Origin of the sequence: Polynucleobacter sp. IMCC 30228 (genome assembly GCF_021395205.1) — a bacterium.
In the GTDB taxonomy this organism is placed as follows: domain Bacteria; phylum Pseudomonadota; class Gammaproteobacteria; order Burkholderiales; family Burkholderiaceae; genus Polynucleobacter.
This window is the reverse complement of sequence record NZ_JAJVCS010000001.1, coordinates 456,267-571,609: the sequence shown is the minus strand read 5'-3', so window position 1 is coordinate 571,609 and position 115,343 is coordinate 456,267. Positions and strand designations below refer to the sequence as shown.

Genomic DNA, 115,343 nt, shown 5'->3' with positions numbered 1-115,343 from the left:
TGAGGTTTTTCCACTCAGTAAAGGATTCAGCTAACGGCGATTTGGAAAGCTTGTTCTCTTCCTTCATTTTCTTAAACGCAGGTGATTCAGCCATCGACAAGCGAATCCACACCGAAATACCCAACAAAAAGATCGATACAAGGAAAGGCACTCTCCAGCCCCATACATCAAAATCAGGGCCCGTGAATTCACGCGTAGCCAAAATGACTAACAATGATAAAAACAGTCCGAGCGTAGCGGTCGTTTGAATCCAAGCCGTATAGGCCCCCCGCTTATTTCGTGGTGCATGTTCGGCAACATATGTGGCTGCGCCGCCATATTCACCACCCAAAGCTAAGCCCTGCAGAATGCGTAGGCTAATTAGAAGTACTGGTGCTGCAATGCCAATCGTCGCGTAATTTGGCAATAGACCTACGATAAAGGTGGCTGATCCCATGATGACGATCGTTACTAAAAAGGTGTACTTTCTACCAATTAAGTCGCCCAAGCGCCCAAACACCAAAGCACCAAAAGGCCGCACAATAAAACCAGCAGCAAAAGCCAGCAATGCAAAAATAAATGCCGATCCTTCATCTAGGCCACTAAAAAATTGCTTAGCAATAATGGCAGCTAGTGAGCCATACAAGTAGAAGTCGTACCACTCGAAGACTGTGCCCAGCGAAGAAGCAAAAATAACTTTGCGATCTCCCGCGGAAATTGGTGCTGCTTTTGCTATTGCCATTTTTCTCTCCAATAATTTCATGCGTTTGATATAACGGAATGATTATGCTATGTATTACGGCTTTTTTTATGCTAACTAGGGTAACTCCCAATGTAAAAGGGTTGGGGTTTTCCCGAGTAATTCGGTTTTTTGGTATTTACCAATTTCTTTTGTCTTTTTTTTGTCCAAAATTATTTACAGTTGAGGGCAATCCAATAAAGATTAAGAAAATAATATGGTAATAAGCTCGTTTGAGCTTGATGCAGATCAAAGATCGCTATGATTTATGTAGCAACTTTGTCCCCAATTGCTTAGCCAATTCGTTTCAGGCCTTTTTTAAAGCGCTGCGCATTTTGTACGTAATGACTGGAAATGTATTCGAGTCGTGCTAATTGTTCAGGCGATAACGACTTTACTGCCTTCGCTGGCGAGCCCAAAATCATCGACCCATCTGGAAATTCCTTACCTTCTGTCACTAAAGAGCCCGCACCAACTAAACAATGCTTACCGATTTTGGCGCCATTTAAAATAACTGCCCCAATGCCAATTAAACTGCCTTCGCCAATTTTGCAGCCATGAAGCATCACCCGATGGCCAATCGATACCCGTTTCTCGAGACTCAAAGGAAAGCCTGGGTCTGAATGCAAAACCGATGCATCTTGAATATTGACCTCTTCGCCAATTTCAACTAGTTCGTTATCGCCCCGAATTACAACTTGGGGCCAAATATTCGCATTTCGGCCCAAACGTACGTTACCAATAACTTCAGCGCTTTCAGCAACCCAAGCCCCCTCTCCCACTTGGGGCTGAATACCGTCGAGTTCAAAAATAGCCATAATTCCTTATTGATTTATTAAATTGAGTAGAATTTACATTTACGATTATTTCATAACCGATCAAGGGGCCACATATGAAAAAACAATTCCTACTTTCACTTATCGCCTTGGGCTTGGCAAGTCCATTTATTACTGTTGTATATGCCCAAGAAAAGGTCGCAGTGCTCAGTACCCAAGAATTTATTACTAGCTGCAAAAGTCCAGCCAGTAGCGAGTCACGCAGTTTTTGCTTGGGCTATGCAACAGGTCTTTACGATACGTATTTAGTTACTCGACATCCCAGCATCGCCAAACCCTTTATTTGCGTCAAACAGCCAGGACCCACGCGAGATACTGTGATTAGCGACTTTGTTAAATGGGCCGAAGGCAAACCTGCACTACTTAGTAGCCCTGCGGCCGATAGTGCTTTGCGCTATTTAGCTGAGCGCTTCCCTTGCCCCGCTTAATTATTAAGACCATCCTGAAGGAATAACACTATGCATACGATGAAAAAATTAATCGCCATTACTAGTATCTTTGCAACTACTGGCCTGGTAACTACGGGCTGCTCAAACATGAACAGCTCGCAGCAAAGTACTTTATCTGGAGGCGCCATTGGTGCTGCTGCCGGTGCAATTGGGACAGCAGCTTTAGGCGGCGCAGCAATTTGGGGCGCAGTAGGTGGCGCTGCCGTTGGTGCAGCTGGCGGCTATGTCTATGATAAATACGAAAAAGATAAGGCAGCAGAAAAACAGGCTCAGTACAACCAAGGTTATAGTGCGGGTCAAAAGGCAAGCTCAGGCTCTAGCTCTACCTCTAAATAATCTGCTATGCGTTGAGTAATTGGGTGGAAATTTGAATCTGCCCCGCTAAAGCAAGATGCACTGGGCACTTATTGGCTATTTCTAATAGCCGTGCCCGCTGCTCTGCATCCAAATTACCAATGAGTTCAATGGTGCGCTCAAACTGCTCAATTTGATTGGCGCGATTGATATCAACAGAGACAATAGCATTACTCAAAGGCCAAGCTTTTCTTTGTGCGTACATTTTTAAAGTAATTCCAGTGCAGGCACCCAAAGCCGCGGCCAAAAGCTCATGGGGTGATGGCCCCGAATTGGCGCCACCCAGCTTGACGCTCACATCCGCTACAAATTGATGTTCACCAGCACTAATTTGTTGCTGCATTGGTTCCAAACCAAACTGCGAAATGACTTTATTCATCTGAGCTCCAGTTAAGGCCTAGCTTAAAAGCATGTGGTTCATGCGCTTCACAAAACCTGCAGGATCATTTAACTGACCACCCTCAGCCAACAATGCCTGATCAAATAAGAGATGAGCCCACTCATCAAACTGTTGGTCATCATACTTTAGCTTGCGCAACAGGGGATGTTCAGGATTGATTTCTAAAATTGGTTTTGTTTCCGGCGCTTGTTGCCCTGCGGCTTTCAACATGCGCAGTAAATTACCTGATAATTCATGCTCATCAACTACTAAACATGCAGGGGAGTCAGTTAAACGAAAGGTAATACGCACATCTTTTGCTTTATCTGCCAAGATTTTTTTCATCCGCTCGAGTAGATCCTTAAATTCCTTTTCGGTAGCCTCTTGTGCAGCCTTTTCTGGTTTATCAGTTAGCTCGCCCAAATCGAGATCACCCTTAGCCACCGATAAAAGCCCCTTACCTTCAAACTCCGTTAAAAATGAAAGCATCCATTCATCTACCCGGTCGCACAACAACAACACTTCGACGCCTTTTTTACGAAAGATTTCTAAATGGGGGCTATTTTTTGCCGCATTAAATGAATCGCCAGTAACGTAATATATTTTTTCTTGCCCTGGCTTCATGCGCGCTACATAATCGGCTAAAGAAACGGTTTGCTCAGGTAAATCGGAATGGGTACTAGCAAAACGCAATAATTTTACGATGCGTTCTTGATTGGTTTGATCCTCTCCAACCCCCTCTTTTAACGCTTGACCAAAGGCATTCCAGAAGGTGCGGTATTTTTCACGGTTCGTTTCATCAGCGCTATTAGCCAAGTCTTCTAACATACCAAGCACACGCTTAGTTGAGCTTTCACGAATCACTTTAACATCACGTGATTCTTGTAAAATTTCACGTGACACATTTAAAGGTAAATCGGCCGTATCAATGACGCCTGTTACAAAACGTAAGTAGGTGGGAATTAATTGTTCAGCGTCATCCATAATGAATACCCGCTTAACGTAGAGCTTAATGCCGCCACGTTTATTGCGATCCCATAAATCAAATGGCGCATGTGCAGGAATAAATAACAATTGCGTAAATTCACTACGCCCCTCTACTCGATTATGTGAATAGCACAAAGGATTTTCATAATCATGCGACAAATTTTTATAAAATTCATCATATTGTTCGACGCTAACTTCAGACTTTGGTCTTGCCCATAAAGCGCTAGCTTGATTAATGCTTTCGAATTCATCTTTCAATACTTGGGCTTTTTTTTCTTCATCCCACTCCTCTTTGCGCATTTCAATTGGCAAAGAAATATGATCGGAGTACCGCCGCACAATAGTCTTCAGGGCATAAGTCGTTAGTAGCTCATCTTCGCCATCACGCAGATGCAAGGTAATAGCTGTGCCGCGCTCTGGGCGATCGATCGTTTCTACTGTAAATTCACCTGATCCATCTGATTCCCAACGCACACCATCACTAGCTGGCAAGCCCGCCCGCCGGGTTTCTACCGTAATGCGATCAGCCACAATAAAAGCCGAATAAAAACCAACCCCAAATTGGCCAATTAAAGCGGCATCTTTTTGCTGATCACCTGAGAGTTTGGAGAAAAATTCTTTCGTGCCCGATTTTGCAATTGTGCCTAAATTAGAAATGACTTCTTCACGGCTCATGCCAATACCATTATCGGTAATGGTGATAGTACGAGCTACCTTATCAAAAGTAATTTTGATTTTTAATTCGGGTTGATCTTCATACCAATCAGCATGTGTCATTGCCTCATAGCGTAATTTATCAGCTGCATCGGAGGCATTAGAAATGAGTTCGCGCAAAAAGATTTCTTTGTTGGAATACAAAGAGTGAATCATTAATTGCAATAGTTGTTTAACCTCTGCCTGAAAGCCTAAGGTCTCTTTTTGAACTTGGGTCATTACTCTTTATCCTTAATTGCGTTTAAAAATTTTGTATATTAGCGACACAGGTCTTTTTCTCTACACCATATATGGGGTTTTGCTTGCCCATTTCAAGGTGCCAATCCTTAATAATTGCTAAAAATACCTAAAATTCATGAAATTCCAGGGGTTTTTACTTCTTTTTTAAGGGTATTAGACGAATTCTTTTTTTTACATTTGCAGCTGATAAGATCCCATCATGAACTTTACCCCGACCGAACTAGGTGCTAGTGTCCTTTTTGTCATTGCAGTGACTCACACATTTTGTACCGCCTATTTTGAAAAATTAGCGGCCCATTCTAAGCGGCATTCTGGCTTGCTTCATATGCTTGGCGAAGTTGAAATTGTCTTTGGACTATGGGCAGCCGTATTAATTCTATTTATTTGGGCAATTGATGGTTTTGCGAGTGCAAAGCAATACTTGAATGAGCGAAATTATACTGAACCTATGTTTGTTTTTGCCATTATGGTCGTTGCTGGCAGCAAACCCATACTCGATTTTGCAACGCAAATTTTAAATTGGCTAAGCCATGGGGCCCATCGCTTAGTGCGCACGGAGCAAAGTACCGCCCTGTATTTTTTAACCCTCAGTATTACGCCATTATTGGGGTCCTTAATTACCGAACCTGCCGCGATGACGCTTGCCGCTTTTCTCTTGCGTGATTTAGTGTATCGACATCAGCCCTCTATTCCATTTATGTTTGGTACTTTAGGGGTTTTATTTGTCAATATCTCGATTGGCGGTACCCTCACTAATTTTGCTGCACCGCCCGTATTAATGGTGGCGAATACTTGGCAATGGGATAACGCTTTCATGTTGAGCAACTTTGGCCTTAAATCGTGTCTTGCTATCTTGCTTAATTCATTAATAGTGAGCGTCCTCTTTCGTAAAAATTTAGTCCTCCTTGAAGTAGCGCGCTTACAACAAGCGCAGCAGGCTAGCCATGCCCACAAGCGAACGCCCATTAGCGTTACCTTTATTCATTTATTATTTCTCTGTGCAATAGTGGCAGTAGCCCATGATCCCGTGCTTTTTATTTGGCTCTTATTATTTTTCATTGGCTATACGGTTGCATACCCAAAACACCAGAGCCCATTAATTTTGCGCGAAGCCTTATTGGTTGGATTTTTTTTAGCTGGTCTTGTGGTCTTAGGCAAATTACAAGCATGGTGGCTACAACCCCTTCTAACCCAAATGAGCCCTAGTGCAGTTTTTTATGGCAGCCTAGCTTTAACAGCGATTACTGATAATGCTGCTCTCACCTATTTAGGGTCGCTTGTAACCGGTACTTCAGCTGAGTTCAAACTTGCCTTAGTTGGTGGCGCGGTAGCAGGAGGTGGTTTAACCGTTATTGCCAATGCACCTAATCCTGCAGGTATCGCAATCCTGCGGAACTACTTCCCGAATGCAGCGGTTTCAGCTACTTATCTTTTGCTAGCCGCCTTACCGCCAACACTAGTTGCCATTGCGGCTTACCGCTTGCTCTAGCTTGTTTGGGGTATTTCCCTTAAAATCCGAGCTTCGCCCCCAGCTATAAACCTGAGAACGGCATATGAAAAAGCTTTATATCAAAACTTTTGGTTGTCAAATGAACGAGTATGACTCGAGCAAGATGGCCGACATCCTCCATGCATCTGCAGGTATGGAAACGACCTTAGATTTAGAACAAGCCGATGTGGTGTTGCTCAATACCTGCTCTATTCGGGAGAAAGCCCAAGATAAGGTATTTTCTGATTTAGGTCGACTACGTGAACTCAAAAAAACCAAACCCCAATTATTAATCGGCGTTGGCGGTTGTGTAGCTAGCCAAGAGGGGCAACAAATTATTAATCGGGCCCCACATGTTGATGTTGTGTTTGGACCGCAAACCTTGCATCGCCTTCCCGACTTGTTAGCGAAGCGTCTTCTTACCGGTGCCTCACAAGTTGATATTTCTTTTCCTGAAATTGAAAAATTTGATCACTTACCTATTTCACGTCAAACTCGGGGGTCTGCCTATGTTTCTATTATGGAAGGCTGCTCGAAGTATTGCAGCTACTGCGTAGTACCTTACACCCGTGGCGAAGAGGTCTCACGCCCATTAGATGATGTACTAGTTGAAATTGCCGGCCTAGCCGCACAAGGTGTAAAAGAAATTGTGCTTCTTGGGCAAAATGTGAATGCCTATCAAGGCAAGCTAAGCGACTCAAGTTCTTTAGCTGATTTTGCCCTGTTAATTGAGTATGTGGCTGAAATTCCTGGGGTTGAGCGCATTCGTTTTACTACTAGTCATCCCAAAGAATTTAGTCAGCGCCTAATTGATGTCTATTCCCATATCCCGCAACTTGTTAGCCATCTGCATCTGCCTGTACAACATGCGTCTGATCGGATTTTATCGGCCATGAAACGGGGTTACACTGCGCTTGAATTCAAAAGCATTATTCGCCGCATGCGTGCGGTCAGACCGAATCTGACTTTATCGAGTGACTTCATTGTCGGCTTTCCTGGTGAAACTGAAGCTGACTTTGAAAAATTATTGCAAATGGTCGAAGAATTACAGTTTGATAATAGCTTCTGTTTTATTTTTAGTCCTCGCCCTGGCACACCTGCGGCAAACCTACCCGATGAAACGCCGCATGAAGTTAAGTTACAGCGTTTACATCAATTATTAGCCCTAATTGATTCACAAGCAAAAATCATTAGTCAAAATATGTTGGGCAACGAAGAAACCGTTTTAATTGAAGGTCTGGCAAAAGACGGGATAAATTTACAGGGTCGCGCCGAAAATAATCGGGTCATTCACATTCCCGCGCCCGCGCATGATCTGCAAAAATGGCTTGGCTCAATACAAACCGTGCGCATTACGGAAGTATTAACCCATACCCTGCGCGGTGAAATAGTTTATGCTGAAATTACCTAAAATTAATTTCCAATTTGCCAGCGCAAGCCTCGAGGAAAAAGTTCTATCCCTAGTTGGGCAGAAAAAAATGCGCCGCTGGATTTTAATGGGGCTGAGTAATTTACAGGGCGAACTAACTATACGCTTTATCAATCAAGCTGAAAGTAAGGCACTAAATTACCATTTTCGACAACGCGATAAATCTACTAATGTGCTGACTTTTATTTATAGCGAAGTTGAAAGCAAAGCTACAGGGACCCTACCGCTCCACGCCGATATTGTTATTTGCTGGCCTGTCGTTCTTGCCGAAGCACGCGCGCAAAATAAATCGCCAGAAGCGCATTTAGCCCATTTAGTACTACATGGTTGTCTGCATGCCCGCGGTTTTGACCATGAAAAATCGCCAGCGGCGAAAAAAATGGAGGCTTTAGAAGTTCAATCCCTCAAAATGCTCGGCTATCCTAACCCTTATTAGATAATTGGTCTATGCCTGAAATCCAAAAAACCCTGCTCGAACGCTTAAGCGAGTTTCTTAGTCCTGAACCGAGCTCGCCAGCTGAGCAGCGCCGCGACCTTATTAATACCTTACGCGAAGCGCAATTAGAGGGCCTCATTAATGCTGATGCCCTAGCAATGATTGAAGGTGTTTTTCAAGTGGGGGAATTATGTGCCCGCGATATTCTTGTTCCGCGAGCACAGCTAGACTGGATTGATGTCAACCTCCCTATATCTCAAATTATTACTGAAGTGATTGCTGCGGCCCACTCACGTTTTCCTGTGTTTGAAGGCAGTCGCGATAAAGTCATTGGCATTTTGTTAGCTAAAGACCTTTTACGCTACTCTGCCGATGCCGATTTTCAATTACGCGACTGGCTGCGCCCCGCCGTTTTTATTCCTGAATCAAAGCGTCTAAGTGTTTTATTGCGCGATTTTCGTGATAACCGCAATCATCTTGCTGTTGTAGTTGATGAGTACGGAGGTATTGCTGGCATTATTACGATCGAAGATGTCCTTGAACAAATTGTGGGTGATATTGAAGATGAGTTTGATGTGGATGAAGATGCGGATAATATTATTCAGCTCGATAATGAGGCATTACGCATTAAAGGCATTACTGAGTTAGAGCAAGTGAATGCAGCCTTAGGGTCTCATTTTCATTTGGAAAATATTGAAACGATTGCAGGTTTTATTTCGCAACATTTAGGACGAGTACCTAAATTGGGTGAGAAAGTCCAAATCGCAGGTATTGAATTTGAAATTCAACGGGCAGATTCACGGCAAATTCATATTCTTATTGCCCGCCGCCTACCATCCGAGACTTAATTGATTAACTCTAGCCTGTTGCGTGCGCTACTGTGTGCGGTAGGAAGTGGTATTGCCACTGCCTTGCTCGCTGAAGCTTCCTATGGGGGTTGGTGGCAAATTTTAGCCCTCAGTATTTTTTGGTATTTACTGGCTAACTTTCGGCTTCAACAAAAACGCACATTTTTCATTCTCGGTATGGGTTTCGGTTTAGCGTATTTTGTTTGTAGCCTATGGTGGATTTATATTAGCTTGCATGATGTTGGAGGCTTAAGTTGGCTGCTAGCGGGCTTTGGTGTCTTTGCCCTATCGAGTTACCTGAGTCTTTTCTTTGGCATGGCTCTGCTACTGGCTCATTGCATTAGCCAGGCGGCAAAAAAAACTTCCCTTGCAATCTTGCTCAATGCCCTGCTATTTGCTAGTTCTTGGACTTTGCTGGAATACCTGCGTGGCTCATTATTGACCGGCTTCCCTTGGAGTGGTTTTGCTGAAACCCAAGTCAATGGTCCTTTTGCGGTAATCGCTCCTTGGTTTGGGGGGCTCGCTTGTACCTTTGCAGTATTTTGGCTTTCCTATCTAATTGCCCAATTACGTCTTGCGCCATGGAAAGTGAGTGGCATGGTTGTTAGTGGAGTTTTATTGTGTCAGGTATTCGGAATTGGGCATTTCACACAAGCCTATGAAAAGCCAATTTCAGTGAGGCTACTGCAAGGTAACTTTGCCCAAAGTCAGCAATTTAATCCGCCTGCGATCATGAGGCAGATTCAACTGTATCTAACTTTAATTGAGGAAAAGTCGGCTAATTTAATTGTCATTCCTGAAACTGCTTTTCCTTGGCCAGAATCCCAATTACCAGCTGGCGCCATCACACAATTGCAAGCATTTGCTCAGGCTAGTGCGAGTCAAGTGTTAATTGGTGTTGTGGGGCAAATTGACGGCGAAAATAATAAAGTCTTATTTACAAATCGAGCGCTGGGCTTAAGTCAAGATCGGCCCAGCTATGTCTACGATAAATCGCATCTAGTTCCATTCGGTGAATTTATTCCGCCTGGTTTTCAATGGTTTGTCGATGAATTTAAAATTCCCTTGAGTAATTTTGGTCGTGGCGCAGTTAATCAGCCACCGTTTTTAATCCAGCCTACTAATTCAAAACCGCTGGGCGCTGCGATTACGATTTGCTATGAAGATGTCTTTGGCGGAGAACTTGCTGCCCGACTGAGAAATGCCACTGCGCCAATTAATCTCCTAGTTAACATGACCAATTTAGTCTGGTTTGGGCATTCACAAGCACCAACCCAGCAACTGCGTTTATCCCAACTTCGCTCCTTAGAAACGGGGCTTCCTAGCATTCGTGCAACCAATACTGGGATTACTGCCATTATTGGGGCTGATGGCCGTGTGCTCGCTCAGTTACCGCAATTTACCCGTGCTGAACTCCAGATGGAAGTACAGGCTTACTCGGGTAAAACCCCTTATGTACTATGGGGAGACCTGCCAATATTGGCATTTTGTGGTGTCTTGATTCTTTTTGGACTAAGTTGCAAGTTAAAACGGCGACTTTCTTAGCTAAGTTGTCTCGGGCGGTTAAAATCAAGGCCTTAGCTAGGTCGATGATGCTTACTTTTTAATGCTTACTTTTCAGCAAATTATTCTTCAACTCCAGGAATACTGGGATCAGCAAGGCTGCGCCTTGTTGCAACCGATCGACCTCGAGGTTGGCGCGGGTACTTCCCATACGGCCACCTTTCTGCGTGCAATTGGGCCTGAGCCGTGGAAGGCAGCTTACGTTCAACCATCACGCCGACCAAAGGATGGACGCTATGGTGAAAATCCAAATCGTCTACAGCACTACTATCAATTTCAAGTAGTTCTAAAGCCAGCTCCTGACAATATTTTAGATTTATATTTGGGCTCCTTAAAAGCCTTGGGGCTTGATTTACAAAAAAATGATGTGCGCTTTGTTGAGGATGATTGGGAAAATCCCACCTTGGGATCTTGGGGTTTAGGTTGGGAGGTTTGGCTAAATGGCATGGAAGTAACCCAATTCACGTATTTTCAGCAAGTGGGTGGCCTTGACTGCAAACCCGTATTAGGCGAAATTACTTATGGCATTGAGCGCTTAGCCATGTATATCCAAAATTGTGCCAATGTATTTGATTTAGTCTGGACTAAGGGCCTAAGTTATGGTGATGTGTACCATCAAAATGAAGTAGAGCAATCCGCCTATAACTTCGAACACGCCAATACCGAATTACTGTTTAGCCATTTTGCTAACTATGAAAATGAAGCTAAGCGCCTCATTGCAGTACCGCTTGCCCTGCCTGCATATGAAATGGTTTTGAAAGCCGCACATACTTTTAATCTTTTAGATGCCCGTGGCGCCATTTCTGTAACTGAACGAGCTACTTATATTGGCCGTATTCGCAATTTATCACGCGCAGTTGCGCAAGCCTATTTTGAGGCTCGCGAAAAGCTTGGTTTTCCAATGGTTCACACGAACGCAAAATGATGTTAGAGCCAAACGCAACCTTAATTTTGGAAGTATTTACAGAAGAGTTGCCACCAAAATCCTTATCTAAACTGAGTGATGCTTTTACTAGTGCTATTTTTAACTCACTAAAAAAGGCCCAGCTATTAAGCGCAGACTCAAAGCCTATTAGCTTTGCCAGTCCCCGTCGCTTAGCAGTGCAAATTAATGGTGTGCTTAATCAAGCCTCTGACTATGCTGTACGGGAAAAAATATTGCCAACTAGTATCGCTTTTGATAGTGCCGGCAAGCCCACTGCGCCGCTCTTAAAAAAATTGGCTTCGCTGGGTTCTGCTGATATCGATCTCAACACCTTAGAGCGGTCTGGCGAAGGTAAAAATGAAACACTCTTTTTAAATCTACAGGCAACTGGTGCGCAACTTACGCCTACCCTACAACTAGCGTTTGAATCTGCTTTGCAACAACTTCCTATTGCGAAAATGATGCATTACCAAGTCGCCCAAAAAAATGGGGACTTAAAAGATGTGGCTTTTGCTAGACCAGTTCACCGGATTCTTGCTCTGCACGGTAAAGTGCCCTTGCACCTAGAGGCACTTGGCATTACCGCAGACCAGCTAACCGAAGGACATCGCTTTCTTTCTAGCGGAGCGCTAAAACTAACGGCTGCTGACGATTATGAACGTGTCCTTGAAACCCAAGGCAAGGTTGTCGCCAATTTCGTACGTCGTCGTACCTTAATTCAACAGGGCCTTACTCAGGCGGCTGGCGATGATCTGGTGTTGATGCCGGATGCACTACTTGATGAAGTAACTGCTCTTGTAGAGTGGCCAGTAGTTTATTGCTGTCAATTCGATCCTGAATTTTTGGAAATTCCGCAAGAGTGCCTTATTTTGACAATGCAGACCAATCAAAAATATTTTGCCTTAACGGATCAACAAGGAAAATTACGTAATCGCTTTTTAATTGTTTCTAATATTGAAACAGTTGATCCCAGCGCGATTATTGCCGGCAATGAGCGCGTCATACGCCCCCGCTTAGCAGATGCGCGCTTCTTTTACAAACAAGATCAAAAGCGCTCTCTGCATTCTCGCCTCGATGACCTGAATAAAGTGGTTTATCAAAACCAGCTTGGTAGCCAACTCGAGCGCATGCGCCGGGTACAAGCAATTGCCCTCCAGATTGCCGCAGACTTGAATCGTCAGGGTCTAGCTATTAATACAGAATGGCTTAGTCGAGCTGCAGAAATTGCTAAGGCTGATTTACTTACTGACATGGTTGGGGAATTTCCCGAACTACAGGGCATTATGGGCCGCTATTATGCTGCGCTTGATGGTGAGGTTGCCGAGGTAGCAGCTGCTTGTGGCGAACACTACCAACCCCGTTTTGCAGGCGACTCACTACCCCGCTCATTAACTGGTTCCGTTTTAGCCTTTGCTGACAAACTAGAGACATTAGTCGGTATTTGGGGTATTGGACTTGCGCCTACTGGCGATAAAGATCCTTATGCCTTAAGACGCAATGCGCTTGGTATTTGCCGTTTATTAGTAGAAAAGAATTTAGTAATTAATCTGCCAATCCAGATTGATTTTGCCCGCAGTCAATTTAAGCAAACTGAGGTAGCGCAAAAAGCGAATACCAGTGAAATTTATCAATTTATTGCGGATCGCTTTCCTGCCTATTTGCGTGATCAGGTAGGGCTTGGAGAGGCTTTTACTGCCCCTGAAATTGACGCCGTCTTAAGTCAAATGCCACCTTATTTCAATGATGTTATTACGCGTTTACAAGCTTTGCGCCAATTTAATGCTTTACCTGAGGCTGCTCAACTAGCTGCAGCTAATAAACGCATTAGTCATATCCTCAAGAAAACCCATACGCCGATACCAACTAATTACGCGCCAAAACTACTCGTTCTACCTGCAGAAATTGTGCTTGCAAAAAGCCTAGAAGCCATCCATACCAATCTCGATTTAGCTTATCAGGCCGGAGAATTTGTTGCTTGCTTACAAATTTTAGTTTCTCTGGCGCAACCCATTGATCAATTTTTTGCTGATGTGATGGTGATGGATCCGCAGCCAGAGCTGCGAGATAATCGCTTGGCCTTATTACAACAATTGCATCAAAAAATGAATTTAGTTGCCGATCTCGGTAAATTGGCATGAACCAGCACGCTCCTAAATTAATTATCCTCGATCGTGATGGTGTGATTAATGTCGATCGCGATGACTACGTTAAATCTGCGCAAGAATGGGAGCCCCTTCCAGGAAGTCTTGAAGCCTTAGCCCTACTTACTCAAGCTGGTTACCGCATTGTTATTGCCACCAATCAGTCGGGTATTGGCCGCGGCTTTTATACCCTCCAAGACTTGCAAGTAATGCATCAGAAAATGGCTGATCTGCTTACTCCACTAGGCGGTAGGATTGATAGTATTTTCTTCTGCCCTCACGTTGACGCCGATCATTGCAACTGCCGTAAACCATTGCCCGGCATGTATCTAGAAATAGCTGCGCGTTATCGTCCTGGCGCTAACGAGCCTGTGCTGGCCGACATACCTGTTGTGGGTGATTCGCTACGTGATTTGTTACCTGCAAGTACCTTAGGAGCCCAACTAAATTTAGTCCTAACTGGTAAAGGTAACTTGACCTTGGCTACCGGTGGGCTGCCTGCGAATACAGCAGTCTATGAAAACTTACTCGCCTTTACTCACGAACACTTAAGGATTTAGCGTGATTTGGCTTAAATCAAGCGCGTTTTTTATTTTTCTGCTGCTCTTTACGCTTTTTTTTGGCGGCTTATGCGTCATTATTTTTCCCTTTATGCCGGTTTATAAGCGTTATCAATTTGTTAGTCGGTGGAACAAAATTGTTTTAGTGGTGCTAGAACATCTTTGTGGTATTCGTTATCAAATTAAAGGAATGGAGCACGTAACAAACTCCCGCGATTTACCCGTTGTTGTTTTAAGTAAGCATCAATCTGCTTTTGAAACAATCGCTTTTATTGCTATTTTTCCAAAGCATTTATGTTTTGTCTTTAAACGCGAATTGCTCTGGCTACCTTTTTTTGGATGGGCTCTGGGCATGTTGAATATGATTCATATCAATCGCTCTAATCGCGAAACTGCAGCCATTTCAGTCGCTAACCAGGGACGTCAACGCCTCCGTGATGGTAATTGGATTTTAATCTTCCCTGAGGGTACTCGCACTCCTACTGGTTCACACCGTCCCTATCGGAAAGGTGGCGCACGGCTAGCGGTTGCGACCAATGCAAGTGTTATTCCAGTAGCCCATAATAGTGGTCGAGTATGGCCACGTAATAGTTTTTTAAAGTATCCGGGTTTAGTGACGATTTCAATTGGGCCGTTGATTTCCTCTGCTGGCAAAACGGGAGAGCAACTCAATACAGAAGTTGAAAATTGGATTGAAGCGGAAATGCTCAAAATTGATCCGAGCGCTTATACAAAATAAAGGCTGCTGTTAAGGCATTGCTTTTATTAAGTCTGCACTAAACGGCAAGCCCACTCGATATATTGAGCTACGGGTATATCTTGAGCGCGGAGTTTGAGATCTGAGTCACTTAAAGCCAAGCGTTCGCTATAACTCTGTAAATTAGTACGTAACATCTTGCGGCGCTGCGAAAATGCCGCCGCAACGATTTTTTCTAAAGCCCGCCATTCATCTTGATTTAAAGAAAATTGCTGCCGTGGAATCATGCGGACAACAGCTGAATTCACCTTAGGTTGAGGCTCAAAAGCAGTGGGCGGTACTGCTAAGACTTGCTCCAGGTGGTAACGCGCTTGCAGCATGACCGATAGTCGACTAAAGTCTGCACCACCGTCTACTGCTACCATGCGGGCAACGACTTCAGCCTGCAACATAAATACTTGTTCATTGATGAAGGGGGCCACTGAAAGCAAATGAAACAATAAGGGTGATGATATGTTGTAAGGTAAATTACCGACAATCAGACGAGGTCTGCTTTGAGGCAGCGTTTTTTCTTGGCTATTTTCCTTGGTCTTTGAATTCGAATGTTTAGCCCAATTCACAAAATCAAACTTTAGTGCGTCGCCTTCGATAATTTCAATTCCTGGTATGTTTTTTGCCCGCCAATAGGCGACTAAATCACGGTCGATTTCCAGTAAATCTAAGTGGTCAACTTGGTTTAGTAGCGGCAAGGTTAGCGCCCCCAAGCCCGGTCCAACTTCTATGATCTGTGCATCGGCACTCGGGTTGATGATGTTGATAATGGCATGGATAACCCCGTCATCTTTTAAAAAATTTTGGCCGAAACGCTTACGGGCGTGATGCATGAGATTTATTCTGCGCGCGCTGCTGAGCTAATTGAAACGCTAAACGCAAAGCCTCTAGCATACTGCTAGCATCAGCCAAACCTTTCCCAGCCAGATTAAGTGCAGTACCGTGATCTACTGAAGTACGGATGATTGGCAAGCCTAAAGTAACATTAACGCCACTGCCAAAGGCTGCAAATTTAAATGGTGCAAGACCTTGATCGTGATACATCGCTAAAAAAACATCATATGCAGATAAATTACGTGGGTTAAATAAGGCATCAGCTGGAATCGGCCCCGTAACCGCAATTCCTTTTTGTTGGGCCGCCAAAATAGCCGGGGCAATAATAGTGATTTCTTCCTGCCCCAAATACCCGCCCTCGCCAGCATGTGGATTTAAGCCGGCTACGGCAATGCGTGGTTGTTCGATTGCAAACCAAGTCTGTAAATCCTGCTGCAAAATATCTATTGTTTTTACTAAGGTCTCTCGATGAAGAGCTGCAGGGACTTCCTGTATTGGTAAATGCGTCGTTGCTAAAGCCACACGTAATGGATTTGACCTTGCCAGACCCAAGATGCCTGCTGGTATATTCGCACATAGCATCATCACCACTTGTGAACAATGGCACTGTTGGGCTAAATACTCGGTATGTCCAGAAAAAGGGATGCCCGCTTGATTGAGGATACTTTTTTGTATCGGCGCAGTAATCATGGCCCCAAAACGCCCTGACAAACAACCTGCTAGTGCATGATCTAACATGCTCAAAACATACGGTGCATTTTCTGGATTTAGTTGACCTGCGCTAGCTGGCGTTTTTAAAGAGATTGGCTCTAATCGTAATTGTTCCGACCAAGGCAGCGGTTTTTTTTGCTCAATCGCTTTAAATAAACTAGGGTCACCTAATAAGGTAATACTTACCGCATCATTTTCTTGGAGAAATTGTTTGGCTGCTGCTAAAGCAATTTCTGGGCCGATGCCAGCAGGCTCGCCCGTAGTAATGACAAGCTCAAGGGGCAGCGACATTATCGGTATTGATTAATTTCACTGTAGCGTTATCGCGAAGTTGGCGCACCCAATCTTGATATGCTTGCTCAATCTTCCGTTCACGTAATGCCGCTTTGGCAAATTGACGTTGTTTATCTACTGTTAGCTGCGCTTCTCGTCGCTCGACCACTTGAATTAAGTGCCAACCAAATTGACTTTTAACTGGGCTACTAACCTCTCCAATTTGTAAACGGTTCATGGCTTGTTCAAATTCAGGCACTAAATCGCCAGGCCCCATCCATCCCAATAAGCCGCCGTTAGCAGCCGAGCCGTCTTCAGAAAACTTTTTTGCTAGCTCACCAAAGTCACCTGTCTTCGCTTTTATCTGTTCACGCAAACCATTCAACTTTCTTTCGGCATCGGCATCGCTAAAACCTGCTCGAGGACGAGCTAAAATATGACGAGCCAAAGTTTGGGTCACCATGATATTTTGCGGGGCGGTAGGTTCCGCATTAGCAGACTCACTACTGGTAACTGCTGTGGTGTTTATTGGGGGGCGTTCAGATAAAGAACGGCGGTCTAAAACTTTTAAAATATGAAAACCAGCAGGGCTTTTAAGTACAGCAGTTGCCACTTGTCCTGAACCTAAATTACGGACTGATTCATAAAAAATTTGTGGCAATCGGTCTGGGGTTCGATAACCTAGCTCTTGAAATTTAATCTTCGAATCTTCTTTTGCTGCTTGAGCACCAAGCTTCATAAAATCGATATCTCCGCGCGCAGTTTTCAAAATAGTCTCGGCTTTTTTTCGGGCCTCGGTTTGGGCTCCCAGCCCAGCGCTGGGATCGACCGGAATAAAAATCTGTGCCACATCAATTTCTTCGGGGCCAGAACCTGGCTTTATAGGCTCTTGATTTTGTGCGGGGGGAGAGTTTGCTGCTGCCGCCATCACTTGCATACGCTCGATAATATAATTATCCACTTCAGCATCAGAAATTTTAATTTGCCCCTCTACTTCACGATCGCGTAAACGCGCTAACACTACATCGCTGCGCAAAATATCGCGGTATTGTTTCAAGCTCATCCCATTTTGAATAACTTTTTCCCGAAACTCGGCGACGGTAAGTTTATTTTGTGCGGCAATTTTGCCAATGATCGCATCGAGCTCTTTGTCGGAAATAATAATTCCCGTACTTTCTGCCTCTTGAAGCATAATTTTTTCAACGATGAGACGTTCTAAAACCTCTTTACGAAAAGTGACTGGATCAGGTGGTTTTTTACCGCTCTTAATCATTTGAGCCTCAATCTCAATGACCCGATCATCAATATCCTTACGCGTGATATAGCCAGTATTCACAATTGCTGCTACGCCATCTAAATTACGCACTTTACTAGTAGGAGTAGGGCTTGCTGCGACTACTTTATTAGCCCCAGGAGGCGGGCTGGTTTTAGTACTATTTTGCGCAAAAGCCAAACCGCATCCAGCCATCAATGTGCTGAATGCAAGTCGATACAAGAGCGGTAATAAATAGGTCTTTACAATCACTTATAGTTTTCAAAAGAGGATGGCGGCAAGGCCTGAGGTGCCGGTTTATATCCGGGAATATTTAGTTTCATGATGTCAACTGGGTTGTTACCAATACCGCCAAAACCTTTAAATTCTAGTTGGAATAAAATTTGGGTATTCGTGGCCGCATTGGTTAATACTTGTGAATATGCCATGCGAATAGCCCAACAATCTTGGTCGTATTCTACTGCCGCCATGGTATTGAGGGTTTTACTAGCAAGGGCATCATACCCCCAACGTCCCATTAGCGAAACATGCTTGGTTATGGGCCATTGCCCATAAGCGCTATATTGGTCAGTGGTCGTGGCCCCAGCAGAAACGCCCGGCACCGGCACCGTCCAGACATTACGATATCCAAAGTTAATTAAGCGTCCAGGCGTTGGGTTCCACCCTGCCCCAACGCTTGATTGCACAAAGCGGCTAAGCTGGGTATTGAATTGCCCAAATAGATCAAGATTAAAGTTTCCGGGTAAGCGCACCGTACCTGCACCTAAGGTATCAGAATAGGTGGAAGGATTTTGCACGGTGGTTGAGGTTGACACTTTTTGCCCCTGAAATTGCTGTTGCTGAGCTACTATGACAGTGGCTCGCTCTGCCCCAGTTTGGGCGTCCAGTAAACGACTGGTTATACCCAAAGTGGCTTTATTGGCATCGGATACGCGGTCATTACCAATAAACGTATTGGGGGCAAATATTTGTGAAATACCAAAACCTTGGTCGCCTGTATCAAAGTTAGGCACATTGCTTTGGTTCACATAAGGGGTGTAAACATAATAAGCGCGAGGCTCTACTGTTAATAACATGTCTCGACCAAAAAACCCCTTTAATTCTGTGGCTTCTCGCTCAAATGCCATGCCACTATCTAGGGTAATAGTGGGAATAATAAAACCTTGTGCTGGGGCAGCGCCTGGGGTTGAAGAAACTGCGCTGTAATTATTTGCCTGAAAAAAGATCTTGGGGGTAAGGTAATATCCAGGCGTAGTTTGCGAAGCACTAATGCCCCCCTTTATTACACTACGCGAAGCATCACTATAAGGGCCAGGCGCTGTACCGGCTAAATTGCCAGCTATGTTGTATTGAAAGCGCGTGAAATCGGCATTGAAATATGCATCGGGCCCTTTAAATGTTCCAGTAGTAGGTAAATTTAAAAAGTTATTTTTAATATACGAGGCTTTTATTTCAGGCAAAATATTATATGGCGCGCCTACAATGCTCGCGGGATCAGGCTGTAAAGTTTGAAAAGTTAAAGTGCGGGCCGTGAAATTCCAACCCGTTAATGCACTATTTCCCGGCATCGCGAAGCTCGTGCCAATCTCTTGGCGAAATTGCGTTGATACGGCTGCTGCGATTGAGCGTGAAAAATCAATTGGATAGGTGTTGTCAGAAACTTTAGCCACATTAGCGTAGGCATTCCATCCTGGCAAAATTGCCTCGCGATGTTGTAAGTCATATTTCCAACGTAAGGAGTTAGTTAGCCGATCATTCAGAATATCGGCTTGTAAAGCGCCAGTATATTTTGGTTCTAGGTAACGTAAATTCCCACCCAACTGCAGACCGCGATTACTCATATAGCGAGGCAAAATTAATAAGTCACGATTCGGCGCAATGTCCATATAGTAAGGCTCGGTTACATCGATGCCATTGGTAGTGCTATAGCCAGCGACAGGCGCTAAAAATCCAGAGCGACGTTGATTTGATGTAGGCAAACTAATGTAAGGCAGATACAGCATTGGTACATCAAAAAATCGCATTACCCCATCTTTAACCGTCATAGTGCGCTGCTCTTGATCTAGATCAAGTTGACTAGCACTGAAATACCAATCGAGATTATCTGGTGCGCAGGTGGTGTAAATGGGTTGTTCTAATTGATAGGTGTCGGCAGACGCTACGGTTAATTTTTTCGCCCGCCCGCGGACGCGGCTATCACGAAACTCATATGTCAGATCCTCCATCCCACCCTCGCGAGCGTCTACGCGCAACCGCGCTTTGGGCCCCATGAAAACAGCAGAATCTTTGACTAACTCTACATTGCCAATTAAATTGGCTGTGTCGGAATCGGGATCATACGTAATTTGATCAGCTTTCATTACGGTTCCGCCGCGACGAATTTGTGCCCGCCCCTGCAATTTCATTTCGCGCTCGACTACTCCATCGATCGCATCGCTAGCCGTAAAAGTTAGCGCTTGATCATCGGGAATGGGTTTGCCAAGGCGCAATTGATCATCAAATTTCAAGCCCTTTTGATAGCCTTTATCGGGAAATAAAGTAGTTACTGTTGGGGCAGCAGCAGGGGGTGGAATGACCGCAGTTTGGGCCATGGTTTCGGCTGCCAAACGTAATAAAGTCGCACCCAAAATCAATCGTACGCTGGGTGCAAAATGAACGGGGGCGCAAAGGCCGGCGCGACGGCGATAATGACTCATAAATCTAGACTCGACTTATTATACGAACCGACCATGCTTGACTCTCGCTTATCTGCACTAGGCCAATGGCTAGGGGCTTTAGCCATCCCCTGGCAGCTCGATCTGGACTCTTTGGCGCCAGCTTCGGCAGATGCTAGCTTTCGCCGCTACTTCCGCATTCGGTCTACAAAGGCCAATTATCCAACTCTGATTGTGATGGATGCGCCACCCGATAAAGAATCCATTGAACCCTTTATTAGAGTAGCGCGTTTATTTGCCGAGGCCCAATTAAATGTACCCCAAATTTTGGCTGAAAATTCACCAGCTGGCTTTCTCTTGCTCAGCGATTTGGGCAGCACCACGTATTTAGATGCGCTGACACCAAACAATGCTGACAAACTGTATCGCGAGGCAATCACAGCCTTAGTGCAATTGCAATTAGCTAGCCAAGCAAATATCTTGCCAAATTACGATAGCGAACTTTTGCAACGCGAACTCGATTTATTTCCCGAGTGGTATTTGCTGCGTCATCTACAAATGAATTTCAATTCTAAACAGCAAGACCAATTAAGTGCTTGCTTTAATCTCCTCATAAAAAATAATTTAGCGCAAAGCAAGGTCTTCGTCCATCGTGACTATCATTCACGCAATTTAATGCTCTCGCCGCATCACAGCCCCGGAATTTTAGATTTTCAAGATGCGGTTTATGGGCCTATTACTTACGACTTAACTTCACTTTTACGCGATGCTTATATTCAATGGCCAGATGAAAAAGTGCTTGATTGGATGATTTTTTACTGGGAAACTGCACGAGAGGTTGGCTTAGCGGTGCCACCAGACTTTGGGGATTTTTTTCGTGACTTTGAATGGATGGGCTTACAACGTCACTTAAAAATTTTAGGCATTTTTGTCCGCCTAAATTATCGCGATGGAAAAAATGCTTACCTAAAAGATATTCCGCTGGTGTTGCACTATGCGCAAAATGTTGCCAATCGATATATCGAATTTAAGCCCCTTGCGCATCTTCTTGCAGCGCTGCACTAATGGTTAATATTGGCTCTATGGATCCACCAATTCCTTGTTTATTGCTCGCTGCTGGTCGCGGTGAGCGAATGCGTCCGTTAACTGATGTCTTACCAAAACCCCTCCTCGAGGTTCAAGGTAAATCATTATTAACTTGGCATCTCGAAACTTTGCAAAATTCTGGCATCGAACGGGTTGTTGTTAATCTTGCCTGGTTGGGTGAAAAAATTAGCGCTGCACTGGGTACAGGTGCAGACTTTGGTTTACACATTGATTATTCGCCCGAAGAGGAAGCCCTTGAAACAGCGGGGGGCATTTGCCAGGCTTTACCCATTTTGGCTCCTGCAGATTATTTTATTGTGATGAATGGCGATGTTTTTTGCCCTGGCTTTCCACTAGCGCAGTTATTAGCTTTTATAAAGACCATGCGCTTAGCGCATGAACAGCAATTGGCTCACCTCATTCTGGTCCCCAATCCTAGCCAACATCCTACTGGCGATTTTTATCTACAAGGGGGTAAAGTGTGGGCAGAGGAGCTTAAAACCTTGGCGGGAGAGGCTAAAGAAAGCCAATTAGGTCAGCCGGCTGAGCGCTTAACTTTCTCAGGTCTTGGCATTTACCATCGCGACCTATTTAAAGGTTTAATACGAGGTGAAAAGGCTAAATTAGCACCTTTACTAGTAGCCGCCATGGCACAAAACCAAGTGACCGGTGAAAAATATTTGGGTTCATGGCACGATGTAGGGAGCCCTGCCCGCCTGAACGAGCTAAATCAGGGTTCCAAATAAATCATGAGCCAACTTCATACCCCCTTTAACCCGAGCATTTATGCAGCTCGACGCGCCCGTCTCGCCGAACTAATGCGCCAACACACCGGTGGTGGCTTAGCCTTAATTGCGACTGCGCCAGAGGCCTTTCGTAATCGGGATAGCGATTATCCGTACCGCCATGACAGTGATTTTTTCTACCTCACTGGCTTTGATGAGCCTGGTGCTACTTTGGCCTTAAACGTGAGCGGGACTCAACTTGAAACCCATTTATTTTGTCGACCTAAAGACCCCGAGCGAGAAATTTGGGATGGTTGGCGTTTAGGGCCCGAGGCAGCGCCTGAAAAACTGGGGGTTGATTTTGCCCACGCCAATCAAGCTCTTGATACCAAGCTGCCCGAATTAATTGCCGATCAAACTGCCTTATATACCCGCTTAGCGAATAGTGCTGAAAATGATCGTCGGGTGCGCTATTGGATTGAACAGGTGCGCCAACAGGCACGGGCGGGAGTCAATGCGCCATCCCAGTTACATGACATTGAGGCTTTGGTACATGAAATGCGTCTGCTTAAAAGCGTCGATGAAATTGCCACCATGCGCCAAGCGGCGGCAATTTCTGCAAGAGCCCACTTGCGGGCAATGCAAAAGTGTCGCGCCGGTATGTACGAATACCAAATTGAAGCTGAGTTATTACATGAATTTCGCCATAGCGGCGCGCAAAGCGTTGCCTATAACAGCATTGTGGCTACGGGAGCAAATGCCTGCGTCTTACATTACCGTGCCGGCGCGACAGAATTGCGTAATGGCGAGCTTTGCTTGATTGATGCAGGCTGTGAATTAGATGGCTATGCATCCGATATCACCCGTACCTTTCCGGTCAATGGAGTTTTTTCTGGTCCACAAAGGGCTTTGTATGACATTACCCAGACAGCCCAAGCAGCAGCAATTGCTGCTGCTCTTGTCGGCAATACTTTTATACAACCACACGAAGCTGCTTTGCGCGTTCTAACCCAAGGTTTAATTGACGAAAAACTCATTGCATTAAGTGAAGTTGGATCACTTGACAATGCCCTTGAGCTTGCTGCTTATAAGCCTTTTTATATGCATCGCACCAGCCATTGGTTAGGCATGGATGTTCATGATGTCGGCTCTTATCGTGAGCCTAGCGAAGATCTTACGCAAAATAAGCAAGATAAACCTTGGCGCAAGCTACAAGCAGGAATGGTCATTACCGTTGAGCCTGGTTTATATATTCGTCCTTCTGCCACTGTGCCTGAAGCGTTTTGGAATATCGGTATTCGGATTGAAGATGACGCGGTCATTACAGCACAGGGTTGCGATTTAATTTCTCGGGGTGTGCCGGTACTTGCAAACGAAATTGAACGCACGATGCGTGAGTCTGAGTGAAATCAAATTTGAATTCTCTAACTTGGGATGTAGTGATTCAAGGTGGTGGGCCTGTTGGCCTGGCTTGTGCCGCTTGGTGCCTTCAACAATTACCAACTTTAAAATTAGCATTAATTGATCGTAATCCGCGTACTGATGCAGCGCTAGAAAATGGTGATAAACGTAGTGATACTCGTGGCATTGCGCTTTCCCACGGTAGTAAATTATTACTTGAGACGATTCATGCTTGGCCAACCAATTGCCCTGAAATTCATCGCATCCACGTCTCGCAAGCGGGTCGCTTTGGTCGCGCCATCATGACTCGTGAAGAATTACATCAAGATGCGCTCGGTCATATTGCGCGCTATCGCGATATTCACCTTGCATTACGTCAGGCCTTACGCAAGCTACAACCATCTAGCCCGCACTTTTCTTGGATACACAGCAATGAAACGCCTGACCTAGCAAGTCAAGTCGAGTCGGCAGAGAGTGCTTGCGTGGTGCATGCCGAAGGTGGCTTATTTAATCAACAGGAGTGGATTGAAGCAGGTCGCAGTTACGATCAAAGTGCCCTTGTTGGATTGGTTGAAGTAGATCAACCACAAGCCCATCAGGCTTGGGAACGCTTTACTCCTGAAGGTCCGCTGGCCTTACTTCCAAGTCATGCGGGTGAGCATTTCTTGAATTTAGTTTGGTGCAGTACGCCCAGCACTGCACAACAGCGTCTAGAACTCAATGAACCTGATTTTTTAGCCGCCCTGCAACACCAATTCGGTAGCCGCTTGGGTCATTTCATTAGCGTACGTGAACGTCGCCTTTATGAACTCGGCTTAAATTATCGTAAAGAAGTTGCGGTTGATCATTCGGTATGGATTGGTAATGCTGCACAAACACTACATCCAGTAGCGGGTCAAGGTCTCAATTTAGGTTTGCGTGATGCCTACTTGTTAGCCGAAAAATTAGCTTGGTTTTTTTCTCGCCCAACGCCCTTGGGCTCAGCTAATTCGGTAGCTGCCTTATTACAAGACTATGCCCGCACGCGCAATGCTGACCGCAAAACCACAATTGGTATTACCGATTTTCTTGCACGTGTTTTTACCTCTCAATTCTTGCCAGTCGTCTTCACTCGCGGTTTAGCCTTATCCGCTTTGCAATGGCTCCCGCCACTAAAAACAAGTTTGGCGCGCCAAATGATGTTTGGGCGGCGCTAAAAGAGGGTCGACCCGCCATTCTTTTTTGCTGCTTAAAATTTAAGCAGTTAACTCGCACACTATGCTAAAGTAACTGCCTACTTACTGCTTTTAGCTCTAGTCATTTCATGAAAATTGGTACCCACGAATTAAGCAATCAACTTTTTGTTGCCCCAATGGCAGGCGTAACCGATCGTCCTTTTAGACAGCTGTGCAAAAAACTGGGTGCTGGCTACGCTGTATCAGAAATGATTGCCTCGAATGCAACCTTGTGGAACAGCGAAAAAACCCAACGACGCGCGAATCATGTGGGTGAGTTTGCGCCTATTGCTGTGCAAATTGCTGGCGCTGACCCGCTCACGATGGCAGCAGCTGCCCGTATTAATGTTGCTCAAGGGGCGCAAATTATTGACATCAATATGGGATGTCCCGCTAAAAAAGTTTGTAACGTCGCGGCTGGCTCGGCGCTGATGAAGAATGAAATTCTCGTTGGAAAAATACTTGATGCTGTGATTCAAGCAGTTGGTGTTGGTCCTGATGCTGTGCCAGTGAGTTTAAAAATTCGTACCGGCTGGGATCGTGATCACAAAAATGCACTCGCTATTGCCCGCATTGCTGAATCTGCTGGTATTAGTGTCTTAACTATTCATGGACGAACTCGAGCTGATCTATTTCACGGCTCTGCAGAGTATGATCAAATTACTGCAGTAAAAAATCAAGCCAGAATTCCGATCGTTGCCAATGGCGATATTGATAGTCCAGAAAAAGCCCTGGCAGTTTTAAAACAGACTAAAGCGGATGCCATCATGATTGGACGTGCCGCACAAGGTCGGCCTTGGATTTTTCGTGAAATCGAGCACTATCTCAAAACCGGCGCCCTCCTACCTCCGCCCCAAATTACTGAAATTCAACAAATCATGAACGATCATTTGCTTGATCATTATGCTTTTTATGGCGAATATACTGGCTTACGAACTGCGCGCAAACACATTGGTTGGTATTGCAAAGGCTTGCGTAACTCACACGTTTTTCGGCAACGCATGAATACCGCTGATGATTGTCGTACCCAATTAGCCATGGTCAATGATTTTTTTGCAGAAATGCAAGTGCACTCTAATCATCTATTATTTCTTGAAGCTGCTTAATATTTTAACTATGCCTAATAAAAATCCCATTGCTGTCTGCGTACAAACCCACCTCCAAACTTATCTAGACGATCTCAAAGGTACAGCACCCAACGATGTCTATCAGATGGTCTTAAATGTAGTTGAAAAACCCCTGCTTGAAGTAGTCATGCACCATGCTAAGCAGAATCAATCGCTAGCTGCCCAATACCTTGGTCTGAATCGGAATACCCTACATAAAAAATTACGGCAATACCATTTAATTAAATAAGCCCATTTAAACTATTCACAATGATTCAAACCGCCCTACTTTCTGTCTCCGATAAAACGGGCATTGTGCCTTTAGCTAAGGCCCTGCATGAGCTTGGCGTCAAGTTAATTTCAACTGGTGGGACGGCAAAATTATTGGCCGAAAACAACATACCAGTGATTGAAGTAGCTGCTTTAACGCAGTTTCCAGAAATGCTCGATGGTCGAGTGAAAACTCTACACCCAATGGTCCATGGGGGTTTACTAGCAAGGCGCGATTCTGTTGAGCACATGGCAGCGCTGCAAAAACATGGCATTCAAACGATTGATCTCTTGGTTATTAATTTATATCCATTTAATGCCACCGTTGCAAAAGAAACTTGTGACTTTGCTGAGGCAGTAGAAAATATCGATATTGGCGGTCCTGCAATGTTGCGAGCGGCAGCAAAAAATCACCAAGATGTAACGGTATTAATTTCTCCCGATGATTATGAAGGCGTGTTGACTGAAATGCGTCAACAGCGCAACTCTGTTTCTTATGCTACTAATTTACGCTTAGCTAAAAAAGTGTTTGCTCATACAGCACAGTATGATGGCGCGATCGCGAACTACTTATCTGCTTTAGACGACCGCCTCGATCATCAGCAACGCTCGCTTTTCCCCAATACCTTACATTTAGCCTTTGAAAAAGTGCAAGAGATGCGTTACGGCGAAAACCCCCATCAAGCGGCTGCTTTTTATCGCGATATCAATCCAATTCCCGGTGCTTTAGCGAATTATCAGCAAATACAGGGCAAAGCCTTGTCATACAACAATATTGCCGATGCTGATGCAGCATGGGAATGTGTCAAAAGTTTTCTACCAGCACAAAACCACTTGGGCACTAATTCGATCGCTTGTGTAATTGTTAAACATGCTAATCCGTGCGGAGTTGCGCTGGGTGCAAGCGCGCTTGAGGCTTATCAAAAAGCTTGGCAAACAGATCCAAGCTCAGCCTTTGGTGGCATCATTGCCCTAAATACGGTTTGTGATGGCGCAGCTGCTGCGGTAATTGCTAAGCAATTTGTTGAAGTGCTAATTGCCCCGAGCTTTACGGCTGAAGCAAAAGCGGTCTTTGCTAGCAAAGAAAATGTGCGCTTACTAGAAATTCCACTGGCAAATGCTACTAATACGTATGATTTTAAACGAGTTGGGGGTGGCCTTTTAGTACAAACTACTGATACAAAAAATTGTTCGCCTACTGAATTTAAGGTTGTTACCCAACGCCAGCCCAGCGCAGCAGAATTAGACGATTTATTATTTGCTTGGCGTATTGCTAAATTTGTGAAGTCCAATGCTATTGTGTATTGCGGTAATGGCATGTCTTTAGGCATCGGTGCGGGTCAAATGAGTCGCGTTGACTCAGCCCGTATTGCCAAAATTAAAGCCGAACATGCAGGCTTAAGTTTAATTGGCTCAGTCGTGGCTAGCGATGCTTTTTTTCCATTTCGCGACGGCCTTGATGTAGTGGTTGCGGCAGGTGCAACTAGTGTCATTCAGCCGGGTGGCAGCATGCGTGATGAGGAAATTATTGCGGCTGCGAATGAAACAGGCATTGCCATGGTCTTTACTGGCGTTCGCCATTTCCGTCACTAAGCCGATGCGTTGGATCGGTATCGACCCAGGCTTACGTACAACTGGATTTGGGATTATTGATGTTGATGGACAACAATTGCGCTATGTAGCATCAGGGACGATTCAAAGCGGCGATCCTAGTAAGGGCTTACCTGAAAGACTAGGCACCCTTTATGTGGGCATTACAGAAGTTTTAGACCAATACCATCCCGAGGCCGCAGCAATTGAAGAGGTCTTTTTGAATGTCAATCCCCGCTCGACTTTGATGTTGGGGCAAGCCCGTGGCGCTGTAATTGCTGCCCTAGTGGCGGCAAAACTACCCGTTGCAGAGTACAGTGCCTTACGTGTAAAGCAATCAATTGTTGGTACGGGTCGTGCTGCAAAAGCCCAAATGCAAGACATGATTAAACGCTTATTACGCCTCAATCGCGCGCCTGGAACAGATGCCTCTGATGCCTTAGGGGTGGCAATTTGTGCTGCCCATCACTTCAAAGGATAATGGCTGTCTATGATTGGTCGAATTTACGGAACTCTGATTGCAATTCATCCGCCGCGGCTTTTAGTCGACTGCCAAGGTGTGGGCTATGAAATTGATGTACCAATGAGCACCCTGTATGGTTTACCCAAGCTCAATCAAATGGTCACCTTATTAACGCACTTTCAGGTCCGCGAAGATGCGCAACAGCTGTTTGGTTTTGCCACTGAAAATGAGCGCATGGCCTTTCGGGCTTTAATTAAAATTAGCGGGGTGGGTTCGCGCACCGCTTTAGCCCTGCTTTCTGGTATGAGTGTGAACGAGTTAGTACAAGCCATTGCTGCTCAAGAAACAATTCGCTTAACCCAAGTGCCCGGTATCGGCAAAAAAACCGCAGAGCGCCTGCTGCTTGAACTAAAAGGAAAGTTGGGGCCCGATTTAGGCATCGGTGTCGATGGTGCTAGCAGTTCTTCGATTGCCCTAGCTAATAGCGAAGTACTACAAGCGCTTCTCTCCTTAGGTTATTCCGAAAAAGAGGCTCTCTTTGCTCTTAAGCAAATACCGCCTGATACCTCGGTTTCTGAGGGCATTCGCTTAGGCCTAAAATCACTTTCTAAAATTTAATTTCTCGCAAACGAATACACTGCTAGCATGGCAATCCATACTGATGACTTAAGTGCAGAACCCGAAGATGGTGGGATAGAGCGCATTGTCAGCGCAGCTGGTAATTCTGAAGCCCTATTTGAAAGGGCTCTCCGTCCCAAACAACTTGATGAGTATGTCGGCCAAACCAAAGCCCGCGAACAACTTGAAATTTTCATTACCGCCACCCGCGCGCGCCAAGAAGCGCTTGATCATGTTTTACTCTTTGGCCCGCCTGGGCTTGGAAAAACAACCTTAGCGCATATTATTGCCCGTGAACTAGGGGTCAACTTACGCCAAACTAGTGGGCCAGTACTTGATCGGCCTGGCGACCTAGCTGCTTTATTAACCAATCTCGAAACCAATGATGTCTTATTCATTGATGAGATTCATCGCCTTTCGCCCATTGTTGAAGAAATTTTGTATCCAGCCTTAGAAGATTACACCCTCGATATTATGATTGGCGAAGGCCCTGCGGCGCGCAGTGTGAAATTAGAGCTAAAACCCTTTACCTTAATTGGCGCAACCACCCGTGCAGGGATGTTAACCAACCCCTTACGCGATCGCTTTGGTATTGTGGCGCGACTGGAGTTCTACACCACCGAAGAATTAACCCGCATTATTGAACGTTCGGCCAATTTACTCAAAGCGAAAATTGATCCGGCAGGCTCAGTTGAAATTGCTCAGCGGGCTAGGGGTACGCCACGGGTTGCTAACCGCCTCTTGCGCAGGGTGCGTGATTTTGCCGAAGTAAAAGGTAGCGGCATCATTACCAAAGCAATTGCCGATGCTGCCCTACTCATGTTAGATGTTGATCCTAGTGGTTTTGACGTGATGGATCGCAAATTATTAGAAGCCGTTTTGTATAAATTTGATGGTGGCCCAGTAGGAATCGATAATTTAGCGGCGGCCATTGGCGAAGAACGCGATACGATCGAAGATGTTTTAGAGCCTTATTTAATTCAGCAGGGTTACTTACAGCGTACCTCGCGTGGCCGTATTGCAACGCGGTTAGCTTATGAGCACTTTGGTTTAACACCGCCAAATAATTCGGCTAATCTCGATTTACTGAGTTAGTAATTTATTTAGTGAGCGTTACTTTTGCAAAGCGGCGCTTCCCAAGCTGCACAATATAATTTCCAGCTTCGAGTTTTATCGTTTTATCGCTAATCACCACACCATCAATCTTCACGCCGTTTTGTTCAATATTGCGATTTGCTTCGGTGGTCGATGGCGCTAAACCAGCCATTTTTAAAAGGGCTGCAAGGCCCAAGGGGGCGCCTTGGAGGGCTAGCTCGGGGATATCGTCGGGCACCCCTCCCTTAGCGCGATGATTAAAATCTTCGAGGGCTTTATCGGCTGCTTGGCTTGAATGAAAACGACTTACTATTTCTTGTGCGAGTAGCACTTTACAGTCGCGCGGGTTACGGCCCGCAGCAACTTCTTGTTTCATTAAATCAATTTCCGCTACGGGACGAAATGATAAAAGTAAAAAGTAATCCCACATTAACTCATCCGAAATACTCATGAGCTTGCCAAACATTTCATTCGCTGACTCACTAATACCGACATAGTTATTTTTAGACTTACTCATTTTTTCAACGCCATCAAGCCCAACCAGCAAGGGCATCGTTAAGATGCACTGGGGTTCTTGGCCATACTCACGTTGTAATTCACGGCCTACTAGTAAATTAAATTTTTGATCGGTGCCCCCAAGCTCTAAATCACTTTTCAAGGCTACTGAGTCATAGCCTTGCATTAAGGGATATAAAAATTCATGGACCGAGATTGGTGTGCCACTCTTATACCGTTTCGTAAAATCATCACGCTCAAGCATACGCGCCACAGTATATTTTGCCGCTAATTGAATCATGCCGCGCGCGCCTAGTGGGTCACACCACTCGCTGTTGTAACGGACCTCGGTTTTATCCGCATCTAGAACCATACTCGCTTGCTTGTAATAAGTCTGGGCATTTTCTGCAATAGCCTCAGCGGTTAATGGTGGGCGGGTTGAATTGCGGCCCGAGGGGTCACCAATCATGCTGGTGAAATCGCCAATTAAGAATATTACGGTATGGCCTAAATCTTGTAATTGACGCAGTTTGTTTAATACCACTGTATGCCCTAAATGAATATCTGGGGCGGTGGGGTCAAGCCCTAATTTAATCCGTAAGGGCTGCCCAGTGGCTTGGCTGCGAGCTAACTTAGTTAGCCAGTCGGCCTCAACTAACAGCTCGTCGCAGCCGCGTTTGGTCACTTCTAGCGCTGTAAATACAGCCGGAGTCAAAGGGAAGTTGTTTTGCTGGTTTTTAGCCGTCATACTGAATTAAATGGGCGTGTGAGTAAGTTGCCTTGTCATTGTCTAAAATGAATCCATGTCATTGTCGCATCTCTTAGGAATAGGCTGAAAAACCATCAAATGGAGGGATTAGCCATCGCCACACCAGCAGCCTTTTATGTGGGCATCATGTCGGGCACGAGCTTAGATGGTGTTGACGCAGTCTTGGCCAAAATTGCTGCAGATGGCCAAACCCAGCCGCTTGAGTGTGTCAGCGCCCCTTTTGCCCCAGCCCTTAGGCAAATGCTATTTGAATTACAAAGTGCGGGCGTTAATGAAATCCATCGCGAGCATTTAGCTGCAAATGATTTAGCGCTGGCCTATGCTCAAGTGCTAGAAACATTGCTTACTAAAGCACAACTGCAAGCACAAGATATTATTGCAATTGGTGCGCATGGCCAAACAATTCGTCACCAGCCAAGCCTGCTAAATGGTCATGCTTATACGCACCAAACTCTTAATGCGGCATTATTGGCAGAAAAATCGGGTATTGCTGTCGTCGCCGATTTTCGCCAACGTGATTTAGCTGCTGGGGGGCAAGGTGCACCTTTAGTGCCCGCCTTTCATGCGCAGCAATTTAACTCAACTACCGAAAATCGGGTAGTCCTCAATCTTGGTGGTATTGCTAATGTAACCCTCTTACCAAAAGCAGGAGGTTCAGTCATGGGTTTTGATACTGGGCCTGCCAACCTATTACTTGATAGCTGGATACAAACTAGTCTAGGTAAGCCCTTTGATGAGGGTGGTGCGTGGGGAGCAAGTGGCAGATGTGACACCACATTACTCCAAGCCATGATTCGCGAACCTTATTTTCAACAAGCGCCACCCAAAAGTACTGGACGAGATTACTTTCACTTAGCTTGGCTTGAATACTATTTGATGGGCCAAAAGCGCAAGCCCGAAGACGTGCAGGCAACCTTAATGGCGCTCACCTGCGCTACCGTATCCAACACCCTAAAACACTATTTTCCCCAGATAGAGCGCCTCATCATTTGTGGCGGAGGTGCCAATAACACGGCTTTAATTTCCTTACTACGCGCAAATGCAGTAGAAGTGTTGGGACACTCTTTAGCGATTGACTTAAGCGTTGACCATGGAGTGCAGCCGCAATGGGTTGAAGGCTTAGCTTTTGCTTGGCTAGCTTGGGCTCACATAAACAAACGGCCAGCTAATCTGCCGGCCGTAACAGGTGCAACAGGACCCCGTGTACTAGGCGCCTATTACCCTAAATAAATGTGTAAAAGTTAGGCTGAGAATGACGAGCCGCAGCCACAGGTAGTCGTTGCATTGGGGTTTTTAATCACAAACTGTGAACCATTAATATCTTCTTTGTAATCAATTTCTGCGCCCACCAAATATTGAAAACTCATTGAGTCTACCAATAAGGTCACACCATTTTTTTCAAATTGAGTATCGTCTTCATTGACTGCATCATCAAACGTGAAGCCGTATTGAAAACCGGAGCAGCCGCCGCCCTGAACAAACACGCGCAACTTTAGTTCATTATTACCTTCTTCAGCAATGAGATCAGCTACCTTAGCTGCAGCACTATCGGTAAAAATAAGTGGGGTTGGTGGCTCCGATGAATCTAGAGTGCTGGCAATGGTGGCAACAGCCGCGGCACCAGCAACAGTGGCATCAATAGCAGTATCAGTAGTAACGGATGGTTGTGTCATAACAAAACTCCTTAGTCAAAAGACAATAGCTCATTTTAGGCTTTAAATCCCGAGTCTGCACAAGTGGTGCTTAAAAGCAAAGCGCTTACTGAGGCCAATAAAACTGTAATGATCTAACAATATCCCCTTATGGCAATAGGGCAATTTGCTCTAAACCCATCGTTTCAGGTAAACCGAACATTAAATTGAGACATTGCACCCCCTGCCCCGAGGCCCCTTTTACTAAGTTATCTTCGACCACCAAAATTACCAAAGTATCGCCATTTGCTGGGCGATGAAGCGCTATTCTGATGTTATTGCTACCCCGTACTGAACGGGTTTCAGGATGGCTTCCCGCAGGCATAACATCGACAAAGGGCTCGTCACGATAATAATTTTCGTAGAGTTGCTGATAATCTTGGGTCATCCCACGCGCTGTTAAACGCGCATAAATAGTTGCATGAATACCCCGAATCATGGGGGTTAAGTGCGGTACAAAAGTAAGGGCGATTTGTTCATGACCCGCAATCGCTTTCAAGCCTTGGGTAATTTCTGGTAGATGGCGATGGCCCTTGACTGCATAAGCCTTAAAATTATCACTAGCTTCGGCGAGCAAAGTACCAATTTCTGCTTTTCTACCAGCACCAGAAGTGCCCGATTTTGCATCGGCAATAATATGTTCGGTATCGACCAAGGCGCCCGCTTGATTATTACTTGGCGCTAATAAAGGGGCTAAACCCAATTGCACTGAAGTTGGATAGCACCCTGCTAAACCAATCACTCGTGCTTGTTGAATTGCTGCCCGATTGATTTCAGGTAAGCCATATACCGCTTCGGCCAAGATTTCGGGGCAAGCATGCGGCATGCCATACCATTGCGCAAATTCGGCAGGATCTTTTAAACGAAAATCGGCGGCTAAATCTAAAATCTTTACACCAGCCGCTAATAGTTCTTTAGCTTGTGACATAGCCACGCCATGCGGTGTAGCAAAAAATACTGCATCACATTTTTTTAGATTAGCGGCGTCTGGGGTTGTAAATACTAAATCTAGCTTCCCCCGCAAAGAGGGGAACATCTCTGCAACAGACATGCCAGCTTCGCTACGCGATGTAATTGCTTCAATCTGAACCTGGGGATGCTGCGCCAATAGCCGCAACAACTCCACGCCGGTATAGCCCGTTCCGCCCACAATGCCAACTTTAATCATGACCTTCTCCTCATTACCCCACTCTATATGCGTATTGTAAAAACAAAAAGGGCCGCTTGCGCGACCCTGTCGAAAACAGTTTGAATGAAATTAACGCTTACTAAACTGTTTACGGCGACGCGCGCCATGTAAACCAACCTTTTTACGCTCTACTTCACGTGCATCACGAGTGACTAAACCAGCCTTTGATAAGGTCGGTTTTAAAGCATTATCGTAATCAATTAAAGCCCGAGTAACACCGTGGCGCACTGCACCAGCTTGGCCTGTTTCGCCACCACCATGGACATTCACTTTAATATCAAAAGTGGTGAGATGGCTAGTTAAAGCCAATGGTTGACGCGCAATCATGCGCGAAGTTTCACGTGCAAAATAAGCATCAATGGGCTTACCATTAACGATAATGTCGCCTTTGCCTGATTTAATAAATACACGTGCAACTGAGCTCTTGCGACGCCCAGTACCGTAATTCCAATTTCCGTAATTCGTTGCCATATGGGGTCCTTAGATCTCTAGCGCTTTAGGCTGTTGAGCCGAATGTGGATGATCGGCGTCGCCGTACACCTTCAATTTCTTAATCATGGCGTAGCCGAGTGGGCCTTTAGGTAACATACCTTTAACCGCTTTTTCTAATGCACGACCTGGAAAACGCTCTTGCATTTTGTCAAAGTTAGTCGAGCTAATACCACCTGGGTAGCCGCTATGACGGTAATAAATTTTGTTTAAGCCCTTAGTGCCGGTAACGCGTAGCTTGGCAGAGTTAATGACCACGATAAAATCGCCGGTATCAACGTGGGGGGTAAATTCGGGTTTGTGCTTGCCGCGTAGACGGAGTGCCACTTCACTGGCGACACGACCGAGGACTTTGTCCGTAGCGTCAATCACGAACCAGTCACGCTTTACCTCAGCGGGTTTTGCGGAAAAAGTTTTCATGATTTTCTTTAATTGTTATAGCCATTATTACCCCAACTAAACTACATTCACCTTGGCCCTGCTTATGTTTGCAGGCTCGCAGTTTTTATGCACCTTAACTGGTAAAACCATTACCGCTGGCTAGATCGATAATTTAGTAAAGCCTTGAATTCTAACCTAAAAAAAGGCCCAGGACTAGGTCCTGGGCTGAAATCCACCTTTGTTTGGGTGGAGGAGACACTGGGAGTGACGGTAATTCCCCTTTTGAAAACAAGGAAAAACCGCACAATGAATTCATTCTATCTGGCGTAATGGTGCATTGCAAGAATTATTTGGGTTTACCCTAGTCTTATAGATGTGCTGCAAGGATTTTAGCTGAATTAAAATTCTAAGTTACTGTTTTAATTAAATTTTTTATAAAGTGAACGAACACTAACATATTTATATGGAGAGAAGGTGCAGAGTCAATCGATAAGCCGGATTCTGTCGCCTAAACTTTCATTTAGGGGCAATCATTCCTCTAGGCCGGCAGTTACCTGACGGCTCAAGCTCCCTACCCGCAGACTCAGCGGGACGCCTCATCGTCTGCTTACTTGGGATTGCTCCAGGTGGAGGTTACCGCGTTTCACCGTAACTAAATACGCTCGTCTCTGTGGCCCTATTCCGCACGTCGCCGTGGATGGCTGTTAGCCAACACCTTTCCCTATGGAGTCCGGACTTTCCTCCCCCTCCTTAAAAGAGGCGGCGATTGCCTAATTGACTCTGCGCTTGAAGTCTAACGCAGTCGCCAGAATTTAGTTTAAAAATGAGATTGTAAATTCAGCTTGGGGCGGATAAGAGCGCTTATGTGAGCGACCACGCAATGCTTTCACCTGCCCGCAATGGCACGATGGTGGTATCACCCAAAGGTAGTTCAGTTGGCACTAGCTGCGCCTGCTTTTGTAAGCGAATGATTTCGGTATTCCGCGGCAAACCGTAAAAATCGGCGCCATAAAAACTGGCAAATGCTTCAAGCCGATCAAGCCGCCCAAGCGATTCAAAGGCTTCAACATATAAACCCAAGGCATTAAAAGCACTAAAACACCCAGCACAACCACAAGCATTTTCTTTTAAACCCTTCGGATGGGGTGCACTATCGGTTCCCAAAAAGAAACGGGCATTTCCACTCGTAGCCACTTCAAGCAATGCTAAACGATGTTCTTCTCGCTTTAAAACTGGCAAACAATAATGATGGGGTCGAATACCACCAGAAAAAATAGCGTTGCGGTTCATCAGTAAATGTTGAGGGGTAATAGTAGCGCCCAAGATATTTTTATTCGCCGTATGCGCATCGCGCACATACTGCGCCGCTTGCAATGTAGTTATGTGCTCGAAGACAATGCGCAATTCTGGAAAATCCCGCCGCAATGGCTCAAGAACGCGATCAATAAAAACTGCTTCGCGATCAAATACGTCAATGCTTGGGTCAGTCGTTTCTCCGTGAATTAATAAAGGCAAGTTCGCTTTTTGCATTGCCTCAAGAACTGCACTGCAGTGCTTTAAATTGCTCACCCCAGAATCACTATTGGTGGTGGCGCCAGCAGGATATAGCTTGATACCTACGATGCCCGCATCTTTGGCCTTTTGCACCTCTGTCGCCGCGGTATTGTCGGTTAGGTACAAAGTCATTAACGGTGTAAATTGATTTGTAGCTAGTTGCTGTAATTGCAACTCGATGCGCTCACGATAAGCTTGGGCTAGCGCTACCGTCGTAATTGGCGGTTGCAAATTAGGCATGATCACTGCCCGCGCAAATTGCTTTACGGTATGCGATAACACGTCTTTAAGTACCACTCCATCGCGAATATGTAAATGCCAGTCGTCTGGTTTCACCATACTAATAGAGGCGAGCGAATTGAGTGACATGGCTTTAATTTTTCCCCAGCAAAATAATGCGGAAATCATTGACGTTAGTCAGTGTAGGACCAGTATCGACTAAAGCATTCAATTCTGCAAAAAAACCATAACAATCGTGTTTCATTAAAAATACTGTGGGACTTAAGTTCCGCTCTTTCGCCAGCTTGCGAACCTCGGGCGTAAACCAAGCGCCAGCATTCGATTCGCTCCCATCAATGCCATCGGTATCTGCTGCTAAAGCAGCGATATGGGGTAAGTCGCTCGTCGCTGCCAAGAGGGCGAGAAGAAATTCACTGCAACGACCACCACGACCTTTCATCTCGGCCGGAATAGTGACAGTACATTCACCCCCAGAAATAAGCGCTACGGGCAACTTGGCCCATTGTTGATGCTGGATAATTTCGCGGGCAATAGCTGCATGAACTAAAGCCACATCATGTGCTTCACCAGTAACCGTGTCTCCTAAAATAATGGGGTTATAGCCTTGACTGGCGATGAAGTTGGCAGCGGCTTGCAAGCTTTGGCGCGCAGTTGCAATTACATGATTACGGACTGGCGCCCCAACTAAATCTGCTTCTTTTAAAGTTTCAGGAATTTTCCCTTCGCTCCCAGCTTGCAAATGTTGTAAAACACTTGCCGGTAAATTGCGCGCATTCAAATTGTATTTAACCAAAATGGCTACCGCATTGTCATAGCTAGAGTAATCGGCTGCACAAGGTCCGCTGGCAATATCTGCAGGATGGTCGCCAGTGACGTCGGAAATTAATAAAGCCTCTACCCGTGCACCGCGCGCCATCGCACTACGGGCTAAGTTTCCACCCAAAATGGCGGAAAGATGTTTGCGCACAATATTCATCTCTTCGATAGGTGCGCCACTCCGTAACAAGGCTTCAGTGGTTTGGCGCATATCGGCCATGCTGATACCAGTTTGGGGTAAAGTCAGAAGGCTCGAGCCGCCACCCGAAACCAGCACGATGAGTGTCTCACCGGCCTGCAGTTCTTGCACGCGCTGTAGAATTTCAATTGCCCCATCCATACCTGCTTGATCAGGCACTGGGTGACCTGCTTCAACGATGCGGATCGCTTGGGTTGGCGCACGATGACCATAACGCGTTAAAACTAAGCCCTCGAGCTTGGCCTTTGGCCAGCTTGATGCAGCGTAAGTCTCTAAGGCGCTTGCCATAGCAGCACTTGCTTTGCCTGCGCCCACCACTAAGCAGCGGCCTTGCGGCTCTGTACCAGCAGGAAAAATCTGCTTTAAACAAGCGGCCATGATATGGCGTGGTTCTGCTAGTTGTAAGGCAGCCGCAAAGGCTTGCTGCAAAATAGCTTGGGTATTGTTAATCATGAGCTAATTCTAAACAATGACTAGCTGATGTGCTCAGTTAGTGATCTTGTACGGCATTTTCACTGCGCTCTTGCATTTGCCACATTTCCGCATATTTGCCGTTGAACTCAACTAATTCAAGATGAGTACCGCGCTCAATAATACGTCCTTGATCCATCACTAAAATTTGATCGGCATGCACGATAGTAGAAAGACGATGGGCAATAATTAAAGTCGTACGATTGCGCGCCAACCCTAACATCTCTTCTTGAAGGGCGCGCTCAGTTTTAGAATCTAGCGCCGACGTCGCCTCATCGAATAGCAACATGGCTGGCTGTTTAAGTAAGGTGCGTGCAATCGCTACACGTTGTTTTTCACCGCCCGACAACTTTAAGCCGCGCTCGCCAACCTGCGTTTCAAAACCATCAGGCAATCGTTCGATTAAGCTATCAATTTGAGCGGCGCGAGCAGCATCACGAACCTCAGTAATACTTGCATCAGGTCTGCCATAGGCAATATTATAGGCAATGGTGTCATTAAATAAAACGGTATCTTGCGGCACGATACCAATGGCTTTCCGTAAACTGGTTTGCTGGACTAATTGAATATTTTGGCCATCAATTAGAATTTTGCCGGCCTGCACATCATAGAAACGAAATAGCAGCCGCGCTATCGTACTTTTACCAGCACCACTTTGACCAACAATTGCCGTGATGGTGCCCGCAGGAATCGTAAAGCTCACATCATGCAAAATTTCTCGCCGCGCCTCATAGCTAAATGAAACATGCTCAAATTGCACTTTTGGACCGGTTGCATAGTTATTGATTACGAGTGGTTTCGCGCCTGGAATATCAGCGATTTCTTTTTCAGTCTCCAGTAAAGAAAACATGCGATCCATATCTGTGAGCGCTTGTTTAATTTCACGATAGATAACACCCAAGAAATTGAGTGGGATGTAGAGCTGAATCATCAAGGTATTGACTAAAACTAAATCGCCTAAAGTCATCGTGCCATCAATAACGCCTAATGTAGCGCGCCACAAAATAAGCACTAAGCCAACGCCAATAATACTTTGTTGACCTAAGTTAAGTATGGCTAACGATTTTTGCGATTGAATTGCTGCAGTTTGATAACGCAATAAATTTTCATCGTAACGGCGGGCCTCAAAGCGCTCGTTACCAAAATATTTAACTGTTTCAAAATTGAGTAGCGAATCAATCGCTTTCTGATTAGCGCGCGAATCCATTTTGTTCATGGTGCGACGAAATTGGGTGCGCCATTCGGTAACCATGACAGTAAAGCTAATATAGAAAACAAGGGCGACTAATGTTATCGCGGCAAACCAATAGTTATAGCTATAGGCAAAATATCCTAGCACCAAAGCAAACTCAATCAGCGTAGGCAAAATGCTGTACAAGGAATAAGAAATTAAGGATTGAATACCGCGCGTACCGCGCTCAATATCGCGACTAACCCCTCCGGTTTGTCTCGCCAAATGAAAGCTTAAAGCCAACCCATGCAAGTGCTCAAAGACCTGCAAGGCTACTTTACGTACGGCATTTTGAGTGACCCGGGCGAACAATCCCTCTCTTAATTCATTAAATAAAGCTGCAGAAAACCGTAATAGCCCATAAGCAATAATTAGTGCTAGGGGGACGGCTAATACAGCTTGAGGTGTGCTAATTTTGATATTGAGCGTATCAATTAAACTCTTCATTAAAATGGGAATGCCCAAGTTAGCAAATTTAGCTGCAACCATACAGAGTAAAGCCAAGATAACGCGGGTCTTATGCTCTAAAAGGTAAGGCAATAAATCGCGGATGGCGCGCCAATCACTGCGCTTTGCACTAGCACCCTTTGCGTTTGCTGGAGGTGTGTCCGTTGGATGGTGGGATGCTGGTCTCATCCGCTTATCTTAACCACAATTGGATAGCTTAAATAAGGTCTCAATGGCCAAACGATTGCTCTCTGAAAAACATTTAGACGCAGCCAATTCGGGCGGCAGCCATTCGTAGGCAATGTGCTCATCAGGCGCCAGAGTAATTTTGCTAGCTTGGGGAACTAAAAGCGCAAACCAATGTTCTGTATTGCGTGTAACCCCAGCAGCGTAACGATGGCGCCATTGTGGATAAATTTCATATTCAACCTGGTGATGCATATCTTGTAATGCCGTCGGGTTTAACAATGCCACTTGAATTCCCGTTTCTTCAAATACTTCACGCTCGGCTGCGGTTTTTAATGGCTCATGTAAATGATCGAGGCTACCGGTTACCGACTGCCAAAACGCCTGACGATCAGCGCGCTCAATTAGCAAAACAGCGCCACTGGTATCGTAAATAACTACCAATACTGAAATTGGTATTTTCAAGTTAACCCGCTGGGCTTACCTGACGTAAGCGAATATGTAATTCACGTAACTGCCGTTCATCAACCGCGCTAGGAGCCTGAGTAAGTAAGCATTGAGCGCGTTGTGTTTTAGGGAAAGCAATAACATCGCGAATCGACTCAGCACCAGTCATCATTGTGACAATACGATCGAGGCCGAAGGCAATACCACCATGGGGTGGCGCACCATACTGCAGGGCATCGAGCAAGAAACCAAACTTAGACTGGGCCTCTTCTGGGCCAATTTTTAAGGCCCGAAAAACTTGGCTTTGGACTGCCTCTTGGTGAATACGCACTGAACCACCACCGATTTCACTGCCATTTAATACCATATCGTAGGCTTTGGCTAAACATTGGCCTGGATTACTATCGAGAAGAGATAGATGCTCATCTTTAGGACTGGTAAAAGGGTGATGACAAGCAACCCACCGAGCATCGCCTTCATCATAATCAAACATAGGGAAGTCAACTATCCAGAGCGGCTTCCATCCTTCAGTAAATAAACCGTGCTCTTTACCCCAAGCAGAATGGCCAATTCGTAAACGCAAATTGCCAATCGCATCATTTACTATTTTGGCTTTATCAGCGCCAAAGAAAATGATGTCGCCGTCTTGTGCATTAGTGCGACTTAAAATTTCGTTAATTGCTGCATCGTGTAAATTTTTTACAATCGGCGATTGCAAACCATTGCGGCCTTCCGCACGTGAGTTCACCTTAATCCACGCTAAACCCTTGGCGCCATAAATGGTCACAAACTGGGTGTAATCATCAATTTCACTCCGACTTATTTGGGCTCCACCTGGCACACATAAAGCGACAACGCGGCCCTCTGCTTGGTTGGCAGCGCTAGAAAATACCTTGAAATCGACATCTTTCATGACATCGGTCAGTTCAGTAAACTCCAGCGCAATTCGTAAATCAGGTTTGTCCGAACCATAACGAGCCATGCCCTCGGCATACGGCATGACGGGAAAAGGCTTGGGCAGCTCGACTTGCATCACGGTTTTAAAAATATGATGAATCATTTTTTCAAATAATTCGCGAATTTCTAATTCATTTAAAAACGCAGTTTCGCAATCAATCTGGGTGAATTCAGGCTGGCGATCAGCGCGTAAATCTTCATCCCGAAAACATTTAGTAATTTGATAATAGCGATCAAAACCCGCCACCATGAGTAATTGTTTAAATAGTTGCGGAGATTGGGGTAAAGCAAAAAATTGCCCATCATGAACTCGTGACGGCACTAAATAATCACGTGCGCCTTCAGGTGTGCTCTTGGTCAGCATGGGAGTTTCTATGTCGATAAAACCTGCAGCGTCAAGATAGCGCCGCGTTTCCATTGCAACTTGGTAACGTAAACGTAAATTCTTTTGCATCTGCGGACGACGTAAATCTAAAACGCGGTGGGTTAAACGGGTGGTTTCAGAAAGATTTTCATCGTCCAGCAAAAAAGGTGGAGTTACAGAGGCATTCAAAATATGCAATTGATGACAAAGTACTTCAACTTTACCGCTGGCTAAATCGAGATTTTCGGTACCAGCTGGTCGTGCTCGTACTTTACCAATAATTTGAATACAAAACTCATTCCGTACTTGCTCAGCCAGCTTAAACATCTCTGGTCTATCGGGGTCGCAAACGACCTGCACAAACCCTTGATGGTCCCGTAAATCAATAAAAATGACCCCTCCATGATCGCGGCGGCGATTAACCCAGCCAGCCAGTGTGACTTCTTGGCCGATGAGGGCATCGGTAACTTGGCCGCAGGTGTGACTTCGCATCGACATACTTATTTCCTATGAAGCAGAGGGCTTTGATAGCTGTGTTGTGCTTAATGCACTAGCAGCAATTGGAGGTACTGTTCCCATTGACACGATGTATTTGAGCGCTTCTTCAACATTCATATCTAATTCAATGACTTCACTACGGGGGACGATCATAAAAAAACCAGAGGTTGGGTTTGGGGTGGTAGGTAAAAATACGTTGACATAATCGCCGCCGAGTTTATTTTGTATCTCTTCGGTAGGCGAGCCAATTTGGAATGCTACTGCCCAGGAATTGGCATGTGGATAATGAATTAATAAGGCCTTACGAAATGCTTGTCCGCTACCTGAAAATAAGGTTGATGAAACTTGCTTAACACTAGGATAAATGGAGCGCACAATGGGAATACGGGTCATCTGTTTATCCCAAAACCGCACCCACCATTGGCCTGCGAAACTAATGGCCATGAAACCCGTGATGATAATAACCAACACGACGATGGCTACACCAACCCCTGGCAAAGCACGGAAGTATTCGAGATCAGCGGTAAATTGACGCGGAAAAACCGCAATAATAACGTGCATGACTGAGCCAAACACGCCATCCAACAGCCCGAGACCCCATGTGATTACCCAAACGGTAACCGCAATCGGTACCCACACCAATATTCCAGCTATAAAGTATTTTTTCATCTGATTAATATGCCCAACCCATGATTTTAACGGTTTGGACGCGGCAACGGGAGATTAATGTAACTGCAAGGCTATCAGGAAGGCGCCGACCAGAAAACCACCCAAGAAAAGCAAGGCGCCAGCTAGCAAACGCCGGGTGCGACGCTCCTCATCTAATACGGTCTTGAGCACCTCGAGTTCTAAGCTACGGTCTTGTTGGGGGCGCTGTGCCAGACTTTCAGCTATTAAGCGCGGCAAGGTTGGTAGGAGCTTAGCCCAATTTGGCGCCTCTTCCTTGAGACCCTCGAGGAGCCCACGCCAACCCAGCTGCCGACTAACCCATTTTTCTAAGATTGGTTTTGCGGTTTTCCATAAATCAAGGTCTGGGTCAAGTTGGCGACCCAAACCCTCAACATTTAAGAGGGTTTTTTGTAAAAGGGTTAACTGCGGTTGAATTTCAACTTTAAAGCGTCGTGATGTTTGGAATAAGCGCATCAACACAATACCTAAAGAAATTTCTTTGAGGGGTCGATCAAAATAGGGTTCACACACTGCTCTCACCGCACCCTCTAAATCTTCAATGCGGGTTTCGCTTGGCACCCACCCCGATTCAACGTGCAGTTCTGCTACGCGGCGATAGTCGCGGTTAAAGAAGGCTAAAAAATTTTGTGCTAAATAATTTTTATCAAACTGGCTTAAGGTGCCGACAATTCCAAAATCAAGTGAAATGTAACGCCCGAATGTATCGGGCTCAAGACTAATGAGAATATTGCCTGGATGCATATCGGCATGGAAAAACCCATACTGAAAGACTTGAGTAAAAAATATTTCGACACCATCAACCGCTAATTTTTTGAAATCGACACCCGCAGCACGTAACTCATCCATTCTGCCAATCGAAATACCATGCATCCGCTCCATCACCATGACGTTGGTATGACAGAGATCCCAGACCATTTCAGGAATCATTAACTTATCAGAATCAGCAAAATATCGGCGTAGCTGACTTGCATTTGCCGCTTCGCGCATGAGGTCAAGCTCATCATGTAAATACGTGTCAAATTCAGCCACTACTTCGCGGGGCTTTAAACGCCGACCGTCTTCTGAGGTACGCTCAACTAGCTTAGCCAGGTCGTACATTAAGGCAATGTCACCTTCAATGATCGGTAATATTTCAGGGCGTAATACCTTCACTGCGACTAAATAATCACGCCACTCGGGATGCTGTTCATTGCCACGCAAAACCCCAAAATGAACCTGTGCTACTGATGCACTCGCTACGGGAGTGGCATCAAAACTAATAAACACATCTTCAATTGGACTCCCTAATGCCAACTCAATAATTTCACGCGATTTGGCGTTTGAGAATGGCGGTACTTGATCTTGTAATTTAGCTAATTCATCGGCAATATCTTCTGGCAAGAGATCACGGCGCGTAGAAAGTACCTGCCCAAATTTAACAAAAATGGGTCCTAGTGCTTCGAGAGTCAAACGAATGCGTTCGCCGCGTGGCAAAGCGTTGGGTGAGAACCAGCATAAAACACTTAACAAAGAACGGCGAAGCCCTGGTTTAAGGCTATCGCGCAAGAGCGGTAGTAAGCCAAAGCGCCAAGCTGTAAAAAATATTTTACTTAAACGAACAATGCGGCTCACTATTTACGCAGTCCCTTGCTGTAAACGGTGAATACGCTTTTCTAAGCGCTCGAGTGCATCGCGGGTTTCATTGACCGCAGACTTATGTAGTGCAAAATCTGCTTGCTTAATAAGTACCTGCTTTTCTTCGCTGAGATACTCAACTACGTTCCCCATTAAGTCACGCCTTGCAGATTGTCCTGCCTCATGTAAGCGTTTTACTTGCTTCACCAGAAAATGAGCGGGCGCATCACCGATGAAGCGCGCTAAATCATCTTCATATTCCCAGCGCAATTGACCCGCTAAGCGTCCAATTAGTTGCGCTAAGTCGGCATCGCCAGTTATTTTCACGGCTTTAAAGGCTTTTTCACGAAGCTCGCCCTGCGTAGCAAGTACCTCTGCTAACACGCCAGGGGAAATACTTAAGATTAAATTGCAATTGTCTAAGACCGCAGTTGCATCAAGCGCCTCAACATAACCTACATCGTCAATCATGAAGGCCACCTGCGCCACTGGTAAGCTCAGTTGAATTTGCTTACCAGCATGGCTTGCTAACTCGGCGCGCGCCCAAGACTCTTTACTGAGGACGTGATTAATAGCCTTAGATAGTGCTTTTGCGCTCCAAATTGAAGGCCTAAAAGCCCACTTTTCCATGATTAAATAACTTGCTGAATTCCCGCCAAAACCCAACCTCCAGGCCCTTCTACTGGCTTCGATAAATTCCAAATTTCGGAAAATGAATTTGCTGGAGCGCCAACCTGTTCGCGAATTAAGCCTGAAAACTGTACGCTGCATAGATAGCTACCCGCTGTAGTTTCTATTCCCAAAAGACGCGCCTCTAAGGTAACAACATCGGTTTGGTTTGAGGCTTCAAAGCGAGCCTGTAAATCTTGTTGCAGCGTTGCATACATTTCTGGTGTAGCAAATTCTCGTAAAGAATTTAAATCGCCAACATCCCAGGCTTTTTGTAATTTAATAAAGTATTGTTTGGCATTCTCCAAAAAACCATGCTCATCGAAACCAGGGGGCATATCGAGAGGCGCCTCGACCACTGGCGCACTTGCAACCGGCGCAAAAGTAGGCTCTTGCTGACGAGGAGTTGCTCCATAGCTAGCTCTTTGCATACCGCCGTCAACAGGCGCAACATTGGTTTTAGAAAAAGCAGGTACAAAGCGACGCAGAATAAATAGCGCCACCATACCAATTAAAAAGGCAATTAACACACCGGTAATTAAGGAGGCGATACCTGAGCCCATGTCACCCATGCCTAAATGTGAAAATAAATAACCTAAACCAAGTCCTGCTGCTAAACCGCCCAGTATTCCACCAAATCCGCCAAAGCGACTAGGCGCTGCTGCCGGTGCAGTTGCTGGGGTTGGTGCTGGTGCGGCTTGTGGAGGCTTGGCTACCGGTGCTGGGGTAGCTTGGCGTTGCATTGGCGCAGTTGGGGTACGTCCCATACTTTTGCCCCCGCCTAAACGGGCTGCATCAACTTGCCCAATAAAAGCAAAGAGTAAAACCAAACTGCCAAAAATCAATTTTAGATTTTGCATTTTCATGTTAATTTCTCCTTTAATAAACTAGGGGTTCTAATATTTCACCCCAATATGTAAAGCGACAATACCTCCGCTCAACCTGTGTGTATCAACCTCATCAAAACCCAAGCCTAACATCATGGCTTTTAACGTCTTTGCATCAGGATGCATGCGAATGGATTCAGCTAAATAACGATAACTAGCGGCATCTTTGGCAATTTTCTCGCCCAGCCAAGGTAAGACCTTAAAAGAATAAACATCATACAACGGTTGCAGGAAACGATCAGGTTGTGAAAATTCCAGCACTAGCACCTTACCCCCTGGCTTAATCACCCTGAGCATTTCACTTAAGGCCACTTCTTTATGGGTCATATTACGTAGGCCAAAGGCGACGCTTAAGACGTCAAAATGGTTGCTGGGAAAAGGAATGGCTTCAGCATCAAATTGCACACAGGGCAGCATTAATCCTTGATCTAGCAATCGATCGCGTCCTGTACTCAGCATCGAGGCGTTGATATCGCTAAGCCAAACTTCGGCAGAGGGATTATTTCCCCACTGAGCCGCACGGGCAAAGGCGGCAGCCAAATCGCCGGTGCCCCCAGCAATATCTAAAACAACTTGTCCAGGCTTCACCTGCGCACAAGTAATAGCCCATTTTTTCCACACCCGATGTAATCCAAATGACATGAAGTCATTCATTAGGTCATATTTATTCGCCACCGAATGAAACACTTGAGCAACCTTCGTCGCTTTTTCAGCCTCCTCAACGTCTTCAAAACCAAAGTGGGTTTTTGTCATGACTTGGTAGTTAAGAAGTAAACATCGATATTAATAAGGTTATTAGTGCTTAGCAATTAGTGGCTACAGCTATGGCCTTTTTGACCCATTGGGGTATCTCGGTCAATGCCAGCATCAGCCAATTTTTGCAAATGTTCTGCCCATAAGGCTTCTTGATTCTCGGCCAAATGAAAGAGGAAATCCCAAGCATATAAACCAGAATCGTGACCATCGGAAAAAGTAAACTTGAGGGCGTAATGGCCGACCGGCTCAATCTTACTAATTAGTATCGCCCGCTTGCCTGTTTGTAGTGTTTCTTGGCCAGGGCCGTGCCCTCTCACTTCGGCAGAGGGTGATAAAACCCGCAAAAACTCAAACGGCAGACGAAAGGTCTTGCCGCCTTCATAGGCGAGTTCTAAGACCTTCGATTGTTGATGCAACACCACATTTGTTGGAATCATTAAACCAATACCCTTTCAATACCGCCCAGATTAGCTTTTGTCACATAGTCTTGCATCCAATTGTGCCCTAGTAAACGTTCAGCCATCTCTACCACAATGTAATCTGCTTTGGTGTCACTGTCTGCATCAAAGCGTGATAACCCCTGCAGGCAAGAGGGGCAACTGGTTAAAACCTTGACTGTGCCTGTGAAATTCTCCTGCAGGGCCTTGGCGCCCTTTTCCATCTCGATTTGTTTGCGAAACCGCACTTGCGTAGCAATATCAGGACGAGTAATGGCCAAGGTGCCCGACTCACCGCAACAACGCTCATTTTTCTGAATTAACTCGCCACTTTCAGTTTGAATTAATTCATTTACAGTCTTTAATGGGTCTTGGAGCTTCATCGGCGAATGGCAGGGATCGTGATACATATACTGAACGCCAGTGACCCCCGTTAAATGCACGCCTTTTTCTAATAAATATTCATGAATATCAATAATGCGACAGCCTGGAAAGATTGAGTCGAATTGATAACCCGCCAATTGGTCATAACAAGTGCCACAGGAAACAACTACTGTTTTGATGTCTAAATAATTTAAGGTGTTAGCCACCCGATGAAATAAAACGCGATTATCGGTAATCATTTGGTCAGCGCGCGCAAAGTCGCCAGTTCCTCTTTGTGGGTAGCCACAACACAAATAGCCTGGGGGCAAAACGGTTTGCACGCCAACATTCCATAACATGGCTTGGGTCGCTAAGCCAACTTGTGAAAAAAGCCGTTCTGAACCGCAACCCGGAAAATAAAATACCGCCTCAGTATCGGCTGTAGTCGTTACGGGGTCACGAATAATCGGCACGTAATTCGCATCTTCAATATCGAGCAAAGCGCGCGCTGTTTTCTTGGGCAAATTGCCCGGCATTTTTTTATTAACAAAGAAAATAATTTGCTCTTTAATAGCCGGCTTACCTAGTGTTGCAGGTGGATGTAGCGTTTGCTTACGGGCCCATTTGCTGAGCAGGGTATTACCCATGCGTTGCAGGCGATAGCCCCACTCGATCATGCTCTTGCGGGCTAAGCGAATAGTCTCGGGATCAGTAGCATTGAGAAAAAACATCGAGGCAGTAGTGCCTGCATTAAAACGTTGTTGCCCCATTTTACGCAGTAAGTTCCGCATATTCATGGTCACCTTACCAAAATCAATTTTCACCGGACAAGGCGTTAAGCACTTATGACAGACCGTGCAATGAGCGGCAACATCGTCAAACATATCCCAATGGCGAATAGAAATACCACGGCGTGTTTGCTCCTCATATAAAAAAGCTTCAATTAATAATGAGGTTGCTAAAATTTTATCGCGGGGACTATAAAACAAATTTGCGCGCGGTACGTGCGTGGCACACACGGGCTTACATTTTCCACAACGTAAGCAATCTTTAATACTGTCAGCAATGGCACCAATATCACTTTGCTGCATGATGATCGATTCATGTCCCATCAATCCAAAACTAGGTGTATAGGCCTGAGATAAATCGGCATGGGGCATTAATTTTCCTTTGTTGAAATGCCCATTGGGATCGACTGTATTTTTGTAGGCGCGAAAATCCTGCAGCTCTAGATCGGTGAGATATTCAAGCTTAGTAATACCAATACCGTGCTCTCCAGAGATGACCCCATCTAATGATCGGGCTAAAGCCATAATCCGAGCGACAGCAAGATGGCCATCTTGCAACATCTCATAATCATCGGAGTTCACTGGAATATTCGTGTGCACATTGCCATCACCCGCATGCATGTGTAAAGCAATAAAAACGCGTTTACGCAAAATACGTCGATGAATAGCGATAATTTCTTGTCTAATTGGTTCAAATGCCAGCCCGCTAAAAATAGTCTCTAGTTCGGCCTTGACTTCAGTTTTCCATGAGGCACGGAGTTGATAGGTTTGTAATTGCGGAAAATATTTTTCGATCTCACTCAACCACAAAGCCCATCGAGCCCGCACGTTGGCAATTAAATCGCTGGCTTGCTCAAGACGATCACCAAATAATTCTGCGCTAGGTATTGCAAATTCATCTTCTTCTTTACCTAAGGGCAAATTTTCTTTTTTTATATAGTGCTCTAAAGCATCGAGTAATTGCAGTTTATTTTTAAGCGAAAGTTCGATATTAAGACGCTCAATACCATCGGTGTACTCGCCCATGCGTGGCAGGGGAATTACCACATCCTCATTAATCTTAAACGCATTGGTATGACGAGCAATCGCTGCAGTACGGGCGCGATCAAGCCAAAACTTCTTTCGTGCCTCGGGACTAACGGCGACAAATCCTTCGCCCACCCGTAAATTAGCCATGCGTACGACTTCGCTAGTGGCAGCGGCCACTGCAGCTTCATCATTACCCGCAATATCACCGATTAAAACCATCTTGGGTAAGCCATGGCGCTTAGATTTGGTAGCGTAACCAACTGCTTTTAAGTACCGATCATCGAGGTGTTCTAAGCCAGCCAAAATGGGGCCCCCTTGGCTACTTAACTGATCAATGTAAGCTTTAATTTCGACGATACTGGGAATAGCTTCACGGGCAGGCCCAAAAAATTCTAAGCAAACTGTGCGCATAAATTGCGGCATTTGATGAAGTATCCAGGTAGCACTAGTAATTAAACCATCACAACCCTCTTTCTGAATGCCTGGTAAGCCTGCTAAAAATTTATCGGTTACATCTTTGCCAAGACCCGTCTTGCGAAACCGTTTTCCGGCAACCTCAAGCAACTCACTGCGCAGAATTTTTTTGCCTGGGGCATCCGACCCATCTGACCAGGTCAACTCAAACCGAGCTAACTCAACCTCATGAATTTTGCCCAGATTATGGTCAAGGCGTCTCACTTCAAGCCAATTGCCTTGTGGATCTACCATACGCCAGCTGGCTAAATTATCTAATGCCGTACCCCAGAGTACGGCCTTTTTACCTCCAGCATTCATGGCAATATTACCGCCAATGCAACTAGCGTCAGCGGAAGTTGGATCAACTGCAAATACCAAGCCAGCCTGCTCGGCTGCATCAGCTACTCGTCGGGTAATTACTCCGGCGCCAGTAAAGATGGTTGGGGTTGAGGTACTGAGCCCAGGCAAGCTTACTGAATTAACTAAGCCAATCTGCTCTAACTTTTCAGTGTTGATAACTGCCGACATGGCGTACAACGGAATTGCTCCGCCGGTATAGCCGGTACCGCCCCCACGGGGAATAATGGTGAGGCCTAATTCAATGCAGGCTTTGACTAAATTAGGTATTTCGGCTTCGGAATCGGGCTTCAACACTACAAAGGGATATTCCACCCGCCAATCGGTAGCATCGGTTACGTGCGCGACCCGCGAGATACCATCAAACGTAATATTGTCATTAGCCGTAAACCGACTAAATATTTTTTGCGCTTTCTTGCGCAGTTCGGCAACCGTAATAAATTCAGCTTCAAAGCGCTCAACTGCACCCCGCGCGGCATTTAACAAAATACTAACTTGTTCGGCCGAATCGGCAGTCACGCGTTTTTCTACTTCCTTTAAGCGATGCCACAAGGCATCCACTAATAGTTGGCGCCGTTTAGCGTTATCTAATAAATCGTCTTGCAAAAAGGGATTGCGTTGTACAACCCAAATATCGCCCAAAACCTCAAACAACATTCGGGCCGAGCGCCCTGTGCGTCGACTAGCGCGTAATTCTGTTAAGGCCTGCCAAGCTTGCTCACCCAGTAGACGAATGACGACCTCACGATCAGAAAATGAGGTGTAGTTGTAGGGTATTTCGCGCAAACGGGGTAAATCAGTTTCAGCAGCGAGTATCTGATTAAGTCCGAGGGGAGCATTCATGGGACAAACTTGAATAAATAGTTATTTTAATTGAGCCAGAGCCGATCCTGACAGTATTTAGTGAAAAGCAGTAACCCCTTCCAAAATAAGGGCTTAAGACCCATCCGTGGTACGCTCATTAGATGGCAACCAACTACCTAAAAAAAATTCTCGCCGCCAAGGTCTACGATGTCGCTCGTGAAACTGAGCTCGATTTCGCACCCCAGCTATCGCAACGCCTCGGAAATCGAGTTTTGCTGAAACGTGAAGATAATCAAAGCGTTTTTTCCTTTAAATTACGCGGGGCCTACAACAAAATGGCCCATTTACCCCCTGCTGCACTAAAACGGGGCGTCATTGCTGCTTCGGCTGGTAATCATGCCCAAGGAGTTGCTTTAGCTGCCGCCAAAATGAAATGCAAAGCCGTGATTGTGATGCCCATCACCACGCCAAACGTTAAGATTGATGCAGTTAAAGCCCATGGCAAATCTTGGGTTGAGTTGATTTTATGCGGCGACTCGTATAGCGATGCTTACGCCCATGCCCAGTTACTAGAAAAAAAACGTGGGCTTACTTTTGTGCATCCTTTTGATGATCCTGATGTAATTGCAGGCCAAGGAACGATTGCCCAAGAAATTTTTCAACAATGCCAAAGCCCAATTGATGCCATATTTGTTGCCATTGGCGGCGGGGGTTTAATTTCAGGTATTGGGGAATACGCCAAAGCCGTGAGTCCTAAGACCAAAATTATCGGCGTCCAGGCGCTAGATTCAGATGCGATGAGACGCTCTCTCAAAGCAGGCAAACGCGTGGAACTAAAAGAGGTTGGTTTATTTTCGGACGGCACAGCCGTAAAACTGGTGGGTAAAGAAACATTTCGGATTTGCCAACGAGTAGTGGATGAAATTGTGACTGTGGATACCGATGAAATTTGCGCCGCCATTAATGATGTATTTAGTGATACCCGCAGCATTCTTGAGCCTGCAGGCGCCTTAGCGATTGCAGGATTAAAAAAATATGTCATCCACAAGAAAATTAAAAAGAAAACGTTTGTGGCAATTGCTTGTGGCGCAAATATGAATTTTAGTCGCTTGCGCTTTGTTGCTGAACGCGCCGATGTTGGAGAATTTCGTGAAGCTGTTTTTGCTGTCACCATCCCTGAAGAACGCGGCTCGTTTAAGCGTTTTTGTGAACTTTTAGGTAAGCGTAATGTAACCGAATTTAATTACCGCATTGCTGATCAACGTGAGGCGCATATATTTGTTGGTATTTCTACTTTAAAGGCGCAAGATAGTACGGCGATTGCCAAACACTTTAATCAGGCGGGCTTTTCTACCATTGATCTGACCCATGATGAATTAGCAAAATCACACTTACGTCATATGGTCGGGGGCCACTCACCCTTAGCTAAAGATGAACTCCTCTATCGCTTTGAGTTTCCCGAAAGACCGGGGGCGCTGATGCGGTTTTTAACCAGCATGGCACCCAATTGGAATATTAGTTTGTTTCACTACCGTAACCATGGGGCCGACTATGGCCGGATTTTGGTCGGTATTCAAGTACCAAAAACAGATCAAAAAGCATTCCAAGACTTTCTCATCACTTTGGGATATCCCCATTGGAACGAAAGTAAAAATCCAGCCTATCAACTCTTTTTAAAATAAGATGGCCTACAGTCTCTCCGGAAAATTAGTCGTGGCCATTTCATCGCGCGCCTTGTTTGATTTTGAGGAGGAGAATAATCTGTTTGAGTCAAGCGATGACAGTGCGTACATGAAACTGCAACTGGAGAGGCTGTCAATTCCTGCGCGCACCGGTGTCGCCTTCCCCCTTGTAAAAAAATTATTGGCCTTTAATTCAGGTGAGGAACAGCGAGTAGAAGTCGTTATCCTCTCGCGTAATGATCCCGTCAGTGGTTTACGGGTATTCCGTTCAGCAGTCCACCATGGCTTACATTTAGAGCGGGGGGTTTTTACCCGCGGGCGCCCGCCTTATCATTACTTACGCTCACTGCATGCCAATTTATTTTTATCCGCTAATGAAGAAGATGTGCGGGCCACAATTGATGCGGGCTTTCCAGCAGCTCGAGTCTATCCGGAATCCAATACCAGCGCTGAATCACATCCCGATGAAATTCGTATTGCCTTTGACGGCGATGCTGTTTTATTTTCTGATGAAGCCGAACAGATATTTCAAAATAAGGGCTTAGAGGCTTTTGTTGATCATGAGAGTAAAAAAGTGTCTGTGCCTTTACCACCGGGCCCTTTTAAACCTTTGCTAGAGGCGCTCCACCGCTTACAAAACCAATCGGGTGAAAAGGGCATGCGGATTCGTACCGCCCTGGTTACTGCTCGGTCTGCACCAGCTCACGAACGAGCAATTCGAACTTTGATGGATTGGGGCATAGAAGTTGATGAAGCCATGTTTCTGGGTGGCTTATCAAAAAGTGATTTCTTGCGCGAATTCGAGCCTGATTTCTTTTTTGATGACCAAACGGGCCACTGCCAAGCCGCAGCTACAGTAGCGCCGACTGGGCACGTAGTTTCGGGTATTGCGAATCGCCAAAACTAGAAAACGACAAGCAATGGCGCGCTGGCACATTCGATTTGACAGCAATAAATTAATGGCCCTGTGGATTTTTTTGGGCTTATTTCTTCTTTATAAATGCCTGCACCCAGCTATTGATGGAGATGGCGTAGATCGATTTAATGATTTACTGGCATTGATTAACGGGCAATCTCCAACGAGTAAGTTCTCTACTATTCATGCCATCATCTCCTTCCCGCTCTATTGGGTAGGCGCTTTTTTTGAAAAAGCGAAGCTTACTACCGCCTGGTTCAATCCGCTTATTTTTTGCCTGCTTTTATTATTTCTCGTGCGCGCAATGCCAACTCGCACAATGCAATTTTTTGTCGCTATTTTTATGCTTGCTACCTCCATGTTCCCCAATCACATCATGACTTACTATGGTGAGACACTGACTGCTAGCGCAATTACATTAGGAATCATTGCGCTCTTAAAAGAGCGGCTTTTTTTAGCAGTAGTTTTATTGAGTATTGGCGTAGTGCAAACACCAGCAACCTTGCCTGCACTTGTTTTATCGCTCATTTTTTTAGCCCTAAAGTTACGCAAACCCCTTTATCTCTTCATCATCCTAATGCCAGTTAGTGCAATCATCTTTGAAAACTATGTCAAGTTTGGCGCCATCTTTGCTTCACCCTATCTCGTGGCAGATCAAGGCACTGTCACGATATTGCCGTATTCTGGAAAAGCAGGTTTTAGTTACCCCTTTGTTTTAGGATTTATCTCAATTCTATTTTCTTTTGGCAAGGGCTTGCTATTTTTTATCCCAGCAATTTTTCTTAGGTTTTTTATAAAACCGCACACCAGCGCCGACCAAAAATTATTTTTACTCATCGATGCACTATTAGTTTTTGTTTTTGGCATGATATTAATTTACGCTAACTGGTGGTCTTGGTATGGTGGTTTTTTTTGGGGACCTCGGTTTTTTTTACTCGCCTGTATCCCCGCCTCTTTACTTTTAGCTTATGGAGTTTGTTTAGCTGAGCTCTCTTTCAAAACTCGCCTAGTTCTGCTGTCAACGATATTGTGGAGTTTTTGGGTTTGTATCCAAGGTTTTCTATTTAGTGTGCGCGACCTAGCAAGCTGTTTAGAAAATAATGCTGCTTTACAATTTTTGTGTTGGTACACTCCTGAATTTAGTCCGCTATTCAGACAATGGATTGTTGGCTTTCCTAACATTCATTATCATCAAACGCTTTATATTCTCTGGGGTGTTATTTCGGTTTTATTCAGCATTTGGTGGCTCTTTTTTATTCCCAAAAAGACCAATGAAATGGTTCTGCGCTCAAGTTAACCTTCTTACTATTTATTCTTTTTATTTTTATGGCTTTAATTAATTCAAGACCTCAACTTGGGCAGCAAACAGCTTACCCCACTCACTATGATCCTGGCTTACTGTTTCCAATTGACCGCGCAACACAACGGGCTAAATTGTTGCAGCCCACTCAGAAAACGCTGCCTTTTTTTGGCGTTGATATTTGGAATGCCTATGAATTAAGCTGGCTTAATGCTAAAGGCAAACCACAAGTTGCTTTAGCGGAATTTATTTTTCCTGCAGATTCACCCAAGATGGTTGAATCTAAATCATTTAAGCTTTACTTAAATAGCTTAAATAATGAGCGCTTTAATTCGGCAGAAGAGCTGGGCCTGCAACTTAAAACTGATTTATCACTAGTTACAGAAGCGCCAGTACAAGTTCGTATTATTAAGCCTGAAGAAGCTGCTACTCATGGTATTCATGAATTAACCGGCGATTTACTGGATCGACTTGATCTTGATGTTGACCATTCGCTTGCTGCTGATGCAGCGCTACTCAGTGCCGATATTACTGCGGCACCAATTGAACAATGCCTAGTTTCTCATCTACTGAAATCGAACTGCCCAGTAACCGGACAACCAGACTGGGCTAGCATTCAAATCCGGTATTTTGGCAGGCCTATAAACGAAGCAGGTTTATTGCGCTACCTCATTGGCTTTCGCCAGCTAGGGGAGTTTCATGAGGACTGCGTAGAGACTATTTTTTGTGCCATTAAAGAGCGCTGCGCGCCAGAAAAATTAGCAGTTTTTGCGCGCTATACCCGCCGCGGTGGTTTAGACATTAACCCATTTCGTGCTGATTACAATGCTGCCTGGCCAGCCAATGTTCGGCATGCCAGGCAGTAGGGCTCATTCTTAAAACGGAATATCGTCGTCCATTGCACCAAGTGCCCCTGCCGAGGCTGCTGGGTTAGCGCCAGCATCACTCGGTTTAGTACGAGGCGCGTTATCACTTCCTTCGCTACTCGCACCAGACATTTTAGAGCCTAACATTTGCATGGTTTCAGCTCGAATTTCTGTGGAGTATTTTTCTTGACCACTTTGATCGGTCCATTTACGCGTGCGTAAACTACCCTCAACATATACTTGCGAACCTTTTTTTAAATACTGGCCCGCAATCTCGGCTAACTTACCGAAAAAAGCCACCCGATGCCATTCGGTAGTTTCTTTCATTTCGCCAGTTTGTTTATCTTTGTAACGATCTGAAGTTGCTACTGAAATATTGGTTACTGCGTCGCCACTGGGCAAGTAACGTGTTTCTGGATCGCGCCCAACGTTACCTACGATGATGACCTTATTTACCGAAGCCATGTTGTCTCCCGAAGAAAATGAATTTATAAAATTACAGCTCACTGAACATCAATAAAATACCGCTGTGCTAATAGTAAAACCAGCAAATGTCTGCTTAAGAACTGGATGGAACCGAGCCTAGAGGCGATTTTTTAGGTTTCGCAGGCGGCTCTTGCATCGGCCATGCAATTATAAGCCAGCCGATTAAGAGGGCCCCACCCAAAATAAAAACTGCGTGCTCACCATGGTGTTCCGTAATCCATCCGCCAATAGCTGCACCAGCAAATAAACCAATCGACTGCGTGGTGTTATAAATTCCTAAAGCAGCGCCTTTCGATTCTTTGGCCCACCTAGACACTAAGGCGGGCTGCAATGCTTCCAGTAAATTAAAACCCACAAAATAGGTGAGCAAGGCAATGGCAATCATTAAAACGGTGGCGGCCTCAATAAAGATAAATTGGGATACCAGCAAAAACCCAATACTGAGTAAAACTGAAAGGCGTAAACACTGTTTCTTTTCTCCGTAAATTAATAAAGGTGCGATTAAGATAAATGAAATGAGCACCACTGGCAAATACACCAACCAGTGATTTGCTAGTGGAAAGCCTGCCTGCACTAAAAGGCGTGGAACTACAAAAAACATGGCCACTTGCGTTGCATTGAGAATAAAGACACCGATATTAAGCCGCGCTAATTCAGGTCGGAGAAATATTTTTATTAAGGGAACTGGCTGTGAAGGTGGCTTGACAGGGGTGCTTGGCACGACGAAGAGGGCCACCAATATAGCGATAAAACCCATTACTGCTAAGAGCATAAACATGCCATTTAAATTGATGAGTCGATAAATTGGCGCAGCAATGACCAGTGATAGCGCAAACGACAAGGCGATACTGCCACCCACTATCGCCATTGCCACGGTTCTTACTTGCTCGCGGGTGAGGTCTGCCACCCAAGCAGAAATAGCAGCCGAAATGGCTCCAGCGCCCATAATGCCGCGGCCAATACCAATCCAGAGCAAATCATCGTGACTTGAAGCGATGATGGCCCCAACCACAAATAAGGCTAATCCCCAAACGACTACCGGCTTGCGTCCAATGCGGTCGGATAAGGCGCCTAAGGGAATGTGAAAAAACGCCTGAACAATATTAAACATGCCTAAAGATAGGCCGACCCAAAAGGCATGCTCGCCCCCCGGTAAATCGCGGGCATGCAGGCTAAAGACCGGCAAGATAAGGAACAGGCCCAGCATCCGCAGGCCAAAAATGCCTGCTAAAGCGAGAGTGGAGCGAAGTTCTGAAGGATTCATGAGAAAGAGCTATATTAACAAGTTACGCTAAAAAAACATGAATACTGAAATCAAGATCCGCGGCGCACGCACGCACAACCTCAAAAATATCAACCTGGATATACCCCGAGAAAAACTGGTAGTCCTTACTGGCTTGTCTGGCTCGGGCAAAAGCTCACTGGCATTTGATACGCTTTATGCCGAAGGTCAGCGCCGCTATGTCGAGTCGCTATCGGCCTATGCGCGGCAATTTTTACAGTTAATGGAAAAACCAGACGTTGATGTCATTGAGGGCTTATCGCCAGCAATTTCAATTGAGCAAAAAGCCACTAGCCATAACCCCCGCTCTACCGTGGGTACCGTAACTGAAATTCATGATTACCTCCGCCTCTTGTTTGCCCGTGCTGGCACGCCCCATTGTCCTGATCACAATTTAGCGCTTGCCGCCCAAAGTGTTTCGCAAATGGTTGATACCGTTTTAGCCATGCCGGAAGATACCAAGTTAATGATCTTAGCGCCCGTCGTGAGCGAACGTAAAGGTGAATTTGTTGATCTGTTTCAAGACTTACAGGCCCAAGGTTTTGTACGTTTTCGGGTTCGCTCTGGTGGTGGCACGACCAATACGGCCAAAGCGGAAATTTTTGAAGTTGATCTACTGCCTAAGTTAAAAAAGCATGACAAACATTCAATTGAAGTTGTCGTTGATCGAATTAAAGTTCGCCCTGATATTCAGCAACGTCTAGCGGAATCTTTTGAAACGGCCTTGCGCTTAGCTGAGGGTAAAGCGATGGTCGTGAATATGGATACGGGTGAAACAACTATTTTTTCCAGTAAATTTGCCTGCCCGATTTGCGCCTACTCGTTACAAGAATTGGAGCCGCGTTTATTCTCCTTTAATAATCCTATGGGGGCATGCCCTACCTGTGACGGCCTCGGCCATATTTCCTTTTTTGATCCTAAAAGAATTGTGGCACATCCTGATTTATCGCTGGCATCGGGTGCAATTAAAGGGTGGGACCGTCGGAATCAATTTTATTTCAAACTGTTACAAGCCCTCGCTAAGCATGCAAACTTTGATCTTGAAAAACCGTTTGAAAATTTGCCTAAAAAAGCCCAAGAGCTGATTTTATTTGGTTCCGGAGAAATTCAAATTCCCTTTGAATATTTAAATGAACGCGGCAAGTTAAGTGTGCGCGAACATGCCTTTGAGGGAATTGTGGCAAACTTTGAAAGACGCTATCGCGAAACCGATTCAATGACCGTGCGTGAAGAGCTTGCGCGCTATCAAAATATATGCTCTTGTCCCGATTGCAATGGCACTCGCTTACGTCGTGAAGCACGCTTTGTGAAAGTGGGTGATGGGCAACAAGCGCGCGCAATTTATGAAATTAGTGCCCTGCCACTTCGCGAAGCTAAAGACTATTTTGAAAACCTAGCACTCAAAGGCGCTAAAAAAGAAATTGCTGACAAAATTGTTAAAGAAATTGGCTCCCGCTTACGCTTCTTAAATGATGTAGGACTCGACTACCTTTCGCTTGAGCGCAGCGCTGATACGCTGTCTGGCGGAGAGGCTCAGCGAATTCGTTTGGCTTCACAAATTGGTTCTGGCTTGACTGGGGTAATGTATGTACTAGATGAACCTTCCATTGGTTTGCATCAACGTGATAACGATCGTTTAATTACCACCTTGAAGCATTTGCGTGATTTAGGTAATAGTGTTTTAGTGGTTGAGCATGATGAAGATATGATTCGCTCAGCTGACTATGTTATTGATATTGGTCCAGGCGCTGGGGTGCATGGCGGGCAAGTCGTGGCAATTGGTACCCCAACTGATGTTGAAAATAATCCCGCTTCGCTAACTGGCGATTATTTAGCCGGGCGTGAACGCATCGAGGTACCAGATAAACGCATTCCAGTAGGCGAGCGCTTTCTCACCATTTTAGGTGCTCGCGGTAACAACCTACAAGCGGTTAATGCTTCTATTCCAATAGGTTTGATGACTTGTGTTACCGGAGTATCGGGCTCTGGTAAATCAACCCTGATTAACGATACCTTGCACTTCGCAGTTGCGCAGCATTTATATGGCTCAAGTGCAGAGCCTGCAGCCCATGATGGCATTGAAGGGCTAGATCATTTTGATAAAGTTATTAGCGTTGATCAATCGCCCATTGGGCGAACTCCGCGTTCTAACCCTGCTACCTATACTGGTCTTTTCACCCCCATTCGAGAGTTGTTTGCTGGGGTGCCTGCGGCCCGTGAGCGCGGCTATGAAGCAGGTCGCTTTTCTTTTAATGTGAAAGGTGGACGCTGCGAAACTTGCGAGGGTGATGGCGTTTTAAAAGTAGAAATGCATTTTTTACCCGATGTCTATGTGCCCTGCGACGTTTGTCATGGTAAGCGTTATAACCGCGAGACCCTAGATATTCGCTATAAAGGCAAAAATATTCATGAGGTACTGTCAATGACAATTGAACAAGCCCATGAATTTTTTGCCGCTGTTCCTGTAGTTAAGCGTAAATTAAAAACCTTGCTCGATGTTGGTTTAGGTTATGTAAAGCTAGGTCAAAGTGCTACCACTTTATCGGGCGGAGAAGCACAACGCGTCAAATTGTCACTTGAGCTTTCCAAGCGGGATACGGGCAGAACACTTTATATTTTAGATGAGCCCACTACGGGACTTCATTTTCATGACATCCAACTATTACTGACGGTCATTCATACGCTAAAAAAACAGGGAAATACCATCGTGGTAATAGAACACAATTTAGATGTGATTAAAACCGCTGATTGGATTATTGATTTAGGTCCTAAAGGCGGGGCAGGCGGTGGACAAATTATTGCGTCGGGCACACCTGAAGAGGTAGCCCAAAACGCGGCCAGCTTTACAGGTCAATATTTAGCGCCTTTATTAAAAAAAGGCCAAGAACCCAAAACACCGCGTAAGACTGCGCCGCTTAACAAGAATAAATCTAAAGCGGCAGTTGAGACCTTTGCCGAAGCCATTAAGTAGTCTAAATAAGCTTAGCTTCGGCTATTTCAAGCGCTTCAGAATTACCCGATAAAACTAAAATATCGTTCGCTTGTAAGTGTAAGTCAGGCTTGAGGTCTAGCTTGGTGTAATCAGCGCCCATCAGCTTCCGTCTGACTGCTTGCACTGTAATGCCATCTAACTCAAAATGTAGCTCTGCCAAAGTCTTGCCTATACTCAGTGCGCCGGGCATCAGCGTGACGGTATGTAAGCGCCAAGCTTCGTTTTCACTAAAATCCTCGTCGGTAGAACCCCGAAAATATCCCCGCAATAAGCTATAACGCGCTTCACGAGCTGCCGTAATTGTTCTAACCACCTTGCGCATTGGCACCCCCATAATGAGTAAGACATGTGAAGCTAACATGAGGCTGCCCTCGATTAACTCGGGGATTACTTCAGTGGCTCCTGCGGCTTGTAATTTTCCCAAATCCGCATCGTCGGTAGTGCGAACTAAGACTGTCATTCCAGGCCGCAGTTTTTCAACCTGATGCAGTACCTTTAAACTCGCTATCGTATCGGCGAAGGTAATTACCACAGCCTTTGCCCTTACTAAACCTGCTGCAACTAAATAGTTTTCACGGCTCGCATCTCCATAGACCACTCGATCTCCAGCTGATACAGCTTCGGCAATACGATCGGGATCGAGATCTAAGGCCAGATAAGGAATTTTTTCCTGATCCAATAAACGTGCCAAACTTTGGCCCGAGCGCCCAAAACCACAAATAAGCACATGTTGATCATTGCGCATACTTTGTGCAGCTACACGCGTGATGGCAAGCGACTGCAAAAGCCACTCTGTACTCGCAAAGCGCATTGCAAGCCGCTCACTAAATTGAATTAAAAAAGGCGCCCCTAGCATTGACAACAGCATCGCCGCCAGCACCGCTTGACTCAGTAGCGGGTCAATTAAATCTAAGCCGTCAATTTGAGTTAGTAACACAAAGCCAAATTCTCCCGCCTGCGCCAAACATAAACCCGTGCGGATGGCAACCCCAGGGCTGGAACCATACAGGCGCGCTAAAACAGTAATCACTATAAACTTCAAAGCTAAGGGGGCTATCAATAAAAGCAATACCAGATGCCACTGAGCAACCAGCACTTGCAAATCTAATAACATCCCAATAGAAATAAAAAATAGGCCTAAAAGAACATCGCGAAATGGCTTAATATCATCTTCAACTTGGTGACGATAGGGTGTTTCTGAAATTAACATTCCCGCTAAAAAAGCGCCTAAGGCTAATGACAAACCAAAATAGGCTGTTAACGCTGACATTCCCAAAACAATTAAAAGTAAATTGAGCATAAACAGTTCTTGCGAACGTAAACGCGCCACTAATTTAAACCAGCGACTCATTAGAGTTTGGCCAATAAAAAAGATCAACACTAACGCTATTGTTAGCTTGATTGCGGTTAGCGATAATGCTTCGAATAAGTCATGGGGGTTTTTACCCAGCGATGGTAATAAAATTAAGAGAAAAACCACTGCCAAATCTTGAAACAATAAAATGCCAATCACATTGCGGCCATGCTCCATTTCTAACTCTGCACGGTCGGCTAGTAATTTAGTCACAATAGCGGTCGAAGACATCGCTAATGCGCCACCAAGCGCAATTGAAGCATGCCAAGATAAGGGATAAAACGAACTGATTAAGAAGCTCGCCGGCACGGCCAAGAGCATCGTCATAATGACTTGACTGCCACCCAAGCCAAAAACGATCGTCCGCATGGCCTTTAATTTATGTAAATTAAATTCCAGTCCAATGGAAAACATCAAAAAAACCACGCCAAACTCGGCTAAATACTTTACCGTTGCCGAATCATTGGCCACTGCCAAGGCATTGGGACCAATTAAAATACCAATGGATAAATAGCCCAAAATTGGTGGTAAACCAAAATAGCGGAAAATAAGGACCCCGGCTACTCCAGAGCCTAACAAAATGAGCGTTAATTGAAGGACTGACGGCATATACTGATCCCATGATAGCGAAGACCCGTGACCGAACCCTAATGCTGGCCCGTGATACCCTCACCATCGAAGCCGAAGCCTTGCAGGCCATGCGCGACCGCCTAGAAGGCGCAAATGCTGAAACCCTCATTCGAGCAGTTGAATTGCTACACGACTGTAAGGGACGCATTGTGGTCTCGGGTATTGGGAAATCGGGTCATATTGCCCGTAAAATTGCAGCTACCTTTGCCTCTACCGGTTCACCCGCTTTTTTTGTGCACCCTGCTGAAGCTAGCCATGGCGATTTAGGAATGGTGACCCGCGATGATGTTTTTGTAGCGCTATCTAATTCCGGCGAAACGAATGAATTGCTTACGATTCTGCCCATCATTAAACGCACTGGGGCAAAACTCATTGCCCTCACCGGCGCCCCGAATTCCTCATTAGCACAGTTGGCTGATGCACATTTAGATACGAGCGTAGCAAAAGAAGCCTGCCCTCTCAATTTAGCGCCTACCAGCAGTACAACGGCAGCTTTAGCAATGGGGGACGCCCTAGCTGTAGCTTTACTTGATATTAAGGGTTTTCAAGCGGAAGAATTTATTCGCTCCCATCCTGGTGGGCGCTTAGGCAGAAAACAATTTAGCTATGTTAGCGAAGTCATGCGACCCCTGAATCAAACTCCCCAAATTAACATTGATGCCACTCTGCCAGAAGCCTTACTCGAGATGAGCGCTAAACAAATGGGTATGGTTATTGTCTTGAATCACCAACAAAAAATTGTTGGTATTTTTACCGATGGTGATGTGCGTCGTTTACTTGAAAAGTCAATCGACTTAAGCGGTATTTCTTTGCAAGCCGCGATTACCAATCAACCCCATACCATCCCCCCTGAGCTTTTAGCAGAAGAGGCCATTGAGATGATGGAAAAATTTCGCATTAATCATTTGGTGGTGACTGCCCCAGATGGCAGTTTATTGGGTGCGCTTAATTTGCATGATTTATTTGCTGCAAAGGTAATTTAAGCCGCCGTGATCAGGGTAATTGAATTTTTTTCTATTTATGTCTAACGCTTTTAATACGCCGGTTAGCAATGCATTGAGTCGCTTTCCCCAAGCTTGGGAGCGGGCGACGCACATCAAACTACTCGTATTAGATGTGGATGGCGTGCTTACGAATGGGCAAATTTATTTAGGAGCCGATGGCCAAGAAATAGCCAAAGCTTTTGATATTCAAGATGGGTTGGGAATTAAGCTATTACAACAATGCGGTATTCCCTGTGCAGTAATTACTGGCAGAAGCTCTCCCATTGTGAGCGCTCGTTGTGCTGAGCTCGGTATCGCCCATCTTTTTATGGGTGTAACTCAAAAAACTATCGCCCTCGAGCAACTATTAACCACGCTCAATCTCGAACGCGATCATATAGCAGTAATGGGTGACGATTGGCCTGATTTGCCAATGATGCATCAGGCAGGCCTGATTGCTTGCCCAGCCTCGGCCCATGCTGGCGTTAAACAACAGGCCCATTTAATTACTGAACGAGCCGGCGGTTATGGCGCTGTACGGGAGCTATGTGATCTCATTTTACAAGCCCAAAATCGCTACGAAGCCCTGCTAAAGAAGGCTGGTAAGTAGATGATGGAATGGAATTTACAGCGGGTCAAAATGGGTATTTTGCGCACGCTGTTGGGCCTCACGCCGCTGGTATTAATGTTAGGCCTGACCCTCGCAACCTATTGGTTAGTTGAAAAAAATAGCCCCGTTACGCTACCTGCTAGCGCTCCAGCGCGTTTGCATGTGCCTGATTACACTATTACCAATGGCGCGCTCTCAACCTTAAATGAATTAGGCGAAACAAAAAATCGGGTCATCGGTAAACAATTAATTCACTATGAAGACGATGCCACCATTGATATTACGGCGCCACGCATGCGTTCCTTTCAACCCCCAAAAGTACCAGTTACCGTGCAAGCGAATGTGGGTCACTTAGATGGCGATATTTCGATCCTCGATTTGTCTGGAAACGCAGAAATTTTTCGTCCTGCTCAACCCGCCCTCGAAACTCAAAAAGCGGCATCGCAAATGATTGCGCTATCTAATTATTTTCAAGTGCTCATTAATGAAGATCTGATTAACACTCGCTATCCCTTAACCCTTGAGCAAGGTCTCTCCATTTTGACTTCAAATGAAGGAGGCAGCTTTAATAATGTGACTCAAACCATGACTTTATTTGGCAAAGTACAAGGTCGTATTGAGCGAGAACAGCAGGGTCAACGCTGAAATGAGAAATAAACAATATGGTGTTTTTTTCATCCTGCTAAGTCTTTGCTACGGTTTTTTTTCTTCATTTGCGATCGCAGAAAAAGCGGATCGAGATAAAGCCTTAATTCTTAATGCTGATTCGGTATCTGTAGATGATGTAGACCAACGTTACATCTTAAAAGGCGATATTTTGTTGGTTAAAGGCAGTATTGTGATTACAGGTGCAGATAGTGTGATTCAAATCGACCCCGAGGGCTATCAAGCAATTCAAATTCAAGGTACGCCTGAGCTTGTTGCCAGCATTCGCGAGCGACGTGAAGGCCCTGCAGAAGAATTTATGCAGGGACGTGGTAAAGAAATTTTGTACGATAATAAAAATGAAGTATTAACCTTAATTGGTGAGGCAAACTTTAAGCGTTTATTAAATATGCAAACCCTTGATAACTTATCTGGCTGGAAAATTCAGTACGATGATCAACAGCAACGCTATCTAGTGATTCCCCCTACTACAGATGCTTCCCTGCTAAGCTCACCCCCCCTAGCGCGGGCTATTTTGTCGCCACGCCGTAAGACTCCGAGCAAATGAAATCCCCTTCTCCCGCTAGTAATCTGCCAGCCATTCTGATAGCGCAGCATTTACAAAAAAAATATGGTTCACGGGCAGTTGTACGCGATGTCACTATTGAAGTTAAAAGCGGTGAGGTGGTCGGTTTACTTGGCCCCAATGGCGCCGGCAAAACGACTTCCTTTTATATGATTGTCGGATTAGTACCATTTGATGGTGGCACGATTCAGCTTAATGGCAAGGAAATTAGTCATTTACCTATTCATGAGAGGGCGCGAATGGGCTTATCGTATTTGCCGCAAGAGGCTTCCGTTTTTCGCAAACTAACAGTGGCCGAAAATATTCAAGCGGTTCTTGAACTGCAAGTTCAAGGGGGCAAAGCGCTCGGTAAAAAAGAAATTCGCCAGCGCCTCGATGAATTACTGGATGAGCTCCAGATAAGCCATTTACGCGACAACCCGGCTTTATCGCTTTCAGGCGGTGAACGCAGACGAGTTGAAATTGCGCGCGCCCTCGCCTCTCAGCCAAAGTTTATTTTGCTCGATGAACCATTTGCTGGGGTAGACCCTATTGCGGTTGGAGAAATTCAGCGCATTGTGCGCTTTCTAAGAGACCGCCAAATTGGTGTTCTGATTACCGATCATAACGTGCGTGAAACCCTTGGTATTTGCGACCATGCTTATATTATTAGTGAGGGTAGCGTCTTGGCAGCCGGTAAGCCCGATGAGATTATTCAAAACGATGCCGTTAGGCGGGTCTATTTGGGTGAAAATTTCCGCATGTAATGAAAAAATTGTAAAACCCTTGGAATTGCTTCGAATCACTGCTAACCTAGAGTTTCGTCGCGACAACAACCGACTTTAAATAATCGAGGACTTGCTCATGAATCTAAAAATTAATAGTCGTCATCTTGAAATTACACCTGGAATTCGGATGCATCTTGAAAATGGAGTGCAAAAAATTCTCAAGCACTTTGATCAGGTAATTGATGCCTCAGCATTTTTAATGATTGATAATGCTAAAGAGAAAAATCTGCGCCAAACTGCTGAAATCACGTTGCATCTGAAAGGGAAAGAACTGTTTGCTCAAGCACATCACGAAGATCTATACCATGCGATGGATAATGTGGTGGACAAATTAGAACGACAAGTAATGAAATATAAAGAAAAGCACCAAGACTACCAGCACGAAAAGCCTTTTGAATGAATGTTCTCAGCCCCCTATTTACTACAAACTGTATTGCGCTTAACAGCCCCGCTAAAAATAAGAGCGAGGTATTTGCAGCTGCTGCCGCTTTATTTGCTGAACAACTCAAGCCCATTTCAGCTGACACAGTCTGTAGTTTTTTGAATGCGCGCGAACAACTAGGCTCCACTGGCCTAGGTGCTGGGGTAGCGATTCCCCATGGTCGAGTCAAAGGCCTTAAGCATCCTTGCGCAGCCTTCATTAAAGTGGCAACGCCAATTGATTTTGCCGCACCAGATCAATTGCCGGTGAGTATTTTAGTTTTTCTCTTGGTGCCAGAAAAAGCTACTCAAGAGCACCTCGAAATACTTTCTGCAATTGCTCAAGTACTCTCTGACCCAAAGGCACGTGTCGCATTAGAAAATGAAATTGACCCTGAAAAAGTGTGCCAATTACTATGCCATTGGAAGACCTAAATCATGACGCAGTCATTACTGCTTGAAAGCTTAAGCGCCCAACAAATTTTTGATGACAATGTGGGTGATTTAAAACTCTCCTGGGTTGGTGGTCTAGAAGGTGCTGAGCGTAAATTTCCGTCCGAGGCTGTCTTAGCCGCCTCTGCTTCCTCAGACTTAGTGGGTCACTTAAATCTCATCCACCCTAGTCGCATTCAGATTTTTGGTACTCAAGAAGTTGCCTATCATGCTGCTCTAGCACCAGAACAACGGCATATGCAGCTCGCTAGCATGCTTTCAAAAGACCCCCCATGCGTAATTGTGGCCGATGGTCAAGAGGCCGATCCCGACCTACAACTGTATTGTCAGCGCTCTTCAACCCCCCTATTTTCTACCCCTGTTTCTGCTGCAACAGTAATTGACAATTTGCGTACTTACTTAAGCAAAATCGGCGCGCCCCGCATTACCATGCATGGTGTCTTTATGGATATCCTAGGTTTGGGCGTCTTAATTATGGGTGAATCGGGTCTTGGTAAAAGCGAATTAGGGCTCGAGTTAATTTCCCGTGGCCATGGTTTAGTTGCTGATGATGCCGTTGACTTTTCAAGGCTTGGCCCCGATTACATCGAAGGTCGATGCCCGATTATTTTGCGCGATTTGTTGGAGGTACGCGGTCTTGGTTTGCTCGATATTCGCACTATTTTTGGCGAAACAGCGGTTCGGCGGCGACTGAAATTACGTTTAATTGTTCAACTCGTGCGTCGCTCAGACGGAGAGTTTGAGCGCTTACCCATTGACGCTCAGCATATTAACGTACTCGATGTGCCAATTCGTACAGTTAAAATTCAGGTTGCTGCTGGCCGTAATTTAGCTGTTTTAGTTGAAGCTGCGGTGCGCAATACTATTTTGCAATTACGCGGTATTGATACCCTCAAAGAATTTATCGAACGGCAGCGGAGCCAAATGAACGCTGACGCAGAAAATAGTAAGCTGCAAGGGCGTTTACTTTAAGATGCAAATTCACCTAATTACGGGTATTTCGGGTTCTGGTAAATCTGTTGCTTTGCGAGCCTTCGAAGATGCTGGTTACGACTGTATTGATAATTTACCGGTATCTTTATTAGAAGCTTTAATTGCGACCCTAGAAATTGAAAAAAGGGAGCGGGTTGCAGTTGCCATTGATGCTCGTCGTGGTGATTCGATTGCCCAATTACCGCAACTGCTTAAACAATTACAAGCTAACCATCAAGTACGCGTCCTTTTTATTAATGCTGATACGAATACCTTAGTGCAGCGTTTTTCTGAGACCAGACGCCGCCATCCCCTTTCAGTTAAAGCGGGCGCTAACTCTGAACAGACATTAGCAAGCACCTTAATTGAGGCCCTAGAACTCGAGCGCAAGCTACTTGAACCCCTTAGTAAGGAAGCGCATAGTATCGATACCAGCAATCTGCCCGCCCATACACTGCGCTCTTGGATTCAAGATTTGATTAAAGATAAACCAGTGGGTTTAACCGTCATCCTTGAATCATTTGGCTTTAAAAAAGGCTTGCCTGGTGAAGCTGACCTGGTCTTTGATGTGCGCTGTCTTCCTAACCCGTACTACGACAAAATACTGCGCCCCTTAACGGGTAGGGATGAACTAGTTAAACGCTTTTTAAGCGCAATTCCAGAAGTCAATGCAATGGCCGATGACATTATTCGCTTTGTGCAAAATTGGTTGCCCCATTACATCGCTGATGGTCGTAGTTACTTAACTATTGCCATTGGCTGCACTGGTGGACAACATCGCTCGGTTTACTTAATCAATCGACTGGGCCAAGCCCTAGAAAAAAATGCAGTCAGCACCTTACCTATTCATTTGCTTTATCGGCATCGCGAATTAGATTCCAATCCTGAAAAATAAGGCGGATTGCTTGCGGCAAGCCAAGTGCATCTAGTTCGTTCAGCCTAAACCAAGCGTAATCTGTTCCCGCTATGGCTATGGGCTTGCTCAATTGAATACGCCAAGACTGAATCCACAATACCCGATGGGTAAACACATGCTTGAGTACTAAGCCTGCTACTGGCTTAGTACTTAATTTAATCAATTGGTCTAATACTTTTTCTGCAACGTGGCCTGATGAAAAAATCATTTGCAGTAATTTTTTGGTGCTAATATTTTTTTTTATTTTTGGCGACTGCACAACACTATCTAGCGTTATTTTTTGCCAACTCGATTCAGGTAAAGACCATAAGCCACCCCAGATACCCTCGGTTGGCCGACGTTGCAATAAAATCTGCTCTTGGGCTTGAATGATGAGCATCACACAGTTAAATGCAGGTGATTTTTTCTTGACTAGTTTCTTGGGTAACTCAAGTACTTGATTATGTTGTTTGGCAATACAACTACTTTCGAATGGACATTTTTTTTCTTGACTATTTTTTTGGCTTAAACAAATCGGTTGTCGCGCAGTACACCATGTGGCACCAAAATCCATTAAAGCCTGTGTATAGCGTGGCATGAATTTCGCCTCATGTGGCAAGAGCGTTTGGGCTAATTGCCACAATTGCTCGCTAACTGCCTTGCTTTGTACCGCACCTGCAACGCCAAATAACCTTGCTAAAATCCGCTTCACATTTGCATCTAAGATTGGCGTACGCAGATTAAATGCAAATGCAGCAATCGCACCTGCGGTTGACCTACCAATGCCTGCTAATTTTTCTAATTGCGCTAATTGGCGAGGAAACTGCCCGCCATAATCCTGCACTATTTGCTTTGCGCAAGCATGCAAATTACGTGCACGACTGTAGTAACCCAATCCACTCCATTCTGCCAATACTTCATCTAAGGGGGCAGCAGCTAGCGCCTGAACTGTGGGAAAGCGCTGCATGAGCTTAGGATAACGTTCAAGCACAGTGCTGACTTGTGTTTGTTGCAACATAATTTCAGAGACCCAGATAGCGTAAGGATCGCGTAAATTTTGCCAAGGCAACCCGGCGCGACCATCTTGTTGATGCCAGCGCAACAGTACTGTTGCAAACTGATCTCGATTTAGCGTTTTTGGCACACTGGGCAGTAGTAGGTTGAACGTTGACTTTGCACTATTTGACGAATTGGGGTTTGACATACCCTACAGGGCAGATCACGGCGATCATATACTTTGGTTTGCATCATAAAGTGCCCTGGCTCACCCGCGCTATTAACAAAATCGCGCAATGAGCTCCCCCCTGCTTTAATGGCCCGCGTTAAGACCGCGCGAATGGCCATAGCTAAACGTACACAATTTGGGCGAGTTAATCGTCCAGCTGCTTTAGCAGGATGAATACCGGCTTCAAATAGGCTTTCCGAACAGTAAATATTGCCTACCCCCACTACGGCTTGTCCAGCCAACAAAAATTGCTTCACTGCGATTGTTCTACCCCGCGAAGCTTGGTACAACAGGTCTGCTGCGGCTGCGCCAGCAAAGTCTGCTGACAGTGGCTCTACACCCAGCTTACTAAGCAGGGGATTCGAAGCGACAGGCCCTTTACTGTTTGGATGCCAAATCACGGCGCCAAATTTTCTGGGATCGTGTAAACGCAAACTGAGAGAGCCCAAATAAAAAATGACTCGATCATGTGGTTTAGGTAAGTCAGGGGTGGGCAAAATTCGTAATACACCTGTCATACCTAAGTGGATGAGTAAATAACCCCGATCTAAGCGCAGCAGTAAGTATTTGCCTCGGCGTTCAATCGCTTGAACTTGTTGGCCGCGAAGGATGGTAGCCAGATTTTTTATCACTGGCCAGCGGAGCCGACCATCAAGCACTTCGAGGCCAGAGATGCTTCGTCCCACAAGGTGGGCTTGGATACCAAGACGGGTTACTTCTACTTCAGGTAGTTCGGGCATAAATAGATTGTAGTTTCCGCGATTAGAATGGGGTTATGAAACCTTTTTTATTGCTTAGTTTCGCCCTTGGCCTAAACTGCTGTGGTGCACTGCCAGTCCTTGCTGAGCCTTTTAATGAGCGCCCTCAAGCAGTTGCTGAAAATGATGGTGGGCAGGCTATTTTTGAAATACTGGCCTCTGAAATCGCTGTGCAACGGGGCGAGTTTGGCTTGGGGTATCAAACGTACTTAAGCTTAGCGCGCAAAACCCGCGACCCCCGTTTGGCTCAACGGGCAATGGAAATTGCTTTGGCTGCGGGCGCTCCTGATAGTGCCTTAGAGGCAGCTGAAAGCTGGGACAGTTTAGCGGGGGCCTCACCAGGCAACTCAAAAGAAGTGTTAGTGACCTTGCTTATGCTTAACCAGCGCTGGCCTGACGCCGTACAGCCCACCATTGCTCTGTTACGTAGTCAAAAACCGACTGATCGTGAAACAACTATTAAGCGTCTCATGCCTCTGTTTGCTAAGGCTGCTAATGAAGATAATGCCATGCGGGCTTTTTATAGCATTATTTCTGCAGTCAATCCGCTACCGCAAGACAAAGAAATTCTTTTCCTTTACTCCATGGCGGCCGATAAAGCAGGTCACCCCGAAGTGATGGAAAAGGTCTTGCGAATTATTTTGAGCCAAAATCCGAATGATGTTAATGCTTTAAATGCCTTGGGTTACTCCTTAGCCGATCGCAAGCAAAAATTACCCGAAGCGCTTGTCCTCATCACTAAGGCACATCAACTTTCTCCTAATGATGCTTTTATTTTAGATAGTCTAGGGTGGGTTAATTTTCGCCTTGGCAATACGGCTTTAGCAACCCAGCAATTACAGCAAGCGCTGCAAACTAAACCAGAGGCAGATATTGCTGCCCATTTAGGCGAAGTGCAGTGGAGCCAGCAACAAATGAGTGCTGCTGAAGTCTCGTGGCGCCAAGCAGAAAAATTAGATGCGAATAATGCTACCTTACGCGAAACCTTAGCGCGCCTGAAGCCAGATTGGGTTAGTCACAATGAAACTAAATCAGCTCAATGGGATGGACGCTTCTCAGTGAATGTAACAGGTAGTGTAGAAGGTCGTAATCAAGGAGGCTCGGGTGGCTTTACCCTTACCCAAAATCAATTAAGCGATGTCTTGGAAATTCGTAATCCTATTGGTGGGGCGCTGGCCAAAATTACTGTTACCCCTGGCGAAGCTACGCTTGAGCGCAATGGCGAAATATTCAAAGCGTTTGATGCGGATACTTTATTATTGAATGCACTGGGTCTTGCCTTACCCGCCCGCGGTTTATCTGACTGGATGCGAGCCCAGGCCAGACCAGGAAGTAGCGCGAGTGTTGAACGCAATAGTGACGGACAGGTAACCCAAATAAAACAAGATGGGTGGACCTTAAGTTACGATTGGCTAAATCCCAACAAACTTGAAAAGCTGACCATGATTCGCAATACGAATCTAGTCTCCGTTGAGGTTCGGCTGGTTTTTGACTATGCCAGCAACTAAGACAATACAACTTTTTGCGCCGGCGAAGCTCAATTTATTTTTACATATAGTAGGCCGCCGCAATGATGGCTATCATCTTTTGCAATCGGTTTTTCAATTGATCGACTGGTGCGATTTAATCACCCTTAAACTCTCTAATGATCAACAGGTTCATCTTTCTACCTCACTACCTGGTATCGATGCGGCACACAATCTCGTTGTCAGGGCGGCTGAACTCATTAAAAATTTTAGTGGCACTAAAGCGGGAGTAAGCATTGCCTTAGAAAAAAATATCCCCGTGGGTGCTGGGCTAGGTGGCGGATCATCAGATGCAGCTGCGGTTCTGCTGGGCCTAAACGATTTATGGAAATTACATTTAGATTTGCCCACACTCATGCAACTAGGTCTCCAACTGGGGGCTGATGTGCCCTTTTTTCTCTTTGGAAAAAATGCTTTTGTCGAAGGTATTGGGGAACGATTACAGGAAATAGAACTACCACCGACACGCTATTTAGTTATTTTTCCTGGCGCATCGATTGCCACCAGCACGATTTTCCAGGCGCCTGAATTGACCCGTAACCATGCCCCGATTACAATCAATGACTATTTAGCTTCTCCCGCATTGAAAAATAAATGGGGCAATGATTGTCAGGCGGTTGCCGTACAAATTTGCCCCGCAGTTCAGCAAGCCTTAGATTGGATTGAACAGATGCTACCTTTTTCTAAACCCCGCATGTCGGGCTCTGGCAGCAGCGTGTATGTTGCCCTGCCTGATGCCAATGCCCAATCTCGCGCTGCAGATCTTTGTGCTCATCTGCCTCAGGGGTGGGTTGGACGGGTAGTGGGGGGTTTAAATCAAAATTCCGCTTACAATGCGATTTCATCAAAATGACACACTACAGGGGAGTCGCCAAGCTGGTTAAGGCACTGGATTTTGATTCCAGCATGCGAAGGTTCGAATCCTTCCTCCCCTGCCAAATAACTGCATAGCCTAAATAAATCTACCCCTATGAACTCCGACTTCTTGACCTTATTTACTGGCAATGCCAACCCTGCTCTAGCAAATGCAGTAGCTCAAGAATTAAGTCTCTCCCTCGGTAAAGCCTTTGTAGGACGCTTTTCCGACGGAGAAATTCAGGTTGAAATTCAAGAAAATGTGCGCGGTAAAAATGTCGTTGTAATTCAGTCTACTTGCGCGCCAACAAACGATAATTTAATGGAATTAATGGTCATGATTGACGCTCTAAAGCGTGCATCTGCCAGTCGCATAACCGCAGTGATTCCTTACTTCGGATATGCCCGCCAAGACCGTCGTCCACGTTCGGCTCGGGTGGCTATTTCAGCGCGTATTGTGGCCAATATGCTGCAGTCGGTAGCGGGCATCGAACGGGTTTTAACCATGGATCTGCATGCTGATCAAATACAAGGTTTCTTCGATATCCCAGTTGATAATATTTACGCCTCTCCCGTTTTACTAGCCGACCTGCAACACAAAAAAGGCGATGATTTACTGGTGGTGTCTCCCGATATTGGTGGGGTGGTGCGGGCCCGTGCGATGGCCAAACAACTAGATTGTGACTTAGCCATTATTGATAAACGCCGGCCCAAGGCCAATGTTTCTGAAGTAATGCACCTAATTGGTGAGGTTGAAGGCCGCCACTGCGTCATCATGGACGACATTATTGATACTGGTGGCACCCTTTGTAAAGCCGCTGAAGCCCTTAAACAGCGGGGCGCTAAGGGGGTTACTGCTTACTGTACCCATGCTGTTTTGTCGGGTGGCGCCGTGGCTCGAATTGCCGCCTCAGAGCTCGACGAAGTCGTTGTGACCGATACCATTCCCCTGACTGTAGAGGGAAGTAAGGTTAAGAAAATTCGCCAATTAAGTGTTGCCCCCCTTTTGGCTGAAACCCTCCTGCGCATTAGCAAGGGCGACTCGGTGATGTCGCTATTTGCTGAATAAAGGGCTCTTTTAGCTATTTTTGGTCTACTCAGGCCCTTAGCATTGTTCTCAAACCCCAAGCAAGCTATAATTTGAGGCTTTTCTGTTTGGTCGCGAACGGAAATTAACCTACATTGGGAGTCCTTATGAAAGTCGTTGCTTTTGAAAGAAGCGTGCAGGGAACGGGTGCGAGCCGCCGCCTACGCAACTCCGGTAAAACTCCGGGCATTATTTATGGCGGTCAAAAAACGCCTCAAGTGGTTGAACTAGACCATAACGCGTTATTTCATGCCTTACGCAAAGAAGCTTTTCACTCGTCTATTTTGGAAATTGAAATTGGGGGAAAGACTCAAAAAGCCCTGCTCCGCGATTACCAAATGCATCCCTTCAAACCACTTGTTTTACATATTGATTTTCAACGCGTCTCAGCCACTGAAAAAATTCATATGCGCATTCCCTTGCACTTTACGCGTGCAGAAGAATCCGTCGCAATTAAATTGGGTGGTGCGGTAATTAGTCATATTGCTAATGATCTGGAAATTACCTGCTTGCCAGCAGACTTACCTGAGTTCATCGAAGTTGATCTCAGTAAAATTGAAGTAGGTCATTCAATTCATGCGAAAGACGTGGTCTTACCCAAAGGTGTAACCTTGGTCTTGCACATTGAACAAGAAAATCCTGTGCTTGCTAATGCGCGTATCCCTACTGTTAAAGCCGAACCCGAAACAGTCGTTGCTGTGGCTACTGAGGCAGCCCCTGCAGCTGCAGATGCGGCTAAAGAGAAAGATAAAGACAAAGACAAAGATAAAGACGCAAAGGCTTAAGGTAAATTGTCATTCAAGAAAGCCCGCTGAGCGCGGGTTTTCTTTTTTTTTAAGTCTGTCGATGACATTTTTTCCAGCTTCAGCTACATTAACGCCATGATTCAGTTAATTATAGGTCTGGGCAACCCAGGCGAGGAGCATGAAAAAGATCGGCATAATGCTGGCTTTTGGTTTGTCAAATCCTTAGCAGCCCAATTGAAAATTCACCTAGAGTACGAAAAACGTTTTCTCGGATATGTGGCTAAAACCAAATTCAAGGGGCTTGAACGCTATCTGCTGGAGCCTAATACGTATATGAATTTAAGTGGCCAATCAGTTGGCGCATGCTGTCATTTTCACAAAATAGCGGCCGAGTCTATTTTAGTGGTCCATGATGAGCTTGATCTCAAGCCAGGGGTGGCGCGCCTGAAGTTTGGTGGCGGTACGGGTGGTCACAATGGGCTTAAAGATATTCAGGCTCATCTAGGTAGTGCTAAATTTTGGCGCTTACGCATTGGCATTGGCCATCCACGCGACCTTGCTAGTGAGCGCAAGCCTATTGAAGTGGTTGATTATGTTTTAAAAAAACCTCGCAAAGAAGAGCAGGTCTTGCTTGAATCTGCGCTAGATCAGGCCCTAGGTGTAATTCCATTAATACTTGACGGTGATATGCAAAATGCGACTCAAGCATTGCATACAAGCTGCTAAGGTTTAACCTTTTCGGCATTCATCTCAGTAACTGCAGTAACTACAGCGCTTAATTGCTGATACTTCAATAAGAGTTCTGCTGGGGTCTCGACAAAAGTGGGATTGAGCGGAATGCAATCTACTGGACAGACTTGCCGACACTGAGGGGCATCAAAATGACCCACGCACTCAGTGCACTTTGTGGGATTGATTTCATAGATCTCGAGGCCCATAAAAATGGCATCATTTGGGCATTCTGGCTCGCAAACATCGCAATTAATGCAGTCATCGGTAATCATTAATGCCATTGGTCAGTCTTATTTTATGGTTTTTGCTCAGCTAATTTTTTCGCTAACCATTTTTCTACCGAAGGAAAAACAAACTTACTGACGTCACCGCCCATCAAAGCAATTTCTCGTACAAAGGTGCCTGATATAAATTGATATTGATCGGAGGGCGTTAAAAATAGGGTTTCGACATCGGGTAATAAATAGCGATTCATACCAGCCATTTGAAACTCGTATTCAAAATCGGATACGGCACGCAAACCGCGGACGATGACCCGTGCTTGATGCTCACGAGCAAAATCTTTTAACAGGCCTGTAAAGCCGACTATTTTTACGTTGCTATAGTGGTTTAAAACCTCTTTGGCAATGGCAATACGCTCTTCAAGATTAAAAAAAGGCTTTTTGCTGCGACTATCAGCAACCCCGACAATGACTTCGCCAAAAATACTCGAAGCGCGACGGACTAAATCTTCATGCCCTCGGGTGAAAGGATCAAAGGTACCTGGGTAAACAGCTACTGCCATACTTCCCCCTCTTTTATTATTACTTCACTCTCTATGAGTAGACCGCAGTTTAGCCTGAAGTGGCCCGAAACAGCAATGCTAAGGTCTGCCCGATAGCTAACTCTTTGACACAAGTCCAATTCTGCAGGCCAGAGATGAGACTCGCTTTAGCGGTACTTACTGGGCACTCGATGTATATTGCGCCCTGGGGACCAGACTGACAAACTCGTCCAGCCTCTTTGGCGGCAGCCAAGAGCAGTTGTGAATCTTGAAAAGGGGGGTCAAGGAAAATTAAATCCCAAGATGCTGTTGTTTGGGCTTTTAAAAACTGTAAACCATCAGCCTCTAGTAATGTAACTTTTCCAGCCGCTGGGTAACTATTCAGATTTTGAAGATTGAGCGTCAAATTCAAAAAAGTGTTTTTGTGTTTTTCAATTAATTCTACTAGGGCGGCATTGCGCGACGCCGCCTCAAATCCTAAAGCGCCCGAGCCCGCAAATACATCGAGGCAACGCAAGCCACTTAAATCTTGGCCCAACCAATTAAATAAGGTTTCGCGTAAGCGATCAGTACTGGGGCGCAAGCCAGCTTGGCTAATTACTTTAATTTGGCGACTGCGCCAAACTCCGCCAATAATTCTAATTTGCTGCGGTAAGGCGCGGGGCGATTTAATCAAATTGATTGCCTTATATCAGTCACTTGCACTTATTTTTTGGGTGTGACGCTCGCCCCAACTACAACTGTTTGCATGCGATTCATTGCTAAATGTTTCTGAAAGGCTTGGCGTACTTGTTCAACAGTTACCAATTCCAACTGTTTCGTCCAAGTTTCCAAGGTATCAAGCGGTAAATTATTCCACGTGATTGAAGATAGATTGTCGAGCAACTTACGATTACTATCAATTCGCAAGGGAAAGCCATTACTTAAATTTGCTTTAGCTGCTACTAGATCGGCTGGGCTCGGACCCTCACTAATAAAACGCGCAATCGTCTCACGCACCACTTCCAAAGCGAGGGCAGCCTGATCATTACGCGTTTGTAAGCCGGCCTGGAAAATACCATTGCTCTTGCCCGGAATAAAGTAACTAGACACGCTATAAGCTAAGCCGCGTTTTTCTCGTACTTCATTCATTAGGCGGGACACAAAACCACCACCTCCTAAAACATAGTTCCCAACAAGTAGGGGGAAATAATCGGGATCATTGCGCGGCACTGCCGTCATACCCAACGCAATATGGGTTTGTTGCGCATCGAAGGCAATTTGGGTTTCTCTTGCCGTGGCTGGCTCGACAGGTGATTCAGTCAGTAGTGGTAAAGCTGGGATAGCTGAACCGGTGGGTGACAATTGCAAGATCAGCGCCTGAGCAATTTGCGTAGCCTCTAGGGGGCTAAGATCGCCAACCAAATTAACTGTCATGCGATCACTGCGATAAAACAGTTGATGGAATTGTTTGAGATCACTCACTTGAATTTTCTCAATCGACTGGGGTGTAGCAAAAGATCCGAGCGGATAGTCACGATAGACTGCTTTTTTAAAACGCCGCTCCAGAATAAATTCCGGCTTCGTTTCTGCCTCTAATAACGCAGCAATTAAGCGTTGCTTTTCGCGCGCAACAATGTTGGGCTCAAAACTAGGGTGCGCCAAAATCGTTGCGCCCAATTCAACCACCCGTTGACGCAGGTCGGCGCGACTGAGACTACGGATGCGCAGTGAAGCCCTTTCACCACCCGCTGCGACTGATAAACTGGCTCCCAAGTCGGCTATTTCATCCGCAATTGCAGCCTCACTCAATGTCCTCTTGCCACTCTGTGCACCAAGGCTTAATAGGCCAGCCGTAAGAGCAGCTAAACCTTTTTTATTGGTTGGATCATAACGCTCGCCGGCGTCGATAGTGACTTCAATATCGATGATTGGCAGCCCTTTAGTTTGGATTAAGTATGCGCGAGCGTTGTTAGCTAAGGTGAGAGTTTCAATTGGTGGAGTTGCCCATGCGCAGGGCAGCAAAATAAGGGCATTCACGATGATGAGAGTGAAGATCTTGAGCATCAACTTCATTGACTTTGTGCCCTTTTCTCAATTTGTAGATTACCTGTTGGCATGCCAACTGGGTTGGCTAATTTAGTCTTACGTACCTGCGGATCTAATACAGCTACTGTTAAACCTGCATCCACGAGGTAGCGTTTTGCCACGGCTTGAACTTGCGCCGAAGTAACCGCTTGAACCTGTGCTAATAAACTATCTAATTCGCGCCATGAAACCCCAGCGATTTCTGCGCTGCCAATTTCCATTGCTTGACCAAAAATCGAGTCCCGCTTATAAATTTGATTCGCTAAGATACGTACTTTAATGCGCTTTAGCTCTGCTTCAGTAACGCCTTGGGTAATTAACTCTTGCAATACCTGTCGAATGCCCACTTGCACCTGAGCAATGGTTTTTCCTTTTGCTACAGTGGCGCTAATTTGAAATAACTGCGGTCCGCGTGAAATCAATTCGTAGCTTGCATCCACGCCATCTGCCAAACGTTGTTGTTTTACTAAGGCACGAGTTAAGCGGGCATTGTCATAGCCATCTAATACTCCCCCTAAAACCTCTAAGGCAAATGGCTCTATTTGGTCGGGCTTACTGGGGTCTAAATGGGGCACTTTCCATGCCATCGTAATCTGTGGGGTATCGGCCGGTGCCTGAACAAGGACATTTTTAATGCCAATTTGTATCGGTTCTATTTGAGGCTTACGTACGGGTAAAGTTTTTGCGGGATGTTGGCCGTAATACTGTTCAGCTAAAACGCGGACTTTAGCGGGGTCTACATCACCACTAATCACTACGATGGCATTATTGGGGGCATACCAATTGGTGTACCAATTGCGCGCATCCACTGCTTGCATGTTTTCTAAATCATTCATCCAGCCAATAACAGGGTGACGGTATGGCGAGCTCATAAAAGCAGTAGCCATTAAGGTCTCGTTCACAATGGCGTTGGCATTGTCTTCAGTTCGCAAACGCCTTTCTTCCATAATGACCTGAATTTCTTTTTTAAATTCGGCATCGTCAAAATTGAGATTGCTCATGCGATCTGCCTCAAGTTGCATGACGGTCGCTAATTTAGACTGTTCAACTTGTTGAAAATAGGCCGTGTAATCAAGCGAAGTAAACGCATTTTCACGACCGCCTACCGCTGCAACTAAACGGGAAAATTCTCCCGTCTTGACCTTATCTGTGCCCTTAAACATCATGTGCTCAAGCACATGGGCCACGCCGGTTTTACCATTCACTTCATCCATTGAGCCTGCGCGATACCACACCATATGAGCTACGGTAGGCGCCCGATGGTCTTCGCGCACAATGAGCCGCAAGCCGTTACTCAAGGTAAATTCATGGGTTTCTACACTGGGGGGCGTAGCTTGCGCCACAGAATATGGGCTAAACAGGAATAAAATGCAGACTAAATAAATTTTTGATACTAGGTAGCGCATCGATTAATTCACGATCCAAGAGATTAAATTGATAAGATGCATCTTTTAGATTGTATCGATTATGTTTGATTTACGTAAAACCCTTGGCGCTTTATTCAAAGCAAATCAGCCTGATGAAGCTTGGTTTTTGGCCCTGGAAGAAGCCTTGCTGCAAAGTGATGTGGGCTTGCCTACCACTGAAGCCCTGATGGTCGCTCTTCGACGCGCAGCTAAATTACAAAAAACGGCTTCTACAGCCGAACTTCAAGCTTTATTAATTCAATTGGTGGCCGAGCTACTCAAAACCTTAGAGCCGAACTCGAATCCCCTACTCACTTCGTCGTCTATTGCTCATCCTGAAGTTTGGTTAATTGTTGGGGTTAACGGCGCTGGAAAAACCACCACCATTGGCAAACTGTGCCATCACTTTCAAAACCAAGGTAAATCCATTCTCTTGGCGGCTGGCGATACCTTTCGGGCTGCCGCACGTCAGCAATTACAGGAGTGGGGTTTGCGTAATCACGTTGATGTTATTACCCAAGATGGCGCAGACGCAGCCGCAGTCGCTCATGATGCAATTCAGGCGGCGCTTTCTCGCCAGTCTGACGTTCTGCTGATTGATACGGCCGGACGACTTTCAACTCAAGATCACCTCATGGCCGAGCTGAAAAAAATTAAGCGGGTCATTGGTAAAATCTTACCTGGGGCACCGCACCATACGCTCTTAATTTTGGATGGCAATACGGGTCAAAATGGGCTTAGCCAGGTAAAGGCCTTTCATGCTGCGCTGGGCTTAAGCGATTTAATTATTACGAAGCTAGATGGAACGGCTAAAGGCGGGGTCATTTGTGCCTTAGCCCATTTATTGCAAGGCCCAGAAAAGCCCCGCCTCTTAGGGCTTGGTAAAGGCGAAAGCCTTGGCGATCTAGTGGTCTTTAACGCTGCTCACTATGCTGCTGAATTATTCAATTAAATCAAGTACTTATCATGATATTTTCAGGCTAGCACTCGCTTGCCAAGAGTGCTAAAATGGAGTATTATTGAAGGCTATATTCAAGTAACGATGAACTATAAAAAACGTACCACGCCGATTAGTGAAGCGCTGCAACCCATACCTCGGGTTGGCTCAAACTTTGCTGCTTTTTCTACCTTACCAACCCTGGGTGTTGGCACATTAGATGCCTATATAAGTTACGTTAATCGCTTGCCAATGTTAAGCGCTGCTGAAGAACTGCATTTATCCCAAGACTACCGTCGTACTGAAAATGTGGATGCCGCTCGTGGCTTAGTCTTATCTCACCTACGTTTAGTGGTTTCGGTGGCGCGCCAATATTTAGGCTATGGTATTCCCCACGCCGATTTAATTCAGGAAGGTAATGTGGGGCTGATGAAAGCGGTGAAGCGCTACGATCCTAATCAAGGTGCACGGCTGGTATCGTATGCCATTTACTGGATTAAAGCGGAGATCCACGAATATATTTTGAAAAATTGGCGCTTGGTAAAACTAGCCACAACCAAAGCGCAGCGTAAATTATTTTTTAATTTACGTAGCAATAAACCAACCCTCAATGCCTTGTCACCCAGCGAAATCGAAGCTCTAGCGAAGTCCCTTGACGTGCGGGGGGCAGATGTCAGAGAAATGGAAATGCGCTTAGCTGGTGGCGATGTCGCACTGGATGGCGACGATAAAGATGATGAAGCTTATGCACCTATTCAATGGCTTAGTGACGAACGTCATGAACCCACTGCCGTCATGGCTCAAGCTGAGACCCATGCCATGCAAGGGCCAAAACTAGAAAAGGCCTTGCAGGGCCTTGATGAACGCAGTCGGGATATTGTGCAAGCGCGTTGGTTGGCTGTTAATGCCGAGGGCAATGGCGCGAAAACGCTTCATGAGCTTGCAAATGAATATGGCATCTCTGCCGAACGGGTACGTCAAATTGAAGGTGCAGCATTAAAAAAAATGCGCACGCTATTGCAAGATCGTCTTTAAATCTTGGGCCAATACTTCAGGCCCTTGACCATGTTTAATATAAAGCCGTAGCTGTCCCTTTTGATCAAAGACATAACTGCCTGCAGTGTGATCGATGGTGTAAGTATTTGGGGATAAGCCCGGAACGCGTTTATAGTAAATTTTAAATTCTTTGGTGAGCCGATTTAAAGCGTCTTCATTGGCAGGCCGTAAACCGATAAAGCTTGGATTAAATGCAGGTACATACTGTTTTAATACCTCAGACGTATCACGCTCTGGGTCAAGTGTCACGAAAATCACTTGCACTTTAGCCGCTTGCGGACCCAATAATCTCATCACTTCTTGCATTTCAATTAAGGTCGTTGGACATACATCAGGGCAGTGAGTGTAACCAAAAAACATCACCACCGCCTTACCTTGAAAGTCGGCAAGTGTGCGGAGTTTACCGTCAGTATCGATTAAGCCGAAATTGGTACCGAATGCCTTACTACCCGTGATATCGACATTTTTAAAGGTCGGCTTTGAATCGCATGCTGCTAATACCCAAGCCAAGGAGAAAAATAAAATAATTCGAGTTATTGCGCGTAAGAAAATAAGCATGACAAATTTTAATTGATGTAGTGATCGACCAGGAACGCCGCAAATAATAATGTTAAATAGGTTATCGAATAACGAAAGGTTTTTTTCGCTAGCGCATCACTATAGGATACAAATAGCGCTATGGCATAAGCCATAAATATTCCGCCCAATCCGAGCGCCGCAATTAAATAAACCCAACCACTCATGCCATATAAATAAGGCAATACCGTAGCCGCTAGGAGAATCAAGGTATACAACAAAATATTAAGAACGGTAAAACGTTCGCCATGGGTTACTGGCAGCATTGGTAATCCAGACTGTACATATTCTTCGCGCCGATACAGCGCAAGTGCCCAAAAATGGGGGGGAGTCCAAACAAAAATAATCAATACGAGTAACCAGGCCTCAGCGGAAACAGAATTCGTTACTGCGGCCCACCCCAGTGCGGGTGGCATTGCACCGGATAGACCGCCAATAACAATATTTTGGGGGGTGGCTGGCTTTAACAGCCAAGTGTAAATGACTGCATAACCCACAAAAGTAGCGACCGTAAGCCACATGGTTAAAGGATTCGTGAAATTCCACAGCACAACCATTCCTAAAGAACCTAGCAAAATTGAAAAGACAATGATTTGATAAGGGGATAATTCACCTGTGGCAGAGGGGCGCCATGCCGTACGGCGCATTTTGGCATCAACTACTTGTTCAATTAAGCAATTAACTGCAAAGGCAGCTCCTGCCAATAACCAAATGCCAACTACGCCGCCAATTAATATGCGGTAAGGCACCATACCTGGAGTTGCTAAAAACATGCCAATCACCGCACAAAAAACGGCTAACTGCGTCACCCTAGGTTTGGTTAAAACCCAATATTGGCGCCACTTGGGCATTTTATATACTGGTTTCAAGTAGCCCTCACCCTGTTGCCACTAAACGCAAGTTGCGCGGAGACCAGCTAGCCCAATAGCTCATCCGCACTAAACACAATACCAAGCCGGCAGCCCCTGCGGTATGCATTAGTGCTGCTACTAAGGGCCATTGAAAAATAACATTGGAGATGCCTGTACCGATTTGGGTTAAGAGAATAATAAATAAAGCGCTCGCCCACCGAGCCAAGGGCGATTGGTGTAAACGCCCTAAATGCCAGCCCTGCCATGCCACCCAGCTTAAGATAATCAGGGCCAAAACCGCGAAGCATCGGTGTGCCCAATGAATCGCAACTAAGGTATCGGCTGTTATATAAGTACCATTACTACCCTGACCTGCCTCGCGCCAAAAAGTAAAGCCGCCTTGCCAGTCCATGGGTGGTAGCCAAGCGCCCTTACAAAGAGGAAAATCGGGGCAGGCTAAGACCGCATAATTAGTACTAACCCAAGCCCCTAAAAAAATTTGGGTTAAGAGTATTACTAAGCCCAACACAATGAGTTTCATGGACATGATGGAGTGCCGCCGCGACTGCTGCCATTGCCAATGTGGCCAAGGTTGTTGTGCATACCAGACCAAAGAACCAAAAAAAATTAGCGCTAAGATTAAATGGCTAGTAACAATAATCGGCTGTAATTTAAAGGTTACGGTCCAGGCACCGAATGCTCCTTGCAAGCTGATTAATAATAACAAGCCAAGACTAGCGTAAATAGCATGGCTACTTAAATTGTGACGCTGCCGAAAAGCCAAAAATAATTGCAAGAAAATAAGTGCCCCTAGGCTCATGGCAAGATAGCGATGAATCATTTCGATCCAGGCTTTTATTACTGTTACTGGGCCATCAGGATGAGCAGCTTCTGCTAAACGAATTTCAGCTAAGGCTGTCAAAGGGTTCGACGTGCCATAACACCCAGGCCAATCTGGACATCCTAAACCAGAATCACTTAAGCGTGTAAAGGCACCAAAGATAATTAAATCAAAAGTTAAAAAAACCAAGGCCCAATTTAAGCGCTGAAAATGACCCCATTTACGCTGGTACAACAAAATTGCAGCAGGTAGGCCGGCAAAAAATAAGGCAATCAATCCTAACTCTAAGCAAAGGATGACGGTGTCACTCATCGTAAACTTTCGCCGCTATGGTTAAGCCGCAATAATTTATCTAAATCTTTTCGAATCGCGGCAAAATCAGCTGGCGATGCTTCCGCAGGAAACCACATCATCTTATCGCCTCGGGGGTCAATGAGTTGAATTTGCTGACCGGCATTTTCACGATTTAACCATTGATCCCATTGCGCTTTAAGGGCTGGTGAAGTGGGTGCGTTGAAAATTTGCATGCCTGCCGAAGCTTGATCATAGGCGCGTCGAATTTCTGGATCAACTGGTTTGTCATCACTCACTACCCATATCAAGCGTAGGCGAGAACTTTCTTTGCTCAAGGCGATGCGAACTTGGCGCATCAGATATAAGGTTTTCACGCAAGCATCATTACCGACTCGACACTCTGCTGCTGGACGAACTACTAATAAAGTCCACTTGCCAGTTAAGGGAATCCCCAGCCAGTCTGAGCTAACTGCTTGAGGCGGGATAACAAAGGTACCAAAATTCGTTTTTCCACCCTCTAGTTTAAAAACGTAGTAGGCTAAATAAGAGGCAATAACGGGTGCCGCACAAAACAATAAAAGCAAAATCATTTGAATCCGGCCACGTCGGGTCTGCGGATTAGGTCCCGGCAACTCGACTTGCGTTGCCGGTATCAACAATTCCTTATCGTTCACTAGAGCCTTTGTTCATTTGACTGATCTGCCGCTGCTGCATTAAGCCATGAATCAACCAAAATAGAAACGCGCATAAGCCTAAGGCAAACCACTGAAAAGCATAAGCATAATGGCGTTCAACTCCTGCTGCTTGCGGTGCCCAGTTGCGCACTAAACCATCGTTTTGCGCTTGCTCTGCTTGCCGCAAAATAAAGGGTAGCTGATTCCATTGCTGCTCTGCTTGTATGGCGGCAAGATCGAGATTTTGCTGAATGCGGACTTGATCTTTGGGTAAGGCGGCTGCAGCTCCAGACTGGGCAGCTAAATCGAGCACTCGATCGGCATAAGGAAATACGGTGCCCTCGATTTCCACCAGATTGCTAGGGGTTTGCACCGGCGGTAATTGTGTGCGTTCTGCTGCATTCCGTGGCACCCAACCCCGATTAATCCAAACTATATTTGGCTGTGCGCCCTCTAGCCGCATTGGCATTAGCAAATAAAAGCCTGACTGTCCGTTTGCCGCTTGGCCCCCGTTTGGGCGTGGACGATTATCTAGCCAAATTGCTTGGTCTGGCAGAAAGCGTCCTAAGGCACGCATCCGGCGGTGGTTTGCTTCAGCAAGAGTCCAGTGCTTAGCACTGGCATCTAGCACGGGTAATTGTTCTTGCAATTGCAAATTGAGCGCTAGCTGGGTTTTTTGAGCTGCGCGTTGCATTTGCCAAGCCCCTAAAGCGCATGCTAAGGTGACTACAAAAAGCATTGCCACCGTGGCAACGATGCGCCGCTTTACTAAACGCTCAAATATATTCAATGGTAGGATTCTATTATGAAATGGATTATCTTACTTGCTCTTATTCTGATCATCTCGAGCCTAGGCTCGGCCCTATACTTCATGATGAAAGACAAGGGAGGTAGCGCACGAATGGTTCGCTCGCTAGCGCTGCGCATTGGTTTATCCATTGCCCTCTTTGCCGGCATTTGGCTAGCCCACTCCCTGGGCTATATCCAGGCCACGGGAATTAAAATTGGGCAGTAATTAAAACGGTTTACATCCAATACACGACGATATATAGCCCGAGCCATACCACATCAACAAAGTGCCAGTACCATGAGGCACCTTCAAAAGCAAAATGATTTTCAGGGGTGAAATCTCCTCGTATCGTGCGGCGTAATACTACCGCCAACATCAGCGCGCCTAACATCACATGGAAACCATGAAATCCAGTGAGCATAAAAAACGTGGAGCCATAAATACCGGAAGTTAATTTAAGCCCTAGCTCGTGGTAAGCGTGAATATATTCATAAGCTTGAAAACCAATGAAAATAAATCCTAGTAATACCGTTGCAAAGAGAGAATAAATAGCTTGCTTCCGATTGCCTTCTTGCATCGCATGGTGAGCCCAAGTTACCGTAACGCCAGAGCTAAGCAATAAAGCCGTATTGATCGTTGGAATGGGCCATGGGCCCATCGTTTGAAACTGGGGAATTAAACCCGCTGGACCGTCATTGGGCCACACTGCAGAAAAATCAGGCCAAAGTAATTTACTTTCAACATCGCCTAACCAAGGAAGACTAATATTGCGGGCATAAAATAAGGCCGAAAAGAAAGCCGCAAAAAACATAATTTCTGAAAAAATAAACCAGGCCATTGACCAGCGATAAGAGATGTCAACGTTAATGCCATTTTTTCCTGCATTCGACTCGGCAATGGTGTCGCCAAACCAGTTATACAAGACAAATAAAACCCATAAAACGCTGCCTAAGACCACCATGCTAGCCCAAGCAGACTGATTAACCCAGGCTGCCATACCGCCGCCAAAACCAAGCAAACCAATGCTTAGAAGAACGGGATAGCGCGAAGGATTGGGTACGAAATAATATGGCACGGAATTAGACGACATGGTCTGCTCTCTGGGTAATCAAAAAAAATTAAGAATGGCTAACAACGGCTCTCACAATCAAGAGGAGGGTACCCATGAAAATCATGGCCCCCAAAACCCCTGCAATCACGATATGGACAAAACTTAAAGACGCTACATCTTCCTGCAACCCCGATTTTTTTCGGACTCCCAGAAAGGCCCAAAAAACAGCGCGCATCGATTGCCAGAAGCTGCTATTTTTTTTCATCTTAAATTAACGCCTTGGTTGGTGGCGGAGCTACTGCCTTTTGACCCGCATTAATTTCAAAAAACGTATAGGACAAGGTGATGGTTTTAACATCTCTTGGCAAACCCCGATCAACTACAAATACTACTGGTAATTCTTTTGCCTGATGCGGTCCCAGGGTTTGCTGTTGAAAACAAAAACATTCTAATTTGGTAAAGTACTCAGTCGCAATTTTGGGTGAATAGCTTGGAATCGCTTGCGCCATGATGGGGCGATCAAAATTATTTACCACCTCATACATAATTTGAATCATTTCACCGGGATGCACTTCAAGGTAATTTTTGATTGGCTTAAAAGTAAAAGGGCCGCGACTATTGGAATCAAATTCTACGGTTATTGTGCGTGAGTAATCGATTTGTGTGTTGCTTGATTTATTGGGCCGAAAAGCGCGCGTTCCATAATCGTTTTTATTGGTTAGTACATTAATACCCGTCACCTCACAGAGGGCTTGATACATTGGCACCAAGGCATACCCAAAACCAAACATCAACACCACTACCAATATTAGCTTTACTAATATTTGACGATTGAGGTTAGGAAGATGGGTTGGCATTTGGGCGAGAGCTGTAATTAAGCCAAGACAACTCTTTTCAACACAATTCCCAAGAAAAAGACTAGGGCAATGCTCGCAAGAATATAGGCCAAGCGCTTGTTATGGTTAGCTTGATTAGGCTTATTCACGCAGTTTGCTCTATCTGGCTTAATCGTTAATGGGCATGGGCAGGCGTATTACTTGGATGCATCGGGGCATCAAAATCAACCTGTGGTGGCGTTTCAAAAGTATGGAAAGGTGCAGGTGATGGAATCGTCCATTCCAAGCCTTTAGCGCCATCCCAAGGGCAATCGGATGCTTTTACACCCTGACCTCGGTATGCTGGCAAAACTACAAAAAGCAGGAAGTACACCTGCATCACCCCAAAGCCTAACGCACTGATTGAAGCAATCATATTGAAATCGGCAAACTGGGTGGGGTAATCTGCATAACGCCGTGGCATACCTGCTAAGCCTAAAAAATGCATGGGGAAAAAAGTGAGATTGAAAAAAATTAAGGAGCCCCAGAAGTGAATTTTGCCGCGAAACTCATTGGCCATGCGACCAGTCCATTTTGGGCACCAGAAGTAAAAACCGGCAAACATGGCAAATAATGATCCAGCTACTAAGACGTAATGGAAATGGGCCACCACGTAATAGGTGTCTTGCAAACCAATATCGATTGGTGCCATTGCCAAAATCAGGCCGGTGAAACCGCCCATCGTAAAGACGAAAATAAAGCCAATTGCCCAGAGCATGGGGGTTTCAAATGTCATTGAACCGCGCCACATCGTAGCGACCCAGTTAAAAATTTTCACGCCCGTCGGTACTGCAATTAACATCGTGGCATACATAAAAAAGAGTTGGCCCGTAACTGGCATGCCAGTGGTAAACATATGGTGCGCCCAAACGATAAAAGACAATATCGCAATCGATGAGGTGGCATAAACCATCGAGCTATAACCAAATAAAGTTTTACGCGAGAAAGCGGGCACGATTTCTGAAATGATGCCAAAGGCAGGCAAAATCATGATGTAAACCTCAGGATGTCCAAAGAACCAAAAAATATGTTGGAACATCACTGGATCACCACCGCCTACTGCAGAGAAAAAAGTGGTGCCAAAATGGCGGTCGGTTAAGACCATCGTAATTACCCCCGCCAATACTGGCATGACAGCAATTAATAAATAAGCAGTAATGAGCCAAGTCCAGCAAAACATCGGCATCTTCATCATCGTCATGCCTGGCGCACGCATATTAAGGACCGTGACGATAATGTTAATTGAACCCATGATGGAAGATGCGCCCAATAAATGAATGGCAAAAATCGCCATATCCATACCTGGACCCATTTGCAAGCTTAAGGGCGCATAGAGAGTCCAGCCACCAGCAGGGGCGCCCCCTGGGACTAAAAAAGAACCAAAGAGCAACATTGCTGCAACTGGCAAAATCCAAAAACTTAAATTATTCATCCGCGCAAATGCCATATCGGCAGCGCCAATTTGCAAGGGGATCATCCAGTTAGCGAAGCCCACAAACGCCGGCATAATCGCCCCAAATACCATGACCAAACCGTGCATAGTCGTTAATTGATTAAAAAATTCAGGACGAAAATACTGTAAACCCGGCTGGAATAATTCTAAGCGAATGCCTAAGGCCATGACACCACCAGCCAATAAGCTGACAAATGAAAAAATTAAATACATCGTACCGATGTCTTTATGATTGGTTGCAAATAACCAGCGGCGCCAGCCGTGCGGCTGATCGTGGGCATGATCATGATCGTGGACGCTATCGTGGGTAGTAGATATAGTGCTCATAGATGACTCTCTTAAGATCGATTAAATTAATAATGAATAGGTCGAAGGTATTATTTGCTCGCCGTACGTGCCGTAATAAAATCTTGGGTTTGTATCACGTCACCGGATTTATTACCCCAGGTGTTGCGCGTATAGGTCATTACCGCCGCCAACTCACCATCGGATAGCACCCCGCTCCACTTGGGCATAGCATTTTTTCCATTTAGCAAAATTTGATATTGGCCCTCTTTAGGGCCCAGCACTACTTTGCTACCGACCAATGCAGGAAAGGCCCCCGCACCAGCGCCATTAGCCTGGTGACAGGCAGCACAGTTCGCAGCATAGACTTTCGCGCCCCGTTCTTTTTGCTCTTCCATGGTGTAGGTTTTGGTTGGATCGTCTGCATTACCGGCCATTTCTTTTTTCTTAGCATCGACCCATTTGCTGTAGTCCTCAGCCGAAACGACTTTAACGACAATTGGCATAAAGGCATGTTGGGCACCGCATAACTCAGAGCATTGCCCCCGAAAGGTACCGATTTTTTCCGCTTTAAACCAGGTATCTCGCACGAAGCCTGGAATGGCATCTTGTTTAACACCAAATGCGGGTACGGCCCATGCATGAATCACATCATTTGCAGTGGTAATAATACGAATTTTTTTATTGACCGGCACCACCATTTCATTGTCCACTTCCATTAAATAGGTCAGTGACTTTGGTTCTAGGTTATTTACTTGAGCTCGAGGTGTCGAGAGAGTTGACACAAAGCTAATGCCCTCACCTTCGCCCTTAATGTAATCGTAGCCCCACTTCCATTGATAACCTGTGGTTTTAATGGTGATATCGGAATTGGTCGTGTCTTTCATCGCTACTACCGTTTTAGTAGCAGGCAAGGCCATGGCAATGACGATAATTAAAGGGATGACTGTCCAAATAATTTCAACTGTAGTGCTTTCATGAAACGAGGCAGCTTTAGCACCCTTAGATTTACGGTGCTTCAAAATGGAATAGAACATCACGCCAAATACACCAACAAAAATAATTGCGCAAATGACGATCATGAACCAATTGAGCCAATGAATTTCCGCCATGATTTTGGTTGCTGGCGCAGGGAAGTCGAGTTGATTGACTTTTGGACCGCCGGGCATATCACCATTAGCTGCCTGAACTACCGGTGTTACAGCGATAGCTACTAACGCTCCTAAGTAAAACCAAACCTTTAAGGCTTTTGCAAATAAATTCATTTCATTCTCTATTTGTTGTGCTGCACAATTTACACCCCTAATAGCACTTATTAATGCAAAAAATGCAATTGAATCTTGCTATCTAGCCCTAGATTATAGGTTTAAATAAGGCGGCGTGAATGTGCCCAAGTAGGATTTAACTTACATGATGACATATCTTATATTGATAGTAAGCGCTCACATTTAAATTAATCCTTAGCCCTCTTTGTTTGAATTTGGTCGGGACTAATAAACGTTTGGTGATTCTGGGTTTTTGATAGGTGCTTATTCACTACCCAGGCGTGTCCATAAATAATTTCTAAAGTTATTTTTTTAGGTAAAAGTGCCTCATTCCCCTGCCAGTTTTGTAGATTGATGGGGTGGGCCAACAACCCTAAAGCATAGGCATCGTGCAACATTAACTGCGCTGACTCGTATTGCAAATCGAGGTACTCCATATCCATCACTGGATCAGCAAACCCTTGCTCAATTAAAGCATCGCCTAAATCATGCATATCCCAAGCACTAGGGAGAGATTGAAAGCCTAATTGGGTTTTCATCTCACCGTCAAGCGCACGTAATTCCTTACCAGTATCGGGGCCCAAATAACTCAAACTAAGTAAGCCACCTTCGCGCAATAGACGCCAAAATTCAGTCAACATGGTTTTAGGATTATTTCGTTCATGCAGCCATAAATTACTCCAAACTAATTCACACGAATTGGGGGCGGCTGCAAAAGTGACCGTATTCGCCTCTTGGTTTAAGCTCAACTTCTTACTGCCACCACTTCGCCATGACAAAAACCAACGAGTCAAATGCAATTGAATGCGCTCGATTGCTAATAAATTGGGTCGGCTATAAAAAAAAATGCGTGCCTCAGGAAAGCGTTTCGCCAGCCAACGGGAATGGTCACCTGGATAATCGGGCGCAATCAAAATAGCGCGGGGCTTAATCTTTACGATTTCCATTTTCTGGAACATGCGTAAAGCAATTTCGGTATAAAGCCATCTTAAGCTATGGGTCATGTACTCAGTATACTCAGCGCCCCATGAGTCATTTTCAGCGATTAATTAGCGCTTTACTTCCAAGCTGTTGCATTTTGTGTAATCGCTCGCAGGCAGCAACAATCTGTATCTCCTGTATGCAACAGTTGCAAGAACAGCGACGGCAGGGGCAATTAGCTTGTCTTTGTTGTGGCATTGAGTTGCTCGAAGCAGTAGACAAATCGACTACGCCTGAAGGGCAACGTTGTCGTGAGTGCATTGTCACACCACCGTTTTTTGACATGAGTTTTTGTCTGGCGTCATACGAAGGGCAATTAAAAACTGCTGTGCATCAGTTGAAATACCAGCGACGGCTTGCCTATGCTACTGGGCTCGCTCACCTATGGAATAGTTTGATGACCCTACACTTAGATAAATTACCCCCTTGCTACCTTTTGCCTGTTCCCCTAAGCCGTCAAAAATTGGCTGAGCGCGGCTTTAACCAATGCTGGGAAATTGCCAAACATTTGACTTTACCTAAACATCTTAAAGTGCTGCCGCATGCCTTGCGTCGACGCCATTCCCTATCGAATCAAATCTCTGCTGGCCGGCAGGTACGTCAACAGGCTTTAAATGGTTTGTTTTATTTTGAACCCCGTTATGCGGACCTTCTAGCGCGGCAAACCGTTATTGTGTTCGATGACGTCATGACTACGGGATCAACGTTGAATGCAATTGCTAAAGTCTTGAAGGACCATGGCGTATATCATGTGCTCAACTGGGTTTTATTACGCACGCCGAGGCAATTGACTGATGTTTAATGTGGTGCTCTTTGAGCCTGAAATTCCGCCCAATACGGGAAATATCATTCGTCTTTGCGCTAATACCGGTGCGCATCTACACCTCATTGAGCCGCTCGGCTTTCCTCTTGAGGATGCTAAGCTACGACGTGCTGGGCTCGATTATCATGAGTACGCTAGCTTAGCCGTTTATCCGAACTGGCCAGCCTTCTTAGTCGCGAACAATCCCCCATTGCAGCGCCTTTTTTTAATGACCACCAAAAGTCAGTGTAAGTTTTATGAAGCACAACTTCTGCCACACGACTATTTTGTTTTTGGCTCTGAAACTAAAGGCGTGAGCGCGGAGGTTCGAGCTAGCGTGCCAGTCGACAATCAGGTTTGCTTGCCCATGCAAGCAAACAGTCGCAGCCTCAATCTATCAAACGCCGTAGCCATAGTGGTTTATGAAGCGTGGCGCCAAATACACTTTAAAAACAGTATTTAAAACTCAATGCTCGGGTTTGGCATCACGTCCCATCAGCCCTTGCAATGCGACCGCCAAGGTTTGCTTGCCCAACAATACGTCACTCACATTACTGGTAATGGGCATTTCAACATTAAGGCGCTCAGCCAAGCTTACAATCGCTGATGCACATAAAACACCTTCTGCTACGTGCCCAAGCTCAGCCAAAATAGCTGGCAAAGATTTTCCTTCAGCTAACAACAAACCGACTCGCCGATTACGGGATAAATCACCTGTTGCGGTCAAAATTAAATCACCTACGCCTGTTAGGCCCATGCAAGTTTCTGGCTGACCTCCTGCCGCTTTTACTAAACGCATCATTTCGGCTAAGCCACGCGTTAATAATGCTGCACGGGCATTTAGGCCTAAGCCAAGCCCATCACCAATACCCGCTGCAATCGCAATCACATTTTTTACTGCGCCACCAAGCTCAACACCAATTAAATCTTCGCTAGCATAAATTCGCACATGGTCGTGATGAAATACCTTTTGCACCTGGGTACATAAGCTTTTTGATGTGCTGGCAATGGTAAGAGCGCAAGGCAAACCTAGGGCCATTTCGCCCGCGAAGCTCGGACCCGTCAACGATCCATAAGTATGTGTAATACCGCGTCCATGCACTTGCAACTCTCGGGCCACCAATTGATGCGGTAGTAACGCTGTTGTGGGTTCAAGCCCCTTGCATAACCATACGATCTGCAAAGGACTAGAGGCTATTGCTGCTATGCGCTGCACTGATTCAGCTAGGCCACTGATAGGCGTAGCAATGACAATTAAATCCTCTGGTCCCAGTCGCTGTATCGCCGATTCAAAATCATCACTGATGGTAATGGCTTTAGATAATGCGACCCCAGGCAAGTGAGAGCGATTTTCTTGATGCTGACGAAGAGCCTGAGCCTGGGTAGCACTTCTGGTCCATAAGCAGACTGCCCCGGCAGACAAGTATCGGGCCGCTTGCACAGCGATGGCGGTACCCCAAGCACCAGCTCCAATGACAGTTAGCTTCATAAGCTTAACTTCAAAAGGAATTAGTTGGGGAGAATAATTTTGCTCTTTTCGGCATCGACATTACTCGCAGCAGCGCCTTTTTCCGCTTCAGTTGTTTGGGCTAAACGTTGCTCGTACATAGCATGAAAATTAATCTCCGCCAAATGAATTGCTTGGAACCCTGCACGACTCACAATATCGGCAATATTGGAACGTAAATAGGGGTACAAAATGGTTGGGCAGGCGATGGCTAACATCGGCTCAACTTGCTCAGGGGGAATATTTTTAAATTCAAAAATGCCCGCCTGTTTTGCTTCTATTAAAAATAGTGTCTTGCCTTCTACGCGAGCCGTAATCGTGCCCGATAACATGACTTCAAATAACTCATCACTTAAGCGCGCAATTCCTATATCGACCTCAACTTGCATTTGTGGTTCAGCCTGTACCAACAAAATTGCGGGGGTGTTTGGCTGTTCAAGCGATAGATCTTTCAAATAAATGCGCTGAATTTGAAAAGAGGGTTCAGTCGAGTTTTGTTCGCTCATATTATGTATTCCGTTTGTTTAATTATTTCAATAAGTCATCAAGTTCGCCAGCTCGATCGAGGGCTACTAAATCATCATAGCCACCGACATGTCGTTCGCCAATAAAAATTTGTGGCACTGTGCGTCGACCGGTTCGTGACATCATTTCATCGCGTTGCAGAGCGTCAACATCAATCAAAATTTTTTGTAATTGATGAACCCCTTTTTTTTGTAATAGCTTTTCTGCCATGACGCAATATGGGCAAACTTGAGTGCTATACATGATTACTGGCGACATGGCTTTTACCTTAATTCCTTACTTGACTAAAGGTAAATTAGCCGTTTGCCAGGCTTTTAATCCACCATCGAGCAAACCAACTTCAGCAAAGCCCATTTTTCTCAATTGCTGAGCAGCCCTACGTGATTCATTACCGTTTTGACATACCAAGATGAGCGGTAATTTACGATCTAATTTCAGCCGCTCGAGATCGCTTGAAAGCTTGCTAAAGGGTAGGCTTTTGGAATTGGGCAGGTGCCCTGCCTGAAAATCAGCTGGGGCCCTTAAATCGAGTACTACCGCCTTACGCCGATTAATCCAGGTGGTTGCTTCAGCTACAGAAAGCCCAACCCCACTGATTAAAGTCGAGATAGTAGGCATCAATAGCGCCAAGCCTGCGGCCGCCATCACGCCGATAAGTGCTAAATTGTCGGTTTGCATTAAAAAGTTCATCGCTTGATTATAGAATGGCTCTATGAAACAACTTGTCCTTATTCGCCACGGGGAGTCTGCTTGGAACCTGGAAAACCGTTTTACTGGCTGGGTGGATGTTGACCTAACCCCTAATGGCATCGACCAAGCACTTGCTGCTGGAAATGCGCTAAAGCAGGCAGGTTATGAGTTTGATATTGCCTACACCTCAGTTTTACGCCGCGCCATTCGGACTTTATGGCAAGTACAAGATGCCATGGATCTGATGTGGCTGCCAACCGTGCATAGCTGGCGGCTAAACGAGCGCCATTACGGCGCACTAACTGGGCTTAATAAAGCTGAAACCGCAACCCAATATGGGGCTGAACAAGTGCATATTTGGCGGCGCTCTTTTGCTACTCGACCGCCTTTATTAGCGCTCGAAGATGAACGTAGCTCCCATCTCGATGTGCGTTATCGCAAGCTCGATCCCAAGGAAATTCCACAGGGCGAGTGCCTGCAAGATACCATTGCACGGGTTTTGCCTTTGTGGCATGAATCGATTGCGCCGGCCCTGAAGTTGGGCAAACGGGTGTTACTAGTTGCTCATGGCAATAGCATCCGCGCCTTAATGAAGCACCTCGATAACATATCTGCTGAAGCCATCATGGAGCTCAATATCCCCAATGGCAAGCCGATTGTGTATGAGCTAAATGATGACTTGCAAGCACTACAACATTTTTATATAGAGTAGAGCAAAATAGATGCTCTATTTCAACCGCACGCCTCTTACTAGACTGATTTCCTAAACCAAACTATGCGCCGTTTATTTAAAAATCTTGCCCTTATTCTAATTGGACTTATCGCAGGTATTGCCGCCACGATTCAGCTCTCGGCAACTGCTCAACAAAATACTGCCTTACCACTCGACGAGTTGCGCACCCTGTCAAATGTATTTGCACAAATTAAACGTGAATATGTCGAGCCCATTGAAGATAAACAACTATTAACAGATGCCGTAAAAGGAATGGTTAGTAGTCTTGATCCGCATTCATCTTATTTGGATAAAAAAGATTTTTCTGAAATGCAAGAGCAAACTACCGGCAAATTTGCCGGCCTAGGTATTGAAATCACCTCAGAGGATGGTTTGGTAAAGGTACTTAACCCCATTGAAGATAGTCCTGCTGCCCGTGCCGGTCTGCAGGCAGGTGATTTAATCACTCGCCTTGATGACAAACCCGTGCGCGGTATGACTTTAGATAAAGCGGTGCGCACCATGCGTGGCGCACCTGGCACCAAAATTACCTTGACAGTGTTTCGTAAAAGTGAAGACCGTACTTTTCCAGTTACCATCACGCGGGCAGAAATTAAAGTGCAGTCGGTTAAAACTAAAATTTTAGATAACGATATTGCCTGGGTTCGAGTCACCAGCTTTCAAGAGCGTACTGTGCCTGATTTAGCTAAACGCTTAACTGAACTGAGTATTCAAGACCCTAAATTAAAAGGCTTAATTCTCGACTTACGAAATAACGGTGGGGGCCTATTGCAAGGGGCTGTAGGGGTTGCTGCTGCATTCTTGCCTGCAGGTGCAGTGATTGTTTCAACCAAAGGTCAGGCAGCAGATTCAAAGCAAATTTTTAATGCGACTCCAGATACGTATAAGCTCAATGAAGCCTCCGATCCCCTAGCTACAGTGCCTGCGATGTTTAAAAAATTACCCATGGTTGTATTGGTGAATGCTTACTCAGCTTCCGCTTCAGAAATTGTTGCGGGTGCTTTACAAGATTACAAACGCGCTACTATTATTGGCAAGACTAGTTTTGGTAAAGGTTCGGTACAAACGGTACGTCCCTTAAGCAATGATTCTGCCTTAAAAATTACCACGGCTTATTACTACACCCCGAATGGTCGCTCAATTCAGGGCTTTGGTATTAAGCCCGATATTCCGGTTGATCAAAATAAAGATGGTGATCCAGACGATGTTTTAATTACCCGCGAAGTAGATAGTGAAAAACATTTGCGCAATAAACAATCATCAGAGGATGCCTTAATTAAAGATCGTGAAAAACGTCGCCTTGAAGAAATGCAACGCATTGAAGAAAAAAATGCCACTAAAACACCTGCTGAACGCGACAAAGATAAATTGAAAAAACCCACCGAATTAGGTAGTAGTGACGATTTTATGTTGCAACAGGCTTTAGCCTTTCTAAATGGCAAATCGGTAATTCGTTCGTCTTCCAAGCTCGAATAAGCCCCCCACTTTATTAGCATGAACGACGAGCAGTTACTGCGTTATTCGCGCCACCTTCTACTAGAAGAAATTGATATTGAGGGCCAAGAAAAACTCTTGGCAGCGCATGTACTGGTAATTGGGGCGGGCGGCCTGGGCTCTGCTGCTGCTCCTTACTTAGTCGCTGCTGGCATTGGCCGCATTTCCTTAATTGACCCCGACACGGTAGAGCTTAGCAACCTGCAGCGCCAAGTAATGCATACCCAAGATCAAATTGGTAAGCTGAAGGTTGCTTCTGGCAAAGCGTTTTTAAGTCGTCTGAATAGCGACACAATTATTGAAACCTATGCTGAAAAAGCAACTCCATCTTGGCTGGCGCGAATACTGCCAGAGGTTGATGTAGTGCTCGATTGCACGGATCAATTCGCTACGCGCCAACAAATTAATCAAGCGTGTTTTGCGCATCACGTACCCTTAGTTTCTGGCTCTGCTTTAGGCTTTGATGCGCAAGTTAGCGTCTTTGATTTTCAAAATCCCCAGTCACCTTGCTATGCCTGTATCTTTCCTCCCGATAGCAATCCAAGCGAAACTAACTGTGCCACCATGGGTGTTTTTTCACCATTGGTTGGCATTATTGGTAGCTTGCAGGCCGCTCAAGCGCTCCAACTATTAATCGGCTTTGGTCAGCCTTTAGTTGGCCGTCTACTGCTATGGAATGCCTTGAATACTCGCATTGACGAAGTGCAAGTAAGTAAAAATGGTGCTTGCCCCGTGTGCGTTTTACCGAATTTAATTTAGCTCAAAGACTTGCTAAGCTGCCATCAACTGTGCCATGGCCAGGGCTTGTTCATCCATCTCTAAAGCCTCTAAAACGGGAGCAAGATGCGCTTTCAACTTGCCAACATTGGCATGCAAAATTTCCCGCTTAACCAACAATAGTTGACTAAAATGCATTGAAAAATCAGTTAGGCCCATGGCCAGTAAGAGCTTGGTTAATTCGGGGTCACCGGCCATCTCCCCGCAAACTGAAACTGGAATTTTGGCTAGTTGTGCCTGCTTAATGATATGAGTTAGTAAATAGAGTACGGCTGGATGTAAGTGATCATAAAGGTGAGCAACCGCATGGTCTGCCCGATCAATCGCAAGGGTATATTGAATTAAATCGTTCGTGCCAATGGAAATAAAATCAAAGTAGCGAATAAAGAGGGGTAAAGCTAAGGCTGCAGCAGGAATTTCAATCATGGCGCCTACTTGAATTTGCAGATCAAAGAGTTGACCGCGAGCAACAAGTTGTTGTTTAGCCTTTTCTATCAAACGAAATGTTTCATGAATTTCTTTGGCATGAGCTAGCATGGGAATCATAATTTGTACCTGGCCATGCGCAGAGGCTCGTAAAATCGCGCGTAATTGCGCTAGGAAAATTTCTGGCTCAGCTAATGACCAGCGAATTGCTCTTAACCCAAGTGGTGACGTCCCCGTTTGCAATAAGTCATTGCTATCGCCAAGTGGCTTATCTGCCCCAATATCGATGGTGCGAATATTGACTGGTAAACCATGCATTAAATCAACTACTCGTCGGTACTCTTGATACTGCTGCTCTTCATCGGGTAGAGTTTGATTACGATCCATAAATAGAAATTCAGACCGAAATAAGCCAATGCCAATGGCGCCCAATTCAATTGCTCGAATTGCATCTTCTGGCAGTTCTGTATTGGCAAATAATTTAATTGGCACGCCATCTTCGGTAACCGTTCGTGAAAACTTTAAAGTTTGTAATGCTTGGCTATTTTCGATCGCCTTTGCTTGTAGAGCACGATACTCGATTAATAAACCTTCATCTGGCGCCACCACCACAAACCCGCGTTCACCATCAATGATGAGCCAATCGCCATGCCGAATCATTTCACTTGCGTGCCGAACGCCCAAGACTGCTGGTATTTCAAGGCTACGCGCCACAATTGAGGTATGCGAAGTTTTACCTCCTAAGTCGGTCACAAACCCTAGAAAACGGGTATTTTTAAAACGCAACATGTCATGTGGTGCGATATCATGCGCCACAATAATGGCAGCACTAAACACATTTTCTGGAGCCAAGACATCGTGGGTTTCTTGCTGCTGATGACTTAAGGCCTTTAAAACCCGTTCTACTACCTGACGAATATCATTGGCCCGTTCTTTTAAATATTGATCTTCTATTTCAGAAAACTGTTTGAGTAAATCATTTAATTCACTAGTTAGGGCCCAAGCGGCATTTAATCCTTGGGTGCGAATCAGTTGCAATGGCTTTTCAACTAAGGCGGGATCTGACAAGATCATGGCATGAACATCGATAAAAGCAGCCATTTCTTGGGGCGCATCCTTAGATAAGCCAGCGCGCAATTCTTGTAACTCATAACGAACCTGATCGAACGCTAAAAGCAGTTTTTTCGCTTCAGCCTCTGCGCTACCAGGATCAATTAAATGATGGCTAACCTCTAAGGCAGCGCGTGAAATAAGCACCGCCTGCCCTATTGCAATTCCTTTCGAGGCTGGAATGCCATGTAAGGCGAAGGTCACCTATTCGCCCTCCCCAAAACGATTATTAATTAAAGCTTGGAGCGCCTGTAATGCTTCGTCGGCCTGTTCACCAACAGTTTCCAAAGTTACCGTGCTACCAATTCCAGCAGCCAACATCATCACACCCATAATACTTTTTGCATTGACCTGCCGTCCATCTCTTGCCAAATATACTTCACAAGGAAATTCACCAGCTAATTGCGATAACTTGGCCGACGCGCGCGCATGCAATCCTAATTTATTAATAATTTTAATTTCAACGCTTGGCATTACCTATCCTCAGAGGCAGTGTTGAGAAAATTGGTATTTACGCCAATGCGTAAAATTCCATTTTGGCCACCCTGCAAGGTTTTTTTAGCCAATTCATCTAAGTCGTCTTGTTGATAAGAGACTGCACGCATTAGCATCGGTAAATTTAATCCGGTTAAAACAATTAGTGGAGAAAGTGGTTTACCAGGTAACTGAATTTGACCGATTAAACGGGAAGCGACATTGGCCGGGGTTGCGCCCATAACGTCGGTTAATACCAAGATGCCCTTCCCCATATCAACTGCCTTGGCTGCAGCGAGCACCCTGTCGAAGCTGACTTTTGCGTCTTCGTAGGGCGGAATGTCAACTGCCTGAATTTTTTCGGGTAAGTTTCCAAAAGTTTGCTCTGCAAAACCCAGCATGGCTGAGGCTAATGGTGTATGGGCAACAATGACAATTCCGGGCATAACACTCCAAAGTTCGCTTAAGTTAATTCTTTCTCTAATGCTTGTAACCAAAACTGAGCAAGGTCAAGGCCAGTTTGTTCCGTAATTTCGACAAAACAGGTAGGGCTAGTCACATTAATTTCCGTCAGATACCCCCCAATCAGGTCTAAGCCTACTAAAAAAAGACCCCTATCCCAAAGTATTGGCGCCAAATAGTCAGCCACCGCTTTTTCTTGATCGGTCAATAGCATCGCTACGCCCTTACCTCCAGCCGCGAGGTTTCCCCTTATTTCAGTGCCCTGCGGAATGCGGGCTAAGGCATAGGGCACGACCTGTCCAGCTATCAATAAAACCCGTTTATCGCCAGCAACAATCTGCGGTAAGAACTGTTGCGCCATCAAAGTGCGTTGACCATTTTCGCCTAAGGTTTCGACGATGCTCGCTAAATTTAAGCCATCTGGGCCAACGCGAAAAACACCTCTACCTCCCATCCCATCTAAAGGCTTAAGCACAATATCGTGGTGTTCGGCATGAAATGCAGAAATTGCGGCGAGTTCACGCGTAACTAAAGTGGGTGGAATAAATGAAGCAAACTCTGTAATAGCCAGTTTTTCGGAATGATTACGTAATGCGCTCGGCTCATTAAATACCCGCGCACCCTGCCGTACTGCAGCTGACAAAATCCAAGTGGCATTCAAATATTCAATATCAAATGGCGGGTCTTGACGCATCAGTACCGCAGTAAAACGATCTAAGCTACATACTTCGCTAATACCTAATTTATACCAAGCAGTACTTGTGGGCTGCAATGTGATTGCACAGCAGTTGGCGAATGTAAAACCAGCTTGCCAGAATAACTGGCGACTTTCGGTATACCAAAGTCGATGGCCAGCTGCTTGGGTAGCGCGCATCATTGCAACCGTAGAATCCTTTGGCAACTTTAATGTATCTAATGGATCGCCAACGAATAAAAAATCCATTACTTACAGCGCCTCGGCGTTAGGATCGGTTCTCTCTAACTCTAATGAAGCCGCTAATAAAGCCAGGCGCGCTACGACCCCATATAAGTAGAAACGGTTAGGAGCAGCGCTACCAGGCTTAGCATTGCGGTCTGGCATTGCATTTTGTTCGAATGCCAAGGGCACAAAATGCATGCCTGGAGCATTTAAATTTTCATCAGGGCCACGATCGGTATGCACACGGTAAAAACCCCCGATCACGTAACGATCAATCATATAAACAACCGGTTCAGCTACAGCTTCATTGACTTTTTCAAAAGTATAAACACCCTCTTGAATTAATACATCATGCACTTCTAGGCCATCTTTGACGACACTCATTTTATTGCGTTCGCGGCGATTTAAATTGCCTAAATCACTGGCATTACGCACTACCATGACGCCCATACCGTATGTACCCGCATCTGCCTTAACGACGACATAGGGCTTATCTTTAATGCCATATTCCCGATATTTTTTGGCAATTTTTTTTAATATGGCATCCACTTTTATTTGTAATTGCTCCAATCCTTGTTGCTCATGAAAATCAACTCCCGAACAATAATCGAAATAAGGCGTAATCATCCAAGGATCGATATTAATTAATTTTGCGAACTTTTTTGCTACTTCATCGTAAGCCATAAAATGCTGTGATTTACGGCGAATTTGCCAACCAGCGTGCAAGCCAGGCAAAAGGTATTGTTCATTAATCTTTTCTAAAATTGGTGGAATACCCGCGGATAAATCATTATTTAATAAAATCGAGCAAGGATCAAAGTCCTTCAGGCCGAGACGTTGCTTTTTTAAACCTAAACGCATTAATGGCTCAAGTAGCAAACGATTGCCTTCGGGCAATTCAAGCCAAGTTGGCTTTTTAATCTCGTCCGATAAACTACCTAAACGAACATTCAAACCCGCTTGCCGCAAAATTGAAGATAAGCGGGCAATATTTTGCAAGTAAAAGGTATTGCGGGTGTGGCGCTCAGGTATAAGTAATAAATTTTTTGCTTCAGGACAAATTTTTTCAATTGCTGCCATAGCTGCTTGCACAGCCAGAGGCAACATTTCTGGTGAAAGATTATTAAAACCGCCAGGAAATAAATTGGTATCAACTGGGGTCAATTTAAAGCCTGAGTTACGCAGGTCGACTGAGCAGTAAAAAGGCGGGGTATGCTCCTGCCATTCAAGACGAAACCAACGCTCAATAGTCGGGGTGGCTTCGAGTACTTTCGACTCAAGCTCAAGTAAGGGGCCGCTTAAAGCGGTAATCAGATGTGGAACCATCTTGCCATTGTAAGTTTTTTATGAGTAAGTTCAATTTTTTGCCTATTTAGGCAAAAAAAACGCAGGATCTTGAGATCCTGCGCTAGAAACTAGGCAAAAATACAGCCTAGTGAGGGGTAAGCAAATTAAATTTCGTAGGCTTCTTCGCTATGTGAGCTAATGTCTAAACCTTCGCGCTCTTCTTCTTCTGTAACCCGCAAACCAATAATGATGTCGACGAGCTTGAAGGCAATGAAAGAAACGATGCCAGACCAAATTAGGGTGGTAATCACGCCCTGGCTTTGAATCCAAAGCTGACTCATGATTGAGTAGTCTGGGGCAACTGCATTGGCGACATAATCATAAATGCCTGTGCCACCTAATGAGGGCGCTGCAAATACACCGGTTAGCAAGGCACCCAATATACCGCCAACACCATGAATACCGAAAACATCCAAGCTATCGTCCGAGCCTAATATTTTCTTCAGCCCAGTAACGCCCCATAAGCAGACGATACCAGCCAATGCCCCAATAATTAATGCGCCCATTGGACCAACAAAGCCGGCGGCAGGTGTAATCGCTACTAAACCCGCAACGCAACCCGAAGCAGCACCAAGCATCGATGGCTTACCTTTAGTAACCCACTCTGCTATCGACCAACCAATCACTGCTGCTGCAGTAGCAAGGTAAGTATTCACGAATGCTAAGGCTGCGCTACCGTTTGCTTCTAAAGCTGATCCTGCATTAAAACCAAACCAACCAAACCATAAAAGTGATGCGCCTGTCATGACATACACTAAGTTATGAGGCTTCATGGCTTCTTTGCCGTAACCTAAACGCTTACCAATCACATATGAGCCGACTAAACCTGCAATCGCTGCATTGATATGGACAACAGTGCCGCCAGCAAAATCAAGAATCCCTTTTTGCCAGAGCCAACCTGCTTTTGCAGTAATCGCATCAAGTGAAGCAGCATCTTTAATATCATCAGGACCAGGCCAAAACCAAACCATGTGGGCAATTGGTAAATAGCTAAAAGTAAACCACAGGATCATGAACAGAAGAATTGCCGAAAACTTGGCGCGCTCTGCAAATGAACCAATGATTAAACAGCAAGTAATGGTTGCAAAAACTGCTTGAAATGCCATGAAGACATATTCGGGAATGACAATGCCCTTGCTAAAAGTTGCTGCATTCGAGTCGGGTGTCATGCCAGCCAAAAACAAACGATCCATGCCGCCAAAAAAGGCCCCACCTTCAGTAAAAGCGATGCTATAGCCATAAATTGCCCATAACACGGTGATCACTGAAAAAATCACCATACACTGCATTAAGATGGACAGCACATTTTTACTGCGCGTTAAGCCGCCATAAAATAGTGCTAAGCCAGGCACCGTCATCAATAGCACTAATGCTGTGGAGACCATCATCCACGCGGTATCGCCCTTGTTGGGTGTTGGTGCTGGAGCCGCTGTAGCGGCGGGGGCTGCCGGGCTTGCTGCAGGTGCTGCAGCGGCGGCTGCAGCAGCAGGTTTAGCATCATCAGCAGCGTAAGCTACAGACGTCACTGTCATGCCAGTGAAGCCAATCGCCGTCGCTATCACGCCGCCAGCAACAATTCGTTTTATCCAAGTTAACATTTTGAACCTCTCTTTAAAGTGCGGCCGCGCCGGTTTCACCGGTGCGAATGCGAATAACGTGTTCAATTGAAGAGACAAAAATTTTGCCATCGCCAATTTTTCCAGTGCGAGCCGATTTTTCAATTGCTTCAATTGCTCGCTCTAATATGCCGTCTTCTACCGCAGCCTCTATTTTTACCTTAGGCAAAAAATCAACTACGTATTCAGCGCCCCGATATAACTCGGTATGGCCTTTTTGACGCCCAAAACCTTTTACTTCGGTGACGGTGATACCAGAAATTCCAACTTCTGATAGAGCTTCTCGCACCTCGTCAAGCTTGAATGGCTTGATAATTGCTGTGATGAGTTTCATGCGTTTCTCCGTTGTGGGAAATTAGAAAACTTTGGTTAAAGTAACAAGACCTTGCGAGCCGCCAAGATTTTTTCCGGTAGGGCTGGAGTAAGCATAGTTCCCGCCTGCTGATGCTGCATTGGTGCCAATATAAGCTGCAGAAATACCTAAACCACCGCCTAAATCTTTGCTTAAGCCAATTTTCCAGTCGGTATAACTTACGGTGGGAACCGTAGATGATGTTTTCTGACCAGCAATATATTGATAACCAACGTGTGCATTGACCACTAAGCCCCACAGGCCTGTATCGTAATTGGCGGTTAAGTCTGGATAATAAGATCCCGAGCTATTTGAAAAACCGAATGTGTTAGTAACTGCGTAAGAAAACTTTAAAAAACCACTTACGGGTCCAAATACATAGTTTTGGGCGGCGTAAAGTTCTGTGGTGTTAGGATTGGTTAATGATGATGGGTAATTTTGGGTCGGGTAATAGTATTGGAGTACGCCAAGGTCTGACATAAAGCCTTCACCAATGAATTCCTTTTTAAAACCGGCATAAAAGTCCATCTCGATTGGCGCTGACACATTATTGTTGCCACCTTTAGAAGCAGCATCCGAAATCCATGAAATCGATGAGTTCCAGTTACCAATATAGAAACCACTCGGATGTGCATAATCAAATCCGCCCTGAATTGCAGGATTAAAGTTTGATTGGCTAATACCGCGATAGATGTAGTTATTGGCTACTGTTACGTTGGCTGTGATGGGACTAATGTCTGGTCCACTGACTGCGCCAGCAGGTTCTGCGGGTAATGGAGTTGGATTTGGTGAGGCAGCATTTTGGGCATATGCATTTGCACTTAAGAGCCCCACAACTGCTAAAGCGATAGTCGATTTATGAAAAGTTTTCATCCCAACTCCTTATTCAGATTAAAAAATTAAAAATAGGTACATCTACTTAAATGCAATCATCGCTTTTTGCAACGCGCTGTTTTTGTCCTTTTTCCCCTTGCTTGGGCATATGCCCCAAATCCATGCAGTACTTTTGCCCTAATTTGGTGCAAATTGACATAAAATTGCCATTCAAGCATCGTGGGGATCAATCAGCCTTAAAATAAGTTCTATTCTTCTTGCTATTCACTTCTTTAAATCGGCCTTTTTATGCAAAAACCCAACGAAATCCTGGAACAAATGCAGCGCGTTGCCACTGAAATGCAAAATAAAGTTGGCGAGGCGATTCGTAACTCGCCAGCCAAAGATTTAGAAAAAAATGTGCGCACGATGATGACGCAAGGTTTTCAAAAGCTCGACTTAGTGACCCGCGACGAATTTGAGTTACAAACTAAAGTGCTTACTAAAACCCGTGAAAAACTGGCTGCACTTGAAGCCAAAGTTACTGAAATAGAAAAGCAGCGCTCGTAATTGCCGCTTGCAGTTATTTTTAGTCGCGGCCTTAATGGCCTTGACGCTCCACAGGTGCGCGTTGAAGTTCACTTAGCAAATGGTTTGCCTGCCTTTACCATTGTTGGCTTAGCCGATACAGGCGTTAGAGAAAGTAAAGATCGAGTACGGGCCGCGATCATCCAAAGTGGGTTTGAATTTCCGAATCGGCGCATTACTGTTAATTTAGCGCCTGCCGATTTACCAAAATATTCTGGACGTTTTGATTTAGCCATTGCGCTAGGCATTTTGGCTGCTAGCGCGCAGCTGCCTTGCAAGCAATTAGATCAATATGAATTTGCTGGCGAACTTTCTTTATCCGGTGAATTGCGACCCTTTAGTGGCTGCTTGGCAATTGCCATGGCGATGCGTAAAGAAAAATCGCTACGTAGCTTTATTATTCCGCAAGAAAATTGCAGTGTCACTAGCATCATTCCTGATCTAAGCGTATTAGGTGCGAATTGTCTAACTCAGGTTTGCGACTTTCTGTGTGGCCGAATTCAGCTTGAGGTAATAAGCAACTGTGCAAAGAAACTCACAATTGATTTAAAGGAAGCGGGCGCCCACGACATTGCCCATATTCAAGGTCATTTGATCGCTAAACGCGGCCTTGAAATTGCGGCTGCAGGTTTTCATTCGCTCTTATTGGCAGGCCCTCCTGGATGCGGCAAATCCATGCTAGCTAAATGCTTGCCACAATTACTGCCAAAATTAACGCTCGATGAAGCCCTCGAGATTGCCGCCCTACATAGCTTGAAAGCGGCACGTCATCATAGTGCTCTGGAATCAACAGATTTATCGCGCTTGCGACCCTGGCAAAATCCGCACCATAGCATTACTACTGCAGCGCTAGTGGGTGGCGGAGCGCACCCATTACCAGGTGCAATTACCTTAGCCCACCAAGGAGTTCTTTTTTTAGATGAGTTACCACAATTTGCCCGGCCCACGCTCGAGGCGCTACGCGAGCCTTTACAAAATCGCCGTGTCACAATTACTCGCGCGCATCTTTCCAGCCACTTTCCCTGTAACTTCATGCTGGTTGCGGCGATGAATTTATGTATCTGCGGCTACTTTGGCCACCCCGAGAAAGTTTGTGTTTGTTCGGCTGCACAAAGACTACGTTATCAAAATAAAATTTCAGGGCCCTTGCTCGATCGCATTGATATCAAAATGATGATTGCTCCCGTGCCACACGAGTTATTTTTTCAAACACAATTGACCACAACAGCTAGTGCTACTTCCAGCCAAGTGGCAACGCGCATCGCTAATGCATGGGCTTTGCAAATTAGTCGCCAAGGAAAAATGAATCATGCCTTAGATACCCAGGAAATGAAGCGCTGGGTAAAAATTGATGCGGCTGATGAGGGTGAGTTACAAACAGTATGGAAAGGTCTTAATCTATCGGGTAGAGGCATACAGCGCTTGCTAAAAATTGCCCGCACCATTGCCGACCTTGAGGGCTCTACATCAACCCAACTAAAGCGTACTCACCTTCTGGAAGCGAGCGCTTTAAGTAAGCCTATTAATGGCATGATGAACTAATTTTAGTCTGGATGAAAATCAGTAAAAAAAGGTACGCCATTATCATCGCTTAAATTTTCTTGGAGTACAGTCTGACTCAATGGTCCGCTATTTTTTGGCGTAGGCTTCAATAAGGACTGTTGATAAATGTATAGACCTAAGCCTGGAATACTGCGTATTATCCAGCGCACACGCATCATCCGTTCAACTCCGTCAACTGGTTTCATCAGCAAAAAATAATCGGTTGTAGGGAAGCGAATAGGCGAACCACTGGCTAGATAAAAACCCTTTACCGCTAGAGCGCCTGCAGGATCTACATTCGCTTGAGTAAAAATCGCTTGCTGTAACTGCTTTATTAATTCATCAGCACTACTAGCAATATCGGCAGGCACCTGAATTGTCGTAATAGAATAAATGTGGTCGGCTACTTTAACTACCTCAAGCGCTTGCTTTAGGGTGCCTCCTTTATAGCTCAACTGACGCTCGAGGTGCTGAGGCTTGGCAGGAAAAAGTGCTGTGTAAGCTTGTTGCTCAACGCGTACTGTGCGCCAATCGAATGGCGGGCTACACCCATATAAATTCAAGATTAAGCCCACCTGTAATGCCAAAACTAAAAACTTAGACAAGCCCAGCCCCATGTGCTTGTTGATCGGCATGATAACTTGACCGAACCATTGGGCCAACGGCTGCATGCACAAACCCCATTGCGTAAGCCGCTGCTTCAAGGGCTTTAAATGCATCGGGATGCACATAACGCAGTACTGGCAGATGATGAGAAGATGGGGCTAAATACTGACCAATGGTGAGCATGTCAATTTGATGAGCACGCATATCTCTCATCACCGCTAAAATTTCGTCATCAGTCTCGCCCAAGCCAACCATCAAACCACTCTTGGTAGCCACTGCTGGAAAGCGGTGTTTAAAGTCAGCCAGTAGTTTAAGTGAGTGAGCATAGTCTGCACCAGGGCGCGCTTCTTTATAAAGTCTTGGCACGGTTTCTAAATTATGATTCATGATATCGGGTAAGCCGTTATTGGTATTGGCCGAGAAAACATCTAAGGCTTTTTCTAAGCGGCCACGAAAATCGGGCACCAAAACTTCGATCCGTGTTGCCGCTGAAAGTGTGCGGGTTTGCACAATACAATCGACAAAATGCTGTGCTCCGCCATCGCGTAAATCATCACGATCTACGCTGGTAATAACAACATAACTTAAGCGTAATGCAGCGATAGTACGGGCTAAATTTAAAGGTTCGGCAAGATCAAGGGGATCGGGTCGGCCATGACCAACGTCACAAAATGGGCAACGACGGGTACATTTATCACCCATTATCATGAAGGTTGCTGTCCCTTTACCAAAACACTCGCCGATATTTGGGCAACTAGCCTCTTCACATACCGTGACTAATTGGTTAGCCCGAAGAATGGTTTTTATTTCAGCAAAACGGGAATGATTGGAAGCGGCTTTAACCCGAATCCAGTCGGGTTTTTTTAATACCTGCTCTAAGGGAACAATCTTAATTGGAATCCGTGCCGTTTTTTCGGCAGACTTTTGTTTCCGCGTGGGATCGTAGGAAAGGTTGGTTTCGGTTTTATTGATGGCCATACTTAAAATCAATTTCTATTTTGTAACAATTGCAGCAGGTGACTAACAACATGCTGACCTACAATGTCTATATTGTCGTCGATCCCAAGAGTTTGCATATCAACTGTTTTTAAACCCTTAAAGCCACAAGGATTGATTTGTGTGAATGGACTTAAATCCATGGCTACATTTAAGGCTAATCCATGATAGGAGGCATGGCGTGACACTTTCAGGCCTAAGGCGCCAATTTTAGAACCAATCAAAGTTTCCGAAAGTTTTGCTTGCTTCGCCAAATAAATACCCGGCGCCCCCTTGTGCCTTTCTGCTTGAAAACCATAGTCGGCTAAGGTATTAATCAGGGCCTGTTCAATATGTTGAACTAGTTCCTTCACCAGTAATGACTGACGCTTTAAATCGAGTAAGAGATAAACGACTAGCTGGCCTGGTCCATGATAAGTAATTTGCCCGCCGCGATCGACTTGCACTAGCGGAATGGTTTGGCTAGGTTCGAGCAGATGGCTTGCATCTCCTGCCAAACCTAAGGTAAATACAGGTGGATGTTCAAGCACCCAAATTTCATCTGGGGTATTTTTATCCCGCGTTTGCGTAAACTGACGCATCGCTGCGTAGGTTGTTACATAATCGACTAAACCTAATTGCTTAACCAAAATAGCGGCGGGATTATTCATAGTTAGACAAACAACTAGAGCACCATACTAACCAAAGGATGGGTTGAGAGAGTTCGATAAATTTCATCGAGTTGTTCACGGCTAGTCGCATTAATAGGCAAAGTTAAGCCCAAGTAATTTCCATCTTTTGACGGCCGTTGCTCAATTAAAGTCGGGTCAAAAATAGGATCAAATTGCTGGGCAATATGAATAATCGCTGGCAGAAAGTCTGGGTTCGCTTTGCCCATCACTTTTATCGGAAAAATGGATGGATATTCAATCAGTGATTTTTCTTCCACTACAACCCCTTTATTAAAAAATAATTTATTGTGTCCAAGCAGCCTGGCCAAGCCATTCGCCGAGAATAATATTGCGAATGCAATGTAAGCGTCGATGAAAAAAATGATCTGCACCGGGAACTACCTGGACGACTAATTCTTGCGGTCTAGCCCATTCAAAAACAGCTTGCAGTGGAATGGTTTCATCGAGTTCTCCATGAATTAAAATCGTACTGGCGGGCACTGGCGCCATTTCCCACTTCCCTGCTGCAGAACCTATCATGACTAAGCGCTCAACGGCTTGACCCTCTTGAACTAAGCGCTTAAGTAAGTGACTACAGACAAAACTGCCAAAAGAAAATCCTGCTAGGGCCAATGGCAATTGCTCAATCTGCCCAATCTCTAAGCCCAAAGGTTGCCAACTGACTGCCTGACGCATCCACTGCGTAAGCAGATATAAATCATCAATTTCACCGTTACCTGCATCGTGTACACCTGCTGATTCCCCTACGCCACGAAAGTTGGGGCGCACCGCAACATAGCCTAATTGATTAAATGTCCGCGCTACAGTTTGCGCAACCTTGTTATCCATCGTGCCCCCCATCAAGGGATGCGGATGGGCGATGAGGGCTAAGCCGCGCACCATAAAATTGGAGGTACGGATGACAGCTTCCGGAATGTCAACGGCGATTTGTATTGATCCCACCAAACCGGGGATGCTTATGACTTGGGTGCGGCGATTCATGCTATTAATATTTATCTTAGACGAGTTGGAGGCGTTCTACTATTTGACCCTGAATAAGATGGGTCTGAATAATTTCCTCAATATCGCTGGTATCGATAACGGTATACCAAACACCTGCCGGATAGATAACCAGTACCGGCCCATGATCACATCGATCAAGGCATCCCGCTTTATTCACGCGTACTTGCCCCACCCCAGCCAGACCTAATTCTTTGATTCGCCTTTTAGCAAAGTCAAATAAACCTTGAGCGCCGTGTTGAGCACAACAATTTTCGCCATTACTGCGCTCATTTAAACAAAAGAATAGATGATGTTGAAAATACATAAAAAATGATATCGCTTTCTGCTATTAATTATCTCTGGTGCCAATAGCGATTGTTGAGGATTAGCCATAACAATGCAAACGGCAACCAAAGCCAAGAAACCCACTGCATTAGATCATTAAAATGCAATAAGCGTCCTTGATGCCAAGCTCTTAAAGTTAAAACAAAATATGGATTATGTGGGAACCAATTTACTGCAAAAATAATGAGTAGCAAACAGGCTAGCGCAATCATGTAGCGGATTTTTGTAGTTAATCGTAGGCCGAAATATAAGCCTAGCGCGCCAATGATCATTCCCCAGACTGAACCTGCGGTGAGCCATGTAAATCCAAACTCAAAACCAAACTGTAAAGCGGTAAAGATCGTTTTAATTACCACTGAAATGAATAGCAGGCCATTCAGCAAGCGCCAAAGGGGCGCTTGCTGATTGATGCCCAATGAAAACAACAGGCCGGTGCCGACCCAACAAATGGCCGTAATCAACATCTCTTGTAAGGCGGGATTGAGTATCAAGAGCCCCCAATCGGCGCTAATAAAAGCCTGATTACTCCAGGCGCCCATTCCCAGCCATGAGCTTTGCGGATAAATTTGGGCCCAAGGAAATAGTAAAAATAAAACACAGAGGGCCCAATTCACGCCAAACCAACGATCGAACTGTCGCCTAAGAATGCTGCCTGAAAGCCACCTCGGGCCTAAAGGTATCGCTAACAGCGAACCGATCAGCCCGCCTGATACGTTAGCCCACCAATCGGTTTTACTGGGAATACGGGTTGGCAACCAAATTTGCGCTGTTTCAACAGTACCTGCCAGCAACGCTGAAAATCCTACTGCGAAAGCTAAGGCAGTGAGGCCACGCCAACGTGGAAAAACTGCAAACACGATTAAAAATCCAAGCGGAATATAAGCTAGGACATTGGCAATTAAATCAAATACTGGGATAACTCGCGGCATTGGCGCATCCCACCAAGCCCCTGCAGTGACGCCATTTCGAAAATCAAAATCGAAGGGATTGAGACTGGCATAAATGACCAATAATCCATAAATAATGGCAAAAGCCCGCGCCAATGGCATTGCCCTTAATGGCCATGCTAGCTTTCGTGGTAAACGCCCGGGAGATTTCATCTTCCCATTCTAGGTCAGACCTTTCTACAATAGCAGAATGAACTGGAATTGCATCTTAGAACAAGTGGCCCAAACTACTTCTACCAATGACGATTTACTGATTCGTTGGCGAGCTGGCGAGCTAATAGACCCAATTGCCAGAATGGCTAGTGTGCAAACTGCCGGTAAAGGTAGGGTCGGAAGGGATTGGCAAACCCAATTGGGTGACTCGCTCTGTTTTTCGTTAGCCTATCCATTTCAATGTTCGCCTGCTCAGTTAAGCGGGCTGAGCTTAGCCGTTGGCATCGGGGTTATTAACGGTATTAGTTCTGCGCTTAATCTACCCTTAAGCAAGCTCTATGAAATGGGCTTACGACTAAAGTGGCCAAACGATATTGTGTTGGGCGAAAGAAAACTTGGCGGCATTCTAATTGAGGGGGGACAAACTCAGCCTGATCAAGCAACTTGGATGGTCATTGGGGTTGGTCTGAATGCAGTAAAAACAACGATGCTAGAAAGCGCGGTTGGCAAAAGCATCGCAGGGCTCGAAGAGCTACTAATCAAGCCAGCGCAATTGCCCGCACTAGATATCATCTGGCTCAAAATTCTTGACCAACTTCAGCCTATATTAAGCGAATTTGAAGAACAAGGTTTCGCCGCACTACAAAAAATCTGGTTGGAATGGGATGCCTATGCAAATCAAGCTGTCATTATTACTAGCCCTGGTATGAACCCACAAACAGGTATCGCCTTAGGGGTTAATAAGCTTGGCGCCCTCATACTGCAACAAGGCTCGCAACAAACCCTGATTCATGCGGGTGATGTTTCTTTACGGGGGCAAAAGTGAGTCTCTTGCTCTTATTTGACCTTGGCAATACCCGCCTAAAATGGGCGGCGGTTGAGCAAGATAGCCTTCCTAGTGAACGCAATAAAAAAGTCTGGGCCTTTAGTGGCACGATAGATACCAAACTTTTACTCTCGCCCGAGCATGGTCAAGAGCTCGCTCAATATATTTTGCAGACCGTCCCCCAACCAACAGCTATTGCGATCTGCAGTGTGGCATCCTCACAAGCAAAAAACAATTTACAAAATCTCTTGACGGCATGGTCATCGACGTCATGGATCAATTTACAAGGCGATAGTCCTTTTACTGGCTTACGCACGCAGTATGCAAAACCACTGTCCTTGGGCGCTGATCGCTGGGCGGCACTGATCGGGGCGCGCACCCTCTTTGGGGGGAATGCTTTGGTGGTCAGCGCAGGGACTGCCAGTACTATTGATTTATTGGGTAGCAATGGGATTCATTACGGTGGCTGGATTTTGCCCGGCTTTACTTTAATGGCGAATAGCTTGGTCGATGGCACAGCGCAACTGCAAGCCCCAAAAGAGTTAAGCGCCAGTCGCGAGTTTGGCTTAAGCAGTGCAGCAGCTATTCAGAATGGTTGTATGGCGGCACAAGTCGGCGCCCTCCATGAAGCGATTACTTTGGCTGCTGAATTGCATCACCCCATCGAGCACATTTTTATTGACGGTGGTAATGCAGGCTTATTGGTTGAAGCGATCCATTCACATCCAACCTTAAAAAATCGCCCCCTTGAGGTAGTCGATCGCTTAGCCCTTAGAGGTTTGTGGGCTTACTTACAACAAAATACTTAATGCGCTTGACGAATTCTCCTCAATAAATTTGTGGTTGAACGTTCGAACAAGAATGGAATTGCTATTGCCTTGCCGCCCCAGGTTTTCACTAAGCGCGCTTCCTCTAACGTATCGATGTGATAATCGCCCCCCTTTACATAAATTTCGGGGCGAATTTGGGCAATTAAATCTACCGGGGTAGCTTCCTCAAATAACACCACCAAATCAACGCTGGCTAATGCTGCGAGTAATGCCTGACGATCTGCCTCGACATTAATTGGCCGATCATCACCCTTTCCCAGCAGCCTGACAGAGGCATCAGAATTCACGCCAACCACCAAACTAGCCCCCAATTGACGCGCCTGTGCCAAATAACTGGCATGACCCCGATGCAAAATATCGAAAACACCATTGGTAAAGACTAATGGTCGCGGCAGCTTGGCCAAGGCCAGCAAAAGGTCTTTTGGCTGAACAATTTTGGCCTCAAAAGGGGGTAAGGGTAAGGGCATACCAGCAT

General features: G+C 45.5%; 119 protein-coding genes, 1 tRNA gene, 1 other RNA gene and 1 pseudogene (1 of these 122 only partly in view). 54 read left to right on the top strand and 68 right to left on the bottom strand.

Features of this window, described 5'->3' with window-relative positions; translation table 11 throughout:
• Positions 1–721, bottom strand: the start of a protein-coding gene (locus tag LZT21_RS03040; RefSeq protein WP_233989207.1) for an MFS transporter. Its footprint begins 947 nt before the window's first position; the window shows 721 of its 1,668 coding nt (coding positions 1–721); the start codon lies at positions 719–721; its stop codon lies off the left edge, out of view.
• A 290-nt stretch (positions 722–1,011) separates the two neighbouring features.
• A complete protein-coding gene (locus LZT21_RS03035; protein WP_233924588.1) occupies positions 1,012–1,536 on the bottom strand; it encodes a gamma carbonic anhydrase family protein in 525 nt (174 codons plus the stop codon).
• Positions 1,537–1,610: 74 nt separating this feature from the next.
• On the opposite strand from LZT21_RS03035, the gene LZT21_RS03030 reads away from it, so the two are divergent.
• A complete protein-coding gene (locus tag LZT21_RS03030) occupies positions 1,611–1,982 on the top strand; it encodes a Rap1a/Tai family immunity protein (RefSeq protein WP_233934708.1) in 372 nt (123 codons plus the stop codon).
• Positions 1,983–2,012: 30 nt separating this feature from the next.
• Entirely contained in the window at positions 2,013–2,339 is a 327-nt protein-coding gene (locus tag LZT21_RS03025; protein WP_233924586.1) for a glycine zipper domain-containing protein, read from the top strand.
• Between the two features lie 4 nt (positions 2,340–2,343).
• Here LZT21_RS03025 and LZT21_RS03020 read toward each other — a convergent pair whose 3' ends face one another.
• Both LZT21_RS03020 and htpG read right to left on the bottom strand, forming a co-directional pair.
• Positions 2,344–2,736 carry an OsmC family protein gene (locus LZT21_RS03020; protein ID WP_233924585.1) on the bottom strand — a complete coding sequence of 131 codons (393 nt, stop codon included), beginning with the start codon at positions 2,734–2,736 and terminating at the stop codon, positions 2,344–2,346.
• An 18-nt stretch (positions 2,737–2,754) separates the two neighbouring features.
• Positions 2,755–4,656 (bottom strand): molecular chaperone HtpG, encoded by a 1,902-nt coding sequence (gene htpG, locus LZT21_RS03015; RefSeq protein ID WP_233934709.1) that lies wholly within the window; start codon positions 4,654–4,656, stop codon positions 2,755–2,757.
• Positions 4,657–4,876: 220 nt separating this feature from the next.
• Between htpG and LZT21_RS03010 the strand changes: the two genes are divergently transcribed.
• The 9 genes from LZT21_RS03010 to LZT21_RS02970 all read left to right on the top strand — a co-directional run bounded on the left by LZT21_RS03010 (position 4,877) and on the right by LZT21_RS02970 (position 14,807).
• Positions 4,877–6,166 carry a putative Na+/H+ antiporter gene (locus tag LZT21_RS03010; protein WP_233989206.1) on the top strand — a complete coding sequence of 430 codons (1,290 nt, stop codon included), beginning with the start codon at positions 4,877–4,879 and terminating at the stop codon, positions 6,164–6,166.
• Positions 6,167–6,230: 64 nt separating this feature from the next.
• A complete protein-coding gene (miaB, locus tag LZT21_RS03005) occupies positions 6,231–7,577 on the top strand; it encodes a tRNA (N6-isopentenyl adenosine(37)-C2)-methylthiotransferase MiaB (RefSeq protein ID WP_233924582.1) in 1,347 nt (448 codons plus the stop codon).
• Positions 7,561–8,031: an rRNA maturation RNase YbeY gene (ybeY, locus tag LZT21_RS03000; protein ID WP_233924580.1), complete on the top strand. Its 471-nt coding sequence runs from the start codon at positions 7,561–7,563 to the stop codon at positions 8,029–8,031. Before miaB ends, ybeY begins: the two co-directional genes overlap by 17 nt.
• An 11-nt stretch (positions 8,032–8,042) precedes the next feature.
• Positions 8,043–8,879 carry an HlyC/CorC family transporter gene (locus LZT21_RS02995; RefSeq protein ID WP_233989205.1) on the top strand — a complete coding sequence of 279 codons (837 nt, stop codon included), beginning with the start codon at positions 8,043–8,045 and terminating at the stop codon, positions 8,877–8,879.
• Positions 8,880–10,424, top strand: a complete 1,545-nt coding sequence (lnt, locus tag LZT21_RS02990; protein ID WP_233989204.1) for an apolipoprotein N-acyltransferase — start codon at positions 8,880–8,882, stop codon at positions 10,422–10,424.
• A gap of 61 nt (positions 10,425–10,485) precedes the next feature.
• Positions 10,486–11,367, top strand: a complete 882-nt coding sequence (gene glyQ, locus LZT21_RS02985; RefSeq protein WP_233924574.1) for a glycine--tRNA ligase subunit alpha — start codon at positions 10,486–10,488, stop codon at positions 11,365–11,367.
• On the top strand, positions 11,364–13,505 hold the full coding sequence (gene glyS, locus LZT21_RS02980; RefSeq protein ID WP_370634756.1) for a glycine--tRNA ligase subunit beta: 2,142 nt from the start codon (positions 11,364–11,366) through the stop codon (positions 13,503–13,505). The genes glyQ and glyS overlap by 4 nt, the downstream gene beginning before the upstream one ends.
• Entirely contained in the window at positions 13,502–14,068 is a 567-nt protein-coding gene (gene gmhB / locus LZT21_RS02975; RefSeq protein WP_233924571.1) for a D-glycero-beta-D-manno-heptose 1,7-bisphosphate 7-phosphatase, read from the top strand. Before glyS ends, gmhB begins: the two co-directional genes overlap by 4 nt.
• 1 nt (position 14,069) lies before the next feature.
• Positions 14,070–14,807 (top strand): lysophospholipid acyltransferase family protein, encoded by a 738-nt coding sequence (locus LZT21_RS02970; RefSeq protein WP_233924570.1) that lies wholly within the window; start codon positions 14,070–14,072, stop codon positions 14,805–14,807.
• A 26-nt stretch (positions 14,808–14,833) separates the two neighbouring features.
• Here the strand turns inward: LZT21_RS02970 and rsmA are convergent, their stop codons facing one another.
• The 4 genes from rsmA to LZT21_RS02950 are packed head-to-tail and all read right to left on the bottom strand — an operon-like array spanning position 14,834 to position 20,603.
• Positions 14,834–15,649, bottom strand: coding sequence for a 16S rRNA (adenine(1518)-N(6)/adenine(1519)-N(6))-dimethyltransferase RsmA (gene rsmA, locus LZT21_RS02965; RefSeq protein WP_233924569.1), 816 nt, complete (start codon positions 15,647–15,649; stop codon positions 14,834–14,836).
• The gene (gene pdxA / locus LZT21_RS02960) at positions 15,633–16,652 is read right to left on the bottom strand and encodes a 4-hydroxythreonine-4-phosphate dehydrogenase PdxA (protein WP_233924568.1); all 1,020 of its coding nucleotides are present in this window, start codon (positions 16,650–16,652) and stop codon (positions 15,633–15,635) included. The genes rsmA and pdxA overlap by 17 nt, the downstream gene beginning before the upstream one ends.
• Positions 16,636–18,159, bottom strand: a complete 1,524-nt coding sequence (locus LZT21_RS02955) for a peptidylprolyl isomerase (protein ID WP_233989202.1) — start codon at positions 18,157–18,159, stop codon at positions 16,636–16,638. Before LZT21_RS02955 ends, pdxA begins: the two co-directional genes overlap by 17 nt.
• On the bottom strand, positions 18,156–20,603 hold the full coding sequence (locus LZT21_RS02950) for an LPS-assembly protein LptD (RefSeq protein WP_233924566.1): 2,448 nt from the start codon (positions 20,601–20,603) through the stop codon (positions 18,156–18,158). The genes LZT21_RS02955 and LZT21_RS02950 overlap by 4 nt, the downstream gene beginning before the upstream one ends.
• 33 nt (positions 20,604–20,636) lie before the next feature.
• On the opposite strand from LZT21_RS02950, the gene LZT21_RS02945 reads away from it, so the two are divergent.
• The 10 genes and pseudogenes from LZT21_RS02945 (at position 20,637) to ruvB (ending at position 30,129) form a co-directional block, all read left to right on the top strand.
• Positions 20,637–21,626, top strand: a complete 990-nt coding sequence (locus LZT21_RS02945) for an aminoglycoside phosphotransferase family protein (RefSeq protein ID WP_233989201.1) — start codon at positions 20,637–20,639, stop codon at positions 21,624–21,626.
• Positions 21,627–21,643: 17 nt separating this feature from the next.
• Positions 21,644–22,393 carry an N-acetylmuramate alpha-1-phosphate uridylyltransferase MurU gene (gene murU / locus LZT21_RS02940; protein ID WP_233989200.1) on the top strand — a complete coding sequence of 250 codons (750 nt, stop codon included), beginning with the start codon at positions 21,644–21,646 and terminating at the stop codon, positions 22,391–22,393.
• A gap of 3 nt (positions 22,394–22,396) precedes the next feature.
• On the top strand, positions 22,397–23,779 hold the full coding sequence (locus LZT21_RS02935) for an aminopeptidase P N-terminal domain-containing protein (RefSeq protein WP_233924565.1): 1,383 nt from the start codon (positions 22,397–22,399) through the stop codon (positions 23,777–23,779).
• Positions 23,776–24,969: an FAD-dependent monooxygenase gene (locus LZT21_RS02930; protein WP_233989199.1), complete on the top strand. Its 1,194-nt coding sequence runs from the start codon at positions 23,776–23,778 to the stop codon at positions 24,967–24,969. The genes LZT21_RS02935 and LZT21_RS02930 overlap by 4 nt, the downstream gene beginning before the upstream one ends.
• A 107-nt stretch (positions 24,970–25,076) precedes the next feature.
• A complete protein-coding gene (gene dusB, locus LZT21_RS02925; protein WP_233989198.1) occupies positions 25,077–26,093 on the top strand; it encodes a tRNA dihydrouridine synthase DusB in 1,017 nt (338 codons plus the stop codon).
• 10 nt (positions 26,094–26,103) lie between these two features.
• Positions 26,104–26,343 (top strand): helix-turn-helix domain-containing protein, encoded by a 240-nt coding sequence (locus tag LZT21_RS02920; RefSeq protein ID WP_233924562.1) that lies wholly within the window; start codon positions 26,104–26,106, stop codon positions 26,341–26,343.
• Between the two features lie 20 nt (positions 26,344–26,363).
• Positions 26,364–27,956 (top strand): bifunctional phosphoribosylaminoimidazolecarboxamide formyltransferase/IMP cyclohydrolase, encoded by a 1,593-nt coding sequence (gene purH / locus LZT21_RS02915; protein WP_233989197.1) that lies wholly within the window; start codon positions 26,364–26,366, stop codon positions 27,954–27,956.
• Positions 27,957–27,960: 4 nt separating this feature from the next.
• Positions 27,961–28,419, top strand: a pseudogene (gene ruvC / locus LZT21_RS02910) (crossover junction endodeoxyribonuclease RuvC); the annotation flags it as partial.
• 24 nt (positions 28,420–28,443) lie between these two features.
• On the top strand, positions 28,444–29,034 hold the full coding sequence (gene ruvA, locus LZT21_RS02905) for a Holliday junction branch migration protein RuvA (RefSeq protein WP_233924560.1): 591 nt from the start codon (positions 28,444–28,446) through the stop codon (positions 29,032–29,034).
• Positions 29,035–29,061: 27 nt separating this feature from the next.
• Positions 29,062–30,129 (top strand): Holliday junction branch migration DNA helicase RuvB, encoded by a 1,068-nt coding sequence (gene ruvB / locus LZT21_RS02900; protein WP_233934721.1) that lies wholly within the window; start codon positions 29,062–29,064, stop codon positions 30,127–30,129.
• Between the two features lie 4 nt (positions 30,130–30,133).
• On the opposite strand, the gene tyrS is transcribed toward ruvB, so the two are convergent.
• Entirely contained in the window at positions 30,134–31,372 is a 1,239-nt protein-coding gene (tyrS, locus tag LZT21_RS02895) for a tyrosine--tRNA ligase (protein ID WP_233989196.1), read from the bottom strand.
• A gap of 99 nt (positions 31,373–31,471) precedes the next feature.
• On the opposite strand from tyrS, the gene LZT21_RS02890 reads away from it, so the two are divergent.
• Positions 31,472–32,623, top strand: a complete 1,152-nt coding sequence (locus LZT21_RS02890) for an anhydro-N-acetylmuramic acid kinase (protein WP_233989195.1) — start codon at positions 31,472–31,474, stop codon at positions 32,621–32,623.
• Between the two features lie 11 nt (positions 32,624–32,634).
• On the opposite strand, the gene erpA is transcribed toward LZT21_RS02890, so the two are convergent.
• From erpA to LZT21_RS02805, 17 genes are all read right to left on the bottom strand, one after another.
• Positions 32,635–33,066 carry an iron-sulfur cluster insertion protein ErpA gene (erpA, locus tag LZT21_RS02885; protein WP_233924553.1) on the bottom strand — a complete coding sequence of 144 codons (432 nt, stop codon included), beginning with the start codon at positions 33,064–33,066 and terminating at the stop codon, positions 32,635–32,637.
• 127 nt (positions 33,067–33,193) lie between these two features.
• The gene (gene argC / locus LZT21_RS02880) at positions 33,194–34,252 is read right to left on the bottom strand and encodes an N-acetyl-gamma-glutamyl-phosphate reductase (RefSeq protein ID WP_233924552.1); all 1,059 of its coding nucleotides are present in this window, start codon (positions 34,250–34,252) and stop codon (positions 33,194–33,196) included.
• Positions 34,253–34,342: 90 nt separating this feature from the next.
• On the bottom strand, positions 34,343–34,744 hold the full coding sequence (gene rpsI / locus LZT21_RS02875) for a 30S ribosomal protein S9 (protein ID WP_233924551.1): 402 nt from the start codon (positions 34,742–34,744) through the stop codon (positions 34,343–34,345).
• A gap of 9 nt (positions 34,745–34,753) precedes the next feature.
• On the bottom strand, positions 34,754–35,182 hold the full coding sequence (gene rplM, locus LZT21_RS02870) for a 50S ribosomal protein L13 (protein ID WP_233924550.1): 429 nt from the start codon (positions 35,180–35,182) through the stop codon (positions 34,754–34,756).
• 435 nt (positions 35,183–35,617) lie between these two features.
• Positions 35,618–35,925: RNase P RNA component class A (rnpB, locus tag LZT21_RS02865), an RNA gene on the bottom strand.
• Positions 35,926–36,004: 79 nt separating this feature from the next.
• Positions 36,005–37,066, bottom strand: a complete 1,062-nt coding sequence (gene pyrC / locus LZT21_RS02860; protein WP_233989194.1) for a dihydroorotase — start codon at positions 37,064–37,066, stop codon at positions 36,005–36,007.
• 4 nt (positions 37,067–37,070) lie between these two features.
• Positions 37,071–38,405: a glycerate kinase gene (locus LZT21_RS02855; RefSeq protein WP_233989193.1), complete on the bottom strand. Its 1,335-nt coding sequence runs from the start codon at positions 38,403–38,405 to the stop codon at positions 37,071–37,073.
• A gap of 37 nt (positions 38,406–38,442) precedes the next feature.
• Positions 38,443–40,290: an ABC transporter ATP-binding protein/permease gene (locus LZT21_RS02850; protein ID WP_233934723.1), complete on the bottom strand. Its 1,848-nt coding sequence runs from the start codon at positions 40,288–40,290 to the stop codon at positions 38,443–38,445.
• Between the two features lie 9 nt (positions 40,291–40,299).
• Positions 40,300–40,752, bottom strand: a complete 453-nt coding sequence (gene nudB, locus LZT21_RS02845) for a dihydroneopterin triphosphate diphosphatase (RefSeq protein ID WP_233924547.1) — start codon at positions 40,750–40,752, stop codon at positions 40,300–40,302.
• Position 40,753: 1 nt separating this feature from the next.
• Positions 40,754–42,553 carry an aspartate--tRNA ligase gene (aspS, locus tag LZT21_RS02840; protein ID WP_233924546.1) on the bottom strand — a complete coding sequence of 600 codons (1,800 nt, stop codon included), beginning with the start codon at positions 42,551–42,553 and terminating at the stop codon, positions 40,754–40,756.
• 9 nt (positions 42,554–42,562) lie between these two features.
• Positions 42,563–43,222 carry a DUF502 domain-containing protein gene (locus LZT21_RS02835; RefSeq protein ID WP_233989192.1) on the bottom strand — a complete coding sequence of 220 codons (660 nt, stop codon included), beginning with the start codon at positions 43,220–43,222 and terminating at the stop codon, positions 42,563–42,565.
• Positions 43,223–43,276: 54 nt separating this feature from the next.
• Positions 43,277–44,854 carry a ubiquinone biosynthesis regulatory protein kinase UbiB gene (gene ubiB, locus LZT21_RS02830; protein WP_233989191.1) on the bottom strand — a complete coding sequence of 526 codons (1,578 nt, stop codon included), beginning with the start codon at positions 44,852–44,854 and terminating at the stop codon, positions 43,277–43,279.
• A gap of 3 nt (positions 44,855–44,857) precedes the next feature.
• Positions 44,858–45,487: an SCP2 domain-containing protein gene (locus LZT21_RS02825; protein WP_233934727.1), complete on the bottom strand. Its 630-nt coding sequence runs from the start codon at positions 45,485–45,487 to the stop codon at positions 44,858–44,860.
• Between the two features lie 2 nt (positions 45,488–45,489).
• Complete coding sequence (locus tag LZT21_RS02820) at positions 45,490–46,392, bottom strand: Tim44 domain-containing protein (protein ID WP_233934728.1); 903 nt, start codon at positions 46,390–46,392, stop codon at positions 45,490–45,492.
• Positions 46,393–46,422: 30 nt separating this feature from the next.
• Positions 46,423–47,166: a bifunctional demethylmenaquinone methyltransferase/2-methoxy-6-polyprenyl-1,4-benzoquinol methylase UbiE gene (gene ubiE / locus LZT21_RS02815; protein ID WP_233989190.1), complete on the bottom strand. Its 744-nt coding sequence runs from the start codon at positions 47,164–47,166 to the stop codon at positions 46,423–46,425.
• A 56-nt stretch (positions 47,167–47,222) separates the two neighbouring features.
• Positions 47,223–47,606, bottom strand: a complete 384-nt coding sequence (locus tag LZT21_RS02810) for a gamma-butyrobetaine hydroxylase-like domain-containing protein (protein ID WP_233924537.1) — start codon at positions 47,604–47,606, stop codon at positions 47,223–47,225.
• Entirely contained in the window at positions 47,606–51,442 is a 3,837-nt protein-coding gene (locus LZT21_RS02805; RefSeq protein WP_233989189.1) for an FAD/FMN-binding oxidoreductase, read from the bottom strand. Before LZT21_RS02805 ends, LZT21_RS02810 begins: the two co-directional genes overlap by 1 nt.
• Positions 51,443–51,564: 122 nt before the next feature.
• On the opposite strand from LZT21_RS02805, the gene ilvA reads away from it, so the two are divergent.
• From ilvA to queF, 4 genes are read left to right on the top strand one after another with little or no spacing between them, the layout of a single operon-like run.
• Positions 51,565–53,085, top strand: coding sequence for a threonine ammonia-lyase, biosynthetic (gene ilvA, locus LZT21_RS02800; protein ID WP_233934731.1), 1,521 nt, complete (start codon positions 51,565–51,567; stop codon positions 53,083–53,085).
• A 1-nt stretch (position 53,086) separates the two neighbouring features.
• Positions 53,087–53,992, top strand: a complete 906-nt coding sequence (locus tag LZT21_RS02795) for a 5'-nucleotidase (RefSeq protein WP_233924534.1) — start codon at positions 53,087–53,089, stop codon at positions 53,990–53,992.
• A gap of 13 nt (positions 53,993–54,005) precedes the next feature.
• Positions 54,006–55,298 (top strand): hypothetical protein, encoded by a 1,293-nt coding sequence (locus LZT21_RS02790; RefSeq protein ID WP_233989188.1) that lies wholly within the window; start codon positions 54,006–54,008, stop codon positions 55,296–55,298.
• Positions 55,299–55,327: 29 nt separating this feature from the next.
• Positions 55,328–56,167: an NADPH-dependent 7-cyano-7-deazaguanine reductase QueF gene (queF, locus tag LZT21_RS02785; RefSeq protein ID WP_233989187.1), complete on the top strand. Its 840-nt coding sequence runs from the start codon at positions 55,328–55,330 to the stop codon at positions 56,165–56,167.
• Between the two features lie 9 nt (positions 56,168–56,176).
• Here queF and ssb read toward each other — a convergent pair whose 3' ends face one another.
• Both ssb and LZT21_RS02775 read right to left on the bottom strand, forming a co-directional pair.
• A complete protein-coding gene (ssb, locus tag LZT21_RS02780) occupies positions 56,177–56,632 on the bottom strand; it encodes a single-stranded DNA-binding protein (protein ID WP_233924531.1) in 456 nt (151 codons plus the stop codon).
• A 94-nt stretch (positions 56,633–56,726) separates the two neighbouring features.
• Complete coding sequence (locus tag LZT21_RS02775; protein WP_233924530.1) at positions 56,727–57,917, bottom strand: MFS transporter; 1,191 nt, start codon at positions 57,915–57,917, stop codon at positions 56,727–56,729.
• Positions 57,918–57,954: 37 nt separating this feature from the next.
• Here LZT21_RS02775 and uvrA point away from each other — a divergent pair, with 37 nt between their 5' ends.
• Entirely contained in the window at positions 57,955–60,906 is a 2,952-nt protein-coding gene (uvrA, locus tag LZT21_RS02770; RefSeq protein WP_233924529.1) for an excinuclease ABC subunit UvrA, read from the top strand.
• Position 60,907: 1 nt separating this feature from the next.
• Here uvrA and LZT21_RS02765 read toward each other — a convergent pair whose 3' ends face one another.
• Positions 60,908–62,890, bottom strand: coding sequence for a monovalent cation:proton antiporter family protein (locus LZT21_RS02765; protein WP_233924528.1), 1,983 nt, complete (start codon positions 62,888–62,890; stop codon positions 60,908–60,910).
• Between the two features lie 11 nt (positions 62,891–62,901).
• Between LZT21_RS02765 and LZT21_RS02760 the strand changes: the two genes are divergently transcribed.
• From LZT21_RS02760 to rapZ, 9 genes are all read left to right on the top strand, one after another.
• Positions 62,902–63,894, top strand: coding sequence for an SIS domain-containing protein (locus LZT21_RS02760; protein ID WP_233924527.1), 993 nt, complete (start codon positions 62,902–62,904; stop codon positions 63,892–63,894).
• 37 nt (positions 63,895–63,931) lie between these two features.
• Complete coding sequence (locus LZT21_RS02755; protein ID WP_233924526.1) at positions 63,932–64,504, top strand: HAD family hydrolase; 573 nt, start codon at positions 63,932–63,934, stop codon at positions 64,502–64,504.
• A 3-nt stretch (positions 64,505–64,507) separates the two neighbouring features.
• Positions 64,508–65,149: an LPS export ABC transporter periplasmic protein LptC gene (gene lptC, locus LZT21_RS02750; RefSeq protein ID WP_233924525.1), complete on the top strand. Its 642-nt coding sequence runs from the start codon at positions 64,508–64,510 to the stop codon at positions 65,147–65,149.
• Position 65,150: 1 nt separating this feature from the next.
• The gene (locus LZT21_RS02745; protein WP_233924524.1) at positions 65,151–65,717 is read left to right on the top strand and encodes an LptA/OstA family protein; all 567 of its coding nucleotides are present in this window, start codon (positions 65,151–65,153) and stop codon (positions 65,715–65,717) included.
• Positions 65,714–66,481 carry an LPS export ABC transporter ATP-binding protein gene (gene lptB / locus LZT21_RS02740; RefSeq protein ID WP_233924523.1) on the top strand — a complete coding sequence of 256 codons (768 nt, stop codon included), beginning with the start codon at positions 65,714–65,716 and terminating at the stop codon, positions 66,479–66,481. The genes LZT21_RS02745 and lptB overlap by 4 nt, the downstream gene beginning before the upstream one ends.
• Positions 66,482–66,578: 97 nt before the next feature.
• The gene (gene hpf, locus LZT21_RS02735) at positions 66,579–66,902 is read left to right on the top strand and encodes a ribosome hibernation-promoting factor, HPF/YfiA family (RefSeq protein WP_233924522.1); all 324 of its coding nucleotides are present in this window, start codon (positions 66,579–66,581) and stop codon (positions 66,900–66,902) included.
• A complete protein-coding gene (locus LZT21_RS02730) occupies positions 66,899–67,357 on the top strand; it encodes a PTS sugar transporter subunit IIA (RefSeq protein ID WP_233934737.1) in 459 nt (152 codons plus the stop codon). Before hpf ends, LZT21_RS02730 begins: the two co-directional genes overlap by 4 nt.
• 3 nt (positions 67,358–67,360) lie before the next feature.
• A complete protein-coding gene (gene hprK, locus LZT21_RS02725) occupies positions 67,361–68,347 on the top strand; it encodes an HPr(Ser) kinase/phosphatase (RefSeq protein ID WP_233924519.1) in 987 nt (328 codons plus the stop codon).
• Position 68,348: 1 nt separating this feature from the next.
• Entirely contained in the window at positions 68,349–69,242 is an 894-nt protein-coding gene (gene rapZ, locus LZT21_RS02720) for an RNase adapter RapZ (protein WP_233924518.1), read from the top strand.
• Here rapZ and mutY read toward each other — a convergent pair.
• Positions 69,190–70,386: an A/G-specific adenine glycosylase gene (mutY, locus tag LZT21_RS02715; protein ID WP_233989186.1), complete on the bottom strand. Its 1,197-nt coding sequence runs from the start codon at positions 70,384–70,386 to the stop codon at positions 69,190–69,192. The two genes, rapZ and mutY, sit on opposite strands and share 53 nt — an antisense overlap.
• The gene (gene mutM, locus LZT21_RS02710) at positions 70,371–71,207 is read right to left on the bottom strand and encodes a bifunctional DNA-formamidopyrimidine glycosylase/DNA-(apurinic or apyrimidinic site) lyase (RefSeq protein WP_233924516.1); all 837 of its coding nucleotides are present in this window, start codon (positions 71,205–71,207) and stop codon (positions 70,371–70,373) included. Before mutM ends, mutY begins: the two co-directional genes overlap by 16 nt.
• A gap of 35 nt (positions 71,208–71,242) precedes the next feature.
• Here mutM and LZT21_RS02705 point away from each other — a divergent pair, with 35 nt between their 5' ends.
• From LZT21_RS02705 to pth, 6 genes are all read left to right on the top strand, one after another.
• Entirely contained in the window at positions 71,243–72,733 is a 1,491-nt protein-coding gene (locus LZT21_RS02705; protein WP_233989185.1) for an outer membrane lipoprotein LolB, read from the top strand.
• Positions 72,720–73,604 carry a 4-(cytidine 5'-diphospho)-2-C-methyl-D-erythritol kinase gene (gene ispE / locus LZT21_RS02700; RefSeq protein ID WP_233989184.1) on the top strand — a complete coding sequence of 295 codons (885 nt, stop codon included), beginning with the start codon at positions 72,720–72,722 and terminating at the stop codon, positions 73,602–73,604. Before LZT21_RS02705 ends, ispE begins: the two co-directional genes overlap by 14 nt.
• A gap of 8 nt (positions 73,605–73,612) precedes the next feature.
• Positions 73,613–73,689: transfer RNA gene (locus LZT21_RS02695), tRNA-Gln, on the top strand.
• Positions 73,690–73,721: 32 nt separating this feature from the next.
• Positions 73,722–74,675 (top strand): ribose-phosphate pyrophosphokinase, encoded by a 954-nt coding sequence (locus LZT21_RS02690; protein ID WP_233924513.1) that lies wholly within the window; start codon positions 73,722–73,724, stop codon positions 74,673–74,675.
• A 125-nt stretch (positions 74,676–74,800) separates the two neighbouring features.
• On the top strand, positions 74,801–75,478 hold the full coding sequence (locus tag LZT21_RS02685) for a 50S ribosomal protein L25/general stress protein Ctc (RefSeq protein WP_233989183.1): 678 nt from the start codon (positions 74,801–74,803) through the stop codon (positions 75,476–75,478).
• Between the two features lie 96 nt (positions 75,479–75,574).
• Entirely contained in the window at positions 75,575–76,165 is a 591-nt protein-coding gene (gene pth / locus LZT21_RS02680) for an aminoacyl-tRNA hydrolase (RefSeq protein WP_233989182.1), read from the top strand.
• On the opposite strand, the gene LZT21_RS02675 is transcribed toward pth, so the two are convergent.
• From LZT21_RS02675 to LZT21_RS02655, 5 genes are read right to left on the bottom strand one after another with little or no spacing between them, the layout of a single operon-like run.
• Positions 76,162–76,452, bottom strand: coding sequence for a YfhL family 4Fe-4S dicluster ferredoxin (locus LZT21_RS02675; protein ID WP_233989181.1), 291 nt, complete (start codon positions 76,450–76,452; stop codon positions 76,162–76,164). The genes pth and LZT21_RS02675 overlap by 4 nt on opposite strands.
• A gap of 14 nt (positions 76,453–76,466) precedes the next feature.
• Positions 76,467–76,955 (bottom strand): pantetheine-phosphate adenylyltransferase, encoded by a 489-nt coding sequence (gene coaD / locus LZT21_RS02670; RefSeq protein WP_233924507.1) that lies wholly within the window; start codon positions 76,953–76,955, stop codon positions 76,467–76,469.
• A gap of 49 nt (positions 76,956–77,004) precedes the next feature.
• A complete protein-coding gene (gene rsmD / locus LZT21_RS02665; protein WP_233934745.1) occupies positions 77,005–77,610 on the bottom strand; it encodes a 16S rRNA (guanine(966)-N(2))-methyltransferase RsmD in 606 nt (201 codons plus the stop codon).
• Between the two features lie 29 nt (positions 77,611–77,639).
• Positions 77,640–78,980 (bottom strand): pitrilysin family protein, encoded by a 1,341-nt coding sequence (locus LZT21_RS02660; protein WP_233989180.1) that lies wholly within the window; start codon positions 78,978–78,980, stop codon positions 77,640–77,642.
• A 5-nt stretch (positions 78,981–78,985) separates the two neighbouring features.
• Entirely contained in the window at positions 78,986–80,344 is a 1,359-nt protein-coding gene (locus tag LZT21_RS02655; protein ID WP_233989179.1) for a pitrilysin family protein, read from the bottom strand.
• Positions 80,345–80,468: 124 nt separating this feature from the next.
• Between LZT21_RS02655 and ftsY the strand changes: the two genes are divergently transcribed.
• Together ftsY and rpoH are read left to right on the top strand one after the other, a co-directional pair.
• Complete coding sequence (gene ftsY, locus LZT21_RS02650) at positions 80,469–81,359, top strand: signal recognition particle-docking protein FtsY (protein ID WP_233924503.1); 891 nt, start codon at positions 80,469–80,471, stop codon at positions 81,357–81,359.
• 90 nt (positions 81,360–81,449) lie between these two features.
• Entirely contained in the window at positions 81,450–82,379 is a 930-nt protein-coding gene (gene rpoH, locus LZT21_RS02645) for an RNA polymerase sigma factor RpoH (protein WP_233934748.1), read from the top strand.
• Here the strand turns inward: rpoH and LZT21_RS02640 are convergent.
• Genes LZT21_RS02640 through LZT21_RS02620 form a run of 5 tightly spaced genes read right to left on the bottom strand, consistent with a single transcriptional unit; the run spans position 82,359 to position 86,426 of the window.
• Complete coding sequence (locus tag LZT21_RS02640; RefSeq protein ID WP_233924501.1) at positions 82,359–82,958, bottom strand: SCO family protein; 600 nt, start codon at positions 82,956–82,958, stop codon at positions 82,359–82,361. The genes rpoH and LZT21_RS02640 overlap by 21 nt on opposite strands.
• A gap of 8 nt (positions 82,959–82,966) precedes the next feature.
• Entirely contained in the window at positions 82,967–83,827 is an 861-nt protein-coding gene (gene cyoE, locus LZT21_RS02635) for a heme o synthase (RefSeq protein WP_233924499.1), read from the bottom strand.
• 25 nt (positions 83,828–83,852) lie between these two features.
• The gene (locus tag LZT21_RS02630; protein ID WP_233924498.1) at positions 83,853–84,980 is read right to left on the bottom strand and encodes a heme A synthase; all 1,128 of its coding nucleotides are present in this window, start codon (positions 84,978–84,980) and stop codon (positions 83,853–83,855) included.
• A complete protein-coding gene (locus LZT21_RS02625) occupies positions 84,977–85,636 on the bottom strand; it encodes a hypothetical protein (protein WP_233924497.1) in 660 nt (219 codons plus the stop codon). Before LZT21_RS02625 ends, LZT21_RS02630 begins: the two co-directional genes overlap by 4 nt.
• On the bottom strand, positions 85,626–86,426 hold the full coding sequence (locus tag LZT21_RS02620) for an SURF1 family protein (RefSeq protein WP_233989177.1): 801 nt from the start codon (positions 86,424–86,426) through the stop codon (positions 85,626–85,628). Before LZT21_RS02620 ends, LZT21_RS02625 begins: the two co-directional genes overlap by 11 nt.
• A gap of 15 nt (positions 86,427–86,441) precedes the next feature.
• Between LZT21_RS02620 and LZT21_RS02615 the strand changes: the two genes are divergently transcribed.
• Positions 86,442–86,651, top strand: coding sequence for a twin transmembrane helix small protein (locus LZT21_RS02615; RefSeq protein ID WP_233934752.1), 210 nt, complete (start codon positions 86,442–86,444; stop codon positions 86,649–86,651).
• Positions 86,652–86,661: 10 nt separating this feature from the next.
• On the opposite strand, the gene LZT21_RS02610 is transcribed toward LZT21_RS02615, so the two are convergent.
• The 7 genes from LZT21_RS02610 to LZT21_RS02580 form a co-directional block, all read right to left on the bottom strand.
• The gene (locus LZT21_RS02610) at positions 86,662–87,516 is read right to left on the bottom strand and encodes a cytochrome c oxidase subunit 3 (RefSeq protein ID WP_233924494.1); all 855 of its coding nucleotides are present in this window, start codon (positions 87,514–87,516) and stop codon (positions 86,662–86,664) included.
• 28 nt (positions 87,517–87,544) lie between these two features.
• Positions 87,545–87,742 carry a DUF2970 domain-containing protein gene (locus LZT21_RS02605; RefSeq protein WP_233924493.1) on the bottom strand — a complete coding sequence of 66 codons (198 nt, stop codon included), beginning with the start codon at positions 87,740–87,742 and terminating at the stop codon, positions 87,545–87,547.
• Between the two features lies 1 nt (position 87,743).
• Positions 87,744–88,334, bottom strand: a complete 591-nt coding sequence (locus LZT21_RS02600) for a cytochrome c oxidase assembly protein (protein ID WP_233924492.1) — start codon at positions 88,332–88,334, stop codon at positions 87,744–87,746.
• Between the two features lie 17 nt (positions 88,335–88,351).
• Positions 88,352–88,462 carry a cytochrome oxidase small assembly protein gene (locus LZT21_RS02595; protein WP_233924491.1) on the bottom strand — a complete coding sequence of 37 codons (111 nt, stop codon included), beginning with the start codon at positions 88,460–88,462 and terminating at the stop codon, positions 88,352–88,354.
• Between the two features lie 26 nt (positions 88,463–88,488).
• A complete protein-coding gene (ctaD, locus tag LZT21_RS02590) occupies positions 88,489–90,132 on the bottom strand; it encodes a cytochrome c oxidase subunit I (RefSeq protein WP_233924490.1) in 1,644 nt (547 codons plus the stop codon).
• 50 nt (positions 90,133–90,182) lie between these two features.
• Complete coding sequence (coxB, locus tag LZT21_RS02585) at positions 90,183–91,259, bottom strand: cytochrome c oxidase subunit II (protein ID WP_233924664.1); 1,077 nt, start codon at positions 91,257–91,259, stop codon at positions 90,183–90,185.
• A gap of 284 nt (positions 91,260–91,543) precedes the next feature.
• Positions 91,544–92,359, bottom strand: a complete 816-nt coding sequence (locus tag LZT21_RS02580) for a methyltransferase domain-containing protein (RefSeq protein ID WP_233989176.1) — start codon at positions 92,357–92,359, stop codon at positions 91,544–91,546.
• A gap of 23 nt (positions 92,360–92,382) precedes the next feature.
• Here LZT21_RS02580 and LZT21_RS02575 point away from each other — a divergent pair, with 23 nt between their 5' ends.
• Positions 92,383–93,138, top strand: a complete 756-nt coding sequence (locus LZT21_RS02575; RefSeq protein WP_233924486.1) for a ComF family protein — start codon at positions 92,383–92,385, stop codon at positions 93,136–93,138.
• Positions 93,131–93,601 carry a tRNA (cytidine(34)-2'-O)-methyltransferase gene (locus LZT21_RS02570; RefSeq protein ID WP_233924485.1) on the top strand — a complete coding sequence of 157 codons (471 nt, stop codon included), beginning with the start codon at positions 93,131–93,133 and terminating at the stop codon, positions 93,599–93,601. Before LZT21_RS02575 ends, LZT21_RS02570 begins: the two co-directional genes overlap by 8 nt.
• 3 nt (positions 93,602–93,604) lie before the next feature.
• On the opposite strand, the gene LZT21_RS02565 is transcribed toward LZT21_RS02570, so the two are convergent.
• The 4 genes from LZT21_RS02565 to LZT21_RS02550 are packed head-to-tail and all read right to left on the bottom strand — an operon-like array spanning position 93,605 to position 95,848.
• On the bottom strand, positions 93,605–94,627 hold the full coding sequence (locus LZT21_RS02565) for an NAD(P)H-dependent glycerol-3-phosphate dehydrogenase (RefSeq protein ID WP_233924483.1): 1,023 nt from the start codon (positions 94,625–94,627) through the stop codon (positions 93,605–93,607).
• 20 nt (positions 94,628–94,647) lie between these two features.
• A complete protein-coding gene (secB, locus tag LZT21_RS02560; RefSeq protein ID WP_233924481.1) occupies positions 94,648–95,151 on the bottom strand; it encodes a protein-export chaperone SecB in 504 nt (167 codons plus the stop codon).
• 22 nt (positions 95,152–95,173) lie between these two features.
• Complete coding sequence (gene grxC / locus LZT21_RS02555) at positions 95,174–95,428, bottom strand: glutaredoxin 3 (protein WP_233924480.1); 255 nt, start codon at positions 95,426–95,428, stop codon at positions 95,174–95,176.
• An 18-nt stretch (positions 95,429–95,446) separates the two neighbouring features.
• Entirely contained in the window at positions 95,447–95,848 is a 402-nt protein-coding gene (locus tag LZT21_RS02550; RefSeq protein ID WP_233989175.1) for a rhodanese-like domain-containing protein, read from the bottom strand.
• Between the two features lie 34 nt (positions 95,849–95,882).
• Here LZT21_RS02550 and gpmA point away from each other — a divergent pair, with 34 nt between their 5' ends.
• From gpmA to LZT21_RS02535, 3 genes are all read left to right on the top strand, one after another.
• Positions 95,883–96,572 carry a 2,3-diphosphoglycerate-dependent phosphoglycerate mutase gene (gpmA, locus tag LZT21_RS02545; protein ID WP_233924477.1) on the top strand — a complete coding sequence of 230 codons (690 nt, stop codon included), beginning with the start codon at positions 95,883–95,885 and terminating at the stop codon, positions 96,570–96,572.
• A 63-nt stretch (positions 96,573–96,635) separates the two neighbouring features.
• The gene (locus LZT21_RS02540) at positions 96,636–98,069 is read left to right on the top strand and encodes a S41 family peptidase (RefSeq protein ID WP_233924475.1); all 1,434 of its coding nucleotides are present in this window, start codon (positions 96,636–96,638) and stop codon (positions 98,067–98,069) included.
• Between the two features lie 18 nt (positions 98,070–98,087).
• On the top strand, positions 98,088–98,846 hold the full coding sequence (locus LZT21_RS02535) for a molybdopterin-synthase adenylyltransferase MoeB (RefSeq protein ID WP_233924474.1): 759 nt from the start codon (positions 98,088–98,090) through the stop codon (positions 98,844–98,846).
• A gap of 12 nt (positions 98,847–98,858) precedes the next feature.
• On the opposite strand, the gene ptsP is transcribed toward LZT21_RS02535, so the two are convergent.
• The 8 genes from ptsP to LZT21_RS02495 all read right to left on the bottom strand — a co-directional run bounded on the left by ptsP (position 98,859) and on the right by LZT21_RS02495 (position 106,443).
• Entirely contained in the window at positions 98,859–100,604 is a 1,746-nt protein-coding gene (gene ptsP / locus LZT21_RS02530) for a phosphoenolpyruvate--protein phosphotransferase (RefSeq protein WP_233924473.1), read from the bottom strand.
• A complete protein-coding gene (locus LZT21_RS02525; protein ID WP_233924472.1) occupies positions 100,605–100,874 on the bottom strand; it encodes an HPr family phosphocarrier protein in 270 nt (89 codons plus the stop codon).
• Positions 100,874–101,320 carry a PTS sugar transporter subunit IIA gene (locus LZT21_RS02520; RefSeq protein ID WP_233924471.1) on the bottom strand — a complete coding sequence of 149 codons (447 nt, stop codon included), beginning with the start codon at positions 101,318–101,320 and terminating at the stop codon, positions 100,874–100,876. The genes LZT21_RS02525 and LZT21_RS02520 overlap by 1 nt, the downstream gene beginning before the upstream one ends.
• Before the next feature lie 17 nt (positions 101,321–101,337).
• Complete coding sequence (gshB, locus tag LZT21_RS02515; RefSeq protein WP_233924470.1) at positions 101,338–102,279, bottom strand: glutathione synthase; 942 nt, start codon at positions 102,277–102,279, stop codon at positions 101,338–101,340.
• Positions 102,280–102,282: 3 nt separating this feature from the next.
• Positions 102,283–103,581 carry a glutamate--cysteine ligase gene (gshA, locus tag LZT21_RS02510; RefSeq protein ID WP_233934761.1) on the bottom strand — a complete coding sequence of 433 codons (1,299 nt, stop codon included), beginning with the start codon at positions 103,579–103,581 and terminating at the stop codon, positions 102,283–102,285.
• 125 nt (positions 103,582–103,706) lie between these two features.
• Positions 103,707–105,200 (bottom strand): ammonium transporter, encoded by a 1,494-nt coding sequence (locus LZT21_RS02505; protein ID WP_233924468.1) that lies wholly within the window; start codon positions 105,198–105,200, stop codon positions 103,707–103,709.
• A 13-nt stretch (positions 105,201–105,213) separates the two neighbouring features.
• Positions 105,214–105,552, bottom strand: coding sequence for a P-II family nitrogen regulator (locus LZT21_RS02500; RefSeq protein WP_233924467.1), 339 nt, complete (start codon positions 105,550–105,552; stop codon positions 105,214–105,216).
• A gap of 21 nt (positions 105,553–105,573) precedes the next feature.
• A complete protein-coding gene (locus tag LZT21_RS02495) occupies positions 105,574–106,443 on the bottom strand; it encodes a TorF family putative porin (protein WP_233924466.1) in 870 nt (289 codons plus the stop codon).
• Between the two features lie 249 nt (positions 106,444–106,692).
• On the opposite strand from LZT21_RS02495, the gene LZT21_RS02490 reads away from it, so the two are divergent.
• Together LZT21_RS02490 and LZT21_RS02485 are read left to right on the top strand one after the other, a co-directional pair.
• Entirely contained in the window at positions 106,693–106,953 is a 261-nt protein-coding gene (locus tag LZT21_RS02490; protein ID WP_233924465.1) for an accessory factor UbiK family protein, read from the top strand.
• Positions 106,954–108,513 carry a YifB family Mg chelatase-like AAA ATPase gene (locus LZT21_RS02485; protein WP_233934763.1) on the top strand — a complete coding sequence of 520 codons (1,560 nt, stop codon included), beginning with the start codon at positions 106,954–106,956 and terminating at the stop codon, positions 108,511–108,513.
• A 2-nt stretch (positions 108,514–108,515) separates the two neighbouring features.
• On the opposite strand, the gene LZT21_RS02480 is transcribed toward LZT21_RS02485, so the two are convergent.
• The 7 genes from LZT21_RS02480 to LZT21_RS02450 are packed head-to-tail and all read right to left on the bottom strand — an operon-like array spanning position 108,516 to position 113,212.
• Positions 108,516–109,118 carry a hypothetical protein gene (locus LZT21_RS02480; RefSeq protein ID WP_233924463.1) on the bottom strand — a complete coding sequence of 201 codons (603 nt, stop codon included), beginning with the start codon at positions 109,116–109,118 and terminating at the stop codon, positions 108,516–108,518.
• On the bottom strand, positions 109,111–110,097 hold the full coding sequence (gene lipA, locus LZT21_RS02475) for a lipoyl synthase (RefSeq protein WP_233989174.1): 987 nt from the start codon (positions 110,095–110,097) through the stop codon (positions 109,111–109,113). The genes LZT21_RS02480 and lipA overlap by 8 nt, the downstream gene beginning before the upstream one ends.
• 8 nt (positions 110,098–110,105) lie before the next feature.
• Positions 110,106–110,765 (bottom strand): lipoyl(octanoyl) transferase LipB, encoded by a 660-nt coding sequence (gene lipB, locus LZT21_RS02470; protein ID WP_233924461.1) that lies wholly within the window; start codon positions 110,763–110,765, stop codon positions 110,106–110,108.
• A 14-nt stretch (positions 110,766–110,779) separates the two neighbouring features.
• Positions 110,780–111,043, bottom strand: a complete 264-nt coding sequence (locus LZT21_RS02465) for a YbeD family protein (protein WP_370634754.1) — start codon at positions 111,041–111,043, stop codon at positions 110,780–110,782.
• 25 nt (positions 111,044–111,068) lie between these two features.
• Positions 111,069–111,767 carry an alpha/beta hydrolase gene (locus LZT21_RS02460; protein WP_233989173.1) on the bottom strand — a complete coding sequence of 233 codons (699 nt, stop codon included), beginning with the start codon at positions 111,765–111,767 and terminating at the stop codon, positions 111,069–111,071.
• Positions 111,768–111,783: 16 nt separating this feature from the next.
• Positions 111,784–112,092 carry a ferredoxin gene (locus LZT21_RS02455; protein WP_233924459.1) on the bottom strand — a complete coding sequence of 103 codons (309 nt, stop codon included), beginning with the start codon at positions 112,090–112,092 and terminating at the stop codon, positions 111,784–111,786.
• A 28-nt stretch (positions 112,093–112,120) separates the two neighbouring features.
• Positions 112,121–113,212 carry a VanZ family protein gene (locus tag LZT21_RS02450; RefSeq protein WP_233924458.1) on the bottom strand — a complete coding sequence of 364 codons (1,092 nt, stop codon included), beginning with the start codon at positions 113,210–113,212 and terminating at the stop codon, positions 112,121–112,123.
• Positions 113,213–113,249: 37 nt separating this feature from the next.
• On the opposite strand from LZT21_RS02450, the gene LZT21_RS02445 reads away from it, so the two are divergent.
• Together LZT21_RS02445 and LZT21_RS02440 are read left to right on the top strand one after the other, a co-directional pair.
• On the top strand, positions 113,250–114,038 hold the full coding sequence (locus LZT21_RS02445) for a biotin--[acetyl-CoA-carboxylase] ligase (protein WP_233924457.1): 789 nt from the start codon (positions 113,250–113,252) through the stop codon (positions 114,036–114,038).
• Positions 114,035–114,847: a type III pantothenate kinase gene (locus tag LZT21_RS02440; RefSeq protein WP_233989172.1), complete on the top strand. Its 813-nt coding sequence runs from the start codon at positions 114,035–114,037 to the stop codon at positions 114,845–114,847. Before LZT21_RS02445 ends, LZT21_RS02440 begins: the two co-directional genes overlap by 4 nt.
• Here LZT21_RS02440 and rfaE2 read toward each other — a convergent pair.
• The gene (rfaE2, locus tag LZT21_RS02435; RefSeq protein ID WP_233934769.1) at positions 114,844–115,335 is read right to left on the bottom strand and encodes a D-glycero-beta-D-manno-heptose 1-phosphate adenylyltransferase; all 492 of its coding nucleotides are present in this window, start codon (positions 115,333–115,335) and stop codon (positions 114,844–114,846) included. The two genes, LZT21_RS02440 and rfaE2, sit on opposite strands and share 4 nt — an antisense overlap.
• Positions 115,336–115,343 lie beyond the last annotated feature (8 nt).

Coding starts and splice junctions, on each gene's coding strand:
- LZT21_RS03035 (WP_233924588.1), bottom strand. CDS start 1,536: ATGGCTATTTTTGAACTCGACGGTATTCAGCCCCAAGTGGGAGAGGGG.
- LZT21_RS03030 (WP_233934708.1), top strand. CDS start 1,611: ATGAAAAAACAATTCCTACTTTCACTTATCGCCTTGGGCTTGGCAAGT.
- LZT21_RS03025 (WP_233924586.1), top strand. CDS start 2,013: ATGCATACGATGAAAAAATTAATCGCCATTACTAGTATCTTTGCAACT.
- LZT21_RS03020 (WP_233924585.1), bottom strand. CDS start 2,736: ATGAATAAAGTCATTTCGCAGTTTGGTTTGGAACCAATGCAGCAACAA.
- htpG (WP_233934709.1), bottom strand. CDS start 4,656: ATGACCCAAGTTCAAAAAGAGACCTTAGGCTTTCAGGCAGAGGTTAAA.
- LZT21_RS03010 (WP_233989206.1), top strand. CDS start 4,877: ATGAACTTTACCCCGACCGAACTAGGTGCTAGTGTCCTTTTTGTCATT.
- miaB (WP_233924582.1), top strand. CDS start 6,231: ATGAAAAAGCTTTATATCAAAACTTTTGGTTGTCAAATGAACGAGTAT.
- ybeY (WP_233924580.1), top strand. CDS start 7,561: ATGCTGAAATTACCTAAAATTAATTTCCAATTTGCCAGCGCAAGCCTC.
- LZT21_RS02995 (WP_233989205.1), top strand. CDS start 8,043: ATGCCTGAAATCCAAAAAACCCTGCTCGAACGCTTAAGCGAGTTTCTT.
- glyQ (WP_233924574.1), top strand. CDS start 10,486: ATGCTTACTTTTCAGCAAATTATTCTTCAACTCCAGGAATACTGGGAT.
- glyS (WP_370634756.1), top strand. CDS start 11,364: ATGATGTTAGAGCCAAACGCAACCTTAATTTTGGAAGTATTTACAGAA.
- gmhB (WP_233924571.1), top strand. CDS start 13,502: ATGAACCAGCACGCTCCTAAATTAATTATCCTCGATCGTGATGGTGTG.
- rsmA (WP_233924569.1), bottom strand. CDS start 15,649: ATGCATCACGCCCGTAAGCGTTTCGGCCAAAATTTTTTAAAAGATGAC.
- pdxA (WP_233924568.1), bottom strand. CDS start 16,652: ATGTCGCTGCCCCTTGAGCTTGTCATTACTACGGGCGAGCCTGCTGGC.
- LZT21_RS02950 (WP_233924566.1), bottom strand. CDS start 20,603: ATGAGTCATTATCGCCGTCGCGCCGGCCTTTGCGCCCCCGTTCATTTT.
- LZT21_RS02945 (WP_233989201.1), top strand. CDS start 20,637: ATGCTTGACTCTCGCTTATCTGCACTAGGCCAATGGCTAGGGGCTTTA.
- murU (WP_233989200.1), top strand. CDS start 21,644: ATGGATCCACCAATTCCTTGTTTATTGCTCGCTGCTGGTCGCGGTGAG.
- LZT21_RS02935 (WP_233924565.1), top strand. CDS start 22,397: ATGAGCCAACTTCATACCCCCTTTAACCCGAGCATTTATGCAGCTCGA.
- dusB (WP_233989198.1), top strand. CDS start 25,077: ATGAAAATTGGTACCCACGAATTAAGCAATCAACTTTTTGTTGCCCCA.
- LZT21_RS02920 (WP_233924562.1), top strand. CDS start 26,104: ATGCCTAATAAAAATCCCATTGCTGTCTGCGTACAAACCCACCTCCAA.
- purH (WP_233989197.1), top strand. CDS start 26,364: ATGATTCAAACCGCCCTACTTTCTGTCTCCGATAAAACGGGCATTGTG.
- ruvA (WP_233924560.1), top strand. CDS start 28,444: ATGATTGGTCGAATTTACGGAACTCTGATTGCAATTCATCCGCCGCGG.
- ruvB (WP_233934721.1), top strand. CDS start 29,062: ATGGCAATCCATACTGATGACTTAAGTGCAGAACCCGAAGATGGTGGG.
- tyrS (WP_233989196.1), bottom strand. CDS start 31,372: ATGACGGCTAAAAACCAGCAAAACAACTTCCCTTTGACTCCGGCTGTA.
- LZT21_RS02890 (WP_233989195.1), top strand. CDS start 31,472: ATGGAGGGATTAGCCATCGCCACACCAGCAGCCTTTTATGTGGGCATC.
- erpA (WP_233924553.1), bottom strand. CDS start 33,066: ATGACACAACCATCCGTTACTACTGATACTGCTATTGATGCCACTGTT.
- argC (WP_233924552.1), bottom strand. CDS start 34,252: ATGATTAAAGTTGGCATTGTGGGCGGAACGGGCTATACCGGCGTGGAG.
- rpsI (WP_233924551.1), bottom strand. CDS start 34,744: ATGGCAACGAATTACGGAAATTGGAATTACGGTACTGGGCGTCGCAAG.
- rplM (WP_233924550.1), bottom strand. CDS start 35,182: ATGAAAACTTTTTCCGCAAAACCCGCTGAGGTAAAGCGTGACTGGTTC.
- pyrC (WP_233989194.1), bottom strand. CDS start 37,066: ATGTCACTCAATTCGCTCGCCTCTATTAGTATGGTGAAACCAGACGAC.
- LZT21_RS02855 (WP_233989193.1), bottom strand. CDS start 38,405: ATGATTAACAATACCCAAGCTATTTTGCAGCAAGCCTTTGCGGCTGCC.
- LZT21_RS02850 (WP_233934723.1), bottom strand. CDS start 40,290: ATGAGACCAGCATCCCACCATCCAACGGACACACCTCCAGCAAACGCA.
- aspS (WP_233924546.1), bottom strand. CDS start 42,553: ATGTCGATGCGAAGTCACACCTGCGGCCAAGTTACCGATGCCCTCATC.
- LZT21_RS02835 (WP_233989192.1), bottom strand. CDS start 43,222: ATGAAAAAATACTTTATAGCTGGAATATTGGTGTGGGTACCGATTGCG.
- LZT21_RS02825 (WP_233934727.1), bottom strand. CDS start 45,487: ATGGAAAAGTGGGCTTTTAGGCCTTCAATTTGGAGCGCAAAAGCACTA.
- LZT21_RS02820 (WP_233934728.1), bottom strand. CDS start 46,392: ATGAAAATGCAAAATCTAAAATTGATTTTTGGCAGTTTGGTTTTACTC.
- ubiE (WP_233989190.1), bottom strand. CDS start 47,166: ATGACAAAAACCCACTTTGGTTTTGAAGACGTTGAGGAGGCTGAAAAA.
- LZT21_RS02810 (WP_233924537.1), bottom strand. CDS start 47,606: ATGATTCCAACAAATGTGGTGTTGCATCAACAATCGAAGGTCTTAGAA.
- LZT21_RS02805 (WP_233989189.1), bottom strand. CDS start 51,442: ATGAATGCTCCCCTCGGACTTAATCAGATACTCGCTGCTGAAACTGAT.
- ilvA (WP_233934731.1), top strand. CDS start 51,565: ATGGCAACCAACTACCTAAAAAAAATTCTCGCCGCCAAGGTCTACGAT.
- LZT21_RS02795 (WP_233924534.1), top strand. CDS start 53,087: ATGGCCTACAGTCTCTCCGGAAAATTAGTCGTGGCCATTTCATCGCGC.
- LZT21_RS02790 (WP_233989188.1), top strand. CDS start 54,006: ATGGCGCGCTGGCACATTCGATTTGACAGCAATAAATTAATGGCCCTG.
- queF (WP_233989187.1), top strand. CDS start 55,328: ATGGCTTTAATTAATTCAAGACCTCAACTTGGGCAGCAAACAGCTTAC.
- ssb (WP_233924531.1), bottom strand. CDS start 56,632: ATGGCTTCGGTAAATAAGGTCATCATCGTAGGTAACGTTGGGCGCGAT.
- LZT21_RS02775 (WP_233924530.1), bottom strand. CDS start 57,917: ATGAATCCTTCAGAACTTCGCTCCACTCTCGCTTTAGCAGGCATTTTT.
- uvrA (WP_233924529.1), top strand. CDS start 57,955: ATGAATACTGAAATCAAGATCCGCGGCGCACGCACGCACAACCTCAAA.
- LZT21_RS02765 (WP_233924528.1), bottom strand. CDS start 62,890: ATGCCGTCAGTCCTTCAATTAACGCTCATTTTGTTAGGCTCTGGAGTA.
- LZT21_RS02760 (WP_233924527.1), top strand. CDS start 62,902: ATGATAGCGAAGACCCGTGACCGAACCCTAATGCTGGCCCGTGATACC.
- LZT21_RS02755 (WP_233924526.1), top strand. CDS start 63,932: ATGTCTAACGCTTTTAATACGCCGGTTAGCAATGCATTGAGTCGCTTT.
- lptC (WP_233924525.1), top strand. CDS start 64,508: ATGGAATGGAATTTACAGCGGGTCAAAATGGGTATTTTGCGCACGCTG.
- LZT21_RS02745 (WP_233924524.1), top strand. CDS start 65,151: ATGAGAAATAAACAATATGGTGTTTTTTTCATCCTGCTAAGTCTTTGC.
- lptB (WP_233924523.1), top strand. CDS start 65,714: ATGAAATCCCCTTCTCCCGCTAGTAATCTGCCAGCCATTCTGATAGCG.
- hpf (WP_233924522.1), top strand. CDS start 66,579: ATGAATCTAAAAATTAATAGTCGTCATCTTGAAATTACACCTGGAATT.
- LZT21_RS02730 (WP_233934737.1), top strand. CDS start 66,899: ATGAATGTTCTCAGCCCCCTATTTACTACAAACTGTATTGCGCTTAAC.
- hprK (WP_233924519.1), top strand. CDS start 67,361: ATGACGCAGTCATTACTGCTTGAAAGCTTAAGCGCCCAACAAATTTTT.
- rapZ (WP_233924518.1), top strand. CDS start 68,349: ATGCAAATTCACCTAATTACGGGTATTTCGGGTTCTGGTAAATCTGTT.
- mutM (WP_233924516.1), bottom strand. CDS start 71,207: ATGCCCGAACTACCTGAAGTAGAAGTAACCCGTCTTGGTATCCAAGCC.
- LZT21_RS02705 (WP_233989185.1), top strand. CDS start 71,243: ATGAAACCTTTTTTATTGCTTAGTTTCGCCCTTGGCCTAAACTGCTGT.
- ispE (WP_233989184.1), top strand. CDS start 72,720: ATGCCAGCAACTAAGACAATACAACTTTTTGCGCCGGCGAAGCTCAAT.
- LZT21_RS02690 (WP_233924513.1), top strand. CDS start 73,722: ATGAACTCCGACTTCTTGACCTTATTTACTGGCAATGCCAACCCTGCT.
- LZT21_RS02685 (WP_233989183.1), top strand. CDS start 74,801: ATGAAAGTCGTTGCTTTTGAAAGAAGCGTGCAGGGAACGGGTGCGAGC.
- pth (WP_233989182.1), top strand. CDS start 75,575: ATGATTCAGTTAATTATAGGTCTGGGCAACCCAGGCGAGGAGCATGAA.
- LZT21_RS02675 (WP_233989181.1), bottom strand. CDS start 76,452: ATGGCATTAATGATTACCGATGACTGCATTAATTGCGATGTTTGCGAG.
- coaD (WP_233924507.1), bottom strand. CDS start 76,955: ATGGCAGTAGCTGTTTACCCAGGTACCTTTGATCCTTTCACCCGAGGG.
- LZT21_RS02660 (WP_233989180.1), bottom strand. CDS start 78,980: ATGCTCAAGATCTTCACTCTCATCATCGTGAATGCCCTTATTTTGCTG.
- ftsY (WP_233924503.1), top strand. CDS start 80,469: ATGTTTGATTTACGTAAAACCCTTGGCGCTTTATTCAAAGCAAATCAG.
- rpoH (WP_233934748.1), top strand. CDS start 81,450: ATGAACTATAAAAAACGTACCACGCCGATTAGTGAAGCGCTGCAACCC.
- LZT21_RS02640 (WP_233924501.1), bottom strand. CDS start 82,958: ATGCTTATTTTCTTACGCGCAATAACTCGAATTATTTTATTTTTCTCC.
- cyoE (WP_233924499.1), bottom strand. CDS start 83,827: ATGCCCAAGTGGCGCCAATATTGGGTTTTAACCAAACCTAGGGTGACG.
- LZT21_RS02630 (WP_233924498.1), bottom strand. CDS start 84,980: ATGAGTGACACCGTCATCCTTTGCTTAGAGTTAGGATTGATTGCCTTA.
- LZT21_RS02615 (WP_233934752.1), top strand. CDS start 86,442: ATGAAATGGATTATCTTACTTGCTCTTATTCTGATCATCTCGAGCCTA.
- LZT21_RS02610 (WP_233924494.1), bottom strand. CDS start 87,516: ATGTCGTCTAATTCCGTGCCATATTATTTCGTACCCAATCCTTCGCGC.
- LZT21_RS02605 (WP_233924493.1), bottom strand. CDS start 87,742: ATGAAAAAAAATAGCAGCTTCTGGCAATCGATGCGCGCTGTTTTTTGG.
- LZT21_RS02600 (WP_233924492.1), bottom strand. CDS start 88,334: ATGCCAACCCATCTTCCTAACCTCAATCGTCAAATATTAGTAAAGCTA.
- ctaD (WP_233924490.1), bottom strand. CDS start 90,132: ATGAGCACTATATCTACTACCCACGATAGCGTCCACGATCATGATCAT.
- coxB (WP_233924664.1), bottom strand. CDS start 91,259: ATGCCCGGCGGTCCAAAAGTCAATCAACTCGACTTCCCTGCGCCAGCA.
- LZT21_RS02580 (WP_233989176.1), bottom strand. CDS start 92,359: ATGACCCATAGCTTAAGATGGCTTTATACCGAAATTGCTTTACGCATG.
- LZT21_RS02575 (WP_233924486.1), top strand. CDS start 92,383: ATGAGTCATTTTCAGCGATTAATTAGCGCTTTACTTCCAAGCTGTTGC.
- LZT21_RS02570 (WP_233924485.1), top strand. CDS start 93,131: ATGTTTAATGTGGTGCTCTTTGAGCCTGAAATTCCGCCCAATACGGGA.
- LZT21_RS02565 (WP_233924483.1), bottom strand. CDS start 94,627: ATGAAGCTAACTGTCATTGGAGCTGGTGCTTGGGGTACCGCCATCGCT.
- secB (WP_233924481.1), bottom strand. CDS start 95,151: ATGAGCGAACAAAACTCGACTGAACCCTCTTTTCAAATTCAGCGCATT.
- grxC (WP_233924480.1), bottom strand. CDS start 95,428: ATGTCGCCAGTAATCATGTATAGCACTCAAGTTTGCCCATATTGCGTC.
- LZT21_RS02550 (WP_233989175.1), bottom strand. CDS start 95,848: ATGCAAACCGACAATTTAGCACTTATCGGCGTGATGGCGGCCGCAGGC.
- gpmA (WP_233924477.1), top strand. CDS start 95,883: ATGAAACAACTTGTCCTTATTCGCCACGGGGAGTCTGCTTGGAACCTG.
- LZT21_RS02540 (WP_233924475.1), top strand. CDS start 96,636: ATGCGCCGTTTATTTAAAAATCTTGCCCTTATTCTAATTGGACTTATC.
- LZT21_RS02535 (WP_233924474.1), top strand. CDS start 98,088: ATGAACGACGAGCAGTTACTGCGTTATTCGCGCCACCTTCTACTAGAA.
- LZT21_RS02525 (WP_233924472.1), bottom strand. CDS start 100,874: ATGCCAAGCGTTGAAATTAAAATTATTAATAAATTAGGATTGCATGCG.
- LZT21_RS02520 (WP_233924471.1), bottom strand. CDS start 101,320: ATGCCCGGAATTGTCATTGTTGCCCATACACCATTAGCCTCAGCCATG.
- gshB (WP_233924470.1), bottom strand. CDS start 102,279: ATGGATTTTTTATTCGTTGGCGATCCATTAGATACATTAAAGTTGCCA.
- gshA (WP_233934761.1), bottom strand. CDS start 103,581: ATGGTTCCACATCTGATTACCGCTTTAAGCGGCCCCTTACTTGAGCTT.
- LZT21_RS02505 (WP_233924468.1), bottom strand. CDS start 105,200: ATGTTAACTTGGATAAAACGAATTGTTGCTGGCGGCGTGATAGCGACG.
- LZT21_RS02500 (WP_233924467.1), bottom strand. CDS start 105,552: ATGAAACTCATCACAGCAATTATCAAGCCATTCAAGCTTGACGAGGTG.
- LZT21_RS02495 (WP_233924466.1), bottom strand. CDS start 106,443: ATGAAAACTTTTCATAAATCGACTATCGCTTTAGCAGTTGTGGGGCTC.
- LZT21_RS02490 (WP_233924465.1), top strand. CDS start 106,693: ATGCAAAAACCCAACGAAATCCTGGAACAAATGCAGCGCGTTGCCACT.
- lipA (WP_233989174.1), bottom strand. CDS start 110,097: ATGGCCATCAATAAAACCGAAACCAACCTTTCCTACGATCCCACGCGG.
- lipB (WP_233924461.1), bottom strand. CDS start 110,765: ATGAATAATCCCGCCGCTATTTTGGTTAAGCAATTAGGTTTAGTCGAT.
- LZT21_RS02460 (WP_233989173.1), bottom strand. CDS start 111,767: ATGAATCGCCGCACCCAAGTCATAAGCATCCCCGGTTTGGTGGGATCA.
- LZT21_RS02455 (WP_233924459.1), bottom strand. CDS start 112,092: ATGTATTTTCAACATCATCTATTCTTTTGTTTAAATGAGCGCAGTAAT.
- LZT21_RS02450 (WP_233924458.1), bottom strand. CDS start 113,212: ATGAAATCTCCCGGGCGTTTACCACGAAAGCTAGCATGGCCATTAAGG.
- LZT21_RS02445 (WP_233924457.1), top strand. CDS start 113,250: ATGAACTGGAATTGCATCTTAGAACAAGTGGCCCAAACTACTTCTACC.
- rfaE2 (WP_233934769.1), bottom strand. CDS start 115,335: ATGCCCTTACCCTTACCCCCTTTTGAGGCCAAAATTGTTCAGCCAAAA.